General features: G+C 73.2%; 82 protein-coding genes and 5 pseudogenes (2 of these 87 running past the window's edge). 50 read left to right on the top strand and 37 right to left on the bottom strand.

Annotation, left to right across the window (positions count from 1 at the left end):
• From ACIG3E_RS23180 to ACIG3E_RS23140, 9 genes and pseudogenes are all read left to right on the top strand, one after another.
• Positions 1-1,887 carry the 3' portion of a hypothetical protein gene (locus ACIG3E_RS23180; protein WP_399619493.1) on the top strand. It extends 261 nt beyond the left edge of the window, so the window shows 1,887 of its 2,148 coding nt (coding positions 262-2,148); its start codon lies off the left edge, out of view; its stop codon occupies positions 1,885-1,887.
• 10 nt (positions 1,888-1,897) lie between these two features.
• Entirely contained in the window at positions 1,898-4,072 is a 2,175-nt protein-coding gene (locus ACIG3E_RS23175; RefSeq protein ID WP_399619490.1) for a hypothetical protein, read from the top strand.
• A 13-nt stretch (positions 4,073-4,085) separates the two neighbouring features.
• A complete protein-coding gene (locus tag ACIG3E_RS23170) occupies positions 4,086-6,329 on the top strand; it encodes a hypothetical protein (RefSeq protein WP_399619487.1) in 2,244 nt (747 codons plus the stop codon).
• A gap of 14 nt (positions 6,330-6,343) precedes the next feature.
• Positions 6,344-9,283: a hypothetical protein gene (locus ACIG3E_RS23165; protein WP_399619484.1), complete on the top strand. Its 2,940-nt coding sequence runs from the start codon at positions 6,344-6,346 to the stop codon at positions 9,281-9,283.
• A gap of 134 nt (positions 9,284-9,417) precedes the next feature.
• Positions 9,418-10,362 (top strand): hypothetical protein, encoded by a 945-nt coding sequence (locus tag ACIG3E_RS23160; protein ID WP_399619481.1) that lies wholly within the window; start codon positions 9,418-9,420, stop codon positions 10,360-10,362.
• Positions 10,363-10,646: 284 nt separating this feature from the next.
• A pseudogene (locus ACIG3E_RS23155) lies at positions 10,647-11,084 on the top strand (ISKra4 family transposase); the annotation flags it as partial.
• 768 nt (positions 11,085-11,852) lie between these two features.
• A complete protein-coding gene (locus ACIG3E_RS23150; protein ID WP_399619478.1) occupies positions 11,853-12,836 on the top strand; it encodes a DUF6192 family protein in 984 nt (327 codons plus the stop codon).
• Positions 12,837-12,911: 75 nt separating this feature from the next.
• Positions 12,912-13,346: a hypothetical protein gene (locus ACIG3E_RS23145; RefSeq protein ID WP_399619475.1), complete on the top strand. Its 435-nt coding sequence runs from the start codon at positions 12,912-12,914 to the stop codon at positions 13,344-13,346.
• A gap of 26 nt (positions 13,347-13,372) precedes the next feature.
• A pseudogene (locus tag ACIG3E_RS23140) lies at positions 13,373-14,229 on the top strand (IS5 family transposase).
• Positions 14,230-14,300: 71 nt separating this feature from the next.
• Here the strand turns inward: ACIG3E_RS23140 and ACIG3E_RS23135 are convergent.
• Entirely contained in the window at positions 14,301-14,909 is a 609-nt protein-coding gene (locus ACIG3E_RS23135) for a hypothetical protein (protein ID WP_399619473.1), read from the bottom strand.
• 375 nt (positions 14,910-15,284) lie between these two features.
• Here ACIG3E_RS23135 and ACIG3E_RS23130 point away from each other — a divergent pair, with 375 nt between their 5' ends.
• A complete protein-coding gene (locus ACIG3E_RS23130; protein WP_399619471.1) occupies positions 15,285-15,818 on the top strand; it encodes a GNAT family N-acetyltransferase in 534 nt (177 codons plus the stop codon).
• On the opposite strand, the gene ACIG3E_RS23125 is transcribed toward ACIG3E_RS23130, so the two are convergent.
• A complete protein-coding gene (locus tag ACIG3E_RS23125; RefSeq protein WP_399619468.1) occupies positions 15,799-18,672 on the bottom strand; it encodes an AfsR/SARP family transcriptional regulator in 2,874 nt (957 codons plus the stop codon). The genes ACIG3E_RS23130 and ACIG3E_RS23125 overlap by 20 nt on opposite strands.
• 316 nt (positions 18,673-18,988) lie before the next feature.
• Here ACIG3E_RS23125 and ACIG3E_RS23120 point away from each other — a divergent pair, with 316 nt between their 5' ends.
• Both ACIG3E_RS23120 and ACIG3E_RS23115 read left to right on the top strand, forming a co-directional pair.
• Positions 18,989-19,639 (top strand): hypothetical protein, encoded by a 651-nt coding sequence (locus ACIG3E_RS23120; RefSeq protein ID WP_399619466.1) that lies wholly within the window; start codon positions 18,989-18,991, stop codon positions 19,637-19,639.
• A 107-nt stretch (positions 19,640-19,746) separates the two neighbouring features.
• Positions 19,747-20,331, top strand: a complete 585-nt coding sequence (locus ACIG3E_RS23115; RefSeq protein WP_399619463.1) for an RICIN domain-containing protein — start codon at positions 19,747-19,749, stop codon at positions 20,329-20,331.
• Between the two features lie 175 nt (positions 20,332-20,506).
• Here ACIG3E_RS23115 and ACIG3E_RS23110 read toward each other — a convergent pair whose 3' ends face one another.
• From ACIG3E_RS23110 to ACIG3E_RS23100, 3 genes are read right to left on the bottom strand one after another with little or no spacing between them, the layout of a single operon-like run.
• Positions 20,507-22,654 carry an MMPL family transporter gene (locus ACIG3E_RS23110; RefSeq protein WP_399619461.1) on the bottom strand — a complete coding sequence of 716 codons (2,148 nt, stop codon included), beginning with the start codon at positions 22,652-22,654 and terminating at the stop codon, positions 20,507-20,509.
• Positions 22,651-23,877, bottom strand: a complete 1,227-nt coding sequence (locus ACIG3E_RS23105; RefSeq protein ID WP_399619459.1) for a beta-ketoacyl-[acyl-carrier-protein] synthase family protein — start codon at positions 23,875-23,877, stop codon at positions 22,651-22,653. The genes ACIG3E_RS23110 and ACIG3E_RS23105 overlap by 4 nt, the downstream gene beginning before the upstream one ends.
• Positions 23,874-24,140 carry an acyl carrier protein gene (locus ACIG3E_RS23100; RefSeq protein ID WP_399619457.1) on the bottom strand — a complete coding sequence of 89 codons (267 nt, stop codon included), beginning with the start codon at positions 24,138-24,140 and terminating at the stop codon, positions 23,874-23,876. The genes ACIG3E_RS23105 and ACIG3E_RS23100 overlap by 4 nt, the downstream gene beginning before the upstream one ends.
• A gap of 894 nt (positions 24,141-25,034) precedes the next feature.
• Here ACIG3E_RS23100 and ACIG3E_RS23095 point away from each other — a divergent pair.
• Positions 25,035-25,700, top strand: a complete 666-nt coding sequence (locus tag ACIG3E_RS23095) for an MSMEG_1061 family FMN-dependent PPOX-type flavoprotein (RefSeq protein WP_399619455.1) — start codon at positions 25,035-25,037, stop codon at positions 25,698-25,700.
• A gap of 145 nt (positions 25,701-25,845) precedes the next feature.
• Positions 25,846-27,456: a hypothetical protein gene (locus ACIG3E_RS23090; protein ID WP_399619453.1), complete on the top strand. Its 1,611-nt coding sequence runs from the start codon at positions 25,846-25,848 to the stop codon at positions 27,454-27,456.
• Between the two features lie 88 nt (positions 27,457-27,544).
• Here ACIG3E_RS23090 and ACIG3E_RS23085 read toward each other — a convergent pair.
• Both ACIG3E_RS23085 and ACIG3E_RS23080 read right to left on the bottom strand, forming a co-directional pair.
• Positions 27,545-29,067, bottom strand: a pseudogene (locus ACIG3E_RS23085) (chitinase).
• A 263-nt stretch (positions 29,068-29,330) separates the two neighbouring features.
• Complete coding sequence (locus tag ACIG3E_RS23080) at positions 29,331-29,636, bottom strand: hypothetical protein (protein ID WP_399619451.1); 306 nt, start codon at positions 29,634-29,636, stop codon at positions 29,331-29,333.
• 131 nt (positions 29,637-29,767) lie between these two features.
• Here ACIG3E_RS23080 and ACIG3E_RS23075 point away from each other — a divergent pair, with 131 nt between their 5' ends.
• From ACIG3E_RS23075 to ACIG3E_RS23060, 4 genes are all read left to right on the top strand, one after another.
• Complete coding sequence (locus ACIG3E_RS23075; protein WP_399619449.1) at positions 29,768-31,096, top strand: tetratricopeptide repeat protein; 1,329 nt, start codon at positions 29,768-29,770, stop codon at positions 31,094-31,096.
• A 205-nt stretch (positions 31,097-31,301) separates the two neighbouring features.
• Positions 31,302-31,496, top strand: coding sequence for a hypothetical protein (locus tag ACIG3E_RS23070; protein ID WP_399619447.1), 195 nt, complete (start codon positions 31,302-31,304; stop codon positions 31,494-31,496).
• 124 nt (positions 31,497-31,620) lie between these two features.
• Positions 31,621-31,917 carry a hypothetical protein gene (locus ACIG3E_RS23065; protein WP_399619445.1) on the top strand — a complete coding sequence of 99 codons (297 nt, stop codon included), beginning with the start codon at positions 31,621-31,623 and terminating at the stop codon, positions 31,915-31,917.
• A 237-nt stretch (positions 31,918-32,154) separates the two neighbouring features.
• A complete protein-coding gene (locus ACIG3E_RS23060; RefSeq protein ID WP_399619442.1) occupies positions 32,155-32,571 on the top strand; it encodes a hypothetical protein in 417 nt (138 codons plus the stop codon).
• A gap of 58 nt (positions 32,572-32,629) precedes the next feature.
• Here ACIG3E_RS23060 and ACIG3E_RS23055 read toward each other — a convergent pair whose 3' ends face one another.
• Positions 32,630-33,169 (bottom strand): GNAT family N-acetyltransferase, encoded by a 540-nt coding sequence (locus ACIG3E_RS23055; protein ID WP_399619439.1) that lies wholly within the window; start codon positions 33,167-33,169, stop codon positions 32,630-32,632.
• Positions 33,170-33,698: 529 nt separating this feature from the next.
• On the opposite strand from ACIG3E_RS23055, the gene ACIG3E_RS23050 reads away from it, so the two are divergent.
• From ACIG3E_RS23050 to ACIG3E_RS23040, 3 genes are all read left to right on the top strand, one after another.
• Entirely contained in the window at positions 33,699-36,008 is a 2,310-nt protein-coding gene (locus tag ACIG3E_RS23050; protein ID WP_399619436.1) for a molybdopterin cofactor-binding domain-containing protein, read from the top strand.
• Between the two features lie 50 nt (positions 36,009-36,058).
• Positions 36,059-36,535: a (2Fe-2S)-binding protein gene (locus ACIG3E_RS23045; RefSeq protein ID WP_399619433.1), complete on the top strand. Its 477-nt coding sequence runs from the start codon at positions 36,059-36,061 to the stop codon at positions 36,533-36,535.
• Positions 36,536-37,029: 494 nt separating this feature from the next.
• Positions 37,030-37,779, top strand: coding sequence for a helix-turn-helix domain-containing protein (locus ACIG3E_RS23040; RefSeq protein WP_399619431.1), 750 nt, complete (start codon positions 37,030-37,032; stop codon positions 37,777-37,779).
• A gap of 23 nt (positions 37,780-37,802) precedes the next feature.
• Here the strand turns inward: ACIG3E_RS23040 and ACIG3E_RS23035 are convergent, their stop codons facing one another.
• From ACIG3E_RS23035 to ACIG3E_RS23005, 7 genes are all read right to left on the bottom strand, one after another.
• On the bottom strand, positions 37,803-38,588 hold the full coding sequence (locus ACIG3E_RS23035) for an SDR family NAD(P)-dependent oxidoreductase (protein ID WP_399619428.1): 786 nt from the start codon (positions 38,586-38,588) through the stop codon (positions 37,803-37,805).
• Positions 38,589-38,767: 179 nt separating this feature from the next.
• The gene (locus ACIG3E_RS23030; protein WP_399619425.1) at positions 38,768-40,222 is read right to left on the bottom strand and encodes a lyase family protein; all 1,455 of its coding nucleotides are present in this window, start codon (positions 40,220-40,222) and stop codon (positions 38,768-38,770) included.
• Between the two features lie 134 nt (positions 40,223-40,356).
• Complete coding sequence (locus tag ACIG3E_RS23025; RefSeq protein ID WP_399619423.1) at positions 40,357-41,898, bottom strand: FAD-binding oxidoreductase; 1,542 nt, start codon at positions 41,896-41,898, stop codon at positions 40,357-40,359.
• Positions 41,899-41,975: 77 nt separating this feature from the next.
• Entirely contained in the window at positions 41,976-42,974 is a 999-nt protein-coding gene (locus ACIG3E_RS23020) for an aldo/keto reductase (RefSeq protein ID WP_399619421.1), read from the bottom strand.
• 126 nt (positions 42,975-43,100) lie between these two features.
• On the bottom strand, positions 43,101-44,255 hold the full coding sequence (locus tag ACIG3E_RS23015; protein ID WP_399619419.1) for an FAD-dependent monooxygenase: 1,155 nt from the start codon (positions 44,253-44,255) through the stop codon (positions 43,101-43,103).
• Positions 44,252-44,833, bottom strand: coding sequence for a hypothetical protein (locus ACIG3E_RS23010; protein ID WP_399619417.1), 582 nt, complete (start codon positions 44,831-44,833; stop codon positions 44,252-44,254). Before ACIG3E_RS23010 ends, ACIG3E_RS23015 begins: the two co-directional genes overlap by 4 nt.
• Before the next feature lie 92 nt (positions 44,834-44,925).
• On the bottom strand, positions 44,926-45,408 hold the full coding sequence (locus ACIG3E_RS23005; protein ID WP_030689292.1) for a carboxymuconolactone decarboxylase family protein: 483 nt from the start codon (positions 45,406-45,408) through the stop codon (positions 44,926-44,928).
• Positions 45,409-46,496: 1,088 nt separating this feature from the next.
• Here ACIG3E_RS23005 and ACIG3E_RS23000 point away from each other — a divergent pair.
• The 12 genes from ACIG3E_RS23000 to ACIG3E_RS22945 all read left to right on the top strand — a co-directional run bounded on the left by ACIG3E_RS23000 (position 46,497) and on the right by ACIG3E_RS22945 (position 62,627).
• Positions 46,497-47,579 carry a phenazine biosynthesis protein gene (locus tag ACIG3E_RS23000; protein ID WP_399619415.1) on the top strand — a complete coding sequence of 361 codons (1,083 nt, stop codon included), beginning with the start codon at positions 46,497-46,499 and terminating at the stop codon, positions 47,577-47,579.
• Positions 47,579-49,000 carry an aldehyde dehydrogenase family protein gene (locus ACIG3E_RS22995; protein ID WP_399619412.1) on the top strand — a complete coding sequence of 474 codons (1,422 nt, stop codon included), beginning with the start codon at positions 47,579-47,581 and terminating at the stop codon, positions 48,998-49,000. The genes ACIG3E_RS23000 and ACIG3E_RS22995 overlap by 1 nt, the downstream gene beginning before the upstream one ends.
• A 162-nt stretch (positions 49,001-49,162) precedes the next feature.
• Positions 49,163-50,509 (top strand): 3-deoxy-7-phosphoheptulonate synthase, encoded by a 1,347-nt coding sequence (locus ACIG3E_RS22990; RefSeq protein ID WP_399619410.1) that lies wholly within the window; start codon positions 49,163-49,165, stop codon positions 50,507-50,509.
• A 47-nt stretch (positions 50,510-50,556) separates the two neighbouring features.
• Positions 50,557-52,713: an aminodeoxychorismate synthase component I gene (gene pabB / locus ACIG3E_RS22985; RefSeq protein WP_399619407.1), complete on the top strand. Its 2,157-nt coding sequence runs from the start codon at positions 50,557-50,559 to the stop codon at positions 52,711-52,713.
• A gap of 94 nt (positions 52,714-52,807) precedes the next feature.
• Positions 52,808-54,280, top strand: coding sequence for an AMP-binding protein (locus ACIG3E_RS22980; RefSeq protein ID WP_399619405.1), 1,473 nt, complete (start codon positions 52,808-52,810; stop codon positions 54,278-54,280).
• Between the two features lie 42 nt (positions 54,281-54,322).
• Positions 54,323-55,915, top strand: a complete 1,593-nt coding sequence (locus ACIG3E_RS22975; RefSeq protein WP_399619402.1) for a class I adenylate-forming enzyme family protein — start codon at positions 54,323-54,325, stop codon at positions 55,913-55,915.
• A 54-nt stretch (positions 55,916-55,969) separates the two neighbouring features.
• Positions 55,970-57,202, top strand: a complete 1,233-nt coding sequence (locus ACIG3E_RS22970) for an FAD-dependent oxidoreductase (RefSeq protein WP_399619399.1) — start codon at positions 55,970-55,972, stop codon at positions 57,200-57,202.
• A gap of 6 nt (positions 57,203-57,208) precedes the next feature.
• On the top strand, positions 57,209-58,027 hold the full coding sequence (locus ACIG3E_RS22965) for an aminotransferase class IV (protein WP_399619397.1): 819 nt from the start codon (positions 57,209-57,211) through the stop codon (positions 58,025-58,027).
• A 58-nt stretch (positions 58,028-58,085) separates the two neighbouring features.
• Positions 58,086-60,083, top strand: coding sequence for an FAD/NAD(P)-binding protein (locus ACIG3E_RS22960; RefSeq protein ID WP_399619393.1), 1,998 nt, complete (start codon positions 58,086-58,088; stop codon positions 60,081-60,083).
• 96 nt (positions 60,084-60,179) lie between these two features.
• Positions 60,180-60,725 (top strand): MarR family winged helix-turn-helix transcriptional regulator, encoded by a 546-nt coding sequence (locus tag ACIG3E_RS22955; RefSeq protein WP_399619391.1) that lies wholly within the window; start codon positions 60,180-60,182, stop codon positions 60,723-60,725.
• A gap of 394 nt (positions 60,726-61,119) precedes the next feature.
• Positions 61,120-61,662 (top strand): hypothetical protein, encoded by a 543-nt coding sequence (locus ACIG3E_RS22950; protein ID WP_399619389.1) that lies wholly within the window; start codon positions 61,120-61,122, stop codon positions 61,660-61,662.
• Complete coding sequence (locus tag ACIG3E_RS22945; protein WP_399619386.1) at positions 61,662-62,627, top strand: MsnO8 family LLM class oxidoreductase; 966 nt, start codon at positions 61,662-61,664, stop codon at positions 62,625-62,627. The genes ACIG3E_RS22950 and ACIG3E_RS22945 overlap by 1 nt, the downstream gene beginning before the upstream one ends.
• A 346-nt stretch (positions 62,628-62,973) precedes the next feature.
• Here the strand turns inward: ACIG3E_RS22945 and ACIG3E_RS22940 are convergent, their stop codons facing one another.
• The 9 genes from ACIG3E_RS22940 to galU form a co-directional block, all read right to left on the bottom strand.
• Complete coding sequence (locus ACIG3E_RS22940; protein ID WP_399619383.1) at positions 62,974-64,227, bottom strand: FG-GAP repeat domain-containing protein; 1,254 nt, start codon at positions 64,225-64,227, stop codon at positions 62,974-62,976.
• Between the two features lie 64 nt (positions 64,228-64,291).
• Entirely contained in the window at positions 64,292-65,029 is a 738-nt protein-coding gene (locus ACIG3E_RS22935; RefSeq protein WP_399619380.1) for a hypothetical protein, read from the bottom strand.
• A gap of 50 nt (positions 65,030-65,079) precedes the next feature.
• Complete coding sequence (gene wecB / locus ACIG3E_RS22930) at positions 65,080-66,276, bottom strand: non-hydrolyzing UDP-N-acetylglucosamine 2-epimerase (RefSeq protein ID WP_399619378.1); 1,197 nt, start codon at positions 66,274-66,276, stop codon at positions 65,080-65,082.
• A gap of 371 nt (positions 66,277-66,647) precedes the next feature.
• Entirely contained in the window at positions 66,648-68,000 is a 1,353-nt protein-coding gene (locus ACIG3E_RS22925; protein WP_399619860.1) for a phosphomannomutase/phosphoglucomutase, read from the bottom strand.
• A 391-nt stretch (positions 68,001-68,391) separates the two neighbouring features.
• Positions 68,392-70,071 carry an FAD-dependent oxidoreductase gene (locus tag ACIG3E_RS22920; protein ID WP_399619375.1) on the bottom strand — a complete coding sequence of 560 codons (1,680 nt, stop codon included), beginning with the start codon at positions 70,069-70,071 and terminating at the stop codon, positions 68,392-68,394.
• Between the two features lie 161 nt (positions 70,072-70,232).
• Positions 70,233-71,468: an MFS transporter gene (locus tag ACIG3E_RS22915; protein ID WP_399619373.1), complete on the bottom strand. Its 1,236-nt coding sequence runs from the start codon at positions 71,466-71,468 to the stop codon at positions 70,233-70,235.
• Positions 71,469-71,471: 3 nt separating this feature from the next.
• On the bottom strand, positions 71,472-72,239 hold the full coding sequence (locus tag ACIG3E_RS22910) for a sigma-70 family RNA polymerase sigma factor (protein ID WP_399619370.1): 768 nt from the start codon (positions 72,237-72,239) through the stop codon (positions 71,472-71,474).
• Between the two features lie 206 nt (positions 72,240-72,445).
• Positions 72,446-73,522 carry a streptomycin biosynthesis regulator gene (locus tag ACIG3E_RS22905; RefSeq protein WP_399619367.1) on the bottom strand — a complete coding sequence of 359 codons (1,077 nt, stop codon included), beginning with the start codon at positions 73,520-73,522 and terminating at the stop codon, positions 72,446-72,448.
• A gap of 280 nt (positions 73,523-73,802) precedes the next feature.
• Entirely contained in the window at positions 73,803-74,717 is a 915-nt protein-coding gene (gene galU / locus ACIG3E_RS22900) for a UTP--glucose-1-phosphate uridylyltransferase GalU (protein ID WP_399619364.1), read from the bottom strand.
• A 170-nt stretch (positions 74,718-74,887) separates the two neighbouring features.
• On the opposite strand from galU, the gene ACIG3E_RS22895 reads away from it, so the two are divergent.
• Positions 74,888-75,361 (top strand): MarR family winged helix-turn-helix transcriptional regulator, encoded by a 474-nt coding sequence (locus ACIG3E_RS22895; protein WP_399619362.1) that lies wholly within the window; start codon positions 74,888-74,890, stop codon positions 75,359-75,361.
• Between the two features lie 22 nt (positions 75,362-75,383).
• Here the strand turns inward: ACIG3E_RS22895 and ACIG3E_RS22890 are convergent, their stop codons facing one another.
• From ACIG3E_RS22890 to ACIG3E_RS22875, 4 genes are all read right to left on the bottom strand, one after another.
• Positions 75,384-75,992 (bottom strand): DsbA family protein, encoded by a 609-nt coding sequence (locus ACIG3E_RS22890; RefSeq protein WP_399619360.1) that lies wholly within the window; start codon positions 75,990-75,992, stop codon positions 75,384-75,386.
• Positions 75,993-76,225: 233 nt separating this feature from the next.
• The gene (locus ACIG3E_RS22885) at positions 76,226-76,612 is read right to left on the bottom strand and encodes a hypothetical protein (RefSeq protein WP_399619358.1); all 387 of its coding nucleotides are present in this window, start codon (positions 76,610-76,612) and stop codon (positions 76,226-76,228) included.
• A complete protein-coding gene (treS, locus tag ACIG3E_RS22880; RefSeq protein WP_399619857.1) occupies positions 76,609-78,312 on the bottom strand; it encodes a maltose alpha-D-glucosyltransferase in 1,704 nt (567 codons plus the stop codon). Before treS ends, ACIG3E_RS22885 begins: the two co-directional genes overlap by 4 nt.
• 356 nt (positions 78,313-78,668) lie before the next feature.
• The gene (locus ACIG3E_RS22875) at positions 78,669-79,925 is read right to left on the bottom strand and encodes an acyltransferase family protein (RefSeq protein ID WP_399619356.1); all 1,257 of its coding nucleotides are present in this window, start codon (positions 79,923-79,925) and stop codon (positions 78,669-78,671) included.
• 629 nt (positions 79,926-80,554) lie between these two features.
• Here ACIG3E_RS22875 and ACIG3E_RS22870 point away from each other — a divergent pair.
• The 7 genes from ACIG3E_RS22870 to ACIG3E_RS22840 all read left to right on the top strand — a co-directional run bounded on the left by ACIG3E_RS22870 (position 80,555) and on the right by ACIG3E_RS22840 (position 89,199).
• The gene (locus ACIG3E_RS22870; protein ID WP_399619354.1) at positions 80,555-81,382 is read left to right on the top strand and encodes a type 1 glutamine amidotransferase domain-containing protein; all 828 of its coding nucleotides are present in this window, start codon (positions 80,555-80,557) and stop codon (positions 81,380-81,382) included.
• 41 nt (positions 81,383-81,423) lie between these two features.
• Positions 81,424-83,073 carry a thiamine pyrophosphate-binding protein gene (locus ACIG3E_RS22865; protein ID WP_399619353.1) on the top strand — a complete coding sequence of 550 codons (1,650 nt, stop codon included), beginning with the start codon at positions 81,424-81,426 and terminating at the stop codon, positions 83,071-83,073.
• Positions 83,074-83,144: 71 nt separating this feature from the next.
• A complete protein-coding gene (locus ACIG3E_RS22860; protein ID WP_399619350.1) occupies positions 83,145-83,597 on the top strand; it encodes a nuclear transport factor 2 family protein in 453 nt (150 codons plus the stop codon).
• 84 nt (positions 83,598-83,681) lie between these two features.
• Positions 83,682-84,293 carry a DJ-1/PfpI family protein gene (locus tag ACIG3E_RS22855; protein WP_399619347.1) on the top strand — a complete coding sequence of 204 codons (612 nt, stop codon included), beginning with the start codon at positions 83,682-83,684 and terminating at the stop codon, positions 84,291-84,293.
• Positions 84,290-86,116 (top strand): AGE family epimerase/isomerase, encoded by a 1,827-nt coding sequence (locus ACIG3E_RS22850; protein ID WP_399619345.1) that lies wholly within the window; start codon positions 84,290-84,292, stop codon positions 86,114-86,116. The genes ACIG3E_RS22855 and ACIG3E_RS22850 overlap by 4 nt, the downstream gene beginning before the upstream one ends.
• A gap of 144 nt (positions 86,117-86,260) precedes the next feature.
• On the top strand, positions 86,261-86,605 hold the full coding sequence (locus ACIG3E_RS22845; RefSeq protein WP_399619343.1) for an STAS domain-containing protein: 345 nt from the start codon (positions 86,261-86,263) through the stop codon (positions 86,603-86,605).
• Positions 86,606-86,697: 92 nt separating this feature from the next.
• The gene (locus tag ACIG3E_RS22840; protein WP_399619341.1) at positions 86,698-89,199 is read left to right on the top strand and encodes a sugar phosphate nucleotidyltransferase; all 2,502 of its coding nucleotides are present in this window, start codon (positions 86,698-86,700) and stop codon (positions 89,197-89,199) included.
• 187 nt (positions 89,200-89,386) lie between these two features.
• Here ACIG3E_RS22840 and ACIG3E_RS22835 read toward each other — a convergent pair whose 3' ends face one another.
• The 4 genes from ACIG3E_RS22835 to ACIG3E_RS22820 all read right to left on the bottom strand — a co-directional run bounded on the left by ACIG3E_RS22835 (position 89,387) and on the right by ACIG3E_RS22820 (position 93,676).
• Positions 89,387-90,136, bottom strand: coding sequence for a DsbA family protein (locus ACIG3E_RS22835; protein ID WP_399619338.1), 750 nt, complete (start codon positions 90,134-90,136; stop codon positions 89,387-89,389).
• Positions 90,137-90,142: 6 nt separating this feature from the next.
• Positions 90,143-91,351, bottom strand: a complete 1,209-nt coding sequence (locus ACIG3E_RS22830; RefSeq protein ID WP_399619855.1) for an acyltransferase family protein — start codon at positions 91,349-91,351, stop codon at positions 90,143-90,145.
• A gap of 17 nt (positions 91,352-91,368) precedes the next feature.
• Positions 91,369-92,904, bottom strand: coding sequence for an MFS transporter (locus ACIG3E_RS22825; RefSeq protein WP_399619335.1), 1,536 nt, complete (start codon positions 92,902-92,904; stop codon positions 91,369-91,371).
• 169 nt (positions 92,905-93,073) lie between these two features.
• Positions 93,074-93,676: a TetR family transcriptional regulator gene (locus tag ACIG3E_RS22820; RefSeq protein WP_399619332.1), complete on the bottom strand. Its 603-nt coding sequence runs from the start codon at positions 93,674-93,676 to the stop codon at positions 93,074-93,076.
• Between the two features lie 1,146 nt (positions 93,677-94,822).
• Between ACIG3E_RS22820 and ACIG3E_RS22815 the strand changes: the two genes are divergently transcribed.
• Complete coding sequence (locus ACIG3E_RS22815; protein WP_399619330.1) at positions 94,823-96,010, top strand: IS701 family transposase; 1,188 nt, start codon at positions 94,823-94,825, stop codon at positions 96,008-96,010.
• Between the two features lie 977 nt (positions 96,011-96,987).
• Here the strand turns inward: ACIG3E_RS22815 and ACIG3E_RS22810 are convergent.
• The 4 genes and pseudogenes from ACIG3E_RS22810 to ACIG3E_RS22795 all read right to left on the bottom strand — a co-directional run.
• On the bottom strand, positions 96,988-97,773 hold the full coding sequence (locus tag ACIG3E_RS22810; protein ID WP_399619328.1) for an SDR family NAD(P)-dependent oxidoreductase: 786 nt from the start codon (positions 97,771-97,773) through the stop codon (positions 96,988-96,990).
• 605 nt (positions 97,774-98,378) lie between these two features.
• Entirely contained in the window at positions 98,379-99,182 is an 804-nt protein-coding gene (locus ACIG3E_RS22805; protein ID WP_399619852.1) for an NAD(P)H-binding protein, read from the bottom strand.
• Between the two features lie 1,114 nt (positions 99,183-100,296).
• Positions 100,297-100,914: a ScbR family autoregulator-binding transcription factor gene (locus tag ACIG3E_RS22800; RefSeq protein WP_399619325.1), complete on the bottom strand. Its 618-nt coding sequence runs from the start codon at positions 100,912-100,914 to the stop codon at positions 100,297-100,299.
• 281 nt (positions 100,915-101,195) lie between these two features.
• Positions 101,196-102,999, bottom strand: a pseudogene (locus ACIG3E_RS22795) (FAD-binding and (Fe-S)-binding domain-containing protein); the annotation flags it as partial.
• A gap of 994 nt (positions 103,000-103,993) precedes the next feature.
• Here ACIG3E_RS22795 and ACIG3E_RS22790 point away from each other — a divergent pair.
• Positions 103,994-105,133, top strand: coding sequence for a ScbA/BarX family gamma-butyrolactone biosynthesis protein (locus tag ACIG3E_RS22790; RefSeq protein WP_399619323.1), 1,140 nt, complete (start codon positions 103,994-103,996; stop codon positions 105,131-105,133).
• Between the two features lie 358 nt (positions 105,134-105,491).
• Complete coding sequence (locus tag ACIG3E_RS22785; RefSeq protein ID WP_399619320.1) at positions 105,492-106,106, top strand: transposase; 615 nt, start codon at positions 105,492-105,494, stop codon at positions 106,104-106,106.
• Here ACIG3E_RS22785 and ACIG3E_RS22780 read toward each other — a convergent pair.
• A complete protein-coding gene (locus tag ACIG3E_RS22780; protein WP_399619850.1) occupies positions 106,036-106,449 on the bottom strand; it encodes an SgcJ/EcaC family oxidoreductase in 414 nt (137 codons plus the stop codon). The genes ACIG3E_RS22785 and ACIG3E_RS22780 overlap by 71 nt on opposite strands.
• A 973-nt stretch (positions 106,450-107,422) precedes the next feature.
• On the opposite strand from ACIG3E_RS22780, the gene ACIG3E_RS22775 reads away from it, so the two are divergent.
• The 6 genes and pseudogenes from ACIG3E_RS22775 to asnB form a co-directional block, all read left to right on the top strand.
• Positions 107,423-108,946: a sugar transferase gene (locus ACIG3E_RS22775; RefSeq protein WP_399619317.1), complete on the top strand. Its 1,524-nt coding sequence runs from the start codon at positions 107,423-107,425 to the stop codon at positions 108,944-108,946.
• 73 nt (positions 108,947-109,019) lie between these two features.
• Positions 109,020-110,336: a nucleotide sugar dehydrogenase gene (locus ACIG3E_RS22770; RefSeq protein ID WP_399619314.1), complete on the top strand. Its 1,317-nt coding sequence runs from the start codon at positions 109,020-109,022 to the stop codon at positions 110,334-110,336.
• A pseudogene (locus tag ACIG3E_RS22765) lies at positions 110,326-111,593 on the top strand (glycosyltransferase family 4 protein). The gene ACIG3E_RS22770 and the pseudogene ACIG3E_RS22765 overlap by 11 nt, the downstream one beginning before the upstream one ends.
• Positions 111,590-112,954, top strand: a complete 1,365-nt coding sequence (locus ACIG3E_RS22760; RefSeq protein ID WP_399619311.1) for a Wzz/FepE/Etk N-terminal domain-containing protein — start codon at positions 111,590-111,592, stop codon at positions 112,952-112,954. The pseudogene ACIG3E_RS22765 and the gene ACIG3E_RS22760 overlap by 4 nt, the downstream one beginning before the upstream one ends.
• Entirely contained in the window at positions 112,951-114,522 is a 1,572-nt protein-coding gene (locus ACIG3E_RS22755; protein WP_399619308.1) for a Wzz/FepE/Etk N-terminal domain-containing protein, read from the top strand. The genes ACIG3E_RS22760 and ACIG3E_RS22755 overlap by 4 nt, the downstream gene beginning before the upstream one ends.
• Before the next feature lie 3 nt (positions 114,523-114,525).
• Positions 114,526-115,343, top strand: partial view of an asparagine synthase (glutamine-hydrolyzing) gene (gene asnB, locus ACIG3E_RS22750; protein WP_399619306.1) — the 5' portion only. It continues 1,117 nt past the right edge of the window; the window shows 818 of its 1,935 coding nt (coding positions 1-818); the start codon lies at positions 114,526-114,528; its stop codon lies beyond the right edge, outside the window.

Below are 115,343 nucleotides of genomic sequence, written 5' to 3'. Positions count from 1 at the left end.
CCCCTGCTCCTTTCGGCGGCCGAGCCGCTCCGCGGGGTCCTGGAGGTGTCCGCCAGGTTCGGCACCCCCGGCGCGGCGCTGGCCCCGCCCGTCGCCCTGGGCCCGGACACACTGACCACCACGCGGGTCGTCGCCGAACTCCCCGCCGACGCAGCGGTGTTGGCCGCCCGCCTGGTGCGCGACGGGACGGTGCCAGTGGACGCGGCGCTGCGGCTCACCTTCCAGGCCGTCGCGCCGACGCTGCCGCTGCGGGCGACCGTCGATCCCCAGGCCCTGCTCGCCACGTTGACGCAGCGCTTCGGCCCCGGTGCGGCGGTCCCCTTCGACCGGCTCGCCACCGCCCTCGACGAGGCCGTGTTCGGTGCCCCCTCGCAGCCCGACCGGGCGGCGGCGCTCGCCCTGCGGCTGCGGCCCGCCGTGTCACGGCCCGAGCCGGTCGCCAGGCCGCTGCACCGGCTCCTTGAGCAGGTCCCGGCAGCCGCCCTCACCCTGGACCTGGCCGACCCCACGGCCGTCGACGTGGACCAGGCCCTCACCCTCGACCTCGACGCGGCGGCCCGCGCGCTGGCCGCCAGCGATCCGGCGCACCACGTCCGCGAGGTCGACGCGCCCGCACCGCCCACCGGCCGGACCACGGTGACGTTCGCGGCGAACCTCCCCGCCCCGGTGGCGGGCCTCGCCCTGCTCCTCGCCGATTTGCGGGTTCCGCCGTCCGCCACGCGGCCCCAGGAGGTCACCGCGAGCGTGCCCCTGACCGCGCCCGGCGGCGTGACCTCCACGACGATCACCCTCGCGCCCGGGGAACGGCTCAAGGGCGAGGTGCGCCTGCGGGCGGTCCTAGACGGCACCGGCGAGCTGGAGGGCCCCTGGCGGCCCGCGCACACCACCCTGCTGACGCTTGCCCCCGACGCGTTCCCCGTCCCCCTGACCGTGGTCCGCGCCACCCGCGCACTCACCGCCCTCGCCGTCGCCGAGGTGCGCACGGCCGGTGGCACGACGCTCGGGCGGGTGGACGCCGCAGGCCCGGTGCTCGCTGTCCCGGTCACGGCGAACGCCCCCCCGGCGACGATCACGGTACAGCCGCTCGGCCTCGGCCAGCCGGTCCAGGTGCCGGTGGACCGGCGGCGGATCGAGCTGGACCCGGCCACGCTTCCGGGCTTCGGCACCCACCTGGCCCGGCTGCGGCACGCACCGGTGAGCGGCCCGCTGACCGTGCAGTGGCGACCGGAGGGCGGCGAGGCGGAACCGCAGACGGTACGCCTCGACGCCGACCGGCCGCAGGCGGACATCCGCTGGACGGCGACTTCACCGTTCCAGCCAGGCGTGCTCTGGCGCGTCGGCCCGGCGGACTGGTCGGCCCCGGTGGCGCCCCGGGACTTCCTCGTCATCGACGTCGACCCGCCGATCCTCGTGGACGGCGTCGAACTGCGGCCCGATCCCGACCGTCCGGGCAGCTGGACCTACGTCCCACCCGGGCCGTTCCTCGACCACCCGAACGCCATCAGTCTCATCGACGCGGGCCCGGCCTCGTTCCTGCAGGTCACCAGCCGCATCGACCTACCGGACGGGCGCCGGGACGCGATCCGGCGGGGCCTGGGAGGCGGCATCGACATCCACCCGGCCGAGGTCAGGGTCACCCGGGTCGCCGTCGAGACGAAGTCACCAGACGGTGTCTGGACGGCTGTCGCCGAGGGCACCAGCTCCGGCATCCCGCCCTGGACCACCGCCCTGTCCGCGTCGCTCGACGGCGACCGGCGCACCGCAGCCCGGGCCGCACTGGGGGGGACGGCGGGCTGGATGGCACTCGTCGCCGAGCTAACCGTCGCCGGGCGGCCCGTCCGGCGAACCCGGGACATCGCCGCACTCATCGACACGCCCCACGACTGAGGAGATCGACATGCTGCAGTTCCTCGGAGCCCTGGACCTCCCCGAGGCCACCGTCTACCTAGACGACACCGACGACACGCTGGGCTACGTCCTGCCCAAGAACGTGGTGCTGCGCAGAGACACCGGCGGCAAGGCCGTGTTCAAGTTCCTCAAGTACCGCACGACGAGGCCGATGCCCAATGGCGACGTCGGGGCCGGACTGGTCTTCATGGACGTGGAGCTGTCACTGACGCCGGAACAGGATCAGGCCGTCCGGGTACGGTTCGCCCAGCACGTCACCGCGCGCCGCGGTCCTGGAGTGCCACCGGTCGCGCCCGAGCAGGTCACGCTCTCCAAGCCGGCGGTGACCAAGGCCGACGTCGTCGTGGACATCCTGGCGAGCAGCGGCGCGCTGGTGCAGAAAGTCAACCACGCCGGGACACCGTCGATGTACGGCAACAACGTCGTAGCGATCTCCGCCGAGCTGAGCCAGCTGGGCGTACCCGTCTTCGAGGCGGCGATGAGCGGCCAGGGCGCCGGGGGCGTCCGGGTCGTGTACCACCTGCGCTTCGCGGGCCGGATGCCTCCGGTCACGGTGACCGGCACCTGGACCGCCCAGAAGTTCTACAGCTTCGTCCAGGACGTGGACTTCGAGGAGAACTTCTGGTCCGAGGACGACTTCAGCGAGACGGTCTCCGAGCTCTTCGTCAACTCCGAGTCCCGTATCGTGCGCACCGACCCCGGCGCCCTGGAGACCAACGACCCCGAGGTCGCCAAGATGCTGACCGCGCTGGAGGCCTCGGTCGGCCAGCAGCTCGACGACGCGGTCAAGCGGAACCTGCTGGAGACGATCCCGCCGGAGAACCGCGACTTCTCCAAGATCCGTGACGAGGACTTCGAGAACATCCACCGCTCGGTCACCACCAACAAGATCGCCGACGTGCGGATCGAGGTCAGCCGGAACCAGGTGTTCGGCATCGACGTGTACCCCCAGGGCAACATGCAGTCCCTGCCCAGCCAGGGCTACAACTGGCCCGACTACATGCAGGAGGTGGACACCGACGATCCGTTCTTCCGCCAGCTCAACCTGAACATCCTGGTCAACGCCGACTTCGCGGAACTGCCGATCTTCAGCGTCGAAGTGAAGGTCGACTATCCTCCGCACACCGCGCGGCACGGCATCCAGACGTTCACGTTCCGGGGGCCCGAGGACGTGGGCAAGTTCACGGCGTTCATCGACGGCGGATCGACCGAGTTCAAGTACCAGTACGTGGTCAACTACGTCGGCGAGAGCCGTACGTTCACCTCGCCGTGGGTCACCGACACCACCACCGACCTGATCATCAACATCGACGAGCTGGGGCTCTGGCTGGTCGATGTGGAGCTCGGCGACATGAACTTCGACCAGGTCAAGCGGGCCGTGCTGACCCTGGAGCACCCAGCGGTGAACGGCGCGCCGCTGGTCCAGCGGTTCCAGATCGACGCGCAGACGACGAAGCTGGCCGTCAAGGAGGTGCTGCTCCAGCCCGTCCAGCCCTACGGCGGATCGGTCAAGTACTTCATGCAGGACGGCCGCGAGTTCGTCAGGAACCTGAGCGCCCTGACCGGCCAGCGGTTCTACGTGGACGACCCGTTCTCCGCCAACCGGACGGTCCAGGTGCGCACCCGGGGCGACTTCGAACGGTCGGTGGACACCATCTTCCTCGACCTGTCCTACGACGATGAGGTCAACGGCTACCGGCAGACCGAATCGGTCGCGCTGTCGAAGGACAAGCGGTTCCTGGACTGGCGCTTCCCGGTGATCGACGAGCGGGGCGGAAAGGTCGTCTGGCGTACCGTCACGACGTTCCGCGACGGCAGCGACAAGGACTCCGGCGAGCAGACGCTCACCGGCTCCCTGTTGCTCGTGGGCCCCGCCTCGGACACTCTGACGGTCACCGTGGTGCCTGACCTCGTCGACTGGACGGCCACCAAGCTGGCGAAGGTGACGCTCCACTACGCCGACCCCGGCAACCAGATCGACGACACGCAGACCTTCGTCTTCCGCAAGGGCGACACGGAGAAGACGTACGAACGAGTCGTACTGGACCGGACGTTGAAGCGCTATGAGTGGCAGGCCGACTACTTCCCGCTCGATGGCGGTGACCCGCGTCGCACTCAGGGCACCGGCACCGACGAGGTCCTCATCCTCGAGAACCCCGCCTGAGAGGGCCGCGCACATGCTCCAGGAGAAGCCCCCGTACTACCGGATCGACGACAAGCTGATCCTCGGTGACCACGCCGATCCCCGGCAGTTCTACTGCATGCCGCTGGCACCGCGTTTCGTGACCCGCGCGGACGGCGCCATGGAGGTGCCGTCGTTCCAGCTCATCAAGTTCCGGTCGGAGACTCTCAGCGGCGGCTTCGCCGACTTCGACGTGCACCTGGGCATGACCGCCGCCGAACTGGGGGACGTGACAGCCGCGTTGAAGAGCCTGTCCGGCCTGTCGCAGACTCCGCTGGTGTCGCCGCTGCCGGTCATCGACGGGTCGGTGTCGCTGATGCTGTTCGGTCACCGTGACGAAGGCGGTGGGGGTGCGGGCGGCGATCCGGTGTTCGTACGAACCGCCCTGCACGCCTCCAAGCCCTCGCTGTACGGGGACAACAGGGCCGCGTTCTCAATCGAGCTGGACGAGCGCGGCACGACCATCCTGGACCGGGCGATGCGCGGCGAGCTCTCCCCCATCGGGGTCGTGTACAGCCTCGACTACCTGGCGCTGCGCCCGGCCTACCACGTCAAGCTCACCATCGACTGGGACCGGGTGCAGGACATCCTCGACACGTCGTTCGGTCACGAGGGCCTCTTCGACTCGGTGCAGATCCAGGACGTGATGGAGCGCCTCGAGGAAGAGCGCGCGATCGTCTACGAGGTCGACACGTTCGTCCCGGAGGACGACGAGACCGGCACGTTCACCCAACGCCGTGACGCGGCCGCGGCCCGCGCCCGCGACATGATCACCGACGCGTTCTTCGAGAGCTCCCTCGCGCCGCTGCGTGAGGAGCCCGACGGGTGGGACCGGGCCCGCGAGGTGGTCAGTGCGTTCGCGCCGAGCCGGAGCACCCCGTCGGGCGCGTTCACCTACAAGCGCACGCACTACAACCGGGTGGACAAGAAGCGGCTCGACGTGGACCTGTCGGAGCGGACGACCGTGCGCCGCACCATCTATCCGCAGGGCCATCTCAGCGGCCTGTTCAGGGAGTTCGGCGCGGGCCTCGATCCGGACCGGCTCATCATCAGCGTCGACGCCGACGACCCCTGGTTCAAGCGGCGACGGCTCAAGGTCGTCTCCCAGGCCGACTTCGTCCGCGACCCCGTACGGTCCCTCACCGCGTCCGCGACGTACGGCGGCACCGTCAAGACGGTGCGGCTTGACGCCCAGCACACCCAGGACGAGATGAGCTGGCCCTCCGCCCTCTCCGGCGGGGCAATGGTTCAGCCGGTGGACCTCACGCTCACCGTGGACCTGGTGCCCGCGGACGACGGGGAACGGCCCGGCAAACTCTCGTCCCCGCCGGTCCAGGTCCTTGGCGACACAGTGGCCCTGGAGCCGCGCGACTTGTTCTCCCAGGAGCCCATCCCCCTGCTGACCCGCCCCGGTTTTCCGTTCGACCGGTACCCGCACATCGACGTACGGCTGCGCTACGACGACCCCGACCACCGCATCCGCCAGGACGACATCGTCCGCCTCAGCGCGCAGCGACCGGAGGCGACGTGGCACAGGTTCCTCGTGGGTGAGCCCGCGGGCCCGGTGCTCGCCGAGATCACCTACCGGGGCGCGGACCAGCGCGACCACGTCCTGCCGTCGGCCCCTTTGGCCGCGCCCCAGGTGGACGTGGCCGACCCGTTCCCGGCGCGGCTCCGGGTGACGGTGGTGTCGGCACTCGACTTCACCCAGGTGGAACGGGCGTGGGTGGACTTCTCCTACGACGACGCGGCCCACGGAGTCCACGCCGAGGACACCGTGGAGATCAGCGAGGACACCCCCGTCGTCCGGCCGTTCGTCGTGGACCGGGTCGATCCGCGGGCCTCTCTGGTCCGCTATCGGATGACGCTGCTGATGCGCGACTCCACCGTGTTCGAGGGCCCGTGGTCGACCACGCTGCGGCCACGCGTCTTCGTCCGGGCGGACCTGCGCGGTCACCGCGCGGTGACCCTGCGCTCACCGGCCGACTTCGCCGCCAAGGGGCTGGAGCGCATCCACGTCGAGGCACGGGCACAGGACCCGCTCTCCGGCCTTTCGTTCGCCGACGCTTTCGATTTCACCGGCCCCGGCACCACCGGCGTGTTCGAGTTCGACTTCGTCGATCCGGCGCGGGATTCCTACGACTTGAGGGTCCGCAGGCTCTTCCACAACGGCCTGTCCGAAGAGCAGGACTGGACCCGCTTCGACGACGACGTGGTGACCGTCCCCGCGACCACCTGACCCGGGAGGCCCCCGTGCTGCAACTCGGCAACGACACCTTCGAGGAGGACGGCGTCCAGGTCCTCAGGGACTCCGCCGATCCCACCCAGTTCTGGTACCTGCCCTCCAGGGTCTCCCTGGGCACCCTGCCGGACGGGGCGCCCGCGTTCACGTTCATCCGCTACCGGCCCGCAGTGGCCGACGCCGGGATCAGCGGCGGCGGGTTCCTCATGTTCCAGTCGGTGGTGACGCTCCCCGCCGCCACCCGGGCCAAGATCCTCGCGCGAGCGTCCGGTCTGATCCGTGGCGCCGAGCCGAGGCTGGCCCCGGCACCAGTGGACACCGGCACCGTGCGCTGCGTCGCGCTCAACCTCTCGGGCCCCGGCGGAACCACCGCCGAGCCCCCGCCCGGCGCCTTCGTCCCCGTCACGACGATCCTCGGTGCGACGAAGCCGTCCCTGGTGGGAGACGAGACGGCCGTCTTCTCGCTGGCCCTGTCCGAGCAGGGCGCCACCGTCCTCAAGCAGGCATTCGAGAAGGGCGCGACGCCGGTCGGAGTGATCTACGAGTTGCAGTACTCGGCGCTCACCCCCGACCTGCACGTGGAGATCACCGCCGACTTCGAGCGGGTCTACACGCATTTCTCCGCCGGTCTTGAGGCGCAGATCTACTGGCTGCGGGCCGGTATCGACGCCGGGTTCGAGAAGCTCGTACAAGACGGCGCCATCAAGATCAATGTGATCGACTACGACACCGCGCAGGACCGCCAGGAGAAGGAGAAGTGGGCCCTCGACTTCTTCAAGAGCGAGTTGCTGTCGAAGTGGTTCGAGCCGTCACTGGACCTGGGCAAGCTCAAGGGCGCGGATCCGCCGGAGGGTCTGGACGCGGTCCTTGAGCGGCTGAAGAAGCTCCGGGGCGGCGGGGCTCCGGCGGGAGGCGGGGCGAGCGGGGGCGGTACGACGAGCGGCGGTGGGACTCCCGCAGGAGGCGGGACGACCGGAGGCGGTACGACGAGCGGCGGCACTGGGACCGGGACCCCCGCAGGCGGCGCCACCCCCGGGCCACTGCCCGCCGCCAAACTGGTCACCACCACGACCAGCCCGACTCCCCTGCCTGCCGGGCACGGCCTGAGCCACACCCCAGCGGCCACCGGCACCACCGAGGCCCTGCGCGTGCAGGGCCCGGCAGGCGCGGTGGTGACCGTGGACGGCCAACCCCGCAACGCCGACGCCAACGGCATCGTCACCGTGGACGTACAGCCGGGCACCACGCATCCCGTCACCGTCCACTGGCCCGCCCCGGCCCCGGTCACCGAGACGTTCAAGCTGCTCTTCACCTTCGACCAACCGCACGAGCAGGGCTTCTCCCCCTCCCCCGCCAACTCCGTCTACTCCTCCTACCTGCTCAACTCCCCGCTCCCACCCGACCCCAAGTTCAGCCAGAGCGCCGCGCCCGGCCAGGGCCCTCCGCCGGGCGGAGCGGCCGCCCTGCGCGCCTGGCTGGACCGGCTGTCCGGGGCCAAGGCGGTGACGGTCAGCGCGCACGCCAGCTACGACGGGAACGACGCGCCGCACATCGTCGCGCTGAACCAGCGTCTTTCCGAACGCCGCCTGGCCGTCGCCAAGGGGATCATCGCCAACCGGGCGACGATCACGGCGGCGCAGGCCGCGGGCTTCAGCCGGGGGCGGGCCGCGGGTGGGGTCAAGCCGGAGGAGGAACGGGTCCAGGACCGGGTCGCCGAGATCACCGGCCTGGTGGCAGCGCCGGGCCAGACCGTCTCCCTCCAGGCCACGCTCTCCCGCGAGCCCCGCCCGACCACGCCCCCGACCGACCCGACCAACCCCACCAACCCCACCAACCCGACTGATCCGACCAACCCCACCAACCCGCAGAGCGGTTCCACCCCCGCCCTGGTGTCCTTCCGGCTGAAATTCGTCCGCCAGGAAGAGCGCAAGACACTCAAGCTCGTCTACGACCGGAAGAAGGCCGTGCAGCGCACCTACGCGCCGCAGGGTTTCATCGGGCTGCTGCTCGACCAGCTTCCCGACAAGAGCAGCCATCTCATCGACGTGGACCTGGACGATCCGTTCTTCCGCAAGCTGAACGTCGACATCGTCTCGCCGGCCGACTTCGAGCGCGTCGGGCTCTCGTCCGCCGAGGTGTCCATCGACTACGGCGATCCCGCCGACGCGGCCCACCTCCGGCACGAGGAGTTCCGGCTGACCGCGAACGACCGCGGCCCGAAACGGTTCGAGACCTTCCTCAACGCCACCTACGAGCTCGGCTTCCGGGTCGGAGTGCAGTACCACTTCGACGCGGGTTCCGGGTGGGTCGGCGAGAAACTCGGCTACGAGCTGCCGCCGCGGGCCAGCGTCGACCGGACGCTGACCGTGGATCCGGGCGACGACCTGGGGTTCCTCACGCTGCGAGTGTTCCCGGGCCGGATCGACGCCGGGATCGTGGAGGCGATCGACGTCCGGCTCGACTACGACGACGGGGCGTCCTTCGCCCACACCGACACCCTCCGGGTGGTCCCCGGCGGGGACACCCAGCTGTGGAAGCTGCGGCTGAGCGACCCGGCCAAACGCGCCTGGTCCGCGAGGTTCACCCACCACCTCAGGAACGGCACCTCCCGCACCGGCGCCCCGCTCAGTGGCGAGGCCTCGTTCCTGCCCGTCGACGACCCCTTCACCGACGCGCTGGACATCCGCGCCGTACCCCTGTTCGGACCGGGCGAGGTCCGGGAGGCCTTTCTCGACATCGAGTACCACGACCCGGCCCACTCCTACGACCGCACAGAACGGATCGACATTCCGGGCACCGCCACCGAACCGGTGACCCTGCGCCTGGCACTGCTGGACCCGGCCCGTCGCACCTTCCGGCACCGGGTCACCGTCGTCACCGCCGATGGCCGCCTCATCCAGCACGCACCTGTGGACGGTGAGGAGACCATCATCGGGGTCGGCTTGGCATGACGCCTGTCCACGTCTGCGCCCCCGGTATCCGTTCCGCCGTGGAATCGCTGATCGCCCCACTGGCGGGCGCCGGGGCCACCGGTCCTTCCCCCGAATCCGCCCGCTCGTCAGAGCCGACGGAGCACCGGCTGCCCGTGGCACTGGACGAAGCGGTGGCCCGCCTGGAGGCGAGCGCGTGGCCGGAGGTGGCCGGTTCGTGGAGTCGGCTCACCCCGTCGGGTTTCCCCATCGAGGTGACCGTACTGCCCGACCGGACGTGGCAGTGGGCCGCCGAGGTGGCCGGGCCGGAACTACCGGAACCGGCCCGGCTCGACCTGGCACTGCGCCTGCTCGAGGGGACCGGGTCCCCGCTCCCCTCCGCCACCCGGCAGGCGCTGGTCTCCCACCAGGCCGGGCAGGACCTGCGGTTCGGCGCCTGGATCGCGGGGCGCGGCGAGCGCCTCAAGGTGTACGCGGAACTCACCGCCGAGCGCGCGGCTCCCGATGCTGCCGTCCCCCAAGGCGGCCGGGCCTCCCCTGGGCCGTCCGGCAGGTCACCGGCCGCGACCGCCAACCGCCCCGGCGTTCATCCGTCGGCGCTGCCGCCCGGCCTGCCCCTGCCGGAGCGCGTGGTGTCCGGGCTGGCACGACTGCCGTACGGCACGATCCCCCGGTTGCTCGGCGTGGAGCCGGCCAGGAAGCGGACCGAGCTGTATGTCCGGCTGCCTGCCTCGGGACTCGACGACCTGCTCCCCTTCCTCCGCTCGACCGGCCACCTCAAGGCACCGCGCGGGCTGGAGGAGGGCCTGCCCGACGGAGTGCGCCGCCTGTCGGGCCGCCGTCTCGGCCTCAGCATCGCCTGGGCCGCTGACGGCCCGCTGGAACTGGCGCTGTTCGTGACCGCCCGCACTCTGTTCCCCGGCCACCCTCGGGGGCTGCTGGGCCTGGCCCCGTATCTCACCGGCCTGTCCGCCCGCCCCTGCCTAGTCACCCTGGTCCTCGACCCGGCGGGGCGGACGGTGTCGACGCGCACGAGTGTCTGCCCGTGGCCTGTCAGGCCCGGGCCGCCTCCGGTGAAGCTCGCAGAGGGGCTGGGATAGGTGACGCGACCTGGTGCGCGGACCGCTCCCAAAGGTGGAGCCGCTATCCCCGGGCTGCACTCTGCTGTGGCGGCGGCACCTCCGCCTCACTGCGCAGGAACCAACAGCTCCGTGCCCGCCCCGGCCCGCGAGCGCATCCGGCTCGAAGGCTGCCCTGGCAGGCACGCAACCGGAGGCGCCCAGGCCCCGCCACCTCTTGCCTGCGGCATCGCTTCCAGTCTCTCGCGCCCGCAGTTCGCAACTTTCCGAGGACACGCACTGCTCGGGCAGCGAAGAGGCCACCGATCAGTGCCCCAGCACCCCGTAGGGGACATCAGCCGGGCGCGGCCTTCCACAAACCCGGCAGCCCCGAGGCCGAAGCCTGGGCCGCCGGCCATCTGACCGCGATCCTCGCCGGTCACGCCGCTCGCACCACCTACGAGATGGTCATGCACGCCAAAAAGAAGGCTGTCGGCGGCCCGGCGCGAGGCCGTCGATGCCTGCCACCGCTACCTCACAGGCCACCTCGGCCAGCTTCGCTACGACACCGCCCTCAAAACGGGTGGCCAATCGCCACTGGTGCAGTGGAAGGAGCATGCCGCCACCTGATCGGCGACCGCCTCGACATCACCGGCGCCCGCTGGGGACTCCACGGCGCCGAGGCCCTCCTCCAGCTCCGGGCTATGGCTGCGGACGGAGACCTCGACGCCTACTGGCGTTTCCACACAGCCCGCGAGCACCGCGCCCGTTTCGAGGACGCGGAGCGCGGCGCCGCGGCGGCCCGTCAGGCCCTCGATGCCGCTGCCCGCCTCGACTCCGCCCTCGTCGTCTCCCGGCTCAACACCCTGCTGCGGGCCGCCCGTACGGGAGCGCCGATATCAACGATGTACGCGTCCGGGTGCGGGATCTGGTGTCTGCCCCATCCGGTCGCGATCGCGGCCGGATGGGGCGGCAGACTCAGGGGCGAACGTAGGAGGGGGCCGCGGTTAGTAGCTGTCTTTGAACTCTGGCCGTGAGGTGCGTACGGCTGGATGATCGGTTGCGTGGGGGCTGGCGGGGCGGCTCGGCGTTACTGCCGGGAGTGCGGTGATCCGCTGCCGGTGACGATGGCGGCGGCCGCGGTGTTCTGCTCAGGTCGGTGCAGGTCACGGCGGTGGCGGCGGCTGCGGCGGACCCGTTGGCGGGTGGCTGCCATGCAGCGTGGTGAGCAGGCGGAGTGTCCGGTGTGCGGCCGGTCGTGGACGGTGGGAGTGGAGCGGGCGAAGTCGGCGGTGTACTGCTCAGACCGGTGCCGGGTGCGGGCTTGCCGTCAGCGGCAGGCGTCACGCAAGAGCGTTACGGAAACGCCGTAGGCGAACGCCTCACCCTTCCCTTCAACACCCCTTGATTTGCAGGAGAGTTGAACCACCGGCACGGGTGCTTCCAGTGCTCCCGGCTCGCGCTCTGCCTGCGCCGGGCGGGCTCGCGCGAGTGTGGACGGTGACCGGGGTCGGTGCCCCCTTTGACCGGTCATGTCCTGGGTGACCGGGCCGGGCCCCGCGAAGGCGGTGGTCGTGATGACCGAGGTGAAGGACCGGGTTGGAAACGTCACCCGGCAGCGTTACGAGCAGCTCGTCTCACAGGCGAAGGAGCTGATCGCTCAGGTCACCCGCGCGCAGTTCGCCCTGGGCGACATGGCACTGGAGATCGAGCCGATGCGCCCGGTGGGCGGGTCGATGCCGAAGGGCACGGACGACTTGTTCACCGTGGCGGAGTCGTTACAGATCTTCGCGGACGACATCGGCGTCGAGCGGCGCACGGTGGAGGACTGGCGCTACACCGCCAACCGGTGGCCCAAGGACAAGCGCAAAGAGGGGGTGTCGTTCACCGTTCACCGCATCCTGGCCTCGGTCGAGGACGAGAAGGAGCGGTGGGCGGCGATCGAGGACGCGCCGTTCAACCCGCGCACGGGGGCTCGGCAGTGGACGCCGGACGGCGCCAAGCGGGTGGTCGGCCAGCGCGTCGACCGGCCGGTGACGGTGGACGAGAAGGTCGCGGCCGTCGCGGACCTGACCCGCGACGACGAGGTCGCCGCCCAGGTCGCCACCGACCTGCTGAAGCGGCCGGCGGTGACCGAGCACGTCACCCCCGCCGACCGCATGCGAGTGGTCACCGAGCTGACCCGGGACGAGACGACTGCCCAGGAAGTCACCCGTGACCTGCTGCGTCGCCCCACCGTGGCCCGCTCCACGATGCGTGACGACACGACCCGGATGCTGGTGAACCGGGCCCAGTTCGACAACTCCGCCGAGACCCGCGAGAAGATCCGCGACCGTGTCCCGGCCGTCCGCAAGATCGAGCACACCATGGAGTACGTCGATCTGGTCGGCTCCTGCCACGGCTTCGTGGCCACCCTGGGGCGGCTGGTCCCGAGGATGCGCGGCCAGCAGTTCACCGACGACGAACGCGAGACCGTGAGGCGGCAGCTGGCCCGGGTCCGCGCCGCGGCCGACTAGCTCGAAGGGGCACTCGATCACGGCGAGTTCACCCTGGACGAGCAGCTGACGCAGCTCCTGAAGGGCGAGTAGGCCATGGTGCGGCGCCCGAAGAAGACGACGCGGCCGCGCGGCGCCCAGCCGCTGTCCGAGCACTACGGCGACCTGGTCCGCGTCGCGCTGATGGAAGCCAGACCCGCGGGCCTGCACACCTACCAGCTCATGTCCGCCACCCGCCTCACCCGCTCCCAGGTCTCCCGGGGCATCCGGCACCTGCGCGACGTCGGCGCGGCCGAGCACCTCACCCCGATCATCTGGCGGCGCAAGGACGGCTACATGTTCTCCGACGACCCCGCGGACTGGATCGAGTACGAGAAAAAGCAGCTGGCCCAGATCCTGGGCCGACTGGCCCGGATGATCACGGGCACGCTCGCACCGCATCTGGCCCGCTACCCCGATGACGAGTGGGCCCAGCTGGTCACCGACCAGCTCACCGGAGTGCGCTCCACCCTCGCCCAGCTCTCGAAGTAACCCTTCGCGTCCCGACGAGATCCGTCATGCCGAGCACTGGCCGCCACCGGCACCGCCGCTATCCCTCCGACACCACGATCGCCGAGTGGGCCCTTCTCGAACCACTGCTGCCCACCCCGGCCTGCCAGACCAAGACCGGCGGGCACCCCGAGAAGTGGCCTCGGCGCCAGATCGTGGACGCGATCCGCTACATCGTCGACAACGGAACGAAGTGGCGGGCTCTGCCTGCGGATTTCCCTCCCTGGCAGACGATCTATGGCTTCTTCTGGAGGTGGACCGGGCTGGCGTGGTCACCTTCATCCGCGACCAGCTGCGACGGCGAATCCGCACCGGCACCGGCCGCTGCCCGTTCCCGGTGACGCTGATCGTCGACTCTCAGTCGGTCAAGGCCGCCTCCACCGTCGGCAAGGACAGCCGCGGCTACGACCCGGGCAAGAAAATCAACGGCCGCAAGAGACACCTCGTGGTCGACACCCTCGGCCTGCCCGTGATGATCACGGTGACGGCCGGAGACGTCCGCGACGAGATCATCGCCCGCGACCTGCTCTGGCGCCTGCGGCTCACCCACCCACAGACCACCCAGATCTGGGCCGACTCCGCCTACGCCCGCGACCTGCTGCCCGCCTGGACCGCAGGCCACCTCTGGATAACCCTGCGGCCCGTGCCGCGGCCCAAGGGCACTCGTGGTTTCGTCGTCCTGCCCCGGCGCTGGAAGGTCGAGCGCTCCCTCGGCTGGATCATGAACGCCCGCCGCAACGCGCGGGACTACGAACGCCTTCCGCAACATGCCGAAGCCCACCTGAACTGGGCGTTCATCACACTCATGACCCGGCGCCTGACCCGCAGCGGGCCCCGTACCGACTGGACGAAGAACCCCCGATGACCCCGGCACCTGGTGCACGGAAAGGGCCACGGCTACCGGGGGCTGGAGCACGGCCCTTACGGCCTGACAGGTCAGCCCTGGCCGCTCGCCATGCACTTCTGCACGGCCTTGCTTGCCTCTGCGTGCCGCGCCTTCGCCGCCAGCTCGGCCTGGTCCGCCTTCGCTGAGGCCGCGGCCGTCGCGTCCGCATCCTTCGCACGGGATGCGCCGAGAGCGTCCTCTGCGGCCTTCTCCGCCGCACCGGCGTCCTTATGGGCCGCCGACCAGGGCGGGCTGACGGGGTAGGCCAATTCGGCAGCTTCGGAAGCCGCAGCCGCGGTCTCCTTGTTGTCGAGGTTGGCGGCCGCCATTTCTGCCCTGTCGGCGGCCGCTTTCACCGCGTCCTTGTCTGACTGGGGAACGTCGGAGAGGGTCGCCACGCTGTCGGCTACCGCCCGCGCTGCCCGGGCGGCCTCCAGCAACGTGGCACGGTCCCGTGCCGCGAGCTCCTTCTCTTCCCGGGCAGCGTCAGCCTTGGCCGTGGCCTGTTCCAGTGCCTTGGCGGCGTCTTGCTCGGCCTTGATCTCCGTGGCGCACCCCGCAGGATCCCGCAGTGCGGCGGAAGCAGTTGCCGCGGGCGCCGCCAGGGCCAGCAGGCTGACCCCCACCACGACGGCACGGTTCAAAGTTCGGATACGCATGCGCACTCCTTACACAGGGAGAAGACCAGTTCAGGTCTTCTCCCCGTCAACGCCCCGAAAGTGATCTTGGCACGCTCGATTACGCCAGACGGGTGATCGCGAGAAGGAGCGAACCCCGCCCGGGGCCCCGTCACCTTTCACCCCGGGTTCAAAAACACGCTCTTAGGCGGCGGAGTCGTCGGGCGCCTCTCCCCCCCGGCCCTGAACCAGCTCGCGCACACCAGCCCTACCCCGCCACCAGGTCCTGGCTGGGCCGTCAACGATCGAGTGCGGCGACGGACCAGGCAGTAGCGTCGCTCCATGGAACACCCGCGCGGCAGCACGGCCGGGCGCCGGATTACCGCTATGCCCCTTGCCTTCGGCAGGATGGGCGTCATGACTGAGATCCGCACCCCCCGCCTCCTCCTGCGTCGCTGGCAGGACGACGACCTCGCGCCGATGGCGGACATCAACGCGGACCCGCGGGTCATGCGCTGGGTCGACGACGGCTCGGTGCGCGGTCTGGATCACACCGCGGAGGCGATCGAGCGGTGGGAGGAGGAGTGGGACGAGGAGGGCTTCGGGCTCTTCGCCGTCGAGCTGCTGGCCTCGGGTGAACTGGCGGGCTTCACGGGCCTGTCCGTGCCGGAGTTCCTGCCGGAGGCAGGGCCCGCCGTGGCCATCAGCTGGCGGCTCGGCTCACCGTACTGGGGCCAGGGATACGCCTCCGAAGCCGCCCACGCCACGCTGGAGTTCGCGCTCCAGGACCGCGGCCTCGACCGCGTCATCAGTATCAACCGAGTGGGTGATGACGCCTCCGAGAACGTCATCCGCAAGCTCGGCATGGTGCCCGAGCGGGAGACGACGCACCCGCAGTACGGCTACCCCCTGCACGTGCACACCATCGATCTCACCGAGTTCCAGGCATGAACGCACGGGCGGGCGGCGTGTAGCCGAGCGCCGTGAACAGCGGGCGCAGCCCCGCGAAGTGGGCCTCGGGCAGCGCGTCGAACAGCGTCCGTGCCTCCTGCCAGGTGCGTAGGGAGTCCGCGGCCTCGCCCTGGGCGTGCTGTGCGGCTGCCAGGCAGGCCAGGATCGTGGCGCGGCGGCCCGGATAGCCGACGCCGCTGCTGATCCGCAGCGCCCGCCGGTGGTAGGCGATCGCACGTTCCAGGTCGCCGAGCGCGTGCCGTACGACGCCGAGCGCGGACACCGAGAAGCTGACCATCCCGTCGTTGCCGAGCGAGCGGTGGACGGCCATGGCCCTGCGCAGCGGGTCGCGCGCCTGGGTGAAGCGGCCCGTCCGCAGGTGGGCGGTGGCGATGTTGGTCTCGAACACCGAGACCGCCCACGGGTCTCCCGGAGGAGGCAGGTCGCGCAGCACGGCCAGTGCCTCCTCCAAGTAGTGCACCGCGCGGACGTCGTCGCCCGTGTATCCGTGGTGCGCGCCCAGGTTGCCCAGGACGTGCGCCTCGCCGATCCGGTCGCCCGTGCGGCGCATCAGCTGGAGGGCCTCGGTGAGGCAGGGCAGAGCGGAGGCCGGGTCGCTCTGGCCGTCGTAGACGGAGCCGAGGTTGTTGAGGGACAGCGCCTGTGCGTGCGGATCGTCGAGGCGGCGCGCCGCGTCGACCGCGACGTGAGCGGCCTCGATCTGGTCCTCGCGTACGGGGTTGCCGCGCAGGTAGCTCCACAGGAGCGCGGGCAGCTGCCAGGCGGTCTCGTCGTGTCTGTGCGTATATGCGTCGTGGATCGTGGCCAGGAGGTTCGCGCGCTGCGCTGCGCACCACTGGATGGCCTCGTCCTGTGTGGTGAGGGGGGTGAGCGTCAGCCACTCGGGCGCAGGGGGCAGTCGGACGTTACGTCGGTGGGGCGCGAGGATCTGGTCGGCGGCATCCGCGTGGTGCAGGCACCAGGTGTACCAGCGGGAGCGCGCCGCGCGCCGCGCCGCCGGTGTCTCGTCCAGCGCCGCGCGTTCGGCGGCGTAGATGCGCAGCAGGTCGTGGAGGCGGTAGAGGCCGGGGCCGCGTTCTTCCACGAGGTGGGCGCGCGCCAGCCGGTCCAGCAGGGGCCGGGCGGGGGTGCCGGAGCCGTCCAGGGCGGCGGCCGCCGCGAGGGTGATGTCGGGTCCTGGGAACAGTCCGAGGCGGCGGAACAGCCGCTGGGGCGCGGGTTCCAGGGCGTCGTAGGAGTGGGTGAACGCCGCCCGCACTCCCGTAGGGCTGTCGCCGTCGATCCGCAGGGCGCCCAACCGGTCGTCCGAGGCGGCCAGTTCGGCGGCGAACTGGGCGATCGAGGCGTGCGGCTGGTCGCGCAGCCGTGCCGCCGCGATGCCGAGCGCGAGCGGCAGGCCGCCGCAGGCCGTGAGCAGTGCGTCCGCGGCCTGTGGGGGTTCGGCCGCGAGGCGCTGGGGCCCCAGCATCCTGGTGAGCAGGGCTCTGCCGTCGTAAGGGGTGAACCCGGCAAGGTCCAGGCGCCGGGCGCCGTCGCGGGCGGTGAGGCCGGTGAGTCGTTCCCTGCTGGTGACGAGTACGGCGCAGCTGGCGTTGCCCGGCAGCAGTGGCCTGACCTGCTGGGCGTCGCGTGCGTCGTCCAGGACGATCAGCATGCGCCGGTCGGTCAGCAGGGTGCGGTAGAGCGCCGCCGCTTCGTCTGGGTCGGTGGGTATGCGCCGGGTGTCTTCGCCCAGGGCCCGCAGGAAGGCGGCGAGGACCGCGCCCGGGTGCCGGGGGCCGCCGGGGGCGTGGCCGCGCAGGTCGGCGTAGAGCTGGCCGTCGGGGTAGTGGTGGCGGTGGCGGTGGGCCCAGTGCAGCGCCAGCGTGGATTTTCCTGTGCCGGGCACTCCGGAGACGATGGTGACAGCCGTGCTCTGTCGTGATGCGGCGGCGGTGAGGGGAGCCGGTGCGGGTCCCAGGCGGCGCAGTTCATCGCAGCGGCCGACGAACGTGGGGAGGTCGCCGGGGAGCTGGGCGGGGGCGGGCCGGGAGTCGCGGGCCGGGAGGGGGGTGTGCCGGTCGGCGCCCGGGCGCAGCAGCGTGTCGCGCAGTGCCCGCAGCTTGGGGCCGGGGTCGAGGCCCGTCTCGTCGGCGAGCCGGGCCGCGTGCCTGCGGTAGACGTCCAGGCCGTCGCTGTGGCGTCCGTCCCGGTGCAGGGCCGTCATCAGGTGCCGTACGAGCCCTTCGCGCAGCGGGAACTCGGCGACGAGAAGGGACAGTTCGGGGATCACCGCGAGATGGCGGTGCAGGGAGAGCTCCAGCGCGAAGCTGTGTTCGAGCGCGCAGAGCCGCTGTTCTTCCAGGGCCGTGGCGGCGGCTCTGAGGGGCCAGCTGGGCAGCCCGTCGAGTGCGGGTCCGCGCCACAGGGCGAGCACGCCGCGCAGGCCGGTCACCGCGGCGGCCGGGTCCCCGGCGGCCTCGGCGGCGCGCGCGGCGGCCACCCCGTGGGTGAACACATGGGCGTCGACGGCGGATTCGGGCACGGCGAGACGGTAGCCGGGCCCGTCGCTGACGATGAGCGGCGCGGGAGGTTGTTCATCGGCCGCCTGCGGCCGGGCCGGGCGCGCCTCGGTGAGGCGGCGGCGGAGCAGTCCGGCCATGTTGCGGACCTGACGCTCGGCGGTCGCCGGGGGGTCCTCGTCCCACACCGCGTCGACCAGCCGTGCCAGCGGCACGGCACCGTTCGGGCGCAGTGCCAGCGCGGCGAGCAGACCGCGCTGGCGCACTCCGCCGAGTTCGACGCGCTCGCCGTCCACGTGGACCTCCAACGGTCCCAGCAGCCTGAACTCCACACGACCTCCGTTGGTGCGGGCGCGGACCGTGGACGGCGATGTGGGGCGGCCGGGGTCCGGCCGCCCTCAAGAAGATCATCCTGAACGGGCCGGGCCGCGCGGTCCAGGGGCATTCGCGCCAGTCGTGCGGGAAGAGGGCGCGGTGACGGGGCGGAGCGCGATGCCGATGGGCGCCCCCCTCGTGACCGTGCCGTGAAGAAATCGTGTCGTGTCCCGGCAGGCTCAGCTCCGTTCCCCGGCCCGCACTCCCCCCCTCCCCGTACTCCCCCGTACTGCCCGTGCTCCGGGCTTTTGCGTGCACCTCAAGGAGAGAACCGTGAAACGCATCCTCATCAGCAGACGCCGCACCGTTCCCGCCGCCTTCGCCGCCGCGGTGGCGGTGGTCGGCGCACTGGCCGTGGCACCGGCGCACGCCGCACCCCCGCCGCCCCCCACGGGCAAGTGCAACCCGGCCGTCGACACGATGTACTACGACGTCACGACCAAGGTCACCCCGGTGATCACCGACTTCCAGGCGATCACGATCGCCGAGGGCAGCACCGCGCAAAAGACCGTGACCCTCAGGCAGGAAGCCTCAGTGACCACCACTGTCGACGAGCGGACGGAGATCACCGCATCGGCCTCCCCCCTGTTCGCCAAGGTCGAGTCCAAGGTCGGCTTCTCCGTGTCCAAGACCACCTCGACGACGAAGACCCATGAGATCACCGATACCTGGAACTTCAACCGCGTGGGGCAGTACGGCCTCTACCGGGGCACCCGCAAGGTCGAGGGCGAGTACGTGAAGTACGTGTGCGCCCAGACCGGGCCGACCACCGGCGTATGGGTCAACGCCATCCGCGACGCGGCCTACGGCACCTTCACCACCTTCGAGGCCCCTGAGATCGGCACCGTTGTGCGCAACTGCGCCGCCCTGGAGCCCCTTGGCACCGTGCGCCGCGCCGCACAGGACCGGCTGGGCAAGTGCTGAACCGCGCACCGGGCACGCCGGGCCGACGACGAGGCACGCCGTCGCCCCCGTACCGCCGCCCTCTCCGTTTGACCGCGACCCACAGCACACAGACCAAGGAGAGCCGAGTGAGCCACGTGTTCCGACGCGCACCGCGCACCACCCGCCGACGGCTTCGCTACGCCCTGGGCACCGCGGCGGCGGCGCTCGTGGCGCTGCTGCCCACCACCTCCCCCGCGTCCGCCGCGTCCGGCACCAACTGGGACGGGTGGATCTGCGAGCCCGGCTACTACCGCATCAACACGCCGGGGGGAATGGCCCTGGACATCTCCCAGGGGCCCGACAACCCCGGGGCCATCGTCCAGCACCCGTACTGGGGAGGGCACAACCAGCAGTGGCGGGCCTGCAGATGGCCGAGCCCGACACAGAGTACGGACTGGGTGTTCCGATCGCGGCTCAACGACCAGTGCATCACGATGGTCGGCTACAAGCCCGACGACGGCCAGGCGTTCCAGCAGGGCGACTGCGGCGACTACATCGGCACCCACCAGAAGTTCTGGCTCGACCACCACCCCGCAGGCGGCCCCTTCGCGATGCAGGTCCTGCACTCGGGGGCCTGGGTGTCGATCCAGAAGGACAAGTTCGCCCAAGAACGCGCGCTGCTGGTGCAGTACTCCGACAAGGCGATGATGTTCTCCCTGCAAGGAGCCTGAACGGGCGGGCCCCCGGGGCCGCGGAGGCCTCAGCCGGGCCGCCGGCTGCGCCTACGACTCGTAGTGGTTTGTGAAGGCAGTGCTGGTGACGGTGCCGGTGGCGTGGCCGTGCGGCACCGGCGCCGCGCTCCGTGCCCCCGCGGCCTGCGCGGATCTTCGTGAGACCGGCGGGGCCTCAGGCTCCCGCTCTGCCGGGGCTGGGGGCTGGGGTCTGTCGGCCCGGGCCCGGCAGGCGGGCTCCTTGGTGTTGTGCGTGTGCGCGGTCTGGGGGCGGGGCGGCTTGTGGGAGCCAGGCGGGTGCCCACCAGTTGGCGCGGCCCGCGAGGGTGAGGAAGGCCGGGACCAGGATTCCCCTCACCACGGTGGCGTCGAGGAGTACGGCGACGGCGAGGCCGGTGCCGAGGAGTTTGAGGACGGTCAGTGCGGAGGTGGCGAGCACGCCGGTGACCAGGGCGACGGCGAGGGCCGCTGTGGTGACGAGCCGTCCGGTGCGGGCCACGCCCTCGACCACGGCGTCGCGGTTGGTGAGGCCGCGCAGCCACTGCTCGCGTACGCGGGAGAGCAGGAAGATCTCGTAGTCGATGGCGAGTCCGAAGGCGACGGCGGCCATGAGCAGGGGCAGGGTCAGGTCCAGGGCGCCGGTGACGGCGAACTCGCCGAGCGCGCCTTGCAGGTGGCCGTCCTGGAAGATGTGTACGACCAGGCCGAAGCTCGCCGTCAGGCTCAGCGCGCCCACGAGCAGTGCTTTGCAGGGCAGCAGCACGCTGCGGGTCAGCAGGAAGAGCATCGCCCACGTGGTGATGGCCAGCGTGGCACCGGCCAGGGGCAGCCGCTGGGCCACGGCCGTCTTGGTGTCGGCGAGCATCGCCGCGCGGCCCGCCACCTGGGCGCCCTCGGGGGGTAGTGAGCGGAGGTCGGCCACGAGTCGCTGGGCGGTGGCCGATGAGGGGTCGGCCGTATGGACGACGGTCAGTACCGGGCCGAGTCCGGGCAGGGTCGCGGGGCGGACGGCGGCGACGTGGTCCAGGGCGGCCGCCCGCTGCCGGTAGGCCGTGGCGTGTGCCGCCTTGGGCAGGACCACGGTGAGGGTGCGCTCGGCGGGCGCGGTGAAGCTGTCGCGGATCGTTTGGCCCGTGGCGTGGGCCTCGGTGCTCGCCGGCAGTGTCCGCTCGTCGATGAGCCCGAACCGGACGTGTGCGAACGGCATCGCGCACAGCAGCAGGGCCACGGTGCAGCCGATTCCGTACCGGGCGGGGTGTTGGGTGACCACCTTCGCGGCGCGCCGCCACAGCGGGCTGTCGGGGCGTCCGGTGCGGCCGATGCGGTGGCCGAGCAGGAGCAGCAGTGGGGGGACGACGGCCAGGGCGGCGGCCGCGGCCAGGAGTGCCACGGCCATGCCCGCGCAGGCCATGGAGCGCAGGAACGGCAGCGGCAGCACGAGCAGTGCCGCCATCGCGAGGGCGACGGTGCAGGCCGAGAGGGCCACGGTGGGTGCGGTGGCGCGTACGGTGCGGGCCACGGCGTCGGGCACGGTGCGGCTGTGGTGCAGCTCCTCGCGGAAGCGGGTGATGAGGAAGAGGCCGTAGTCCACGGCGAGGCCGAAGCCGAGTGCCGTGGTGAGGTTCATCGCGAACACCGACACCGGCATGGCGTAGGTCAGTGCCCGCAGGAGCGCGGTGGTGGCGGCGACCGCGAGGGCGCCGATCACGACGGGTACCAGGGCGGCGAGCAGGGAGCGCAGCGCGATCGCGAGGAGCAGCAGGGTCAGGGGTGCTGCGATGAGTTCGGCGGTGAGGAGGTCGTGTGCGCTTGCCTGTGCGGCCTGCACGCTCACCCAGGAGCCGCCGGTGGCGGAGACGTCCAGGGGGCCGTGGCGGCCTGTCAGCTGGGGGACCAGGTGGCGGGCGGTGGCGGTCGCGTCGCGGTCGTCGCCCGCGAGGTCGGCGGTGATCAGGGCGGCTCGTGTGTCGTGGGAGCGCAGCAGGGGGTCGGGGGTGACCCAGTAGGAGCGTGTCGAGGCCACTCCGTGGGCCGTGGCCAGCTTCCGGGTGAGGGCCAGGCCTGCCCGCCGGGCGGCGGGCGTGTCCAGTGCGGTGGAGGAGCGGGCCAGCAGTACCAGGTCCGGTGGGGCCGCGCCGGCGCGGGCCAGGAGGGCGGCGGTGCGGTCTGCTTCGGTGTTCTTGGCGGTGTAGCCGCCGTTGGCGAGCCGTTCGTGGGTGCCGGTGCCCGCGGCTGCGCAGAGGGCGGCGACCAGGGCGGCGAGCAGCAGCACGAGTCGGGGGCGGGTGTGCTGCAGGCGCGGGCGGGCGGTGGGGTGGGTCATGCGGCGCGGAAGAAGAGCACCGCGTTCTGGCCGCCGAATCCGAAGGCGTTGCTGAGGGCGCCCGTCATCCGGTGGGTCCGGGGTGTTTTGGTGACGACGTCGATGGCCAGGTCCTCGTCGGGCTGGTGGAGGTTGGCGGTGGGCGGGATGAGCTGCCGCTCCAGACAGAGCACGGTCAGGGCGGCGTCGACTGCTCCGGCGGCGCCCAGGGTGTGGCCGATGGCGCCCTTGGCGGAGGTCACCGGGGGTGTGGCCGACGGGAAGAGGGTGGCGAGGAGGTGTGCCTCGATGCGGTCGCCCTGCGGGGTCGAGGTGCCGTGGGCGTTGATGTGGTGGACGTCTGCCGGTTCGGCGCCGGCGTCGGTGAGGGCGGCTTGGATGGCCCGTCGTGCGCCGTCGCCGTCGGGACGGGGGCTGGTGGCGTGGAAGCCGTCGGCGGAGGCCCCGTAGCCGGCGAGGTAGCCGCGGACGCGGGCGCCGCGGGCACGGGCGTGCTCGGGGCGCTCCAGGACGACGATGCCGGCGCCCTCGCTGAGGACGAAGCCGTCCCGGCCGGTGTCGAAGGGGCGGGAGGCGGTGGCTGGATCGTCGCGGCGCTGGGAGAGGGCGCCGAGCCGGTAGAAGGCGGCCGAGCCCATCGGGACCCGGGCGCAGTCGGTGCCGCCCGCGATGGCGATGTCGCAGGATCCGGCGCGCAGCAGGTCGCGGGCGATGCCGAGCGCGGTGGCGCCGGAGGCGCATGCCGTGGAGGTGGTGAGGCAGGGCCCGGTGGCGTGCAGGTCCATGGAGACCTCGCCGGCGACCATGTTGGGCAGGGAGCGGGGCAGGGTGAGGGGGGAGATGGCGTTGACGTGGCCCTCGGCGAGGTGGTGGTAGGCGTCCGCCCAGGTGTCGCCTCCGGCGGCGGCCACGCCGAGGACGATGGCGACCCGTGTCCCGTCCCAGGCCTGGGGGTCCAGTGCCGCGTCTGCGACTGCCTGGCGGGCCGCGACCATGGCGAGCTGGGTGAACCGGTCGATGCGCCAGGTCAGGCGCGGGCCGAGCAGGGCGGCGGCGTCGAAGTCGGGCACCCGGCAGGAGAAGTCGACGGGGAGGTTGGTGAGGACCTCGTCGCGCGCGGCGAGGCCGCTGCCCGCGCAGACGCCCCTCCAGGTTTCCTCGACGCCCACCCCTGCGGGGGTGACGAGGCCGAGCCCGGTGACGGCCATGTCCCGTGCTGTCACCGGACGGCCTTGTGCGGCAACGGTGCTGCTCCCGCCGCGGCGACGGCCGCGGTCAGGTGCTCGGCCGCCTCGGCGAGCGTGATGTCCGCGCGGTCCTCGGGCAGGCTCACGCCGAGGGTGTCGGTGAGGAGCATGCCCAGCTCAAGGCGGGCGAGTGAGTCGAACTCCAGTGCCTCAAGGGTGGCGTCGGGGCGGATCTGGTCCTTGGGTACGCCGAAGTGCTCAGTGAGCAGACGGGTCATCACGTCGTAGACGGGCTCCATCGTTGTTCTCCTTCGCGTGGGTGGGGGCAGGGGGGTGAGGTAGGCCGGTGGCCGCCAGGCGTGCACGGGGCCCTGCGCGCGCCCGCCGTGCGGAACGAGCGGTGAGAACAAGTCCGGGAGCGCGCGGGTCCGGCAGCGGCAGCGGCTGTGGTGGGTGGGGGCTGCCGTCGTGTGCGGTGTTTCGTTCCGTCAGACCGCCGACCGTCGCAGAGGCGCTCGTCCGCCGTGGGCTTCCTCGGGCGTTCCGCTCGGGTCGCGGTCGCCTTTGCCCGGGGCAGCGGGCCGGGGGCGGGTGAGGGGTGATCTGGTGGGCGGGTCCTGGCGCAAGGCCGGGCGGGCGTACGCCGGTGCGGGGGCGGCACGGCTCACGGCGGCGATCGGCGGACACCGTAAACGCCGCGCGGCAGATATGGGGGAACCGGATGGGCGGCAAAGCATGTTGTTTTCCCATCACTTCATGTCGAAACCGGATTCCTCGCACAGTTTGACCATGACGGGAGCGAAAGTGGCGCTACCGGCGCGCGGATTCCTCCATTGAGAGGACACACGAAAGGCACCAGAAACCACAGAATCGAAACCCGGGGCCCCGTGATGTGCTGCGGGCTGCGTGACGGGGTGGTTTCTCTGGTGCGCGGCGGCTGTCGGATGGTGTCGCTTGTGAACTCCTCGGCGTCTTGGGCGAGATGGCGCCGCATGGTCCCCGGCAGATGGAGTCGGGTAGCCGGGTGACGCCCGGCCGCGACGAGGCCGAAGCCCGGCTGACCGCCCAGCGCACCGCAACCGCCGACCGCTACACCCGCGCGGCCTGGCCCCCGGGGCGCGGCGGCTGGCCGGAGCGGGCGAGATCGCGGGCTGGGGCCCGCGCTGGGCCGGTCGTCTTCTAGGGTCGGTTCCATGATGATCGATACGGGGGCCACCGGCCTGCTCTTCGACGCCCTGCGGGCGGACGCTCTCACCAGCCCGGATCAGCTGGCCGAGCTGTACTCGCAGCCGAATCCGAACGCGCTGCGCAAGGAGATCGACCGCCTGACCGACCAGACCCGCGCGCTGATCGGCTGTTCTTCGCTGGTGTTCATAGGCAGCGCCGGCGCTGATGGCAGGGTGGACGTGACGCCGCGCGGCGGCCCGGCCGGGTTCGTCTCGGTGCTGGACGAGCGGACCCTGGTGATTCCCGACGCGACCGGCAACAAGCGGCTCGACACCATGCACAACGTGCTGGAGACCGGACGGGTCGGGCTGCTCTTCCTCATTCCCGGGCGCCCGACCACCCTGCGTGTCAACGGCCGCGCCTGCGTCTTAGCCCGCCCGGAGCTGCTCGCGCAGCTCACGCCCGTCGGCAAGCCGCCCGTCACCGCGCTGGTCGTGCACGTCGAAGAGGTCTACCCCCACTGCCCCAAGTCGCTGATGCGCGCCCATGCGTGGCAGCCGGAGAAGTGGGTGCCCGCCGACGCCCAGCCGGCCAGCGCCGAGGTGACGCTGGCCCAGCTGGACCTGCCGGGCCTGACCATCGAGCAGGTCGAGGAGGCCGAACGGGAGTCGCTGCGCCTGCGCTACGAGTGAGCCGGGTGCGGGCGTGCCCGTGGCGGGCGGCGGGGCCGTCGGCTGGTTCGCCCCCCAAGCAGGGCGCGGTTAGTTGTCCGTACAACCATTGGCCTGTCTTGTGGGTCGTACGCGCGACACACTGGCAATACCCGATGGGGGAGCTTTGAAGAAGTTCACGGCAGTACTGGCCACGAGTCTGGTGGCCTCCTCTGCCACGCTGATCGCCGTGCCCGCGGCGCACGCGGGGGACGGTGACTCCCGCGGCCGTACGGAGACGGTGCAGGAGGGCGGCACGCTCTACGCCTCCTACGAGCACATGTCCTCCCGTTTCCGCCCGGAGGACGTCACGCTCAAGATCCATGAGAAGAACAGGTCCGAGGTCCTCGCCAGCGTCCGTCTGGTGGGCACCGACAGGTGCCCGGCCACGAGCGACTGCTACGAGGACACCTTCCGGTCCGAGCCGGTCACCCTGCCCGCCATGGGCGCCTACGTGATCGACGTCGTGGCCAGGGAAGGGCAGCCCGACGAGATCGTCCAGCGCTCGACCGGCTTCCTCAACTACGGCCTCAACCCCAAGCTGACCCTCAGCAGCAGCCACCCGTGGGTCTCCTACGACCACCCCGCCGCCAAGGTGTCCGGATCGCTGGTGGCCGAGGACCCGAACACCCATGAGGTCAAGGCGTTCGCCGGGGTGGCCATCTACTACCGCGCCCGCGAGGTCCACGGCGAGGGGTGGGCGTGGACGAACCAGAAGGGGCGTTTCACCACCACCCGGACCTACGACGAGTACAGCTCCACCGCCACCACCACGTTCGAGTACATGTTTGACCAGCAGTACGAGTCGCTGAGCCTGCCCTTTCGCCAGCAGGAACTGAAGTTCACGGTGGACACCCCCGCGGGCACGGTCACCGCCCCCTACGGCAGTGAGATCCCCGTGAGGGGCAAGCTCACCCGCATCGCGGACGACGGCACCGAGAAGCCCGTCGCCAAGGAGGTGCGGATCGGCACCGGCGCCAGCACCGACACCACCGCGGTGAGCGGCCAGGACGGCGTCCTGGCCACGCGGTACACCGTCAAGCGGAGCGGGCAGGTACGGGTCTGGCCGACCGGGTCGAACTGGTTCACCGCGCCGGCCCCGCACTCCTTCACGGTGGCCAGGCCCGCCCGCACGAGCGCGCTGTCGAACGTCAAGGGCACGGTGGACAAGTACCGCAAGGTCACCTTCACCGGTGCCCTCGGTGTCACCGAGGGCACCTACCCGGCGGGCACCACGGCGCAGATCTCCATCGACTACCGCCCCGCGGGCGGGTCCTGGACGAGCACGGGCACCTTCGACGCCGCCTACGGCGCCTCCTTCACCGCGTCCTCGCCGAAGAAGGCCGACGCGGGCGCCCGGTGGCGTCTGCGCGTGGTCAACGCGGGCGTGGACAGTTCCGGCGTCACGCTGGGGCGCACGTACACGCGGGTGTGGAACGACGGCGTCTCGCCCGAGGGCGTGCGCAAGGGCTCGGCGCTCACCGCCAAGGGCGGCCTGATGCGCAAGTCCGGATCCACCTGGCGGCCGTACGCCGGGCAGAAGATCCGTATCTGGTTCAAGGCCAGGGCGGCCGGTTCGGCGTGGAAGGAGCTGGGCAGCACCACGACGCTGAGCGACGGCACGTTCAGGAAGAAGTTCACCGCGAAGCAGGACGGCACCTGGCAGATGCGCTACACCGACACCGACGCCTCCCACTACGCGGATTACGGGAGCGAGGACTACGTCGACGTCCGCTAGGCGGCCGCCGCGTACCGGGCGGCCCCGCCGCCAGTGCTTCCGGCGGGGCCGCCCTCGTGCGGGTGAACGGGCTCAGCGGTGGGGTGGGTCAGCAGGCTCCCAGGTCCTGCCAGACGCCCCACTGGCCGGTGGTGCCGGGTTCCTCGCCGGTCGTCCACCACTTGGCCTTCCAGGTGTGGTCCTTGTGGGACACCTGCTGGCCCGCGGTGTAGACGGCGGCCGGGGTCCAGGGGGCCGCGGTGCACTGGTGGCCGCTGCCGCCGGTGATGGTCAGGGAGTAGGTCGTGGAGTGGGCGGCCGCCGGACTGGTGGCGGTGACGACGAGGCTGTAGGTGCCGTTGACGGCCGCGGTGGTGGTGGAGACGGTGAGGGTCGAGGTCTCGCCGGCCGTGATGGAGGCGGGGCTGAGGGTGGCGGTGACTCCGGCGGGCGCGCCGCTCACCTTCAGGTCGAGGGTGCGGGCGGTGCCCGCGGTGACCGCGGTCTTCAGGGTGCTGGTGGCAGCGGCGCCTGCCTTGAGGGTGGCGGCGGCCGGGGAGGCGGTCAGGGAGAAGTCGTCGCTCGGCGGGGTGGTGCCGCGGGTGAAGGGCGCGAAGACGCGGGAGAAGTCCCAGGTGCCCTGTTCGATGCCGGAGCAGTCGTCCCTGGCTCCGCCGCCGGGGCACTTTCCGTTGTCGCGCTGCAGCGCCCAGAAGCTGAGCGTGTTGATTCCCTTGGCGAGCGCCCAGTCGTAGACGGTGGTGGCGTTGGGCAGGGTGAAGGTCTCGGCGGGGCCGAAGTCGTCGACGCCCGGCATCTCGGTGACGCCGATCATGCCCCAGAGCTGGGAGGGGGTCTTGGCGGGGTAGAGCCCCGCGAGCTGGTCGTACAGGCCCTGGGCGGCGGTCTTGGTGTCCTGGGCCATGTCGTGGGGGGCGTTGTCGTAGTAGTCGAACGTCATGATGTTGGCGACGTCGACGCGCGCGCCGTTGGCGACCGCGTTCTTGAGCAGGGCCAGGCCGCTGGCGGCCAGGCCCCGGGTGGTCGTCGGCAGGGTGTAGGAGATCTCCAGGGTGCGGCCGGTGGCGGCGGCCCAGTCCTGGACCTTCTTGATCGCCTTGTTGCGGCGGTCGATGCCCGCGGTGTTGTCCAGGGCGTCGACCTCGATGTCCATGTCGAGCCGGGGGATGTCGTAGGTCGTGATGACCTTCTGGTAGACGGCGGCGATCTGGTCGACGTCGGTGCAGCTGTCGGCGATCTCGGTTCCGGTGGTGTCGGCCGTGTAGCCGCCGAAGGAGGGGATGACGTCTCCGCCGCGGCCCTGGATCGTCTTGATGTCGGTGCCGAAGGACTGGGGGGCGATCGGCAGGGAGGTGTCGCCGTTCCAGTAGGCGGTGCAGGAGCCCTTCGTCGCCGTCTGGAGGAAGGCCATGGTGAGGTGCTTGGCGCCGGACTGGGCGCTGAGGGCTGCGGGGCTCTCGCCCGTCCACGACTCGAAGTAGGGGGCGAAGACGTGGGCGGGCAGCGGGGTGGCGGCCTGGGCGGGGTGCCGGAGACGGCGGTCAGGCCCAGGGCGGCCACCGCGGTGGCCGCCGCGGTGAGAGCGGCACGGAGGGAAGCGAGAGGTCTCATGGCCATCCCAAGGGGGTGAGGGGGCGTCAGGGAGGGGCTGACGCGTGGCTGTTGCCCCATGAGGTAGCCCTGTGGTCATAGGCATGTCAATGGTATGGACCAAGTGAGGCCTAGACCAATTTCGGGGCTGCTGCGTGCCGGGAGCGGCCGCGTGCGGGGCCGCGCGGCGGGGGCCGCTGGTCAGGCGGCCGCCCCGCCCCGGGCCGCGGACCGCCGTCCCGGGGGCCCGGCCGTACCGCTTGACCGTAATTTCAACAACCTCCTTAGGTCCGCTCCCCTGCGCGCCGCCCCCGCACGCTCCAGCGCCTCGCGGGCGGCGAGATGGCCCGCGCCCCTGAACGCCAGCTCGTGCGAGCCGAACGCGTCGGCGCGGGCCCCCGCGGCACCACCCGGAGGGCCACCGCGATCCCGTGCCCGGGCAGGCGCGGCTGCTCCTCGATGCCTGCGGCCGCGGGCTCGACGTCCACCGTGGCCCCCGCGAACTGCGGCGCGCAGCTGCGGCGTTGGTGCAGCACGCGCACGCCGCGCAGCGGGTGCGGCGGAAACCGGGGCGGCCCGGGGGCGGTCATGCCGCAACGCTCCCCCGCAAGGGGGAGGGCTCTCGCGTGCCGTGGTGTCCGCTTCCCCCGGGCGGGGCAGGGTTCTCGCGGGCGGCCTTCGGGAGGCGGACAGGGTGAGCGTGGACCGGCACGGACAGGTGATGACGGACACCGGCGCCGCGGCGGTGCGGCACTACGAGAGGGCCCTGGAGGACCTGCTGTTCTTCCGCGAGGAGGTGTCCGGGCAGGCCGGGGCTGTGCTCAAGGCCTCGCCCCGCTGTGCCCTGGGCCACGTCCTGCGGGCCTACCTCGGACTGCTCGGCACGGAGGAGAAGGACGCGGCCCAAGCAGCCGAAGCCTTTACGGCCTTCCGCCGGGAGGTCCCCCTGGAGGGCCTGAGCGTGCGTGAGCAGATGCACGTCCAGGCCGCGGCCTGCTGGCTGGGCGGCGACCTGCACCGGGCCGGACGCCTCCTGGGCGACCTCGTGGTGGCCCACCCCCACGACGTCCTGGCCCTGGCCGTCGGCCACCAGATCGACTTCTTCACCGGCAACGCCGTCCTCCTGCGCGACCGCATCGGCGGCGCGCTGGCCGCCTGGGACCGCGAGGATCCGCACTACGGCCTGCTGCAGGGCATGTACGCCTTCGGCCTGGAGGAGTGCGGGCACTACGCCCTGGCCGAACAGGTCGGCCTGGAGGCCGTCGAAGCAAACGCCCGCGACGTGTGGGGCATCCACGCCGTCGTCCACGCCTACGAGATGCAAGGACGGCACGAGGACGGCATCGGCTACCTCGACGCCCGCACCGGGGCCTGGTCGGCCGGCAACTACCTGAGGGTGCACAACTGGTGGCACTACGCCCTGTACCTGCTGGAGACGGAGCGCACCGACGAGGTCCTGGCCGTCTACGACGCCGCCCTGCACCACGAGCACTCCCCCGGCGCGGCGATGGAGCTCCTGGACGCGGCCGCGCTGCTGTGGCGCCTGTATCTGGCGGGCACCGACACCGGCGGCCGCTGGCCCGCGCTTGCCGAGGCGTGGGCGCGCCGGGGCGACGGGCCCCACTACGCCTTCAACGACGTCCACGCCGTCATGGCCTACGTCGGGGCCGCCCGCACCGGGGATGCCGAACGCCTCATCGGCGAGCGGGAGGTGTGGCTGCGCGAGGCCGGTGCGGGGCCGTCCAACGTGGCGATGACCGCCGAGATCGGCCTTCCGGTGTGCCGGGCCCTGGTGGCGTACGGCCAGCGGCGCTATGCCGACGTGGTGGAGTTGCTGCTGCCGCTGCGCTACCGCTTCCAGGAGTTCGGCGGCAGCCACGCCCAGCGGGACGCCCTGCAGAAGACCCTCGTCGAGGCCGCCCTGCGCGCGGGCCAGTACGACCTTGGCCGCGCGCTGCTGAGCGAACGCATCAGCCTGCGCTCCCGCTGCCCCTCCAACCAGCGGGCGTGGGCACGCCTGACGGCCCGGCAGCGGCCAGGCGGTGGGTGAGCGCTGCCCGCACCTGGGCTTGCCCCCTCCCGGGCGGGGTGTCCGCCACGGCTGAATGCGGGCCCCGGGGATGCGGGCTCCCCCTACGGTGGCCTGGCCCGGGATCCGGACGGTCCAGCGGGCGTACAGCACGGCGCGACGGCAGGAGCGGTCATAGCCGCGCAGCAGGCCAAAGGCGGCCAAGGACGGCGAGGTATTCCCCCGCATGAGCTTCACCCCCGGCACCAGCTGGCAGGACCGGTCCGTCATCGTGACCGGCGGAACGCGCGGCATCGGACGCGGCATCGCGGAGCTCTTCCTCGCCTCCGGCGAAGCCGCGTTCATCACCGGCCAGACCCTCACCGTCGACGGCGGCCAGACCCTGCCGGAATCCCTCGACGCGCTCACCACCACCGCGTGAGCGGCCCCCGGCCCCGGCCTGGGGCGTGACGGTGGGTGAGGCCTTCCGGGCCGCCTGACACCGGCGGGGCCGGTCGGGCATCCTGGCCGACAGGCCCCGGTACCGGCTGAGGAGAGGCAGAGCCATGCGATCGGTCCACGTGTGCATCGGGTGCGCGGCCCTCTACCTGCCCCCCGAGGACATGACCTATCCCTCCCTCGGCCTGACCGCGTCGCCCGCGCACTGCACCGAGCCCGGCTGCGCCGCCGCCGTGCGTGAGGCCGTCGCGTTCTCCGGCCTGCCGGAGGACAAGCTCGGCGAGCTGGCCCGGCGCGCCGTCGGCCTGGAGGGGCAGCCGCGCCGGCCACGGCCGCGCCAGCGTCCCGCCCGAGGCCGCCGGGCCGCCGCCGCACCCGGCGGCGGACGCGGCAAACTGCGCTAGCGCCACCGGCAGATCGTCCGCGAGGCGGCGTCTGCTTGCGCTGGTACGGGGGCGAAGGCGGCGCCCGTACGTCCGTCCTGGGCGGGTGGGTGGCGGGCTCGCGGGGTGGGGGGGCCGGTGTCAGGGGCCGTGTCAGCGGGGTGTCAGGGCGCTGACAGCCGCGGCGGAGATCGTAGAGACATCAAGCACCGGCCCGGCGGCCCCGCCACCGGCCCGATTCCCGCAAAGGAGCACCTGATGTCTCTCACCCTCACCGCCCTCACCGCCCAGGACAAGGACACCCTGCGCACCGCCGCCTACGGCGCCGTCTCGCTGATGGCCGCCGCGGATGCCGCCGGAAAGCCGCACAAGACCGCCACCCTGGGCTGCATCGCCCTGACCTCCGCCACCGGGCAGGTCGGACACATCCTCGCCGAGAAGACGCGCATCAAGAACCTGGGCGGCGCTTCCACGGCCGCACTGGCCGAGCAGGTGCTGCCCGCCCTGGCCGCGGCGGTGGAACTGCTCCAGCGGCACTCCCCCGCCGAAGCCGCCAACTTCCGCATCACCGTGGCCATCGCCGTGGAGGCGGCCGCCCGCGCGCACCAGGCCGAGCCCGGCCCGGCGCTGGCCGCCATGGCCCGCAAGATCACTGACGCCCTCGACGCCGCCTGACCGGGCCCCGGCAGCGTCGGCGGGGTGCTCCGGCGAGCCGTGGCGTGAGCGGCGGGGATCACAGGTGCAAGAGCATGAGGATTTCGTCGCGGTCGTCTCCGGGGGCCAGGCGCAGGGCTTTGGGCCAGCGGCCGATCTCCTGCCAGCCCAGGCGCGCGTAGAAGGTCTCCAGGCCCGCTCCGGCGCGCGCGGCCAGGTGCAGTTGCTCCAGTCCCATCTCGGTGGCCGCGATGTGGTGGGCGTGTGCGGTCAGGGCAGCGCCGATGCCCCGGCCGCGCATGCTGGGGTGGGTCTGCACGTGGTGCACGGTCCCCCAGTGGGCGGTCACGGGTGAGGAGCCGCGGCGCAGGTGCAGCCAGCCGACCAGTTCGCCGCCGTCCCAGGCGGTCAGCAGGCGGGACGTGTGCGGGGCCAGGCCCTCGATGATGGCGTCCAGGGCGGGCGCGGCCTGCTGGGTGTCGATGGGCGGTAAGGGGAAGCCCGCGGCGCCGCCGTCGTTGGTGACATCGACCCAGCACTCGAGCAGGGCCTGGCGCACATGCGCGTCGATGTCCCGGGCCGAGGCGACTTGATGCAGGTGGAAGGAGTCGGTGGTCATGGCGCGGAGTCTGGCAGGAGCCACTGACATCGCCCCCGCTGCGGTGCGGGGCGGGGGCGCACCGGTCAGGGGTGCTTTTGCGCCAGGGCCGGGGCCGGTCGGGTGTGCCGGTGGGCGCCGCTGGTCGTCGCTGTGGCGCGCGCGTGCTCCATCCGCCCGGGCGGCCGCCACTGTTGGGGGCTGCCCTGATGCCCCCGATCGCGCGGTACCCGGGCCTGGAGGGGTACCTGGCGGACACCGCGGGGCCATCAGCCGTGCGGGGCGCGGCTGTTCGGCTCTGGCCGGGGGCCGGGGGCCGGGCGGACGGGCCCTGGAGGCGGGCGCGCGCGTGCCCGGTGGTCGCGGGCGAGTTCGCCGGGGGGGCGCCTGGGGTGAACTCGCCCTGGTGCGCAACAGTGGCTGCCGGGGCTCTTGTTCTCGATGGGCCGTGGGGGCACGCTCGGTGATCGAGTGGGCGACGTAGAGTTCGTCTTGATCTTTCCGAGGGGTGCGGGTGCCGGGCTGTGCGGGCGCCGGGAGGGGATGTGGGATGCGTTCACGCCGGAGGGGAACAGGCGCGGCCGGGGCGGGAGTTGAGCCGGTGGGCGGGCCGGGGGTGGGGCGGCGGCGGTTTCTGGGGTTCGTGCTGGCCGCTCCGACCCTGGTGACCGCCGCCGAGCTGGGGGCGGCGCCCGCGGCCCAGGCGGACATCACCGCGCTGGTGGACCTCAACGACGTGCTGACCACCGCCGCGCTGGCGACCTCGAACCTGATCACGGTCGAGGTGCACGCCGACGGCACGGTCTCCTTCGCGCTGCCGCGCGCCGAGGTCGGCCAGGGCATCACCACGTCGACGGCGATGCTGATCGCCGAGGAGCTGGACGTGCCCCTGGAGCGGGTGCGCGTCACCCTGGCCGACGCACGGCCGGAGCTGGTGTTCAACCAGCTCACCGGCGCCTCCAACACCACCATCTCCACCTATCTGCCCATCCGGGTGGCCGCCGCCGTCGCCCGGATGCGGCTGCTGCGGGCCGCGGCCGCCGAACTGGGCGCCCCGCTCGCCGAGCTGACCCTGCGGGCGGGCACCGTCACCGACGGCGCGGGAGGCAGCATCGGCATCGGCGCGCTCGCGGGCAAGGCGGCCAGCGTCACGGTGCGGCGCGCGTGGGTGGACCTCAAGGACCGCGCGGACTTCACCGTCATCGGCCGACCGCACAACCGCGTCGACGCGCTCGCCGCGGTGACGGGCCGCAAGAAGTTCGCCATGGACCTTAAGGTGCCCGGCGCCCAGCCGGCCATGGTGTGCCGGGCGCCGACCATCAACGGCACCGTGGCGTCGGTGGCCAACCTCGACCAGGTGCGCGCCATGACGGGTGTCACCGATGTCGGCGTCATCTCCACCGGGGTCGCGGTGCGGGCGCAGACCTTCGGGCAGTGCATCGAGGCCGTGCGGGCGCTGCGGGTGGCGTGGAAGCCCGGCAGCGTGGAGGGCGCCTCGGACGAGTCGGTGCTCCAGGAGCTGCGGGAGGCGGAACTGCCGCTGGGGCCAGCGCCGTTGACGCCGTCGGTGGAGGCCCGCTTCACCTTCCACTTCCGCGGCAACAGCGCCCTTGAGCCCAACTGCGCGATCGCCGACGTGCGGGTGGACCGGGCGGAGATCTGGTCGAGCCTGAAGGCGCCGATCGTCGCCAAGCAGGCCATCGCGGCCCGCCTGGGGCTCGCCCCTCGTGCCGTGACCGTGCACGTCACCGAGGGCGGCGGGTCGTTCGGGCGCAAGCTGTTCCTCGACGCCGCGCTGGAAGCCGCCGAGATCTCCCAGGCCTTCGGCAAGCCGGTCAAGCTCATGTGGCACCGGGCCGACGACGCCCGCCAGGGCCGCACCCACCCCATGGCCACCTCCCGGGTGCGCGCCGCGTACGCCGGGGGCTCGGTGCTCAGCTTCAAGCAGCGGCACACCAGCGTCGCCACCGACTTCGGCCACGGGCTCGGCGAGGTCTTCACCGCCCTGGCCGCGAAGCTGCCGGTGGGCGACGCGGCGTTCTCCCAGACCTTCTTCCACCTCACCCAGTCCATGCCCTACGACGTCGGGGTGCACAGCCGACTGCTGAGCGAGAGGGGCAAGGGCTTCAACACCGGCAGCATGCGCGGGGTCTACTCCCCCGACGTCGTGTGCGCGCGCGAGCTCATCATCGATGAGCTCGCCGCGAAGCTGCGCCAGGACCCCTTCGCCTTCCGGCGCGGCCTGCTGCGCGAGAAGCGCTTCGCGGCCGTCCTGGCCAAGGCGGCCGAGGCCGGCGGCTGGGGGCGCGCGATGCCCGCCCACACCGCGCAGGGCATCGCCTTCCACAGCGAGTACCGCTCGGCCTGCGCCGTCCTCGTCGAGATCGACTGCCGTCCCGAGACCGTGGGCAGGCCCGTGCGTGACGGGGTGAGCGGGCCGCGCGTCACCAAGGCCGTCGTCGCCGTGGACGTCGGCCTGGTGGTCAACCCGCGCGGCCTGGAAGCACAGATGATGGGCGGTGTCATGGACGGCATCGCCCAGGTGCTGACCTCCAGCCTGCACCTGCGCGAGGGGCACTTCCTTGAGGCGAGCTGGGACAACTACTTCTACACCCGGCAGTGGAACAGCCCCCTGGAGCTGAAGGTCCTGGTGCTGCCGTCCACCGGCGGCGAGGTGGGCGGCGCCGGGGAACTGGGGGTGGCCGCCTCCATGGCCGCCGTCGCCTGCGCCTACGGGCGGGCCACGGGCACCCTGCCCACCCGCTTCCCCATCAACCACTCCGTGCTCTCCTTCACCCCCAAGCCGACCGTGCCGCCCATTCCGGCCTCGCCCACCGACGGCCTGGACCACGTCCGCTGAACCGGCCCGCCCCCGGCCCGCCAAAGGGCCGCCGTCTCAAGGAGTCTGTCGTGCCTGAGCACACGTTTCGTCTCAACGGCGAGCAGGTCACCGTCGAAGCCGCCGATGACGAGCGGCTGTTGTGGGTGCTGCGCGACCTTCTGGGCGTGACCGGGCCGAAGTACGGCTGCGGCATCAACGTCTGCAAGGCCTGCACCAGCCACCTCAACGGCAAGGCGGCCAACCCCTGCGCCATCCCGGTCAAGGACCTCACCCCCGAAGACGAGGTCACCACCATCGAGGGCCTGGCCGCCACCGTGGGCGCCGAGCTGCACCCGATGCAGCAGGCCTGGCTCGAGCAGGACGTGGCCCAGTGCGGCTACTGCCAGCCCGGCCAGATCATGGCTGCCGTGGCCCTGGTGCGCCGCGTCGCGCAGGAGGGCCGCAAGATCACGGAGGCCGATCTGGACGGCATCCGCAACATCTGCCGCTGCGGTACGTACGTCCGCATCCGCGAGGCGATCCGGGCCGGTGCCGCGCGGATGTGAGCACACCCGGCGCAGCCGGTCCGGTGCCGCCCGCGAACGGTGTATGATCTTCACGTAACTCCGGTGCAGGGCACGGGAGTCACGCGTCTGTGGTCCAAGGAAAGACGCCCATCATCCGATGGGAAATGCAGGTGCAAGGCCTGCCGGGCGCTCCACACCAGGGCCCCCTCCGCGCGGAGGGGGCCCTGGCCGTTTGTCGGGGCGCGGCCGGGGGCCGAGGGCCCCCTGGGCGGCCGCCTCGGCGCCGATGACCACCGCGTGCGGCGGCGGGCCCCAGTACGGGGCCTTCAACGCACGGAAAACGCTATGTTGCGTTCATTTTCGGGTCAACGAATGAGGGGGCCCGTATGGGGTGGGTGCCCAGGTCAGCGGGGGGAAATTCTTGCAAGGGGCCTGCTGGTTAATGCAATGGGTGGCTGATTCGTGCTTTGCAACGAGCTGTATCTGAACGCACACTGGCCCTCGCACACCGAAGCGCGCGAGGTGACCATCCCATGCCAGGAAACAGACTGACGCAGCAGGACCGCCGGCTCATCGCGGCGGGGATGGCCGACGGGCTCTCGTACACCGAGATCGCCAAACGCCTGCGGCGGCCGACGTCGACCGTCACCCGGGAGGTGATGCGCAACGGCGGCCCCCGCGAGTACCGGGCCGACCGCGCCCACCACGCGGCGGGGCGCCGGGCGCGGCGCGGCAGCCCTCCCACGGCGGGCGCGGCGCAGCCCTCGGTGCCCGATGCCCAGGCCCACGGCTATGGCCGTGACGTCCAGGCGGTGCGCGACTTCGAGCAGCAGCTGGTGCGGCTGCTGGTCGGCATCGGGCTGCAGGGGATGGTCTCGCGCGTGCTGGCCTGCCTCTGTGTCACCGACTCCGGCAGTGTCACCGCCGCCGATCTCGCGCGGCGCCTGCGGGTGAGCCCGGCCTCGGTCTCCAAGGCCATCGGCCAGCTCGAGCGGCAGGAGATCGTGCGCCGCGAGCGCGACGCGGGCCGCCGCCACGACCGGTACGTGATCGACGGCAATGTGATGCACCGCGCCATCCTGGGCAACCTGCGGCGCAACGCCGCCCTGGCGCAGACCGCGTATGAGGGCGCGGGCATCCTGGGTGCCGACACGCCCGCCGGGACGCGGCTGCGGGAGATGGGCCTGCTGCTGGACCACGTCAGTCACAGCATCATCCGCTCGATGCAGGGCTGGGGGGACCTCAGTGCTTGTGTCGCCTCCTGCGCGGCGGAGCGGGAGTAACACCCGCGCGGTGGCGGGCTGGTTCACAGCTGGCGCAGGGCGCCGCCGTCCACCGCCCATTCGGCGCCGGTGACCTGCCCGGCCAGCGGTGAGAGGAGGTAGGCGATGACGCGGGCGACGTCGTCGGGGGTGCCGATGCGGCCGGTGGGCAGGCGGCGCACCTCGCGCACGAAGTGGTCGACGGCTTCCTCGCGGGGGCGCTGGAAGCGGGCGGCGAGCTGGTCGGCGAAGCCGCCGGGGGCGTCGAACAGGGCAGTGCGGGTGGGGCCGGGCGAGACGACGTTGGAGCGCACCCCGCGGGGGCCGAACTCCGCGGCCAGGGTCTTGGAGAGGGACAGCAGCGCGGTCTTGGCGGCGGCGTAGTCGACGACGGGGGCGTCGGGGAAGCGGGCGGCCTCGCTGGCGACGTGGACGATGCTGCCCGCCCCGCGCTCCAGCAGGGCGGGCAGGGCGGCCCGGCTCATGCGCACCGCGGAGTGGAAGTTCAGCGCGAAGCTGTGCAGCCACTGCTCGTCGCTCACGTCCAGGAAGCCGGTGCGCGAGGTGAGGCCGCCGACGTTGTTCACCAGGCCGTCCAGGTGCCGGTGGCGCTCCAGGACGGTGTGCAGGAGGCGGGCGGGGGCGTCGGGGTCGGTGAGGTCGGCGGCCAGGCAGTCGATGGCCGGGCCCTGGGCGGTGAGCGTGTGGGGGGTGCGGGCGACGGTGACGACCTGCGCGCCCTCGGCGGCCAGCAGCCGGGCGGTGGCCTCGCCGATCCCGGCGGAGGCTCCGGTGACCAGGAAGACCTTGTCCTTCAGGTGCAGTTCCACGACAGAGGTGTCCGCTTCCTTGAATCAGGCAGGGGGTGTTCCACCGCGCCCGTCCCCTTCGGCGGACCGGGGGGCGGGCGCGGTGCGGAGACCTCAGGCTAGGGGCGGGGCGGGGCGGGCGGGGGCCCGCAGGGGGTGAGTGCGCTCGATCGGGTGTGGGTGGATCACCTGTCGGTAGCTCAGGTGTCCGCCTGCCGGGGCAGTGCCCGCTCCACCAGCACGGCGGCGGCGCCGGTGTAGTGGGCGGGGTCCAGCAGCGGGGTGATCAGGGCGCGGTGGGCGGCCAGTTCGGGCCGGGCGGCCAGGACCTCGGCCAGGGGGCGCCCGGTGCGGGCGGCCTCCTCGGAGGCCTGCGAGAGCAGCGAGGTGGCGCGGGCGCGGCCCAGCGGCGCGCTCAGGGCGGCGGCGAGGCGTTCGGCCAGCATGCGGCCCTGGGTGAGGCCGGTGTTGTGGCGCATCCGCTCGGGGTCGGTGCGCAGGCCCTCGGCGAGGGCCGCCGCGGTGTGGGCGGCGCCGCCGACCAGGCGCAGCGCCTCGCGCAGCGGCTGCCATTCGGCGTGCCAGGCTCCGGCGGAGCGCTCGTCTTCTGCGAGCAGGCAGTGAAAGAGGGTGGCGGCCAGGGCGGGCACCTGCAGGGCGGTGCTGCGGATCAGGGTGGACAGCACGGGGTTGCGTTTGTGGGGCATCGCCGAGGAGCTGCCGCGGCCGGGCCGGGTGGGTTCGGTGACCTCGCCGATCTCGGTGCGGGTGAGGGTCTGGACGTCGATGGCGAACTTGCCGAGGGCGCCCGCGGTGAAGGCCAGGACGGCGGCGGTGTCCGCGATGGGGGTGCGCAGGCTGTGCCAGGGCAGGTCGGGGGTGGCAAGGCCGGTCTCGGTGGCGAAGGCCAGGGTGAGGTCTTGGGTGTAGGAGGCGGCGTCGGCGGTGGCGGTGGCGTGTTCGAGGTAGCCGGCCAGGGTGCCCGCGGCGCCGCCCAGGGAGACGGGCAGGCCGCCGTCCAGGAGGCGGTCCACGCGGGTGAGGGCGTCCCTGACGAGCTGGCGCCAGCTGGCGGCCTTCAGGCCGAAGGTGGTGGGCAGGGCGTGCAGGGCCAGGGTGCGGGCGGTGGCCAGGGTGTCGCGGTGGGTGCGGGCCAGGCGGGCCAGGGCCTGGGCGGTGCGGTGCAGGTCGGCGCGGATCAGGCGCAGCGCGTGCGCGGTGACCAGCATGGTGGCGGTGTCGAGGATGTCCTGGCTGGTGGAGCCGCGGTGGACGTGTTCGGCGGCGGCGGGGTCAAGGGCTGCGACCTCGCGGGTGAACTCCTTGACCAGCGGCACGACCGGGTTGGCGCTCTCGCGTGCGGCCAGGGCCAGCAGGCGCGGCTGAATGCGGCTGGTGGCCGCGGCGCGGGTGATGGCGGCCGCCGCGGGGGCGGGGAGGGTGCCCAGGCTCGCCTGGGCGCGGGCCAGAGCGGCTTCGGCGGCCAGCATCGCGTGCAGCCAGGCCTGGTCGGTGACAGCCTCCTCGGCCGGGACGCCCGCGCGGACGGGGGCCAGCAGGCCGGTGTCCTCGGCGGGCGGGGGCGCGGCGGCGGGCGGGCTGGGGGCGGGGGCCGGGGGCGCTGCGGCGGGGGCGGGCCCGCTGGGTTCGGGCATGGGAGCACCTCGCTGGGCGGGACGGGCGTACGGCGGCGGGACGGGGGCGGGGCGGGCCATGGGGCGCCCCGCCCCCGGGTGGCGGGGGCGGGCGCCCGCAGGTCCTGCCGTCCCCGGGGGGGGCGGGGGTAGGGTCAGGGGGTGAGGGCCTGGGGGAAGCGGAAGAAGCCGTGCGGGTCGTAGCGGCGCTTGACCTGGGTCAGGCGCGGCAGGTTGGTGCCGTAGTAGGCCTGGGCGAAGTCGGCGAGCTTGGGGTCGGGGTAGTTGACGTAGGCGCGGCCGTTGGAGTGCGGGTCGATGGCGGCGAAGCAGCCGTCGACCCAGTCCTGGGCGGCCTTCTCCTGGGCGGCGGTGGGCTGCGGGGTGCTCAGGTCAATGCCGCACACGGAAGTGAACTCCGCGTCGCGGTGGACGTAGGCGGTGGCGTCGGAGGCGACGTTGTTGGCGTTGCCGCCCAGGGCCATCAGGCTGATGACGCGGGTCTGTCCGGCGCTGCGGGCCGCTTCGAAGGCGCTCAGCAGGTCGTTCAGGCCGCCGGCGGGCAGGGGGCGGGCGAACATGCGGCCGCGGTTCTTGGTGTAGGCGGTGCGCGGCAGGCTCGCGCCGGGGGCGGTGCCGCTGGTGTGGCACTGGGCGGTGGTGAGGGTGGCGCAGCCGAAGCGCTGCATCATCGCCTTGTCGTAGGGCAGTTCCTGGCTGACGCGGGAGGCGGGTGCGCTGCCGACCAGGGAGACCAGCTGGTCCAGGGAGGCCTTCAGGGGGCCAGCGGTGCCCAGGTAGGCGCCGGTGACCATGGCGGTGGGCACGGCGCCGGGGCGGGCGTCGGGCAGCAGCAGGACGGCGTCGGGGGCCACCTCGGGGGCGGCGTTGCGGGCCCACTGCTGGTAGCCCACCAGCATGTCCTGGGCCTTGGCCCAGTCCCAGGTGAGGGTGAAGGTGGTGGCCACGGGCACCTGGGTGGGGGCGAGTTCGAAGTCGGTGATGACGCCGAAGTTGCCGCCGCCTCCGCCGCGCAGCGCCCACAGCAGGTCGGGGTTCTGCTTGGCGGAGGTGGTGACGATACGGCCGTCGGCCAGGACGACCTGGGCGCCGACCAGGCGGTCGCTGGCGGGCCCGTACTTGCGGTGCTGCCAGCCGTGGCCGCCGCCGCTGACGAAGCCGCCGGGGCACACCGTGGGGCAGAAGCCGCCGGGCACGGCCAGGCCGTGGGTGGCCAGCTGGGCGACGACGTCGACCATCTGGGTGGCGGGCCCGACGTGGACGGTGGAGCCGCTGGTGCGCACCGAGTTGAGGCGGGTGAGGTTGATGACCAGGCCCTGGGTGGTGGACCAGCCGGTGAAGCTGTGGCCGCCGCTGCGGATCGCGGTGTGGATGTCGTTGTCCTGGGCGAAGCGGATGCAGGTGGCCACGTCGGTGGCGTTCTCGCAGTAGGCGACGGCCTGCGGGCGCAGGTGGTCGAACTGGGCGGAGGCCAGCTGGCGGGCGCGGTCGTAGCGGCTGTCGCTGGGCAGGATGAGGTCGCCCTGCAGGGCCGCGCACAGCTGTCCCCAGTTGGTGCGGGGTCCGCGCGGCGGCCGGGGCCGTGCCTGGGCCAGGGGTGAGCCGACCAGGAGTGTGCTGGAGGAGGCGAGGGCGATACCCGCGCCGGCGCCCAGGAGGGCCCTTCTGGTGGGCATGGTGTTCCCTTTCGTGACGGTGTGCGGGGTGCGGAGGTGGCAGGCTTGTGCGGACGTTGCGTACGCCGGTGGGCGGGTCAGGCGGTGTGGGGGGCGAGGTAGCGCATCTGGTCGGCCGGGTAGCGGTCGCCGCGGGCCGCGTCGGGAGGGATGGCCTCCTCGATGCGGGTGAGCTCCTCGGGGCTGAGGGGGGCATCCAGGGCGCCGAGGGCCTCGGCCAGGCGTTCGCGGGTGCGGGCGCCGACCAGGGGCACGATGTCGGGGCCCTTGGCCAGGGCCCAGGCGATGGCGGTCTGGGCGACGGTGGCGCCGCGCTCCTTGGCCAGGGCGCGCACGGTGTCGACGAGGTCGAGGTTGTACTCGGCGTTGGCGCCGGTGTAGCGGGGGGTGTGGCCGCGCACGTCGTCGGGGGTGAAGGCGCGGCCCCGGGGCCAGTTGTCGCTGATCAGGCCGCGGGCCAGGACGCCGTAGGCGGTGGTGGCGATGCCCAGTTCGCGGCAGAGGGGCAGGATGTGGGCCTCGATGCCGCGGCCGAGCAGGGAGTACTCGATCTGCAGGTCGGTGATGGGGGCGACGGCCGCGGCCCGGCGGATGCTGGCGCAGCCGGCTTCGGACAGGCCGATGTGGCGTACGTATCCGGCGCTGACGGCGTCGCTGATGGCGCCGACGGTCTCCTCGATGGGGACCTGGGGGTCGCAGCGGGCGATGCGGTAGATGTCGATGTGGTCGGTGCCCAGGCGCTGCAGGGAGTAGGCCAGGAAGGTGTGGACGGCCTCGGGGCGGCCGTCGTAGCCCAGGAAGGTGCCATCAGGGCGGCGCAGGGCGCCGAACTTCACGCTCAGCTGGACCTCGTCGCGGCGGTGGTGGCGCAGGGCGTCGCGGATGAGCAGTTCGTTGTGGCCCATGCCGTAGAAGTCGCCGGTGTCCAGCAGGGTGATGCCCGCGTCCAGGGCGGCGTGGAGGGTGGCCAGGGACTCGTCGCGGTCGGCGGGGCCGTAGAGGGCGGACATGCCCATGCAGCCCAGGCCCAGGGCGGACACCTGGGGGCCGGTGGTGCCAAGAGCGCGGTGGAGCACGGCGGTTCTCCTTGGGCGGGTCGGATGCGGCACAGCGTGGTGTGCGCGCGGGTGGGGGGCAACACGCGGGGGGTTACTGTGGCAAGTTGCTCAACTCGGCTGTGGGGGCCGGGTGGTGAGGGGGCGTCAGTAGTGGACGGTGTGCAGGGGCGGGCCGAAGGGGGCGTGGTCCAGCCAGCGCCCGGCGCGGGTGAGGCGGGGGGCGAGCAGGGCGGCGGCGTGCTGGGTGGTGCGCCGCAGGGGCCGGGCGGCCTGGAGGTGGGCCAGGGCGCTCGCGGCGGCGCGGACGTTGGCCTGGGCCGCGGCGCGCCGGGCGCGGGCGCAGCTCGCCAGGGCCTGGGGGGTGGCCTGGGCGATGGCCCGGGCGGCGGCGACGGCGTCGGCGATGCCGGAGTTCATGCCGCGCGCGCCGAAGGGGGGCAGCAGGTGGGCCGCCTCTCCGGCCAGGAGCACGCGGTGGTGGGGGTCGGTGAAGGAGGCGGCGACCTTCTGGTGGAAGCGGTAGGCGGAGGACCAGGTCAGGTCGGCGGGGCGGGCGCCGGGGAGCAGGTCGGGCAGCCAGCGGGCGGCGGTGGCGGCCCACGTGGCGGCTTCCTGGCCGTCGCGGCACTGGACGTCGACGCGCCAGCCGCCGGCGAAGGGCACGAGCAGCACGTTGCGCCCGCCGGCGGCGGGGTGGCGGTAGTGGAAGACGCGGGCGGGGGTGAGGCCACCGGCTTCGCCGGTCAGGTCGGCCACGGCGAAGCCGGTGGGAGCTGTCGTGCCCCTCAGGGGGATGCCCAGGCGGGTGCGCAGGGTGGAGCGGGCGCCGTCGGCGGCGATGACGTAGCCGGTGCGGTGGCAGTAGCCGGTGGCGGTGATGAGTTCGGCGGCGCGCGCGGTGGTGCGGATGTCGGTGACGGGCTGGTCCCAGCAGATCTCGGCGCCCGCCCGGTGGCAGGCGGTGCGCAGCAGGTCCTCGACGACCGTCTGGGGCAGGCTGGTGAAGGGGATGCGGTCGGCGGGGCCGTGGTAGGTGCGCGTGTAGACCGGGCGGCCGCGCCACAGGGTGCGCCGGGTGCGCCAGATGAGGCCCTCCTGGGCGATGGTGCGGCCCAGGCCGGGGTCGATCGCATCGAGCAGGTCCAGGGTGGCGCGGTGCACGAAGATGGCGCGGCTGCCGGGGCGCGGGCGGTGTTCGGGGTGGGCTTCCAGGACGGTGACGGGCAGGCGGTGGTGGCGGGCGGCCAGGGCCGCGGCCAGGCCCACCGGGCCGGCGCCGACGACGGTGACCTCGCTCATGGCACCGCCGCGGCGGGCTCAAGGTGCACGGCGGGGCGCAGGCGGGCCGGGGCGATGGCGGGGTGGAACAACTCCTCCACGTAGAAGGGCTGTTCGTCATCGACGTGCACGACGTAGCCGCGCCAGGCGGCGGTGGTGGCCAGGGGCCGCCACGGGGAGCAGCCCACGCGCAGCAGGCGGCGGCACTGGGGCAGGCGGTGCTCGGCCAGGGCCCGGCCCAGCGGGACGGTGGTGCTGGTGAGGATGGTGCACAGGTCGGCGCGGCGGGGGACGGGGCCCATGACGAGGTTGCGGGAGACGGCCGCGCGGGAGGCGTGGCGCAGTTCGGTGCGGCGCACCAGCCAGGGTTCGTCGGCGCGCAGGCCGAGCAGGGGCAGCAGGTGGGCGGCTTCCATGCCGGTGCGCCGCACCCGCTGGGCCACCAGGCGCAGGGCCAGCGGCGCGCCCAGGTGGTGTTCGAGCAGCGCGGTGGTGGAGCCGCGGTGGGTGAGCAGGCGCCGGGTGAAGGGGTCGGCGAACTGCTGGGCGCGCAGCAGGGCGGGCTGTTCGGCGGGGTGGCAGGGGGTGCGGCGGGTCATCTGCGGCCCTTTTCAGCGCGGGTGCCGCCCGGCGCGGCCAAGGCCGGGGCCGGGAGCGCCGGCGGCACGGTGGAGGTGCGCGGCGTGGGGTGTCAGGCCTTGGGGGTGTAGTTGCCGGGCACCATGCGGGTGGAGATGGCGATGCGGTTGTAGGCGTTGATCACCGCGGCGGCCCAGATGAGCTGGGCGACTTCGGCCTCGCTGAACTCCTTGAGGGCCGCCTGGTAGACGTCGTCGGGCACGTGGTCGGTGTGGATGACGGTCACGGCCTCGGTCAGGGCCAGGGCGGCGCGTTCGCGGGCGGTGAAGAAGGGCGTCTCCTCCCAGGCGCTGAGGGCGTACAGGCGCTGTTCGCGCTCGCCTGCGGCGCGGGCGTCCAGGGTGTGCATGTCGATGCAGAAGGCGCAGCCGTTGATCTGCGAGGCGCGGATCTTGACGAGTTCGAGCAGGGAGTGCTCAAGTCCCGCTTCCTGGGCGGCCTTCTCCGCGGTGGCGTGCAGGCGTCCCATGGCGGAGTAGACCTGGGGGGCCAGCTCGGACAGCTTCAGGCGGGGGAAGGACTCGGCAGTGGTCATGCCCTGCACGGTAGGAAGGGTTCCGGTGGTGGGGGAAGCGCGACTTCCCACTGTCGCACCCATTGGCCGGGGGCGGCCCGTGACCCGGGCAGGCCCGGTGCCCCGGAGGTCGGTGCCCTGGGGAGGCCCGGTGGCCCGGGAGCCCGTGCCCCGGGAGCCCGTGCCCCGGAGGCAGCCCGTGACCCGGGCAGGCCGGTGACCCGGAGGTCGGTGTTCCCGGGGACCCGTGACCCAAGGCGGCCCGTGAACCGGAGGCCGGTGCCCCGGAGGCCCGTGCTGGGGGCCGTGGCTGGAGGGTCCTGGCTGGGACTGTGACGGTTCGTCATGCGGGGGCGACCGGGGCGTTGTCCGGGGCCGCGCTGGTGCCGGGCTGCTGCCGGGGCGACGCGCGGGGGGGGCGGGGGGCGCCTTGCCGCCGCTGGGCCGTGGACGCGCTTGCGCCGGGCGCCTCATCCGTCACCGGCCGCCCTCGCCCGCCCCCCCTCGGGCCGCCGCCCCGCCCGCCCCCTCGGGCCGCCGCCCCGGCTGCCGCCGGGCTGGGCCTCGGGCCGCCGCCCGGCCGTGGCGGGCCCGTCGCCACCGGGCCGCCGCCCTTGCCGTCGCTGGGCTTCGGTCCGGCCCACGGCCGTTACCCCGCCCCGCTGTTGACGGGCGGTCACGGCGGCGTCGCCGGGCCGCCCCGCCGCCCTCTGCGGGCCTGCGCATCCGGTCCGCAGCAGCACTGTTGACGCTCCGTCAGGTCGGCTTGGCGGGGCTCCCCCCTCGCCGCTGCCCGGGCGCAGCCCCTCGCCCAGCCACCCCAAGAAGCTTTTCTGAAAGAAGCTGGACCCGTGAAATCCACCCGCCCTTCGCCGGTCCCGCGTAGCTGAATCTCCGTATTCGTAGGGGTTGTTGGTGGTTCGCGGATGCCCAATTCGCAGCGCATCGCGGCTGACTCTTGACATCAAGAAAGCTTTTCTGAAAGCTATCTATGGGTGCTCCCCCCGCCCGGTACCTCCCTGCCCGCGATGCCCGCCCAGGCCTGAGCGCGCCACCGGCTCAGGCCTGCCCCGTTTCCCTCTCACCCTGACGAATTGGGCTGACACACCATGACCGAACTGCTCCCGCACGCCCCTCTGGTTCCTCTGGACACCGATGCCGACGCCCATCTGCGCCGGACGCTGCGCTGGCACTTCGATGCCGCGACCGGCTCGCCGTTCTGGCTGCGCCTGGCCCCCACCCTCGGCTTCGACCCGGTGCGTGACATCCGTGCCCTGGCCGACCTGCGCCGCTTCCCCGACGTCAGCGACCAGCTGCGCACCGTGGCCGTGGAGGACCTCATCCCGGCCGGGCACACCGGTGCGCCCTTCGAGGTCTTCGAGTCCGGCGGCACCCTGGGCGCGCCCAAGCGCGTCGTCGACAGCGTCTCGCGCGGCCTGAACGTCGACTGGGTCAGCACCGTCCTGGACGCCCACGGCTTCCCCGCCACCGGCAACTGGCTGCACGTGGGCCCCACCGGGCCGCACGTGGTCGGGCGCACCATCCGCCATCTGGCGCAGCGCCGCGGCGGTGTGGCCTTCACCGTGGACTTCGACCCGCGCTGGGTCAAGCGCCTGCTGGGCTCGGGCCGCACCGACCTGGCCAGCGAGTACCGCTCCTACCTGCTGGACCAGGTCGAACTGATCGTGCAGTCCCAGGACATCAAGGTCTTGTTCATCACCCCGCCGGTCCTGGAGGCGCTGGTGGGCCGCCGTGATCTGTACGAGCGCCTGGCCGCGGGCCTGGAGGGCATCGTGTGGGCGGGCACGAGCATCAGCGCGGAGTCGCTGCGCCAGATCGAGGAGACGTTCTTCCCGCGGGCGCGGATCGCCGCGATCTACGGCAACACCCTGATGGGCATCGCCCCGCAGCGCCCGCGCCAGGACGGCGATGTGTACCCGGCCGTCTTCCGCCCCTTCTTCCCCCAGTCCGTGGTCGAGCTCGTCGATAGTCACGGCGCGCCGGTGGCCTACGGCGAGCGCGGCCAGGTACGCGTGCACCTGCTCAGCCGCGACATGTTCCTGCCCAACGTGCTGGAGCGGGACACCGCGATCCGGGTGCGCCCGGCGCCCGGCGACAGCGTCGACGGGCTCGCCGACATCGCCCCGCTGCCCTCCCAGGGCGGCGCCCGCGTCATCGAGGGGGTCTACTGATGAGCGCCCCCGCCCCCCTTGAGCGGCCCGCCCCCGCCGAGCAGCCCGCCTGCGCCGGGCGGCCCGCCCCGGTGGTGCGGCTCAACCCGGTCATCGCCGGACGGGAGGTCGACAGCCGCGACCGGGCCGAACTGAAGGGCGTGGACGGCCAGGTGGTCGCCGAGATCGGGCTCGCCCCCCGGCTGCTGGCCCAGGCCGCCGTGCACGAGGTCCGCGCCCACGCCGGGCCGGGCGCCCCGGGGCCGGAGCTGTTCGCCGCCGCCGGACAGCTGTTCGCCACCGCCACCCTGGACGGCGAGAGCCCCGGGGAGTACCAGCGGCGGGTGGCGCTGGCCACCGGCTCCCCGCGCGCCACCGTCGAGCGCGCCACCACCGGCATCCGCTCCGCCCTGGCGCGCATCGAGGAGCTCAACGCCGCCGAGCTGCCCGCCCCCTTCGCCGAGGGCGCCTTCGCCCGCCACTGGGTGCCGCGCGGCCAGGTCCTGGCCGTGGTCGTGCCCAACAACCACCCCGAGCCCAACGTCACCTGGGTGCGCGCCCTCTCCCTTGGCTACAGCGTGCTGCTGCGCCCCGGCAGCAAGGACCCCTTCACCCCCCGCCGGCTGACCGCGGCGCTGCTGGCGGCCGGGCTGGACGCGCACCGGCTCGCCTTCCTGCCCGGCGGCCACGACCTGGGCGACCACCTGCTGGACCAGGCCGACCTGGGCATCGTCTACGGCGGCCCGGACGCGGCCGCCCGCTACGGCAACCGGCGCGACATCCTGGTGCGCGGCCCCGGCCGCAGCAAGGCCCTGGTGGACGCCGACAGCGCCGCCGCCCTGGGCGAGAGCCTCGCCTCGTGGATCGCCGACGACGGCGGGGTGCGCTGCAACAACATCTCCGCCGTCCTGACCAGCGGTGACGTCGGCGCCCTCGCGGAGGCCCTGGCAGAGCGCCTGGCCGCGCTGCCCCCGCTGCCCGTCACCGCGGCACACGCCCTGCTGCCCGCCACCACCCAGGCCAACGCCGAGGCCCTTGGCCCCTATCTGGCTGAGCTCGCCGCCCAGGGCACCGACCACTCCAGCGCCCGCTACCCGGGAGGGCCGCTGACCGCCCTGGAGGACACCAGCGTCGTGATGCGCCCGCTGGTGATCTCCGTGGACGACCCGCACCACCCCCTGGTCGGCACCGAACTGCCCTTCCCCTTCGTCGTCGTCGCCCCCTGGGACGACGCACACGGCACCGCCCCCCTGCGCAACTCCCTGGTGGTCAGCCTGAGCGGCCGCCACACGCACCTGGCCGAGCAGCTCCTGCACGAGCCGAGCGTCCGCAAGGTCACCACCGGGGACGTCCGGCCCTGGCTCTCGCGCCCCGAACTGCCCCACGACGGCAGCCTCGCCGGATTCCTCCTGGAACCCAAAGCCCTCATCCGCCCCGCCTGACCCCTGCCCGCCCATCCGCACCGGCCGGTGCGCCCGCCCCCGGGGGGCGCACCGGCCCCGGCCCCCGCCCCGCCTGCCGCGCCCCTGCTCTCCCGTCCACCCCGCCCGTCTGCCGTCCGCGGCGCACCCCGGTGCCCGCCCGCCTTCGAAAGAGACCCCGTCATGCCCCTGACCGCACCCGCTCCCCCGGCCCGCACCGCCACCTTGACCGCGCCGCCCTGGCGCGGCCTGCCCGCCGCCCAGCAGCCGCCGTGGCCGGACCCGGCCGCCGTCGCCGACGTCGCCGGGGAGCTGGCCCGCCTGCCCGCACTGACCGCCGCCGCCGACGTGCGCCAGGTCGGCGCGGCCCTGGCCGACGTCAGCGCGCACCAGGCCTTTTTGCTGCAGGCCGGTGACTGCGCCGAGCCCACCGGCGCGATGGGCGTGGCCGCCCTGCAGGGCAAGCACCGCGTCCTGGGCGAGATGGGCGAGATCATCAGCAACCGCCTGGAGATGCCCACCATGACGGTGGGCCGCATCGCCGGGCAGTACGCCAAGCCGCGCTCCAAGCCCGAGGAGATCGTCGGCGGCCGCGCCCTGCCCGTCTTCCGCGGCCTGAACGTCAACGCCCCCGACGCCGACGCGGCCGCCCGCATCCCCGACCCGCGGCGCCTGCTGGCCGGCTACCACAGCGCCCGCGCCCTGCTCAGCGAGCTGCACATCATCGCCCACCGCGCCGCCTCCGACCTCACCCCGCTGTCGGCCGCCAGCATCACCGCCCGCCGCCCGCGCTCCTGGGACGGCACCCTGCGCGCCGTCCTGGACGACTACGGGCGCACCCACCGCACCGAGGAGGGCTGGCGCCGCACGGGGCTGTGGACCAGCCACGAGGCCCTGCTGCTCGACTACGAGGAGCCCTTCGTGCGCCGGGATCCGCGCACCGGCGAGGACTACCTGCTCTCCACCCACCTGCCCTGGGTGGGCGACCGCACCCGCCAGGTGGACGGCGCCCACATCGCGCTGCTGGCCCACATCGCCAACCCCGTCGCCGTCAAGATCGGCCCCGGCATCAGCCGCGGTGACCTGATCGCCCTGTGCCAGCGGCTCGACCCGCACCGCCGCCCCGGCCGGCTGACCCTCATCGTCCGCCTGGGCGCGGCCGACGTGCGCCGGCTGCTGCCGGAGATGATCCGCACCGTCGCCGAGGCCGGGCACCAGGTGGTGTGGGCGTGCGACCCCATGCACGGCAACACCTTCACCGCCGCCACCGGCCACAAGACCCGGCACATGGACGACATCGTCGCCGAGACCAGCGCGTTCATCGAGATCCTGCACCGCGCCGGCCAGTGGCCCGGCGGCCTGCACCTGGAGGTCGCGGGCGACCGCGTCACCGAGTGCCTGGGCGCCGGCGGCCCGCGCAGCGAGCAGGGCCTGGCCCGCGCCTACCGCACCCTGTGCGACCCGCGCCTGAACGACGACCAGGCCCGCCTGCTGGCCCAGAGGGCCGCCGACCTGATCGCCCGCGGCTGACCCGCCCCCGCCCTCCCCTTTTTCTGCCCGCGCCCGACGGAGCCGTGATGAAGACCCTTCTGATCGACAACTACGACTCGTACACCTACAACCTCTTCCAGCTCATCGCCGAGGTCAACGGCGAGGAGCCCGACGTGGTCACCAACGACGCCCCCGGGGCCGCCGACCTCGACCTCAGCGGCTACGACAACGTCGTGATCTCCCCCGGCCCCGGCCACCCCGGCCGCGCCGAGGACTTCGGCGCCAGCGCCCGCATCATCGAACGCGCCACCATCCCCGTGCTCGGCGTGTGCCTGGGCCACCAGGGCATCGCCGCCGCCGCGGGCGCGGTCATCGCCCGCGCCCCCCAGGCCCGCCACGGCTACCTCAGCCGCATCACCCACACCGCGCGGGAGGTGTTCGCCGACCTGCCGCAGGACTTCACGGCCGTGCGCTACCACTCCCTGGCCATCGCCGAGCCCCTGCCCGCCGCCCTGGAGGCTACCGCCTGGGCCGAGGACGGCGTGATCATGGCCGTGCGGCACCGCGAACGGCCGCTGTGGGGCGTGCAGTTCCACCCCGAGTCGGTCTCCACCCAGTACGGCCACCAGATGCTCGCCAACTTCCGTGAGCTGACCCTGGCCCACCAGGCCGAGCACCCCCAGACCGCGCCGCGGCCCGCGCCGCGGCGCCCGGCCGCCGCGGCCCCCGCCCCGCAGGCCGCCGCGCCCACCCCGGCGCCCTACCAGCTGCACCTGCGCATCCTGGAAAAGGAGATCGACACCGAGACCGCCTTCACCCACCTGTACGGCGCCGCCCAGGCCCCGGTGTTCTGGCTCGACAGCGCGCTGGCCGAGGCCGGGCGGGCCCGGTTCTCCTTCTTCGGCGACGCCGCAGGGCCGCTGGCGGAGACCGTGCGCTACCGCACCGGCCAGGGCCACGTCGAGGTCACCCGCACCGGCCAGGGGGTCGAGCAGGTGCCCGGCACCGTCTTCGACTACCTGCAAGGCGAGCTGCGCCGCCGTCAGACCAGCGCCCCCCACCTGCCCTTCGACTTCACCGGCGGCTACGTCGGCTACTTCGGCTACGAGCTCAAGGGCGACCTGGGCGCCGCCAACAAGCACCGCGCCCCCACCCCCGACGCCGTCTGGCTCTTCGCCGACCGCTTCATCGCCGTCGACCACCACGAGGGCACCACCTATCTGGCCGCCCTCAGCCGCACCGGGCACAGCGCCGGGCCCGGCGGCGCCGAGGACGCCGTGCGCTGGCTGGAGTCGACCGCCGCCGCCCTGCTGGCCCTGCCCCCGCGCGCGGCCACCAGCGCCGAGCCCAGCACCGCCGACGTCGAGCCCTGGCTCGTCCACGACGCCGACGCCTACGCCGCCCGCATCGCCGACATCCACCAGCAGCTGCGCGCCGGGGAGAGCTACGAGGTCTGCCTCACCAACGCCGCCTGGGCCCCCGCCGGCGCCAGCGGCCTGGACTTCTACCGCACCCTGCGCCACGTCAACCCCGCCCCCTACGCCTCCTATCTGCGCCTGGGCGAGGACGTGGAGATCGCCGGCTCCTCCCCCGAGCGCTTCTTGACCATCGACCGCGCCGGCACCATCGAGACCAAACCGATCAAGGGCACCGTGGCGCGCAGCGAAGACCCCGGCGAGGACCGGCGGCTGCGCGACTCGCTGACCGACAGCGCCAAGACCCGCGCCGAGAACCTCATGATCGTCGACTTGCTCCGCAACGACCTCGGCCGGGTCAGCAAGGTCGGATCCGTGCACGTGCCCCGCCTGATGGCCACCGAGAGCTACCGCACCGTCCACCAGCTCGTCTCCACCATCCGCGGCACCCTGCGCGAGGACGCCGACGCCATCGACGCGGTGCGCGCCTGCTTCCCCGGGGGCTCCATGACCGGCGCCCCCAAGCGCCGCACCATGGAGATCATCGAGTCCCTGGAGACCGAGGCCCGCGGCGTCTACTCCGGCTCCATCGGCTGGCTGTCCACCAACGGCACCGCCGATTTGAACATCGTCATCCGTACCGCCGTGCGCATCGGCGACCAGTGGCGCATCGGCGCCGGCGGCGCCATCGTCCTGGACTCCGACGCCGAGGACGAGTACCAGGAGATGCTCCTGAAGGCCGCCGCCCCGCTGCGCGCCCTGCACCCCGCCCCCGCCACCGCCGCCGTTCAGGAGGCCCGGGCAGCGGAGGTGCCCGCCACGGTCTGAGCCCGCCCCTTGCCCCCTCCTCGGGGGCCACGGCCCGAGCCGCGCGCCCTGGCCCCCACCCCTTCCCTCTGCCCAGAACAGGACCCCTCCCGCCATGAACATGGCCGCAGACCTCGCCCGCCGGGCCGCCCGCAACCGATGGCTGGACCGGCCCGCCTACCACGAGAACGACCTCACCCTCACCCACGGCCGCCTCCACCAGCTCGCCGCCCGGGCCGCCACCGTGCTCGCCGACGCCGGCGCCCGCCCCGGCAGCCGCGTCCTGATCGCCCTGCCCGACACCATCGCCTGGGTCACCGCGTTCCTGGCCACCGCCCGCCTGGGCGCCGTCGCCGTCCTGGCCAACCCCCACCTGGCCGCCGGCGAGCACGCCCACATCGTGCGCGACGCCCGCCCCCGCCTGGCCCTCACCGAGGCCGCCCTGGCCCCCCGCTTCACCGCCCTGGCCCACCTCACCGGCGACGAACTCCTTGAGCGCGCCGCCCGCCAGGCACCCGCGCCGCCCGCCGAGAGCGACCCCGAGGACACCCTCTACATCCAGTACACCTCCGGCACCACCGGCGCCCCCAAAGGCGTCATCCACCGCCACCGCGACCCCGCCCACTACTACACCGGCACCGGCGCCCAGCTCCTGGACATCGGCGAGAGCGACGTCAACCTGTCGGTGTCCAAACTGTTCTTCGCCTACGGCCTGGGCAACTCCCTGGCCTTCCCCCTGTACTCCGGCGGCTCCGCCGTCCTGCTGCCCGGCCCGCCCCGCCCCGCCGCCATCGCCCGCCTAACCGCCCGCCACCGCGTCACCCACCTGCACGCGGTCCCCTCCGCCTACGCCGCCCTGAGCGCCCACAGCGACCCGGCCGCCTTCCGCACCCTGCGCGCCGCCGTCTCCGCGGGCGAACGCCTCAGCCCCCACCTGGCCGCCCGCGTCACCGCCCACCTGAACGCCCCCGTCCTGGACCAGCTCGGCTCCACCGAAGCCGGGCACGCCTTCGCCTCCAACAGCCTCACCCGCCCCGTCCCCGGCACCGTCGGCACCCCCGCCCCCGGCTTCGAACTCCAGCTGCGCGACCGCGACCTGCGCCCCGTGCCCGAGGGCACCGAAGGCGAACTGTGGGTGCGCGGACCCACCGTCATGCCCCACTACCTGGGCCGGCCCGAGGAGACCGCCCGCACCCTCATCGACGGCTGGCTGGCCACCCGCGACCGCGCCGTGCGCAACGCGGACGGCACCTACACCCACCGCGGCCGCACCGACGACCTGGAAATGGTCGGCGGCATCACCATCTCCCCCGCCGAAGTCGAAGAAGTCCTGGCCGCCCACCCCGGCGTGCGCGACGTCGCCGTCGCCTCCCTGCCCAACGCCGAAGGCGCCACCAAACTGCGCGCCTTCGTCGTCCCCCGCGGCGAGCACACCACCGGCCTGGAAGCCGAACTGACCGCCCTGGCCCGCGAGCGCCTGGCCCCCTTCAAAGTGCCGCGCAGCGTGCAGTTCGTCGACTCCCTGCCCCGCACCGCCACCGGCAAGCTCCAGCGCTTTGCGATCCGCACCGCCACCCCCGCCCACTGACCCCCGCGCCGGCCGCCCGCGGCCGCCACGAAAGGACCCCTGATGCCCAGGCTCACCCTGCCCGAAAAGGCCTTCTACCTCGGCCTGTTGTGGGAGAAGGCCGCCGCCAAGCACGGCGACGTGCCCGTCACCCTCGACCAGCCCCTGGCCACCTTCCCCCACGCCGGCACCGACCTGACCTACGCCCGCGTCGCCGACCTCGTCGACGACCTCGCCGCCCGGCTGTGGCACGTGGGCATCCGCCCCACCGAACGCGTCGCCATCCACAAGGACGACAACTTCGACATCGCCCTGCTGGCCGCCGCCAGCGCCCGCATCGGCGCCGTGCCCGTGGTGCTGTCCGCCGCCCTGAGCCCCGACGTCGTCACCCAGCTGCTGAACCGCCTGGCCCAGCCGTGGCTCATCAGCGACGCCGCCAAACTCTCCGGCCCCCTGAAGGACACCGACCTCACCGCGCTGGTGCGCGACACCGTCCTGGCCGGCACCACCGCCCACGCCTCCTTGCGCCTGCTCGCCGACATCACCGACGCCCCCCGCCGCGAAGCCGTCCGCCTGCACCGCCGCCAGACCGCCCTGATCACCCACAGCTCCGGCACCACCGGCGTCAACAAGCTCATGGTCCACAACGCCCGCGCCCTCTTCCACCGGCTGCTGCCCCAGCAGCTCATCGCCTGGCCCGTCCGCAAGAAGGAGACCGTCGCCCTGGCCATGAGCTACGTGCACTCCCGCTTCTACCACTCCCTGGGCGTCTTCTTGAACTACGGCAACCCGCTGGTCATCCTCACCGACCCCGACCCCGACACCGTCGGCCCCCTCTTCACCCGCACCCGCCCCGGCCTGGTCGAGACCCACCCCAACAACTTCATCCAGTGGGAAGACCTCGCCGACGCTCCCGGCGCCCCGCTGTCCAGCGTGCGCTACTACAGCAGCACCTTCGACGCCATCCACCCGCGCACCATCCAGCGCCTGCTCGCCGCCTCCCAGCGCCGGCGCCCCCTGCTCGTCCAGCTCTACGGGCAAAGCGAGACCGGCCCCATCTCCGGTGCCTGGTACACCCGCAAGAGCGCCGCCAAGAACGACGGCCGCGACGTCGGCTTCGTCCTGCCCGGCTTCATCCGGCTGCGCGCCGTCGACGACCAGGGCCGGCGCGTCCCGCGCGGCCAGGCCGGCCACCTCGAACTGCGCGGCCGCGGCACGATCATGACCTACCTCGGCGAGGACGAACGCTACGAAAAGCAGCGCCACGACGGCTGGTGGCGCCTGGGCGACATGGGCTCCCTGCACCGCGGCGGCAAACTCCGCCTCATCGACCGCGAGATCGACCAGATCGACACCATCGACAGCAACCTCGAACTCGAGGACGTCCTGATGTCCCGCCTGGACGAACTCCTGGAAGTCATCATCGTGCCCGGCCCCGACCACACCCCCGTGCCCGTGGTCTGCACCCGCCGCGACGCCCCCCTGGACGAAGAGCGCTGGCGCACCGCCACCGCCGGCCTGCCCGCCCTGGCCGCCCCCCTGCACTGGCCCTTCGCCGACGTGCCGCGCACCTCCACCTGGAAGGTCCGCCGCGTGGAGATCACCCGCATGCTCCACGAGGGCCAGAGCCCCGCCGCCCCCGCCCACGCCACCTGAGACCCCGGCCCGTCCACCCCCGCCATCCCCCCTTATTTTCTGGAAGGACCTCCCATGGCACCCCCCTCGCCCCAGGCAGCACCCCACCCCGTCCTGGTGGTCGGCGCGGGCCCGGTCGGACTCGCCGCGGCCCTGGCCCTGCGCCACCACCACATCCCCGTCACCGTCCTCGAAGCCGACCCCGCCGACCGCACACGGCCCGGCAGCCGCGCCCTGTTCGTCCACCGCGACTCCCTGGCCCTGCTCGGCACCATCAGCCCCGGCCTGGACAAAACCCTCATCGACCACGGCGTCATCTGGCCCACCCGCCGCACCGTCTACCGCGACCGCGACGTCTTCACCCGCACCTACCCCGCCCACACCAGCGCCGCGGGCGGCCTGCCGCCCTTCACCAGCCTGCGCCAGGTCGAGACCGAAAAGCACCTGCTGCGCGCCTGCCAGGACGCCGGCGTCCGCTTCCTGTGGGACGCCCCCGTCACCGGCACCGAACCCGGCCCCGAGAGCGTACGGGTGTTCACCGCCGACGGCACCGTCCACCACGCCCGGTTCGTCATCGCCGCCGACGGCGCCCGCTCCGCCGTGCGCCACGCCCTGGGCATCCCCATGAGCGGCACCCGCTCCAAGGCCTTCCACGTCGTCGTCGACGTCGCCGAGGACCCCACCGACCCCCTGCCCCTGGAGCGGGTGTTCACCTACGAACACCCCGCCCTGGGCGGGCGCAGCGTGATGCGGGTGCCCTTCGCCGGCGGCTTCCAGCTCGACCTGCAGTGCAAGGACGGCGACGACCCCGAGCAGTGGGCCACCGAAGAGGCCGCCCGCGCCTGGGTGGCCCGCGTGGTGCCCCCCGCCTACGCCGAGCGGCTGCTGTGGGTCTCGCGCTACCACTTCCTGCAGGTCGTCGCCGACTCCTTCACCGACCCCACCCACCGGGTGATGCTGGTGGGCGAGGCCTCGCACCTGTTCCCGCCGTTCGGGGCCCGCGGCATGAACAGCGGCATCGCCGACTCCGTGGCCGCCGCCGAGGCCGTCGCCCAGGTCCTGGCCGGCGGCGAGCGCGCCGCCGCCGTCGGCGCGTTCGCCCACGCACGCCGCGAGGCCGCCCTGTTCAACTCCCGCGCGGCCGGCACCGCCCTGGCCCACCTGCGCCCGCGCCACCGCAGGACCCGGCTGCTGCAGCAGTTCTCCGCCCGCATGGCCCCGCTGGTGCCCGCCTGGGGCGAGTGGCTGGAGCGCGCCCCCTACGGGCCGCGCACCGCCCCGGCCACCGCCGTGCACGGAAGGTACTGAAGCGCCGTGCCCCACCAGACCCCGGCCTGGTTCGCCTGGCGGCCCGGCTCCCACCTGGCCCCCGCCGAGGCGCCCCGCGCCCCGCTGCTGGCCGCCGACTCCTGGCTCGTCGAAGAGGGCCGGGCACGGTTCCTGGCCGGGCACCGGGCCCGCTTCCAGGCGGCCTGCCGGGCCGCGGGCGCCGACCCCAGCCTGGACGTGACCGGCTTCCTCGACCAGGTGGCGGGCCGGCTGCCGCGCACCGGCGCCTGGTTCCCGCGCATCGAACTGCTCGGCACCGGCCGGCCGGTGCTCGGCCTGCGCCTGCGGCCCGCCCCCGCCCGCACCACCCAGGTGCGCCTGACGCCCTGGTACGGGCCCGACCCGCGCACCTGCCCGCGCCGCAAGGGCCCCGACCTTCAGGCCCTGGCCGCCCTGCGCGCCCACGCCCGCGCCCGCGGCGCCGACGACTACCTGCTGACCGCCCCCGGCGGCCTGGCCGGCGAAGCCACCACCGCCACCCTGCTGTGGTGGGACGGCGAGCAGCTGTGCCTGCCCGCCCCCCACCTGCCCGTCCTGCCCGGCATCACCGCCGCCTGGATCACCGCCCGCGCCACCCGCCTGGGCGTGCCCCTGGCCCCGCGCCCGGCCCGCCCGGCCGACCTGAGCGGACACGAGGTGTGGCTGGTCAACGCCCTGCACGGGATCCGGCCCGTGACCGCCTGGCCCCACACCCCCTACCGGGCCGGACCCGCCCCGCGCGCCGCCTCCTGGCAGCAAGCCTGGCAGGACGCCGCCCGCCCCCTGCCCGCCGCACCCGCCCCACAGGCGGCGGCCCGCTCCTGAACCACCCCCGCCCCCTGTGCCGCCCGCTGTTCCGTCCGCCCAAGGAGAGCTTTCTGCCATGAACAGCCGCCCCCTGACCCTGGCCATCGTCGGCGCCGGCCCCCGAGGCCTGTCCGTCCTGGAGCGGACCCTCGCCGGCGCCCGCACCCTGGTCACCCGCCCGCTGACCGTGCACGTCATCGACCCCTTCCCGCCCGGCGCGGGCGCCGTGTGGCGCACCGACCAGCCCGCCCACCTGCTGATGAACACCGTCGCCTCCCAGGTGACCGTCTTCACCGACGCCTCGGTGCGCATGAAGGGGCCGCTGGTGCCCGGCCCGAGCCTGTACCAGTGGGCGCGCTCCCTGCCGCGCTCGCGCAACCCCCACCCGGCCTGGGTGCTGGACCAAGCCCGCACCCTGCGCCCCGACGCCTACCCCACCCGCGCCTTCTACGGCCACTACCTGCGCTGGGCGTTCGCCCACATCGTCTCCCGCGCCCCCGCCCACATACGCGTGCGCACCCACGCCACCCGCGCCACCGCCCTGGAGAACGGCGGAGGGCACCCGCACGGCCCGCAGACCCTGCGCCTGGCCGACGGCACCGTCCTGAGCGGCCTGGACGCGGTGGTCCTCGCCCAGGGCCACACCCCGGTGCACCCCACCGCCGCCGAGAGCGGCCTGGCCGCCTTTGCCGATCGCCACCAGCTGCGCTACATCGCCCCCGCCAACCCCGCCGACCTGGATCTGTCCGCCATCGCCCCGGGCGAGACGGTCCTGCTGCGCGGCCTGGGCCTGAACTTCTTCGACCACATGGCCCTGTTCACCCTCGGCCGCGGCGGCACCTTCCACCGCCGCCAGCACCGCCTGGTCTACCGGCCCTCGGGCCGCGAACCGCACCTGGTGGCCGGCTCCCGGCGCGGCGTGCCCTACCACGCGCGCGGCGAGAACGAGAAGGGCGCCTTCGGCCGCCACACCCCCAGGCTGCTGACCGCCGAGCGCATCGTCCGCCTGCAGCGGCAGCAACCCCTGGACTTCGCCGCCCAGCTGTGGCCGCTGATCGCCACCGAGGTGGAGGCCGTCTACTACCGCACCCTGCTGGCCGCCGGCGGCCGCCCGCGCGCGGGCCACGACCTGGCCGAGCGCTATCTGGCCGCCCCCTCCCCCCAGGCCCGCGCCTCCCTGCTGGACGCCCACCACGTGGCCGCCGACCAGCGCTGGGACTGGGAGCAGATCGCCAAGCCCTACAAGGAGACCTCCTTCACCGGCCCCGGCGACTTCACCGCCTGGCTCCTTGAGCATCTGCGGCGCGACCTGGACCAGGCCCGCCAGGGCAACCTCAGCGGGCCCGTCAAGGCCGCCCTGGACGTCCTGCGCGACTTACGCAACGAGATCCGCCAGGTCGTCGACCACAGCGGGCTGAGCGCCGACTCCCACCGCGAGGACCTCGAACGCTGGTACACCCCGCTCAACGCCTACCTGTCCATCGGCCCGCCCGCCTCGCGCATCGAGGAGATGGCCGCGCTGATCGAGGCCGGCGTGCTGGACGTGATCGGCCCCGAGGTGGACATCCGCCCAGCGAAGGGCCCTCACGGGCCCGTCTTCGCGGCCACCTCCGCGGCCGTGCCCGGCCCGCCGGTGACCGCGCGCACCCTCATCGAGGCCCGGCTGCCCGACGGCGACCTGCACCGCACCGCCGACCCGCTCCTTCGCCACCTGCTGGCCAGCGGGCAGGGGCGCCTGCACACCCTGCCCGGCCCGCACGGCGGCTACGAGACCGGCGGCCTGGCCGTCACCGCCCGCCCCTACCACCTCATCGACGCCGCGGGCCGCGCCCACCCGCGCCGCTTCGCCTACGGCGTGCCGACCGAGGCGGTGCACTGGGCGACCGCGGCGGGCATCCGCCCGGGGGTGGACTCCGTCATCCTGGGCGACGCCGACGCCATCGCCCGCAGCCTGCTGGCGCTGCCCGCGCACAGCACACCCCCCGGCTACGGTGCCGCGCTCACCGGGCGCGCCCTGCGCCCGGCCGCCGAGAGCGCCTCGCCCCTGATGGCCGCCGCCACCGGCCGCGAGTAGCCGCGTGCCCGCTCCCGCCCCCGCACTTGTCTACACTGCGCTGCCGCCCGGTGCCGCGCCCGCGCCACCGGGCGGCCGGCACAGGAAGAGGTACTGATGGCCCAGACACCCCCGCCAGCGTGCACCCCGGCGCACCTGGCCGCCCAGGCCACCCGCCTGGCGGCCGCCATGGACGCCGTCACCGACGCCGAAGCCGCCCAGCGGGGCCTGACCCGCGCCGACTTCGAGGTCCTGGCCGCCCTGCGCGGCGCCGGCGCGGCGCTCGGCTACCGGCTGCGGCCCGGTGAACTCGCCGAGCGCTGCCACCTGTCCTCCGGCGGCACCAGCAACATCATCCGCAGGATGGCCGAGTCCGGCTATGTGGTCCGCGAGGCCGACCTGCACGACGGGCGCGGCTCGTGGGCGCAGCTGACCGAGGAGGGACGCCGGGTGGTGGACGCGGTGCGCCGGGCCGCGGACGCCGTCTACGACGAGCTGCTGCGGCCGCTGCCCGGCGGCGCGGTGGACGCCCTGTCCGGGCTGATCTCCCTGGTGGCCGCCGCCCTGGAGCAGGCCCCTGCCCCGCGGCCGGGCGCGGGGGCGCTGGCCACCGGGCGGGCCCGCAGGATCGTGCGGGCCCCGCGGCCCGCCCCCAAACGCTGAAACCCCCCTCTTCCGGGCCGCGTAGGGGGGGCGGCCCGCACGGAAGGGCGAAGAGGGGGGAAGCAAGAAGGAAGCCGGGCGCGTGAGCGGCGGGGCGTACCGGTGTGGTGCCCGGCTTCCTGCCCTCCATGGTGGCCTGCTCCCGCGGCGGGCCACAAAGGCCGCGGCGCGACTTCGGCACCTGCCCCGCACCGGCCGGGGGCTGCCCCAAAGGGCGGGCCGGGCAGCGGACTTGGCCAAGTGGGGCGCGGGAGGGTCACGGCGGGAGGGCCGGGCGGAGGGCTGGGCGTTGAGCCCGGTGATGCGCGGCCATGTGGCACCCCCGAGGGGGGCCGGGCCGCCGCTCCGGGCCCGCCCGGCTATTCCTCTTCCCGCACCGCCTAGGAGGCACTGGATGAACACCAGCGTGACGCGCCCCGACGCCCATATCGGGGCGCTGCTGCGGCACTTCGGAGATCTTCGCGATGGCACCCACGGCGACGGAGCCGTCTCGCGCGCGGCCAAGGAGGAGCTGTTCGAGCGGGCCGTCGCGCTGCTGGACCCCTACGCCCGCCAGGTCCTTGAGGAGTTCAACACCCATCTGCTCAACAGCTCGGGCCAGGTGCGCGTGAGCGGCTGCACCCGGGCCAGCAACGGCGGTCTGGCCGCCACCTGGGCGCTGACCTGGCCCCAGCAGCGCAGTGAGGGCATCGACCCGGTCAGTCTGGTGGCGCACTACGGCCAGGGGTTCCACCACCCGCACCTGCGCGGCGCCACCGTCGCGGAGTGGCCGCTGAACGTCTTCAGCGACGCGCAGGCCGCCGCCGAGGTGCCCACCTTGCGCGCGATCGCCACCGCCGACCTGCACAACCTGGTCTTCCAGCGCGACTTCCGCATCGTGCCCGCCATCACCGACCCGCACCGCTCCCCCGCGGGCGCCGCATCCCAGGAGGCCTGATGCTGCGCCTGTCGGTACTGGACCAGTCCCCCATCGGCGAGGGCCAGTCGGCCGCCGAGGCCCTGCGCGCCTCCGCCGACCTCGCCCAGCACGTGGACACCCTGGGCTACACCCGCTACTGGGTGGCCGAACACCACAACTCCCCCGGCTTCGCCGGCACCGCCCCCGAAATCCTGGCCGGACAGCTCCTGGCCGCCACCCGCCACCTGCGCGTGGGCACCGGCGGCGTACTGCTGCCCCGCTATAGGGCGGCGAAGGTCGCCGAGGTCTTCAACGTGCTGGCCGCCCTGCACCCGGGCCGGGTCGACCTCGGGGTGGGGCGCGCGGGCGGCCCCGCCGACCGCTTCCCCGCCCAGGTCGAAGAGGTGCGCCTGCACCTGGGCCTCATCCCGGGGCGGCGCCCTGAGAGCGACCAGAGCGCGCCGGTGCCCCCGCAGCTGTGGCTGCTGGGCGCGGGCACCAACTCCGCCCGCCACGCCGGGCAGCTGGGCGCCTCCTTCGCCTACGCCTACTTCCTGACCCACAAGCCGGGCGGGCCGGTCCTCGACGCCTACCGCGCCGCCCTCCAAAGCGCCGGACAGGCGCCCCGGCGCGGCGTGGTGGCCGTGCGCGCGGTGACCGCGGACACCGCGGCCAAGGCCGAGGAGCTCGCCCAGAGCGTGCTGCTGTGGCGCAGCCGCAAGGACCTGGGCCAGGACCTGCCCCTGCCCTCGCCCGCCAGCGTGCGCGCCCACCGGTGGAGTTCGCTGGAGACGGAACGGGCCGCGGTGCTGCGCCGCACCCTGGTGGCGGGCACCCCCGAGCAGGTCCACGCCCGCCTGAGCGCGCTGGCCGCCGACCACGGCACCGACGAGCTGCTGGTGAACACCCTGACCGCCGACCCCGCCGACCGGGTGCGCTCCTACCAGCTGCTCGCCCAGGCCTTCCAGCTGACGGCCCCTTCGCCCGACGCCGTGCCCGTCTAGGGACGGCGCCTGGCGTGCAGGCAGAAGCGGGAGAGCCCCCTCCGGGCTCTCCCGCTTCTGCTGTGCATGGAAGCGGGGCGGCCGTTGGGATAACGGCCGCCCCGGGGGGTCTGGGTCCTCCTGTCTGCTGTTGTGGCCTGTCCTGCGGTGGATGCGTCTGGTCCGGCGTGCGGCTATCGCGTGCTCCTTTCGCCGGGGGCGGTCATCTGCCTCCTCCTTGTCTTCTTCGGTTGTTCTGCGCTGGTTGGGGATCGGGGACGGTCGGGGCCGAAGGGACGGGGGTCAGGGGTCGAAGGGACAGGGACGGGGTCGGGGTCGGGGTCGCAGGCGGTCGGGGGGGCGGGGGTTACTGGGCGTCGATCTCGTTGCGGTAGACCATGAGCTTGGCGTCCTTGGCCACGTAGTAGTTCTGCACCGAGTAGGCGATGGTGGCGAAGTCCAGGCGGCCGTCGCCGTTGAAGTCGGCGGTGGCGATGCGGGCCACGGACTCGTCGGAGACCCGCCACTTGGCCCAGACGCCGTTCTTCAGGTCGATGGCCTTGTAGTACATGACGCCCTGCCAGGGCCACGGGCCGCGCAGGGCGACCAGGAACTCGTCCTCGCCGTCGCCGTCGAAGTCGGCGGTGACGATCTGGTGGCCGGGGCCCTCGCCGTTCTCGTTCGGGTCGCCGTAGACGTCCAGCAGGACGCGGTTCCACTCGACGTCCTCGGGCCGGCCGTCGGTGGCCTTGGTGTAGACGGCGACGGTGTTGCCGTGGAAGGGCTCGACGGCGGCGACGTAGCCCATGGCGTCCTCGCCCATGCGGCCGACGTTCAGGTCGCCGCTGCCGCGGAAGCCGGTCTGCTCGAACTGGGTCAGTTCGCCGGTGCCTATGAGCTTGCGGACCCACTCCTTCTTGTTCTCGTCGTAGAACATCCAGGTGACGCCCTCGTCGGAGGCCAGCAGGAGGGACTCGCGGTCCGAGCCGGGGATGAGGCCCTGCTTCTTCTCCGCGCCGTGGATCATCCGGTAGTGGCAGTCGTCGATGACCGTCATCGGCCACTCCTGGGCCGTCTGCACGTCGTCGGGCTGGGTGAACATCACCACCGGCAGGACGGCGTGGACGTCTTCCTTGGCGACGATGGGCAGGCCGATGATCTCCAGGCGCTCGGTCTGGGTGAAGTAGCCCGCCCGCAGGCGGTGCATGCCGGTGGCGCGGCCCACGTAGTGCCTCTTCCAGCGGGACTCGTCCTTGTCGGGGCTGCCGGGGTTCTCCAGCCAGTCGATCTTGCCGCCCTCGGTGTTGGCGTCCTGGATGGTGCCGATGGGGCCGTAGAGGTCGTAGCAGAGGATGATGTCGGGGCGGCCGTTGCCGTTGACGTCGGCGTAGTCGGCGCCGACCGGCATCTTGATCTTGTCGGCGACCAGGCGGCGGGTCCACTTCTCGTCGTTCTGGTACCAGTAGATCTCGCCCAGGCGCAGGCCGTAGCCGAACAGGTCGGGCTTGTTGTCGCTGTTGAGGTCCGGGGCCTCCAGCCAGTAGCCGTCGCGCAGCTGGTCGGCGACGAGTTCGGCGGTGAACTTCGGGGCGCGGAAGGCGGACAGGGCGTTGGCGGTCATGGCGGTTCTCCTTGGGGTCTCGTGGGGCGCGGCGGCCGGATGGGGAGGGGTGCGGGGGCGGGGGTCAGGGGGTGAGGCGGTGGTATTCGACGGCGAGCCAGACGCAGTCGGTGTCGGCGTAGTACTGGTGCCAGGGGTAGTGGTAGGAGCCGTCGGGGCCGATGGTGCAGAAGGGGTCGGGGGTGGTGTAGCCGGGGCTCATGCGCAGGTCTTCGTAGAGGCGGGCGGGGTCGGGGGCGGTGAACTTCTGCATGCGGCCCAGGCCGTGGACTTGGGTGTGGACTTCGATGAAGTCGTGGCGGTTGTGGATGTGGCAGTCGGTGCCGGCCGGGGCGAACCAGAGGTTGGCCTTGATCTGGAAGTCCTGGGCGCGGGCGGGGGCGGGGGTCTGTCCCAGCAGGTGGGCGGGGTCGAAGCGGGTGGTGCCCGCGTCGTCCTGGGGGCTTTTGAACAGAGGGGTGGTGCGGGGGAAGGCGGCCTCCTCGGGGAGCAGGTCGGCCAGGTGCCGCCAGCCCGGTTCGCCGGTGATGGCGGCGATGGAGGCGTCGAGGTCGGTGCGCAGCAGGATGAGGGTGTCGGCCTCCTGGATGCGGGTGTCGCGCAGGATGGTGGAGGACAGGGGCGGTATGCCCTTGCGGGGGTGCTCGCTGAGGGTGATCGGGCGGGGCTGGGGGTTGACGACGAGGGCGGTGCCGTTGACGGCGTAGTCGCGGGCGTGGGTGACGAGGGTGGCCTTGACGTGCGGCCCGGAGAAGTTGAGCTCGGTGGCGGTGTTGGTCTGCTGGCGGGTGGGGGTGGTCATGGGGGGTGCCTCCTGCCGGGTCGTGGGTGCGGGCCGGGTGGGGTGCGCGCTCAGGCGCGGGCGAAGGTGGCGGTGCGGGCCAGTTCCGCGGACAGCTCGTCGATGGCGACGGCCGGGGTGAACTGGTCGGGGGCGGGGCTGTCGCCGAAGTAGTGGGCGATGGCGTCCACGGTGCGCTCGGTGGCGCGGCCGTCGCCGTAGGGGTTGGTGGCGTTCGCCATGCGGTCGTAGGCGCTGGGGTCGCGCAGGAGTTCGCAGGCGGCCTTCACGATGCCGGGCGTCTTGGTGCCGACCAGGCGGGCGGTGCCGGCGACGACGGCCTCGGAGCGCTCGGTGACGCTGCCGAGCACCAGGGTCGGCTTGCCAAGGGCGGGGCCTTCCTCCTGGGCGCCGCTGCTGTCGGAGACGATGAGGTCGGCGCGGCGCATCAGCTTGCTGAAGCACAGGTAGGACAGCGGGTCGACGATCGTGATGTTGGGGTGGTTGCCGATGCGGGGCAGCAGCGCGTCGCGCACGACGGGGTTGCGGTGCAGCGGGATGACCACGCGGACGTCGGGCTCGTCGGCGATGGAGGCGAAGGCCTCGGCGATCTGCGGCAGGTCCGGCCAGGCCTCGCGGCGGTGGGCGGAGGCCAGGACCACGCGGCGGTTGTCGCTGTCGAGGTCCTCGATGGCGTCCGAACCGTAGTCCTCGGCGCGGTCGCTGGCCCAGCGCAGGGCGTCGATGACGGTGTTGCCGGTGACGACGATGGTGTCGTCGGCGATGCCCTCGCGCAGCAGGTTGGCGCGGTTGCCGGGGGTGGGGGCCAGGTGCAGGGCGGAGACCTGGGCGACCAGGCGGCGGTTGCCCTCCTCGGGGAAGGGGGAGTTGAGGTGGCCGCTGCGCAGGCCGGCCTCGACGTGGATGACGGGGATCTGGTGGTGGAAGCCGGACAGGGCGCCGGCCAGGGTGGTGGCGGTGTCGCCGTGCACGAGGACGGCCTCGGCCCGCAGGTCCTTGAAGACCTCGCCCAGGCCCTGCAGGGCGCGGGAGGTCACCTGGGACAGGGTCTGGCGCGGCGCCATGATCTCCAGGTCGATGTCGGGCTTGAGGCCGAAGGCGTCCAGGGTCTCGTCGAGCATCTGGCGGTGCTGGCCGGTGGAGATGACGGTCGGGGCGAAGCGCGGGTCGTCCTTCAGGGCGCGGATGACGGGGGCGAACTTGATGGCTTCGGGGCGGGTACCAAGGACAACGGCTACGGAACGCATGGCTTTTCTTCCTTTTCTGTGTCAAGGGGGAGGGAGAGGAACGCTCATGAAGGGCTTTACGGAAGGCGCGGCACCGGATGTCGGGGTGCTCTTCGCGCCGGGCTCAGAGGGCCGTCCCGGGTGAATTGCGGGCGGCGCTTGCGGTGTTTCCCGCCGTGGGGATTCCTTCCGGTTTCCCTGCTGGCACTAGATATCTTTCCTGTGAGCTAGTTCCGCGTCAATTGAGCTTTCTCCCGCCGGTTGCACAGGAGTTGGACACCCGCGCCCCTTTCCGTGTGGAAAGGGGCGCGGACATGCGAAAACCCCCGTGCCCGCAAAGCGGGCACGGGGGTTTCCCGGGCTGGGGCGGCGCGGCGGTGCGCGCGGGCGTCTCAGGCGCGGACGATGGCCAGCACCTCGTCGCGGACGCGGGCCATCACGTGCTGCTCGCGGGCCTCGACGTTCAGGCGCAGCACCGGTTCGGTGTTGGAGGCGCGCACGTTGAACCACCAGTCGGCGCCGCTGACGGTGAGCCCGTCGAGTTCGTCCACGCTCACGCCCGGGCGTGAGCGGTAGGCGGCGCGCAGGGCCGCCAGGCGGCCTTGCTGGTCGGTGACGGTGGAGTTGAGCTCGCCGGAGCCCGCATAGCGGTCGTAGGCGGCCACCAGGCCCGACAGGGGCCCCTGCTGGCCGCCGAGGGCGGCCAGGACGTGCAGGGCGGCCAGCATGCCGGTGTCGGCGTTCCAGAAGTCGCGGAAGTAGTAGTGCGCGGAGTGCTCGCCGCCGAAGATCGCGCCGGTGGCGGCCATTTCCTGCTTGATGAAGGAGTGGCCCACGCGGGTGCGCACCGGGGTGCCGCCGTTCTCGCGTACGACTTCGGGGACGGTCCAGGAGGTGATCAGGTTGTGGATGACGGTGCCGGAGCCGCCGTTGCGGGCCAGTTCGCGGGCGGCGACCAGGGCGGTGATCGCCGACGGGGAGACCGGCTCGCCCCTCTCGTCGACGACGAAGCAGCGGTCGGCGTCGCCGTCGAAGGCGATGCCGATGTCGGCGCCCTCGGCGCGCACGCGCTGCTGGAGGTCGACGATGTTCGCCGGGTCCAGCGGGTTGGCCTCGTGGTTGGGGAAGGTGCCGTCCAGCTCGAAGTACATCGGTACCAGCGTCAGGGGCAGGCCCTCGAAGACGGTGGGCACGGTGTGGCCGCCCATGCCGTTGCCCGCGTCCACGACCACCTTCAGCGGGCGGATCCCGGTCAGGTCGACCAGGGACCGCAAGTGGGCCGCGTAGTCGTCCAGGGTCTCGCGGCGGGTGAGCGCGCCCGCCGCCGTCAGCGAGGGCGGCGCGCCCTGGGCCAGCCAGCGCTCCACCAGGGCGCGGATGTCGGCCAGGCCGGTGTCCTGGCCGACCGGGGCGGCGCCCGCGCGGCACATCTTGATGCCGTTGTACTGCGCCGGGTTGTGCGAGGCGGTGAACATCGCCCCCGGCAGGTCCAACGCGCCGGAGGCGTAGTACAGCTGGTCGGTGGAGCACAGGCCGATCTGGGTGACCGCGCAGCCGCCCAGGGCCGCGCCCTGGGAGAAGGCCAGGGCCAGGGCGGGCGAGGTGGGCCGCATGTCGTGCCCGACGACGATCGCGGCCGCGCCCGTCACCCGGGCGAAGGCGGCGCCGAAGAGCTCGGCCAGCGAGGCGTCCCACTGCTCGGGGACGATCCCGCGGATGTCGTAGGCCTTGACCAGGCCCGACAGATCGGCGCCGCCGGACGCGGCGGCGCGGGCGGCGACGGAGGTGGCGGCAGTGGTGGCGCACTGGTGCGCGGTGTGGTCCGAGGTGAGGGACACGGGGGTGCCTCCGGTGCGAGGGGAACGGGACAGGAAAGGAGGTGACGGTGCGCTGTGCGGCGGGGCCGGGGGCAGCACGAGGCCGGGCGCGCTCCGCGAGGGGTGCGGCGGCGCGCCCGGCGGCGGGTGGCCCCGCCCCCCTTGGGGCGAGGGGGCGGGGGCGGTGCGGTCCTTCAGCGGTCTTGTGGAAGTGGGGTGCGGTTCGCCAGCGCCCCGGAGGGGCGCGGGGAACTGCGCGACCAGCCACGACGGACCCGCAGGCGAGCGACGGCCCATCGCGGCCATTCCAGCGAAGCGCTCAGCGGCGGGGCAGTTCCACCGACAGGGAGTGGCGGAAGACGTCGGCGGGGTCGTAGCGCTTCTTGACCTGCTGCAGCCGCGGGTAGTTGTCCTTGTAGTAGAGCCGCTGCCAGGGCACGCCGGAGGTGTTGCGCTTGGGGTCGGCCACGTCCCGGTCGGGGTAGTTGATGTAGCAGCCGTCGGTGCGCTCGTCCAGGACGGGCACTCCCCCGGTCCTGGCGAAGAAGTCCTCGTAGAGTTCGCGCACCCAGCCCAGGTAGAAGTCGTCGTCCTTCTTGTCGGCCCAGAAGGTCTGGAAGCACATCTTGAACGCGGAGCTGCGCTGGGCGTTGGCGGTGGCGTCCGGGGCCAGGGCGTTGACCTGGCCGCCGAAGGAGAACAGCACCAGCATGGTGTCGGGGTTGTGGAAGTCGGCGCGGGTCATGTGCTTGTACAGAGCGGCGACCTGGTGGTCGGTGAAGTTCTTGCGCATGTAGCCGGACTTGTGGGCGCCGCGCGAGGTGGGGTTGGTGATGGTGGGGTTGTCGGTGCCGACCAGGCGGGTGGCCTGCAGCCAGGGCATGCGCCGGGGGGTGTGCAGGCCGGGCATGGCGGGCAGTTCGCCGTTGCCCCGGGCCAGGGGCCCCGGGCGCAGGCCGGTGCCGGCCAGGACCGCGTCCAGGAAAGAGCGCAGCAGTCCTTCGGCGCCCTCGGCGCCCGCGTCGACCTGGGTGAACATGCCCAGGCTGCCGTGGGCCCTGGCGCTGACGTTGAACAGGCTGCTCAGGTGCCGGTAGGGCGAGGCGGGGGCGCTGTGCTCCTCGTGCCAGGCGCCCCAGTTCTTCAGCAGCCGGGTGAAGCGGGCCTCGGTCAGCTGCTCCCAGGGCAGGTCGATGGCGCTGACCAGGACGGTGGAGGGCGGCTTGATCAGCTGGTCGCCCGGGTCGGTGCCGTGGGCCTGGGGTGAGCGGAAGTAGAAGCGGGTGATGAGGCCGAAGTTGCCGCCGCCGCCCCCGGTGTGGGCCCACCACAGCTCCCGGTTCGGGTCGTCCTTCTCCCGGGTGGCCAGCACGGTGCGGGCCTTGCCGTGGGCGTCGACGACGACGACCTCGACCGCGTACAGGTGGTCGGAGACCAGGCCGTGGGCGCGCGAGAGCAGGCCGTAGCCGCCGCCGCTGACGTGTCCGCCGGCGCCGACGCTGTAGCAGATGCCGCCGGGCACGGCCACGCCCCAGCCCTTGTAGAGGGTTTCGTAGACATTGAGCAGGCGGGCGCCGGGCTCGACGGTGAAGGCCCGCATCCGCTCGTCGTAGCCGACGGCCGTCATCGCGGAGAAGTCCAGGATGACCTGGGTGTCGGGGTGGGCGGCGAAGTCGGCGAAGCAGTGGCCGCCGCTGCGTACCGAGATCCGCTTGCCGTCCTTGACGGCCTTCTCCAGGGCCGCTTCGGCGTCGGCCGCCGAGGTGATCATTTTGATGTAGTCGGGTCGGGCCACGAACCGCTGGTTGTTGCCGGTGGTCAGCAGCGGGTAGCGGGGGTCGTCGGGGCCGATGAGGGCCCCGGCGGCCCGCGGGGTGCGGGCGGCCGGGGCCGCGGCGGCGGGGGTGCTCAGCAGGGCGGGGGCACCGGCTGCGGCGACCGCGGCCCCCGCGACCGCGGCGCCGCGCCCTATGAGCGTGCGGCGATCGACTTCGTTCATCGTCAGCTACCTCGTCTTTCAACAGCTCGTCACGGGCCCCGCGCCAGGAGGGGCGGGGCCCGGGAGCGGACCGGCCCGGCGGATGCCGGGCCGGAGTACGTCACCCGAAGCGGGCGGCGGATCAAAGGGGGGTGGAAGGGGGGCGGCAAAAGGGGGGGTGGTCAGGCGGGGGCCTGGGCGGGGGCGGTGCCGGTCTCCTGCGCGGTAAGGTCACCGGCCTGCGCGGCGGGCTCGCCGCCGGTGGGCCGGTGGTGGTCGCGGCGGTCCAGGCGCACCGAGTACGCGGCCACCGCCAGGGCGCCGCCGGCCAAAAGCGCGCCGATCCAGTTCGGCGCGGTGTAGCCCAGGTCGTGGTCGATGGCGAAGCCGCCCAGCCAGGCGCCCACGGCGTTGCCCAGGTTGAAGGCGGCGATGTTGGCCGCCGAGGCCAGCGCGGGGGCGCCGTCGGCCTTCTGCAGGACCCGCATCTGCAGCGCGGGCACGGTGGCGAAGCCCGCGGCGCCGAACAGGCCCAGGGTGATGGCCGCGGGCACCTGCGCGTGCGCGGTGAACACGAAGATCACCAGGACGGCGCTGAGGGCGGCGAGCGCGATCGACAGGGTGCGCATCAGGGCGCGGTCGGCCAGGCGGCCGCCGAGCACGTTGCCCGCGCACAGGCCGACGCCGAAGATGACCAGGAGCCAGCTGACCGCGCCGTCGGAGAACCCGGCGACCTTGGTCATCATCGGGGCGATGTAGGTGAAGGAGGCGAAGACCGCGCCGAAGCCGAGCGCGGTGACCGCCAGGGCCAGCCACACCTGGCCGCGGCGGAAGACGGCGATCTCGCTGCGCAGCCCGCCGGAGTCCTCGCGCGGCTGGGGCGGCACCAGGGCCAGGATGCCGAGCAGGCCCACCACGCCCAGGCCGGTGACCACCCAGAAGGTGGAGCGCCAGCCGAAGTGCTGGCCCAGGAAGGTGCCCATCGGCACGCCCAGGACGTTGGCGACGGTCAGGCCGATGAACATCAGGGAGATCGCGCGGGCCTTGCGTTCGGGCGCGACCAGGTTGGCGGCGACCACCGAGCCGATGCCGAAGAACGCGCCGTGGGTCAACGCCGCCACCAGACGGCCCGTCATCAACAGGGCGTAGCTGCCGGCGATGGCGCACAGCAGGTTGCCCAGGATGAACACGGCCATCAGCACGGCCAGCATGGTCTTGCGCGGCAGCCGGGTCCCGGCGGCGGTCATCAGCGGGGCCCCGACGACCACACCGAGCGCGTAGCCGGTCACCAGCAGGCCGGCGGAGGGGATCGAGACGCTGAGGTCGTCGGCGACCTCCTCCAGCAGGCCCACGATCACGAACTCCGTGGTGCCGATGCCGAAGGCGCCTAAAGCCAGCGCCAAAAGGGCGATGGGCATCTTCTAACTCTCCTTGTCGTGGTGGTGCAAGGTGGGGGTGCGCACACCGCGTCCCGGGTGGTCCTCGAGCAGGGCCCGCAGGCGTCTGCGGCCGCGGTGCAGCCGGGAGTTGACGGTGCCGCAGGGGATGCCGACGGCCGCGGCGATCTCCCCGTAGCGCAGGCCCTCGACGTCGGCGAGGTAGACCACGATCCGCAGCGCGGCGGGCAGGGAGCGCATCGCCTGGCTGACCGCCGCATCGGGGATGCGGTCGACGACCTGGGCCTCCACCGAGGCGAGCCCGGCGGAGGTGTGGGAGGCGGCGCCCGCCTGCTGCCAGTCCTCGATGTCGGGCACCGGCGCGAAGTGCGGCCTGCTCTTCTGGCGCCGGTAGGAGGTGAGGAAGGCGTTGGTCAAGATGCGCGACAGCCAGGCCCCCAGGCTCGTGCCGGGGCGGAACTGGTGAAAGCCCCGGTAGGCGCGGGTGTACGTCTCCTGCACCAGGTCCTCGGCATCGGCCCGGTTGCGGGTCAGGCGCAGCGCGTAGGCGTACAGGCGGGCCCGGTGGGCCAGCGCGTCGCGTTCGAAGCGGGCCGTGCGCTGCTCGGCGGTCTCCGCCCCCAACGCCGCGGGACCAGACCCAGGACCGGGCCCGGGGCTGGGGCTGGGGCTGGGCGGGGCCTTCGCCGCCCGCACCGCATACCAAGGGCCCGGCGGCCCCGCGGGGCGGCTCGGGCTGGGCAGGGTGCTGGTGCCGCTGCGGGCCGCGGCGGACGCGGGCTGCGGTTCCATGGGGCGTGTCCTTCGGTACGGGGGCAAAGGGGCGACTGCGGGAAGAAGGGGAGGGGGCGGTGCGTCCCCGGCGGGGGAGACTCAGGACGCACCGCCGCTGTGGGGTCCCCCGCGGCGGGCCGCGGCGCGCACGGCCCCGCCGTGTCCGCTCCCCCGCGCCCGGGGGGGGTGGTTGCGGGAAGGGGGGGAGGGCGGGCGGGGGGCCGCTACTGGGGGCGGCCGTGCTCGATGGTGTCGGCGACGTGCTGCCAGGCTCGGGCGCATTCGGCGGCGGCGGCCGCGACCATGCCCGCCCGGTAGGACGGCACACAGGCGGTGATGCGTCTGAACTGGGCGGGCAGATGCATCTCCAGCAGGCGCAGCAGCAGCCGTCCCGTCTCGCTCTGGCGCAGCGAGGGGTCCTTGCACAGGCTGGTGAAGACCCGCTCCAGGCCCGGGCCCTGGCCCGGCGCGGGGCGGGCGGGCGGCGGGGGCGGGTTGCGTTCGCGCCCGCCGGGCGGTGGGGCGAGCTGGCCGGGGGCGGCTTCGGGTGCGGGGGGTTCGGGGGGGCGCAGGGCCGGGGGCAGGGGGTCCTCGCCGCGCTCCAGGCGGGCGCGCACATCGCGCACGGTGCCCGGGGAGACGCCCGCGCGGCGCGCGATGTGGCGCAGCGAGGCCTGCGGTTCGGCGCTGAGGAGGCGGCTGGCCGCCCGGCGTCCGGCCACCGGGTCCACGGGGCGGAACTTGCCGTCCTGGCCCACCCGCGCCGGGGGGGCCGCTTCGGGCGGCATGCCGCGCCGGCGCAGGGCGGCGACCGTTTTGGGATCCAGGCCCGCGACCGCGGCGATGGCCCGGTCCGACCACTGGGCGTGGGTGATGATGATGCGGGCGGCGGCCGCGGCGCGTTCGGCCAGGGTCAGCGGCATGCCGTGGGCGATGTTGCGCTCCACGGCGACGACGAAGGCGTCTTCGGCGCTGCCGTCGAAGTAGGTGACCTCCACCAGGTCGCGCTGCTGCATCAGCGCCGCGCGCAGCCGGTGCATGCCGTCGATGACCCGCATCGTCTCGCGGTGCACCAGGATCGGCGGCAGCACCGCGCCGCAGGCGCCCAGGGTCCGCGCGTGCTGGAGGTTCTCCCCGATGCGCGGTGAGTCGGCCGGGCGCAGGATGCCGATGGGCACCTGGTGCACGGCACCGTCCAGGGCCGCCTCGACACCGGGGGCCGCCTGGCCGGGCAGCTCCGGCGCCTCCAGCAGGTTTGACCGGTGGCCGAAGCCGGGGTGTTCTGCGGGGTTGACGCCCATGCTCGGTGCACCTCCTCCACAAAAAAGGGGGGTCGAAACCGGTGTCGGCGGTGCGCGCGGCGGCCCGCCGCCGGCGCGGGGGGTGGCCCCGCACCAGCACCCCCTGACCGTACATAGCTGTCGTTCGGTTTTTCTGCCGCCTGCGGGCGGCGCGGCGCGATATGGGCAAGTCCCGGCGCCGGGGCGGGGCCGGGGTGTGCAACCGGGGAGTTTCCGCGGTTGCACACCCCGGGCGGGGCGGCCCCCGGGTGCGGGCCGGGGGCCCGGCCTGGCGCGGGGGTCAGGCCGCGGAGGCCAGCGAGTGCTGGGCGACGAAGTCGCGCAGCCAGGCGCGGAATTCCGGGCCCAGGTCCTCGCGCTCCCAGGCCAGGCGCACGGTGGCGCGCAGGTAGTCCGCGCGGTCGCCGGTGTCGTAGCGCCGGCCGCGGAAGACCACGCCGTGCACGGGACCGGCCGATGCGGTCGCGGCCAGGGTGCGCAGGGCGTCGGTGAGCTGGATCTCGCCGCCGCGGCCGGGGTCGGTGGCGCGCAGGGCGGGGAAGATCTCCGGGGCCAGGACGTAGCGGCCGATGACCGCGTAGTTGCTGGGGGCGGTGCCCGGCTCCGGCTTTTCCACCAGGTCGGCGATGGCCACCACGTCGCCGCGGGCGCCGGGGCGCAGGCGGGCGCAGCCGTACAGGTGGGTCTGGGCGGGGTCGACCTCCATCAGGGCCACCACGCTGCCGCCGTGCTGGGCCTGGACCTGGGCCATCTGGGCGAGCAGCGGGTCGCGCGGGTCGATGAGGTCATCGCCGAGCAGCACCGCGAAGGGCTCGGCGCCCACGTGCCGGGCCGCGCACAGCACGGCGTGGCCCAGGCCGCGCGGGTCGCCCTGGCGGATGTAGTGGATGTCGGCGAGGTCTGTGGGGGCGCTGACCCGTTGCAGGCGGTCGGCGTCGCCCTTGCGGCGCAGGGTCTCCTCCAGCTCGTGATTGCGGTCGAAATGGTCTTCCAGCGGCCGCTTGTTGCGCCCGGTCACCATGAGGATGTCGGACATTCCTGCGGACACCGCTTCCTCGATGACGTATTGGATAGCGGGTTTGTCCACGACCGGAAGCATTTCCTTGGGCGTGGCCTTGGTCGCCGGGAGGAATCGGGTGCCCAGGCCCGCGACGGGAACAACTGCCTTGGTAATACCGACAGACGCGACATTCATGGGATTCACGCTAGGGGCGCCTTACCGGGCGTGGAAGCAAGAGGGGGCGCGGGGCGGCGACTTCGGCAATTGCGCGGGCGCTGTTGTGGTGGGTGTTCTGTCGGCCCGTCTAGACTGCGCTGCTGACGGGGCAGGCCGGCGGGCGGCACGAGTGCGGGAGCGGGGACGACGTGAGGGCGGAGACGGCCGGGCGGCGCGGCGGGCAGCAGGTGCCCTCCCTGGAGCTGGCGCAGCTCGCGGCGCGGCTGTGTGCCGCGCTGGATGCCACCACCAACAGCAGGGTGGCCCAGCACGGGCTGACCCGGGCGGACTACGACGTGCTGGCCGCGCTGCGCGGGGCGGGCGGTGAGCTGCGGCTCAAGCCCACCGAGCTGGCGGTGCGCTGCCGGCTCTCCTCGGGCGGCACCAGCAATGTGCTGCGCCGGATGTCGGAGTCGGGCTATGTGGTGCGCGAGGCCGACCTGGCCGATGGGCGCAGCGCCTGGGCCCAGCTGACCGAGGAGGGCCTGCTGATCACCTCGCGGATCCAGGACGGGGTCGCGGCCGTGCAGGAGCGCCGTCTGGCGCTGCTGCCGCCGGGCGCGGTGGACGCGCTGTCGGCGCTGCTCGCCCAGGCCGCCGAGGTCCTCGAAGCCCCCGAATAGCAACAGGGCCCCGGGGGGACGGTCAGGCCGCCACGCGGCTGCGGGCGTGCAGGGTGGAGACCGCGCGCAGCAGGCGGGCGGCGTCGGGGACGCCCTCGGTGCGCCAGGAGCCGATGACCAGGGTCGGCACGGTGTGGATGCGGTGGGTGCGCCGGGCCTCCTCCTGGGTGGCGCGGTGGTGTTCGGCCGCCTCCGCCGAGGCGGTCCAGGAGGTGAACCGCCAGGGGTCCAGGCCGCTCTCGCCGGCCAGGGCGGCCAGGGTGTCCAGGTCGGCGATGTCCTGGTCGTGGTGGAAGTAGGCGTCGAAGACGGCCGTGTCGTAGGCGGGTCCGGCGCCGTGGCGCCAGGCGAAGGTGTGCCCGTGCATGGCCAGGTCGGTGCGCGGCAGCGGCCGGGAGGGGGCGGTGGTGAAGGGCACGCCGAGCCGGTGGGCCATGGGCACCACGGAGTTCTCCCAGACGCCTTGGGGATAGTCCTTCTTGCCGCCGGCCGGTATGCCCCCGGGGTGCAGTTCGTAGGGGCGCCAGCGCACGGCGTGGTCCTGGGCGAGGCCGGTATCGGCGATCACTTTGCCCGTCATGACGGAGAAGGGGCACAGATAGTCGAACCAGACGTCGATGGTGAGGGACATCAGGACTCCTTACACAAAAAGCAAAAGCAGGAGGGGCGTCCCGGTTCTCCGGGCGGCGCCGCGGGCCGCGGTGCCGCCCCGGAAAGGGCCGGTGCCGGGTGCCGCGGCCCGCGGCCCGGCGCCAAGGTCAGGAGAAGGTGGCGGGTGCCGCGGGGCGGGGCGACGGACGTGCGGTGTGGCGGGAGGCTGTTGTCGCACAAAGGGGGGGTGGGATATGGGGGGCGGGGGTGGTTTCAGGCGGGGCCGGGGGCGGCCCCGGCCGGGGCGGGGGGCTGGCAGATGACGACGTCGTCGAGGACGGCGATGAGAGGCGGCACCGGGCCCGCCGCCCCGGCTGCGGTGAGGCCGGTGAGGTCGGTGAGGGGGTGGATGGCGATGGCCAGGCGGCAGGTACCGGTGGCGCCGTCGGCGTGGTGGGTGCGCAGGCCCAGGAGCAGGCCCAGTCCCTGCCCGGCGGGCCGGGGGCCGGGCGCGGCCAGGGCGAGCTCTTCGATGCTCACGCGCTCCACCACCCGCCCGCCCCCGCCCGGGCCTGCCCGCCCGGGTGTGCGGGCGGGGAGCCAGGCGGCCAGGGCGCGTTCCAGGCGGTCGAAGGGGATGGCCAGGGCGGTGCAGGTCACCGGGGTGCTCCGTGGCGGCACACGCAGAACCAGTAGAAGCTGTGGCCGGTCAGGCTCAGCTGGTAGGGGCGCGGGCCGATCGGGGGGAAGGTGGTCTGGCCGGTGACCTCCACCGGGACGACGCCGTTGTAGGCGCGCAGGTCGAGTTCGACCGGCTGGGGGTGGCGCGAGAGGTTGTTGACGCACAGCATCTCGGTGGGGTGGCCGTCCTCGTCGAAGTGGCGGCGCACATAGGCGAGCACGGCGGCGTTGGAGGTGGGGATCTCCTCGAAGTCGCCCAGGCCGAAGGCCTTGTGGTGGCGGCGCCGGGCGGCCAGCATGCGGCGTGTCCAGCGCAGCAGGGAGGCGCGGTTGTCGCGCTGGCTCTCCACGTTGACGGCCGGGTAGCCGTAGACGGGGCCCAGGTTGGTGGGCAGGGTCAGGCTGGCCGGGTCGCCCTCGGAGAATCCGGCGTTGCGGTCGGGCGTCCACTGCATGGGGGTGCGCACCGCGTCGCGGTCGCCGAGCCAGATGTTGTCGCCCATGCCGATCTCGTCGCCGTAGTAGAGGATCGGCGAGCCGGGCAGGGACAGCAGCAGCGCGGTGAACAGCTCGATCTGGTCGCGGTCGTTCTCCAGCAGCGGCGCCAGGCGCCGGCGGATGCCGATGTTGGCGCGCATCCGCGGGTCCTTGGCGTACTCCGCGTACATGTAGTCGCGTTCCTCGTCGGTGACCGTCTCCAGGGTCAGCTCGTCGTGGTTGCGCAGGAACAGGCCCCACTGGCAGGCGGCGGGGAGTTTGGGGGTCTTGGCGAGGATCTCCGAGACGGGGAACTTCGATTCCTTGCGCACGGCCATGAACAGGCGCGGCATGAGCGGGAAGTGGAAGGCCATGTGGCATTCGTCGCCGCCGCGTTCGTAGTCGCCGAAGTAGTCCACGACGTCCTCGGGCCACTGGTTGGCCTCGGCCAGCAGGATGCGGCCGGGGTAGTGGGTGTCGATGACCTCGCGTATCCGTTTGAGGAAGGCGTGGGTTTCGGGCAGGTTCTCGCAGTTGGTGCCCTCGGCCGCGAACAGGTAGGGCACGGCGTCCAGGCGGAAGCCGTCGATGCCCAGGTCGAGCCAGAACCTGAGGGCGGCGATGATCTCGTCCTGGACGGCCGGGTTGTCGAAGTTCAAATCGGGCTGGTGGGAGAAGAAGCGGTGCCAGTAGTACTGCTTGCGCACCGGGTCGAAGGTCCAGTTGGAGGTTTCGGTGTCGACGAAGATGATGCGGGCGTCGGGGTACTTCTCGTCGTCGTCGGCCCACACGTAGTAGTCGCCGTAGGGGCCCGTCGGGTCGGCGCGTGAGGCCTTGAACCAGGCGTGCTGGTCGCTGGTGTGGTTCATCACGAAGTCGGTGATGATGCGCAGGCCGCGCGCGTGGGCGGCCTTGAGCAGGGCGCGGAAGTCCTCCAGGGTGCCGAACTCGGGCTGCACCGCGCGGTAGTCGGAGACGTCGTAGCCGCCGTCGCGCAGCGGGGACTTGAAGAACGGCGGCAGCCACAGGCAGTCCACGCCCAGCCACTGCAGATAGTCCAGCTGGGAGGTGAGTCCCTTCAGGTCGCCGACGCCGTCGCCGTCGCTGTCCTTGAAGGAGCGGACCAGCACCTCGTAGAAGACGGCCCGCTTGTACCAGTCGGGGGTGTCGGTCACCGCTTTGGTGGACGGGGTGACGGGCACGGGCGCGCGCCGGGCGGTGGTGGCTTCGGCCTGGTCGGTGCTCAAGGGTTCCTCCAGGTGACGATGCGGGTCCCGGAGTGCTCCGGGCGGTTCGAACAAGGGGGGCGTCGCTGAGCGGGGTGTGCCGCGCGGCGCCCCCTCCTTTTCACCTCGTGTACGGGGGGTGGTGACGGCGCGTGCGGGGGGGCGGCGCGGCGGGGCTTAGCGGGGGCCGTCTGCCGGGGCGGCGCGGGCGGCGTGCCGGGCCGCCTGGCGGGGCGCGGTGCACGCCGGGCGCGGCGGGGCCGGTGGGGCCGGGGCGGCCGGGGGGCGGGGCGCGGTCAGGGGCGGGGCGCGGTCAGGGGCGGCGGGGCCGCTCATCGTCCACCCCCTTTGGGCGGTCGTCGTTGACCTGGCAAGGGTTTCAGCATTCTGAGGGCGTCCGGCGCGGGCAAGGAAGGGCCTTTCATCCCGGCAAGTTGCCCAAGTCGGCTATTGTTTGCGGGAATTGCCGGGGCGGGTTCGCGGTGTTTCGCGGATACCGCGAGCAGGCGCATCGCGGGCTTTTCCACCGCGTGGTGGAGCAGCGCGGCAAGCAGCAGGCTCACCGTGAAGGCACCGGCCAGGACGAGCAGGGCGAGGGGGGTGCTGAACGCGGGCCGTCCCAGTGCCTGGTGGCCGTGGATGAGGACCAGGCGGTGCACCAGGTACAGCGCGAAGGACAGCTCGCCCAGGCGCACCCACCAGGGCCCGGCGACCCGGGTGGGGCGCCCGGTGGCGTCGGCGTGGGCCAGGGCGCCGATCAGCAGGGCGATCGGCACGACGGTGGCGGCCACCAGGCTTGCCAGGTAGGGCAGCTGGGTGGCCAGCACATACCCGGCGCCCAGGAGCAGGGCCGCGGGCAGCGGGCGCGGGCCCCGGAAGCGGCCCTCGCGCACGATCCGGGCCACGACCATGCCCAGTGCGAACTCCGCCGCGCGCACCGGCGGGAAGACGTACAGCAGCCAGTACTGCCACTGGCCGGTGGTGCCGTCGGGCAGGACCAGGGCCGGGGTGGCGGGCAGCAGCGCGACGGCGGCGGGCAGGGCCATCACCGCCCCCGCCAGGCCCGCGGCCACCGGCACCAGGGCGCGGCCGGGCAGCGCGCGCAAGGCCCGCCACAGCAGCGGGAAGGCCAGGTAGAACAGCAGCTCGCAGGAGAGCGACCAGCTGACCGGGTTGCCGCTGACGTACAGGTGGGGCTGGGGGAAGAACGACTGGAGCAGCGTCACGTTGACCGCCACCGCGCCGGGGCCGGGCACGGATCCGGTGGCGGCGAGCAGGACGAAGGCGGCCAGGGCGGTCACCAGGTGGCTGGGGTAGATCTTGGCCAGGCGGCGGCGCCAGAAGCGGCGCGCGCGCTCGCCGGGCCGGGCCGACCAGGTCAGCACGAAGCCGCTGAGCACGAAGAAGAACGACACCCCCACCCAGCCCGCCTTGGACAGGGCCTCGGCCAGGCGGTGCTGGGCGCCCGCGTCGGCGAAGAAGCCCGCGAAGGAGGCGTGGAAGGCGAACACCGAGGCGGCGGCGGCGAAGCGCATGCCGGTCAGGGAGGGCAGGCGGTGCGGGCGGACGACAGCGACGGCGGCGGCCATGCGAAAACACTCCTGGGCGATCACGGCCCGGGGTGCGCCGGGCGGCGCGCCCCGGGCCGGGCGGGGAGCCGCGCGCCTGCCCCGGTCCGCCCGGCCGCCGGGGCTCCCCCGGTCCAAGGTGGCGCGCCCGGCGGGGCGGGGCGCACCGGTCATCTGCGGCCGGGGGCGGTGGCGCGCGGGGCGGCGGGGCAGGGCACGGGGGGCTTCGGCCGGGGGGGGGCGGTGTGCCACGGCAGGGGCTGGGCGGGGCACGGGGCGGGCCGGGTGGGGCGGCAGGCAGGGAGCGGGCCGGGCGGTGTGCGCGACGGCGCCGCTCAGGGCGGGGCGGGGGCGTGGGGCGGCGTGGTTCAACGGGCCGGGGGCGGCGTGCGGGAGTCGGGGTGGAGGGGGTGGGCGGGAATGAGGGGGTGTTCTCTTCACAGGTGACCAGTGAATTCGCCGCACCCTCGTATGGATTTGGCAACTCCGCTGCGACTGGGGCAAGTTGGCCGAGTCTCCCGATGCGCGCCGCCGTTTATTGCCCCCTTGCGCGAACAGCGGGTTGACTCCGAATGTCCCTGATTTCGGCCATCGGCCGGGCTATTTCTTCTCTCGCGGGGACGGATCTCATCCGACGACAGGGAGACCTCGTGTCCAAACGCATCCTGGTCGTGCTTTCCGAATACGGCTACTGGGGCGAGGAACTCGTGGGCCCAATCGAGGCTTTCGACGCACGCGGGTATCGCACCACGTTCATGACACCGCACGGCAAGCGGGCCCAGGCCCTGCCGCCCAGCCTCGATTCCGAGTACATCGACCCCCCGCTGGGCCGTGCGGTCACCTCGCGGGACATGGCCCGCCGTGCCCGGGCGCTGGATGACTCCAGCCGTCTGGACAATCCCCTGAGCCTGGCGGAAATGATCCCCGAGCGCCCGTACTTCAGCGCGCTGAACCACCTGCGGGAGCTGGAGAGTTACCACAGCAACCTGGCGGCGGCCGTGCAGGAGCTGCTGGGCGGCTTCGACGCGCTGGTCATCGTCGGCGGCAGCGGCCCGATCGTGGACCTGGCCAACAACGAGCGGCTGCACGAGCTGGTCCTGGCCTTCGCCCGGGCCGACAAGCCGATCCTGGCCGAGTGCTACGGCGTGGCCGCGCTCGCCTTCGCCCGGGACTGGGACGCGCGGGCCAGCCTGCTGTGGGGCAAGCACGTCACCGGTCACCCCAAGGAGTACGACTACAAGGACGGCACCGGGTTCGTGGGCGTCGACTTCAACATGGGGCCGCCGCCCTACCCGCTGGAGTACATCCTGCGCGATGCCACCGGCCCCGGCGGCGCCTTCCACGGCAACGTCGGCAAGGAGGTCTCGGTGGTCGTGGACTTCCCGTTCATCACCGCGCGCTCCACGCCGGACTCGGTGACGGCCGGGGAGATGCTCATCGAGGTCCTGGAGAACGGCCTGCGCCGCTACGGCTGGTGACCCCCGCCCCCGGCGGGGTGATGGTGAAGGAGGAGAGGCCCATGTCCGCCAGGCCCGCCAAGGCCGCGGTGTTCGAGCAGCTGGCCGCCGAGGGTGTGCGGCATCTGTTCGGCAATCCCGGCACGGTCGAGCAGGGCCTGCTGGACCTCGCCGGGGACAGCGAGGTCGGCTATGTGCTGGCCCTGCACGAGAGCGTCGCGGTGGCCATGGCCGACGGCTACGCGCGCGCCGCCCAGCGCCCCGGCGTGGTCCAGCTGCACAGCGCGGTGGGCCTGGGCAACGCGATCGGCATGCTGTACCAGGCCAAGCGCGGCGCCTCGCCGCTGGTGGTCCTCGCCGGGGAGGCCGGGGTGCGCTATGCGGCGCTGGACGCGCAGATGGCCGCCGATCTGGTGGCCATCGCGCAGCCGGTGACCAAGTACGCCGCGCGGGTCCTTGACGCCTCCTCGGTGCTGCGGGAGCTGCGCCGCGCGGTGAAGATCGCCATGACGCCGCCGCGCGGCCCGGTCCTGGTGGTGCTGCCCGCCGACATCCTGGAGCAGCCCACCGCCGAGCCGGTGGTGCCCGCCTCGATCCCGCACACCCGCTCCGTGCCCGAGGCGGCCGCCCTGGCACGGGCCGCCGCGTTGCTGGCGGGCGGCGAGCGGCCGCTGATCCTGATGGGGGACGGCGTGGCCGCCAGCGGCGCCCAGCAGGCCCTGACCCGGGTCGCGGAAGCGCTTAGCGCACCGGTGTGGGGGGTGAACTCCTCCGAGGTCAACTTCGATGCCGCCCACCCGCTGTTCGGCGGCCTGCTGGGGCACATGTTCGGCGCGGACAGTGCGCGGGTGGTGGGCGGCGCGGACGCGGTGCTGATCGTGGGCACCTATGTGTTCCCCGAGGTCTTCCCCGAGCTGGCCAGCCCCTTCGCCCCGGGTGCGGCGGTCGTGCACATCGACGCCGACGCCTATGAGATCGCCAAGAACTTTCCCGTGGATCTGGGACTGGTCGCCGACCCGGCCCTGGCCCTGGAGGCCCTCGCCGACCACCTCGCCGCGCTGGCGGGCGGGCCGGGGGGCGCACGTGAGCCGCGGGCCGCGCAGGCGCCCGCCGCCGCCCCGGCCGCGGGGCACCGGCGGGCCGGGCGGGAGGCGGGCGGGCGGGAGTCGCTGATGGAGTGCTTCGTCCGGGAGCTGGCCGCCCAGGCCCCGCCCGACCTGGTGGTGTTCGACGAGGCGCTGACCGCCTGCGCCCCGCTGCTGCGCCAGCTGCCGCCGCGGCGGGCGGGCAGCTACTTCCAGACCCGCGGCGGCTCGCTGGGGGTGGGCATCCCCGGCGCGCTGGGCGTCAAACTGGCCCGCCCCGAGGCGCCGGTGGTGGCCTTCACCGGCGACGGGGCGAGCATGTACACCATCCAGGCGCTGTGGAGCGCGGCCCGCTACCGCATCGGCGCCGCGTTCGTGATCTGCAACAACCGCCGCTACCAGCTGCTGGACGACAACATCGAGCGCTACTGGGCCGAGCTGGGCATCGCCCCGCACGCCCACCCTAAGGCCTTCGACCTGTCCGGGCCCGACATCGACTTCACCGCCCTGGCCGCCGCCCTGGGCGTGCCGGGGCGGCGGGTGGACAAGCCCGGCCAGGTGCCCGGCGCGGTGCGCGCCCTGCTCGCCCACCGGGGCCCGTACCTGGTGGATCTCGACACCGCCTAGCCCCTCGCCCCCGCCCCTCTTGGGAAAGGCGGTGGGGGCGGCACGTCCTAGTGGAGCCAAGGAGGCTGCCCATGTCCCCCCTGCGGACCCCTCCCGCCGAGCACACCGCCACGAGCGCGATCGGCCAGCTGGTCAGCGACTGGTACCGGGCGCTGGACCGGCACGAGCCGCTGGCGGTGCTGGCCGCGATGGTCACCGACGATGTGGTCCTGCATCTGCCCGAGGGCGCGGTGCACGGCCACAGCGGCCTGGCCCAGTGGTACGAGGCGGTCACCCACCGCTTCTTCGACGAGGAGCACACCCTGACCTCCCTTGAGGTCCGCCCGGCCCAGGGCCCCTGCGCGGAGGTGGACCTGGTGGTCAACTGGCAGACCAGGGTGTGGCAGGCGCCCGCCGCGCGCAGCACCTGGCTGGGCTTTGATGCCCACCAGCGCTGGACGGTGGCCCACGACGGCGCCCGCTGGCGCATCCGCACCTACACCGTCACCGCGCTGGCCCCGATGCCCGGCTCGCCCCCGCTGTAACCGCGCCCGGCCCCCCCCTTTGGCGGGCCGCGGCCCCGCTTGTTGTGTCTGTGCCACGCCCCCTATGACTTCGGGATCGTCCACATGGGAATCGTCAAACCCCTGCCCACCGGCCGGCTCGCCGGCAAGCGCCTTGGCATCCTGCTGGAAAGCGGCTACGTCGAGGAGGAGATCGCCTACTACCAGCGCCGCTTCGCCGAGGACGGGGCCGAGGTGACGCTGCTGACCCGGCTGTGGGGACTGTCGTCGATCACCTTCACCGGCCAGGGCCACCAGGCGCCGCTCACCGTCGAGGGCGACCTGGAGGCGGTCGACTTCCACGAACTGCTGCAGTACTCGGCGCTGATCGTGCCCTCGGGGCTGGTCGCCGAGCGGCTGCGCTACAGCGAGGACGTGGAGCAGATCTCGCCCGCCCTGGAACTGCTGCGCCGCGCCTTTCGGGTGCCCAGTGTCCTCAAGGCGTTCTCCTGCCACGGCCTGCAACTGCTCTCGGCCGCCCCCGAGCTGCTCCGCGACCGGCCGGTGACCTGCCACAACAACGTGGCCGGCGATGTGCGCAACATGGGCGCGGTCTACCTCAACCAGGACCTGGTCGTCGACCGCGACCTGATCACCTCGCGCACGGTCGAGCACTGCCATCTGCTGGCCCGCACCGTCATCGAGCGCCTTACCCTCCCGGCGAGGGCGGCCGCATGAGCGCGCCCGCCCCGCTGCCGTTCTCCTTCTCCGACCTGAGCACCGGCTACGTCACCGGCCGGCTCGGCAGCCGCTTCACCCTGACCACCCCCGACGGCCGCGAGGTTTTGATCCATCTGAGCGCCGCCACCACCGGCCAGCGCCTGCGCAACCTCGGCGAGCCCTACCAGGACGTGAGCGGGCAGCTGGCCGAGCTGCTCACCCCGGGCACCTACGTGTTCGTCTACGGGCCCATCTACCCCGCCAGCGCGGGCCTGTTCTACCAGGCCGACCGGGTGGTCATCGCCGCCGGGCCGGGCGCGCTGCCGCCCTGGCAGCAGCGCGGCTGGTGGACGCGCCAGCTCACCGAGCTGGCCTGCTTCTACCGGCGCTCGCAGTTCGGCGCGGGCGCGGTGGACTTCGCCGAGTACCGCACCGAGATCCACGGCAGCGGCCACAAGACCACCCAGCACATCCAGGAGACCGACACCCTCTCCCGCCTGGTCTACGGCATGGCCAGCGCCTATCTGCTCACCGGCAACGAGGACTTCCTGGACGTCGCCGAGCGCGGCTCGCGCTATCTGCACGAGCACCTGCGCTTCCACGACCAGGGCGAGGGCATCGTGTACTGGTACCACGGCGTGGACGTCTCGGGGCCGGTGGAACGCAAGCTGTTCGCCTCGGAGTTCGGCGACGACTACCGCGCCATCCCCGCCTACGAGCAGATCTACGCGCTGGTCGGGCTGACCCAGACCTACCGCGTCACCGGCGATACGCGGATCAAGCAGGACATCGAGGCGACCGTCAAGCTCTTCGACACCGCCTTTCACGACCCGCGCCTGGGCGGCTACTTCTCCCACATCGACCCGGTCACCCTCAGCCCCCACCACGACAGCCTGGGCCCCAACCGCTCGCGCAAGAACTGGAACTCGGTGGGCGACCACGCCCCCGCCTACCTGATCAACCTGTACCTGGCCACCGGCGAGGAACGCTACCGGCGCATGCTCGAGCACACCTTCGACATGATCGTCACCTATCTGCCCGACCGCTCCCGCGACAAGAGCGTCTTCGTCAACGAGCGCTTCCACGCCGACTGGACCCCCGACCACGACTGGGGCTGGCAGCAAAACCGCGCGGTCGTCGGCCACAACCTGAAGATCGTGTGGAACCTGATGCGGATGCACGCCGCCCTGCCCAAACGCGAATACCGCCAGCTCGCCGAGCAGCTGGCCGCCGCGTTGCCGCCGGTGGGCCGCGACGGGCAGCGCGGGGGCTGGTACGACGTCCTGGAACGCGAGGCCGAGGACGGCATGCACGCCTTTGCCTGGCACGACCGCAAGACCTGGTGGCAGCAGGAGCAGGCCATCCTCGCCTACCTCGTCCTGGCCGGCGCCACCGGCCAGGACACCCACCTGCGCCACGCCGACGAGGCGGCCGCCTTCTACAACGCCTTCTTCCTCGACCACGACGAGGGCGGCGTCCACTTCACCGTCCTGGCCAGCGGCATCCCCTACCTGCTGGGCAACGAACGCCTCAAGGGCAGCCACGCCATGGCGATGTACCACAAGGCCGAACTGTGCTACCTCGCCGAGGTCTACACCCGGCTGCTGGTGCGCGGCGAGCCGCTGGACCTGTGGTTCAAGCCGCACGCCGACGCCGACTTCCCCGGCCACCTGCTGCGGGTGGCCCCCGACCTGCTGCCGCCCGGCCGCGTGGAGATCGAGCACGTCCTGATCGACGGCGCGCCCTACCACGACTTCGACGCCGCCGAGATGAGCGTGCGCCTGCCCCGGCGCGATGAGCGCATGACCGTCCAGGTCCGCCTGCGCCCCACCCGCCCCTGACCCCCACTCCCTGCCCCCTCTACCTGCCCCTCTCTTCCTGCTCTCTTCTTCCGTGCTGCCGGGCGCCGTTGCCCGCCCGGCGGCGTCTGGTCCGCTGTTGATTTCGCCCGTACCGCGATGAGCGACTTTCCAAGGGATGACGTGATGAGTTTTGAGGCCTACTTCGGGTTCACCGGTGACACCGCCACCATCTACCTCAGCGGGGATCTGACCGACAAACGGGTGCCCGCCGTGCGCACCCTGATCGACCAGGCGCTGTCGCGCCCGGTGAACCGGCTGGTGCTGCGCATGCACGGGCTGACCTCGCTGTCCGCGGCCGGGGTGCGCTGCCTGTGCTGCACCCAGCAGCAGCTGCCCGCCAGCGCGCAGATCGTGGTGGACGGCGCCTGCGACAGCGTCCGCCGCGTACTGCAGGCCAGCGGCTTCGCCCAGGCCATCACCCTCATCGAGGGCTCACTGAGCCTGCCCGACGAACCCGCCGCCGCCTGACCCAGCCCCTGCTTCTTTTGCCGTATGTCCCGTGCCCCCCTTTTTTTCGTACGTCCCGCACCACCCGCGCTACCCAAGGGAGATTCTCCGACATGAAGGCTGTTGTGATGGCCGGCGGCGAGGGCTCACGGCTGAGGCCGATGACCTCGGACCTGCCCAAGCCGCTGCTGCCGGTCGCCGACCGGCCGATCATGGAGCACGTGCTGCGCCTGCTCAAACGCCACCGCCTCACCGACACCGTCGTCACCGTGCAGTTCCTGGCCTCCCTCATCCGCGAGCAGTTCGGCGACGGCCACGCGCTGGGCATGCGCCTGAGCTACGCCACCGAGCCCTATGCGCTGGGCACCGCGGGCAGCGTGAAGAACGCCGCCGGCCTGCTGGACGACGAGCCGTTCGTGGTGATCTCCGGTGACGCGCTGACCGACATCGACCTCACCGACCTGATCGCCTTCCACCGCGCCAAGGGCGCCCTGGTGACGGTGTGCCTGACCCGGGTCGCCGAGCCGGTGGAGTTCGGCATCACCGTCGTGGACAGCAGCGGGCGCGTGGAACGCTTTTTGGAGAAGCCCACCTGGGGCCAGGTGTTCTCCGACACCGTCAACACCGGCATCTACGTCATGCAGCCCGAAGTCCTCGACTACGTCGCCGCGGGCGAGAGCGTGGACTGGTCCAGCGACGTCTTCCCCCGCCTGCTTGAGGAGGGCCGGCCCGTCTACGGCTACGTCGCCGAGGGCTACTGGGAGGACGTGGGCACCCACGCCAGCTATCTGCGCGCCCAGGCCGACGTCCTGAGCGGACGGGTGGGCGTCAAGCGCGCCGGAGTGGAACTCTCCCCCACCGTGCGGGTCGACGCCAGCGCCCGCATCCACCCCACCGCCCAGCTGACCGGGCCGGTGTATGTGGGCCCCCACGCCCAGATCGGGGCGGGCGCGGCCATCGGCGAGCACACCGTGGTGGGCGCGCACGCGGTCATCGACCAGGGCGCCCAGCTGCGCCGCGTGGTGATGCACCCGCACGCCTACGCGGGCCCCGGCGCCGTCCTGCGCGGCTGCGTGATCGGCCGCAACACCAGCCTGCGCCGCAACGTGCGCATCGAGGAGGGCAGCGTCCTGGGCGCGGGCTGCGTGGTGGAGGAGGACGCCCACGTCGCCGCCGACGTCCTCATCTACCCGGGCAAGACCATCGAGGCGGGCACCACCGTCAGCGACAGCCTGGTCTGGGAGTCACGCGCCACCAAGTCGCTGTTCGGGCCGCGCGGCGTGCGCGGCGCCCTCAACAGCCAGGTCACCCCCGACCTCGCGGTGCGCCTGGCCAGCGCGTTCGCCACCACCCTGCCGCGCCAGGGCACGGTCACCGTGGCCCGCGACCACGGCGTGGCCGCTCAGGTCCTGCTGCCCGCCATGATCTCCGCGCTGCGCGCGGCCGGTCTGGGGGTGCGCGACCTGGGACACGTGCCGCTGCCGCTGGCCCGCCGCCACACCGCCGCCGATGACAGCCACGGCGGCATCGTGGTCACCACCACCCCCGGCAGCGAGGAAAGCGTCGACATCGTCTTCTTGGACGCGCACGGCATCGACCTTGCCCCCGCCGCCCAGCGCGGCCTGGAGCGGGTCTTCAGCCGGCGCGAGTACCGGCGCGTGCTCTCCGGCGACATGGGCCGCCTGCAGGCGGCCCCCACCAGCATCGAGGAGTACGCCGAGGAACTCACCGCCCGCCTGGGCACCCTGGAGAACACCGGCCGGCGCCTGAAGGTCGTGGTGGACGCCGCCTGCGGCAGCACCGCCCTGACCCTGCCCGCCGTCCTGGGCCGCCTGAGCATCGAGGCGCTGACCGTCAACAACGCCCTGGTGCCCGCCTCCAGCACCGAGACCCCGGCCGAACGCCGCGCCGCCCTGCACACCCTGGGCCACTTCGTGGCCACCTCCGGCGCCGACTTCGGCGTCCGCTTCGACCCCACCGGCGAGCGCCTGTCCCTGGTCGACGAACAGGGCCACATCATCGCCGACGACCGCGCCCTGCTGCTCCTGGTGCGCCTGCTGACCTCCCAGGCAGGCGGCGGACGCACCGCGGTGCCGGTCACCGTCAGCCGCGCGGTGGAACAGACCGCCCTGGCCCACGGCGGACAGGTGCGCTGGGTGGCCACCGCCCCGGGCGAGCTGAACCGCGCCGCCGCCGGCGGCGGCTTCCTGCTGGCCGCCGACGGCCAAGGCGCCTTCGTCCTGCCCCAGTTCAGCATCTACGCCGACGGCGTCGCGGCCTTCGTCACGATCGCCGCCCTGCTCTCGGCCGACCACGCCACGCTGAGCGAACTCATCGCCCCGCTGCCCGCCGTGCACGTGCGCCAGCGCGACCTGCCCACCGCCTGGCGCGTCAAGGGCCAGGTCATGCGCACCGTCGTCGAAGCCGCCAGCGGCCGAAAGATCGACACCACCGACGGGGTCCGCGTCCTGGAGGACGACGGCCGCTGGGCCCTGGTCCTGCCCGACGCCGCCGCCCCCGTCACCCGCCTGTGGGCCGAGGGCCCCGACCCCGCGGCCGCCGACGCCCTGCTCGACGAATGGAGCGCGGCCGTCCGCGGCTCCGCCGCCGCCTGATCCCCCTCCGGGGGGGGTGTTTGTGCCAGGGGTGCGGCCGGTGCCCGCGCACGAGGGAGACCCTTTTGAGCCCTCGTGCCGCGGGCACCGGCCGCACCCCCTCCTTTTTCTAGGGGCCGCTTGCCGCCGCCTGTCCGTCCGCCCCCGCCCCGGGAACCGAAGGGGCGGGGGCGGCCGGGCAGGTGCGTCAGGTGCCGTGCAGGCGGGCGCGGGCGGACGGCAGCGGTTTGGGCACCGGCGCGGGCAGGGCCACCCCGGGCGGGGCCAAGGTGGTCATGTCCCACACCCCCGCCCCCGCCCCGGCGGGCACGGGCGGCACGGGCGGCACGGCGGGCACGGCGGGCACGGCGGAGGCGGCGAGGGCCTCCTCGACGGCCCGGGCCAGCTCCTCGGCGGTGGGCACCCCGTCGATGCGCCGCTGCCCGGCCACGATCACCGGCACCATCGTCACCTGCGCCGGGCCCCGGGCATGGGCCAGGCTCTGCTGATGGGCGCGGGCGTAGCGCGCCGACATGATGGCCGCGCGGAAACCCGCCCGGTCCAGGCCCGCCTCCACCGCGAGATCGGCCAGGACCGTGGGATCGGAGATGTCCTGCCAGTGGTGGAAGTAGGCGCTGAAGACCAGGTCGGTGTAGCGGGCCCCGGCCCCGTGCTCACGGGCGTACTGATAGCCCAGCAGCGCCATCCGCGCCCGGCGCAGCGGGGTGCCCGGCGGTCCGGCCAGGTGCACGCCGCGCTCGGCGCCCAGCGGGCGCACCGAGTTCTCCCACACCCCGCGCGGGTACTCCCCCGCCTCCTCCACGCAGTTGGGGTTGACCTCGAAGGGATGGAAGGCGGGGACGGCGTCCCGGCCGTGCAGGGCCTTGGCCAGCACATGCCGGGTGATCAGGCTGTAGGGGCAGATGAAGTCGAACCAGACATCGACCGTGACAGTCATCGGACCTCACTTGGACGCGGGAGCAGAACAGGAGTGGCCAACAGCACCGGCAGCACCGGGAGTTCCGGGAGGGCGGGGCGTGCGGGGCGTGCGGCGGGGGGTGGCGTAGCGGCGCAGCAGGGGCTGTTCGACGGCCTCGTGCAGTACCCAGGCCGCCAGCAGGGTCAGGGCGCAGGCCAGCAGGAGCAGGCCGGTGGCCGTCCAGGTGTCAAAGGCGCGCGCCGCGCCCAGGGCGCGGTGGCCGTGGAACTGGATGAGGCGGTGCAGCAGGTAGAAGGCGAAGGACAGCTCGCCCAGGCGGACCAGGGGACGCCTGGCCAGCAGGGTGGGGGTGCCGTGCAGATCGGCGCGCGCGCCCGCGGCGACCAGCCAGGCCAGCGGGGCCGCGCCCAGGGCGGCGATGCCGTAGGCGACGGGCAGGGCCAGGGCCAGCAGGTAGCAGGCGGCCAGGGCCAGCAGGGGCAGCACCAGGCCGCGGCCGGGGAAGCGGCCGGCGGCCACCAGGCGGGCCATCACCATGCCCAGGACGAACTCCGCCGCCCGCACCGGGGGGAAGGCCAGCAGGAACCAGTACTGTTCCTCGCTGATGGCCAGCCAGTGCATGTGCGGGCCGGCAGGCAGCAGCACGGCGGCCAGGGCCGGCAGCGCGGCGATGCCCGCCGTCAGGGCGGCGGCCCACCACCACAGGCGCTGGGCGCGGATGCGGCGCACCCCCGCCCACAGGGCGGGAAAGGCCAGGTAGAACAGGGCCTCCGCGCTCAGCGACCAGCTGACCGGGTTCGCGCTGAGGATGACGTCCACATCCGGCTGCCAGGCCTGCACCAGCAGCAGGTTGTGCAGCAGCGCGGGCCGGGGCAGACCGGCGGCGGCCAGCAGCGCCACAGCCACTGCCAGCGTCACCAGGTGACTGGGGTAGATCTTGACCAGGCGGCGGCGCCAGAACGCCCGCCAGGTGTCCTTGGGCCGGGCGGAGAAGGCCAGCACGAAACCGCTCAGCACGAAGAAGAACGACACCCCCGTCCAGCCCGCCTGGCTGACCGCCTCACTGAAGGCGGCGTTGACCTTCTGGTCGGCGAAGAGGTTCTCATAGGAGGCGTGGAAGCAGAACACCAGCAGCGCCGCGGCAAAGCGCATCCCGGTCAGCGACGCCAGCCGCCGAGCCCCGTCCGGCGGGGCGGGCGCGCTCGCCCCCGCCCGGCCGCGGGCAGCGCGCACAGCCTGGGGCGGGGGCTTCACGGCCGCGGACCACAGGGCGCAGCGGGGGCGGGGGCGGGGGTGCGCAGCAGGCGGGGCACCAGGGCCAGGGCGGTCAGCGCCAGCAGGGCGGCGACCGCCAGACCCGCCCCGAACGCCCCGGACGCACCGGGGCCGCCCGGGGTGGGGCGGGCGGTGAAGGCCAGGCCGGTGAGGGTGACGCCCAGGGCCATGCCCAGCTGGGCGGCGGTCTCCAGCACCCCCGAGGCCGCGCCCGCCAGCGGGGCGGGCACCGCGCGCAGCGCGGTGGCGAACAGCGGGCTGACCCCCAGGCCCTGCCCCAGGCCGATCACGGCCAGGCACCCCAGCAGCACGGCGGTAGCGGGCCGGGCTGTGGCGGCCGTGGCGGCCAGCAGGGCCAGGGTGCCGGTGGCGTTGAGGGCGTAGCCGGCCGCCAGCAGCCGGGGGCCGATACGTTCCTGCAGCCGCGGGGCCGCCAGCGAGGCGGCCACGAACATCAGCGCCAGCGGGGTGAAGTACAGCCCCGCGCGCAGCGCGCCGTAGCCCAGCGCGCTCTGCAGATGCCAGGTGAGCAGGAAGAACAGTCCGGCGTTGCCCGCGAAGAAGGCCACCGCGAGCGCGCTGCCCGCCCCGAAGCGGCCGCGGGTGAACAGGCCCGGGTCGATCACCGCCTGCCCGCCGCGGCGGGCCAGGGCCCGCTCGTGGGCCAGGAAGAGGGCGGCGCCGGGCACGAAGGCGGCCAGCATCACCGTGCTCCACAGCGGCCAGCCGGCGCCGTGGCCCAGGGTCAGGGGCACCAGCAGCAGGGCCAGGACCACGCTCAGCAGCAGCGTGCCGCCCCCGTCCAGCCCCGCGCCGCCCGTGCCCCGGCGGGCGGTGCGGGCGCGGCGCGCGGCGGGGGGCAGGGTGAGGGCGGCGCCCAGCAACAGCAGCCCTCCCAGGGGGACGTTGACCAGGAAGACCGGGCGCCAGGACAGGCCCAGCAGGTCGGCCTGCACCAGCAGGCCGCCCGCGAGCTGCCCGGCCACCGAGGCGCCGCCGATGGTGGCGCCGAAGGCGGCGAAGGCGCGGGCCCGCGCGGGGCCGGTGAAGGCGGTCTGCAGCACCGACAGGACCTGGGGGTAGAACAGGGCCGCGCCCAGCGCCTGGACGGTACGAAAAGCGATCAGCGCCGGCGCCGAGGCGGCCAGACCGCAGGCCAGGGAGGCCGCGGTGAACACCGCAAGCCCGACCAGGAACAGCCGCCGGAAGCCGTAGCGGTCGCCCAGACGGCCCCCGGTGACCAGGAGCAGGCCGTAGGCCAGCAGATAGCTGGAGACCGTCAGCTGGGCCTGGGCGAAACTGGCGTCCAGGTCTGTGCGCACGGCCGGCACCGCCACATTCACGATGAACCCGTCCATGATCGCCATGAAGGTGCCGCCCAGGACCACCGCCAGCAGCCAGCCGCGCCGCCCCGCCCGCGCCGCCCCGCCCGCGGCGGGGGATGCCGGGGCGGCGGGGGCGGGGGCGGGGGGCTTAGCGGGGGTGCGGGCATGGACGTCGGTGTCCGCCACGGGGCAGCTCCTTGCAAAGACACCGGCCACCACAGGGACCGGCAGAGGGGCAGCAGCAGGGGGGGTGCGGGGGGCAGCAGCAGGGGGGTCTGCGGGGGGCGGGGGCATCTCCCAGCCTCACGGGCCCAACACCAGCGCGGCAACGCCGACTTGCGCAAGACGCAGCCGCCTACAGGCCGCGCCCGCAGCGGATGCCGTACAGGGCCAGCTCCCAGATCCGGGCCAGCTGTTCGGGGGCGCTCTTGTAGGTGTCGCAGCCACTGGGGCCGCAGCTGCGCAGATAGGACTCCACCCCGGCCACCAGGTGCTGCACCAGGGCCAGCACGGTGCGGGTGTCGCAGCCCGCGCGCAGCTGGCCCGCGGGCATGGCCTCCAGCAGTTCCTCGATCACCGGCAGCCAGGCCCGCGGCCACAGGGCGGCGGCCTGGACACCCTCGCGTTCCCGGCTCAGACGGGCCGCGGCGCGCACCGCGGGTTCCTCCTGCAGCAGCGCGGCCAGCTCCAAGGTGACGTCCACCACCGTCTCCAGGGCCGCCTCGCGGCCGCTCAGCAGCCGCTGGACGGCATCGCGCGTGGTGGTCAGCCCGCGCAGCTGCACGGTGTCGGCCAGTTCGTCCTTGGTGGGGAAGTGGAAGGTCAACGCGCCCATGGAGATCCCCGCCGCCTTGCTGATCCGGCCAAGGGACGTGCCGTGAAAACCGGCGTGGTCAAAGGCCACGGCGGCTGCCTGCACCAGAGCCTCGCGGGTGCGTGCGGCGCGTTCCTGTTTCACTGTCGACTCCCTTGGGGACGTGGGACACCCCCGCGCACCACGCGGCGGTACGGGGGGCGAAGGCGGTACACCAGCGGTCAAGTCCCGGCACCCGGCCGGCAGCCACCGGCCCGGCCCGCACCCCGCCCCCGCCACCCCGGCCGGGCACACCACCCCGGCCGGGGGCGCTGCCCTGGCCGGGCGGGCTGCCCTGGCCGGGGGCGCTGCCCTGGCCGGGCGGGCGGGCGCCCGGGGCGGGCGCCGGGCGGGCGGGCGCCGGGCGGGCGGGCGCCGGGGTGGATGACCGGCGGGCGGGCGCCGGGGGCCGCCCGCCCGCCGGTGGGTGCGGTAGGCCCTCGCGTACGCTTCACCCACCGGCGACACCGGCGACACCGGCGACACCGGTGAAGACGGCGAGGACTGCGCGGGCGGCGGGGGCGGCGGGGGCGGTGAAGGCGCCGTGCCGCGGCGTTTGTTGACCGGCGCGGGCATGCGCCTCGCGCGGTCACCGGCGCTGCCTGGCAGTGTGGAGGGCGGGTGCGCGGGCCGGACGGCGCGGCGGGCGGGTGCGCGGGCCGGGGCCTGGGGAGCGGGGCTGGCGCCTGCCGGTGCGAGCGGCAGTGCGGGCGGCGGTGCGGGCGGCGCACTGCCGGGGGCGTGACCCCGGCCGGGCGGGGCAAGTGCCCTGCTCCTGGGGCCGGAAGCCGTATGCGGGGCGCTGCGCGTCACCGGGGCCCTCCTTCCACCGCGACCGACGTACCGGACTTTGAGCTTCCGACGCGGCAGGGGACACCACAACGCCAACGTGGGAAAGCCTCCGGCCTTTTTCCCTCCCCACTCCCCCTCTTTCCACAGTTTTTCGCCCTTTCGTCCGACCGGACACCCAAAGGCCGGACTCTCCCGGCAACCCCCCAAAGCACCACACCGCCCTCACGCCCGCACCCCGGCCCGAGCACAGGGAGGGGGCACGGGCAGGGAGCGCGGGAGGGGTGCGGGAGGGGGTGACGGGAGGGGGGCAGCGGGGCCTGGGGGGCGTTCGCGCGGGCGTGAAGTCCCGTGCGGGGCGCTGGAGTTCACCAAGTCGCACCGGTGCGCTCCCCTCCCTCGAAAACAAAGCGAACGTTCGCTACGCTTTTTGGGTCGGATACGTCACGGAGGGGAACGACCATGGCCGGACAGCAGCAGGCGGGGGTGGCGTCAGCGGCGGGGGGCGGGGAGCGGCTGTCCGCGTTCGCCGCGGCGCTCTTCGGGCATCTGCCGCGCGCCGATCAGCGGCGCTGGGCGCAGGGGTATCTGCAGGGGCTGCTGGCGACGCCGGGCAAGAAGTCGGTGCGGCGCCTGGCGGCGGCGATCTCCGATTCGCCCACCGCCTCGCAGTCGCTGCAGCAGTTCATCAACGCCAGTCCCTGGGAGTGGGATCCGGCCCGAAAAGAGCTGATCCGCTATGTGGAGCAGCGGGCCGCCCCGCGGGCGTGGGTGATCGCCACCGCGGTGCTGCCCAAGCGCGGGGGGCACTCCTGCGGGGTGCACCGGCGGTTCGTGCCCGAGGCCGGGCGCACCATCAACTGCCAGCTGGGGATCGGGGTGTTCCTGTCGCTGGGCGAGCTGCAGCTGCCGGTGGACTGGCGTCTGATGCTGCCCGAGCAGTGGAACGCCGATGAGCGGCTGCGCGAGCGGGCCCGGATCCCGGCCGTGGCCCGGCACCGGCCGCTGTGGGCGCACGCGGCGGACCTGGCGGGCACGCTGGCTAAGCGCACCCGGCACGCGCCCGCGCCGGTGGTGGCGGACATGAGTGACCACACCGATGTCGCGCAGCTCATCGAGCAGCTGCACCGCCAGGGGCGGGCGATGGTGGTGTCGGTGCCGCCGGGGATGGGGGTGTGCCCGGCCACCGCCCGCACCACGGCCTCGCATCTGGGCGCCCACAGCCCGCACGGCGCGCGGCAGTTCCTCTACCAGCACAGCACCCGCCATCCGCACGTGGTCACCGTCACCACGCCCGAGCACGGCCAGCGCCACATCCGGATCCTGTCCGGCCTCATCCGCCTGCCCGGCACCCCCCACACCCTGCGGATCTTCACCCAGTGGCGGCCCAGCCTGCAGCGCCCGGCCCGGGTGTGGGTCTCCAACCTGCTGGACGCGCGCCTGGACGAGCTCATGTCCCTGGCCCAGCTGCACGCGCGTACCCGCGCCACCATGACCCACTTAGAGCAGGAGTGCGGGCTGCTGGACTTCGAGGGACGCTCCTACCCCGGCTGGCACCACCACATGACCCTGGTCTCAGCCGCCTACGCCTACAGCCGGCTGTGCGCACCGGCCACCGACCAGCCCCAGCCCCTGCCCCGCACCGCCTGACCCGCCCCCCCCCGGCCGGTCCCCCGCCCCCAGGACCCGGCCCCCAGGCGGGGCCCCGCACCCGGCCCCGGGGCCCCGCCCCCCTTCCCCCTCTTTCCCCCTCTTTTTCTCGCCTCGGCGAGGGACTGGCGTCGATGACCAGGCCCGCGCAGGGCCCTGGCCCAGCCGCCGCAGGTGAGCTGACAGCTCATCACGCCGTCGCCTGCGGCGATCGTGTCCAGCCCCCAGCAGTCCTGGTGCGGCGCCGTGGTGAGGCGGCTGGCGGCTTGCTCGCAGCGGGCCTGGCACCAGGGGCAGGCGCCGCAGCCCAGCTCCAGGACGCGCGTGCCGCTGACATCGCCCCGGGCGTACAGGCGCGCGCGGAAGGCAGTCCATGCCCCACCGCCCGCGGTGCGGCGCCGATGCGCGGGCCGTGCCGGACCTGGCAGGCGCTGCTGATGTGGTGCCACAGGCGCCGGTGGGCGGGGGTGCTGTCACGCCCCCCGGCACCGCACCGCCTGCCGGGGGCGGCCAACACGATGAGGCACACCGGCCCCCTCGCCCCGCCCCAGCCCGGGCTCCGGCTCCGGTTCGGCCCATGGCCGCCCGCCGGATGGGCCCCGCTCCGGCGCCGGGCTACGGCCGGGCTACGGCCGGGGCCCGGCCCCGGCGCACCCTCCCCCTGGCCGGGGCGGGTGCGCGGCGCGGCCCGCACCCGGCGCACACCGGAGCCGCGCGCCCTCCTTCTTCTCGTACGCGGGCCAGGACCTGGCCCGCCAGACAGCAGGCCGGGGCCTGCCGCGGTGCGCCCCAGGCGCGGCCTGGCGTATGCCGCCCGGCCCCGGCGCCCGGCCCCGGTGCGGTGCGCAGCCCGGGCCGGGCACCCCGCCCGGCCGCGGGCGGCGGGCTCAGCGCGCCCCGCGGCCGGGCGCCTTGGGCCCCGGGGGCGGCACCCCGGGCGGGGCGCGGGGTGCGGTCCTGGGGCAGGGCGGTGGGGGTCAGGCGGCGGTCCAGCCGCCGTCGACGGCCATCGCGGCCCCGGTGACGAACGAGGCACGCGGGCTGCACAGCCACGCGGCGGCCTGGGCCACCTCCTCGGGACGGGCCATGCGCTTTTGCGCGGAGCGGGCCACGAAGGACTCCTCCAGCGCGGGCACCTGACTCAGCACATCGTCCATCAGCTCGGTACGCGTACTGCCCACCACCAGCGCGTTGACCCGGATGCCCTGACGGCCGTACTCCTCGGCCGCGGCCCGGGTCAGACCGATCACCCCGTGCTTGGCCGCCACATACGGCGCCGCCGCCCCGGTGGCCACCACCCCCGCGACACTGGCGGTATTGACGATCGCACCGCCCCGGCCGCACGCGAGCATCTGCGTGATCTGCGCCTTCAAACAGTTCCAGGCCCCGCGCAGATTCACCTCCACGATCCGCTCGAACACCTCGTCATCCGTCTCATGCAGCCGCGTGCCCGCGCTCGCCCAGCCCGCGTTGTTGAACGCCGCGTCCAGACGGCCAAAGACATTGACCGCCTCCTTCACCGCACGGACCGCGTCCTCGGCCACAGTGACATCCCCCGCCACCGCCAGCGCCCGCCCGCCCCCCGCCTCGATCTCCCCCACCAGCGCACGCAACCGCTCCTGACGCCGCGCCATCAACACCACCGCCGCACCCTCCGCAGCGAACAACCGCGCCGCGGCCGCACCGATCCCACTCGAGGCCCCCGTAATCATCACCGTCGCCCCGCCCAGCAGATCCCGCCCCGCTCCCAGACCATCCCTCACCAGCAAACCCCTCCCCTATTCACGAAAACCGCTCCCACCCGCTCCACCATCCGCGCCGCATCCACGAGCCGCGACGAAACCCGCACCCGCGATCCCGTACGACACCCGCATCCGCCGCACTCCCACCGGCACACTCCCGCCACCGGCGCACCGCCATCCACGCGCACCTTCCCAGCCCGCCCCACACCCGCCCCGCCCGGCCCGCACCCCGGCAACAGAAACCTTTCCTCCCACCGGGCCCACAGACCACCCCGCCCCCACGCCCCAAGAGCGGCGCGGGACACGCAGCAGGACCACGAACAGGAACAGGGACGGCGGCAAGGCCGGGCGCACAGGCGGCGGGCCATGTCCCGGGCGGGACAGGCCGCGGCACGCCGCACCCCGGAACACCGCCGCCAGCACTGGTGCCGGGAGCGTCCCCGGGACGAGGGCGCATACGACAGGCACAAAGCCCGCAGCCCCAAGCAGAGGACACAGAGCCCGGAGCACGGAGCCCGGGGCAGAGGGCCCGCAGCCCGGAGCAGGGCGCGCAGGGCAGGGCGCGCAAGGGGCACAGGACGGGGGGCGGGCCGCGGCAGGCGGGCGGGCCGCCGCTGGCGCCGCGGCTAGCCGAAGAAACGGGCATGGCGCCCAGCCCAGTCGGCGAAACCGGCCGGGGCCCGGCCCGTGACCTGCCACACCCCGTCGCTCACCCCCGCCTTCGCCCCGGCCCGCTGGCGCTCGGCACTCTCCAGCAAGGCCCGCGCATACGGCTCGGGATACCGGGCCCGCCACAGCCGCCAGGCCTCCTCAACCCCCATCTCCTCAAACCGCAGCGGCCGCCCCAACACCCGCGCCAGCACCCGCGTCTGCTCACGCGCACACACCGGCCCCGGCCCCGTCAGCTCATACAAGCGCCCCCCGTGCCCGGGCTCGGTCAACACCCGCGCGGCCACCGCCGCCACATCCCCGGGATCCACACACGCATTCACCGACGACCCGTACACCGCCCGCACCACACCCCGCTCCCGCACCAACGGCGCCCAGGTAAGCGCCTTGGACATGAACGCCCGCGGCCGCAGCACCGTCCACGCCAGACCGCACTCCCTCACCCGCCGCTCACACACCCGCTGCCAGCCGGTGATCACATCCCTTGCCCCCGCATCCGTCACCGCCAGCGCCGACACCTTCACCACATGCCCCACCCCCGCCCGCACCGCCGCCTCCAGAACCCGCTCATCATGATCAGGACGCAACGGATCACTCGTAATCAGCAGCAACGCATCCATCCCCGCCAGCGCCCGCTCCAACGACCCCCCATCCCCGAACTCCGCCCGCACCACCACACCCCCCACCCCCGCCCGCACCGCCGCCCGCGGATCACGCGTCAACGCCCGCACATAAAACCCCGCCCCCGCCAACTCCCCCACCACCAACCGCCCCACCGTCCCCGAAGCCCCCGCCACCACCACCCGCACACCACCCCCGCCGCCCTTACGGCTCCCCCCACGTAAACCCCCCACACCACCCACAACCCGGCGACCGGACGGAACACTCACCCTCCCTGAACCACCCGCACCGCCAGCCAGACCCCCGCCACCAGCACCACCCCGGCCTGAACCACCACGCACACCAACCACACCCCCCGCCTCGCCCGCACAGCCCGCATCACCCACACCGCCGACCAGACCCCTACCACTGGCACCACTCACACCTCGCGCAAGGCCCACACTGCCTGCCACACCCGTACGACTCCCGTCACACCCGCCGCTTGAGCCGCCCACACCACCCGCACCACCACCGCTGCCACCGCTGCCGGAACCGCCGGAGCCACCCTCGCCCCATGCACCGCCCGCGCTGTCAGCTCCACCCGTACGACTCCCGTCACACCCGCCGCTCGAGCCGCCCACACCAGCCGCACCACCACCGCTGCCGGTGCTGGCGGTGCTGGCGGTGCTGGCGGTGCTGGCGGTGCTGGCGGTGTCAGCCTCCCGCCGTACGCCGCCCGCCCTGTCCACCCCGCCCGTACGGTCAGCGCCCCGCCAGCCCTGCGCACCACCCCAACCGCCGCGTCCGCTCTCACGGCCAGCGCCACCCGTCCCGCCCGTACCGGCCATGCCGTCAGCAGCCCCCGCACGGCTCGCACCCCTCACACAGCCCGCGCCAGCCTCCCCGCCCCCGCTGCCCGCATCACCAGCGCCAGCCGGGCCACCCGCCCCCGCACCCGCCGCACCCGCCGCACCGTCAACTCCCTCTACACCGGCGGCATCTCCCGCACCGTCTGCACCGCGCGCACCGACCGGGCCGGATGCACGGCTCACGCCCTGGGCACGGTCCGCACCTGCCTCCCGGCTCCCGCCGCCCGCGCCCGCCCGGCCGGTGCGCTCCGCGCTCCCCGCCCGGGCCGCCCCGCCCGCACCGGCCCCACTCCCCCCACGCGCAGCCGGGCGGGCAGCCGTGCCCGTCTGGCCGTCCCTCGCGTCCCGGGCCGTGTACGCCCCTGCCGGCAACGACACCCCCACCGCCCCCGTTTCCCCTCGTCGGCTACCGGCCCCGGCCGGGATCCAGATCGATGGCGGCCGCGGCCTTGGCCCGCGCGATACCCGGCAGCAGCAACTGCCACATACGCACGATCCGCTGCGGCAACGCCGCCGTCGTCCCCGTCAGATGCGCATGCTGCTGCGTACCCGTCATCGCCCCGACCACGAACTGGGCCACCACCTCCGGCTCCACCCCCGCCGCCAGCTCCCCCTGCTCCCGCGCCACCTCCAGCCAGCCCTGGAAAATCTTCTCCCACTCATAAAACGACGTATCGTCCTCAATCCCGTGACTGCGCTGCTCCACCGCAAGCCGCACCCCCGCCCGCAGCAGCGGATTCACATTCAGCTGATGCGCCCACACCAGCGACAGATCCACCAGCCGCTGCAACCCCTGCGAATGCACCCGCGGCACCATCACCTCCGGCTGCGCGCGGATCACCGCACGCGCCAGCGCCTCCTTGTTCTCGAAATGGAAATACACCGCCCCCAGCGTCACCCCCGCCCGCCGCATGATCTCCCGCATACTCGCCCCCCGGTACCCCAACTCGTCAAAAGCCAGCGCCGCCGCCCGCAGAATGTCATCCCGGGTCTTCACCGCACGCTCCTGCTTGGGCTCCACCATCGAGCGTCCCCTGCCCTTCCTCGCCACAAAAACGAACGGCCGTTATTTTACGCCGTCGTCCCACCCCCACACCAGGCCACCAACCCCACCCAAACCCACCCCACACCCGCCCCCGAACGCCCGGACACCGGCGCGAGCACCCCCACGCGCCCACCAGCCTCAACGACCGACACACCAAGCGACCGCCCCCACAAAGCGCCCCCGCGAAGGCCCCCCCTTGACCGGCGCGCCAGGCTCTTGCCGCGCCCCGGCGCGGGCCCGCCGCAAGGCCAGGGGCAGGCTCATCGCCGCATCCGGCCCACACCGCGCAGGCGCCAAAGCCGCCGCACCCCGGCCAGCGACGCCAGCGCCCCTGCGGCCGCCACGGCGATGCCCAGCGCCAGCAGAGGCCGGGGCACGGGAGCCTGGGGCCGTTCCGGGACGGCCTCCTGGCCCGTCAGTGCGGCCGCCAGTACTTCCGCCAGGTGCAGCGCAAGCGTCCGGGGAGCGCCTGCTGGAGCTGGGTGCGGCAGCTGAAACCGTCCGCGAGAACCAGCGTCGCATCGTCCGCGTCCCGCACGGCGGGCAGCAGCCCCGCCTCGGCGCAGGCCATGGACACCCCGTAATGCCCCTTCTCGAAACCGAAGTTGCCCGCCAGTCCGCAGCAGCCGACGTCCAGGACGTCGGCGTCGACTCCGGCGCGCCCCAGGACCTCGCGGTCGGCGCCGAAGCCCATGACGGCGTACTGGTGGCAGTGGCGCTGGACCACCGCGTGAGCGGCAAGGCGTGGCGGCTGCCAGTCCCCGGCGCGTTCGACGAGGAGTTCGGCCAGCGTGCGGGTCTGCTCGCGCAGCCGGTTCACGTCGGGGTCCTTGGGCAGGAGTTCGGCCGCGTCCGCGCGGAAGACGGCCGTGCAGCTGGGTTCCAGGCCGACCACGGGGTGCCGCGGCGCAGGTCCTCGCGCAGGACGTCGAGCGTGTGGCCAAGGACCCCCCGGGCGACGTTCAGCTGCCCGGTGGTGATCCAGGTCAGGCCGCAGCAGACCGCGGCCTTGGGCACCTTGACCCGGAACCCGGCGGCTTGAAGGACCTCCACCGCGGCCCTGGCGATGGCCGGGTGGAAGTGGTCGGTGAAGGTGTCGGGCCACACCACGACCTCTCCCCGGTGCCCCGCCCCGCGCGGCCCGCCCCGCTCGCGCCACCAGTGCGTGAAACGCTGTTCGGCGAACAGGGGCAGGTCGCGCTCCGGGGCGACGCCGCCGAGCGCCTTGGCCACGCGGGCCACCCACGGCAGCGACGTCAACGCGTTGAGGCCGCGGGGCGCATGGGCGGCCATCCGCGCGAGCGCGGGCAGCCAGCCCATGGAGTAGTGGGCCAGGGGCCGCGGGCGGCCCTGGCAGTGGTGGTGCAGGAACTCCGCCTTGTAGGTGGCCATGTCCACGTTGACCGGGCAGTCCGTCCTGCAGCCCTTGCAGGCCAGGCACAAATCGAGCGCGTCGTGGACCTCGCCGGAGAGCCAGCCGTCCATGAGGGGCGAGTCGCCGTCGTTGTTGACCATCTCGAACAGCAGCCGGGCCCGGCCCCGGGTGGAGTGCTCCTCCTCCCGGGTGGCCCGGTAGCTGGGGCACATCACGCCGCCCTGGGCGGAGCGGCACTTGCCGACGCCTACGCAGCGGGCGGCGGCCCGGCTGAACTTGCCGCCGTCGTGGGGGAAGGAGAAGACGGTCTCCGGCTGCCAGGGCAGGTGGTCCGCGCCCAGGCGCAGATTCTCATCCAGGCGGTACGGCAGGACAATCTTTCCGGGGTTCATGCGGTTACCGGGATCGAACAGCCCCTTCAGGCGCTCGAAGCCCTCGATCAGCTCCGGCCCGAACATCTTCACCAGCAGTTCACCCCGGGACTGGCCGTCGCCGTGCTCGCCGGACAGCGATCCGCCGTAGGCCACGACCAGGTCCGCGGCCCTCTCCACGAAGGACCGCATCCGGGTGACACCCTCCTCGGACTCCAGATCGAAAGGGATGCGGGTGTGGACACAGCCGTGGCCGAAGTGCCCATAGACGGACGGGTGTCCGTAGTCGAACTCCTCGAACAGCCGCTTGAGGTCGCGAGGTCCGGCCGAAGGGCTCCTTCGGTGGCCAGGCCCGGGTCGTCGTAGGAGTTGATCCCCTTGCGCCACTCCCCCGGCACGCCGCCCTCGTCCCCGCAAGGGCACCAGTCCTCGACTTGCCCCGCGTTGAGAGCGCAAGCATCAGTGAGGTACTCACCCCCTCCCCAGGGCCCATCCCCCGGCGGGCAGGACCGCGGCGGCCGTGAGCAGCCCGCAGCGGCGCGGGAGGAACGGTAGGAGCGCGCCGTGGCAGCGCAACCACGTAGGGGTGCGCGAGCGGCGGTCGCCTGGCCACAGACTGGGGCCTCCCGGCCAACGCCCCTGCACCGCCCCACCTGGAGTCGCAGAGCCAGGGAGTGCAGCGGGCGCGGGCCGGGTCAGCGACGGGCGCCGCGCGAGTAGTCGCCAACACACCGGGCTGGCACCTTGATCTATGTGCCGTCCAGGCCTGGCCGCCCGCCACGGCAGTGCCAACCAGCACCTGCCCGCCGACGGCCATCCCGACAGCGAGGATCACGGTGGCGCCGCCGGATACCGCGCCGCCGGACGCCGCGCCCTGGGTGGAGCCGCCGCCGGAGGGAACGCGAACAGCTGACGCGCCGTCACACCCAGGGGGCAGGGGCGGGAAGCAGCCATCCGCCCCGCGACGGATGACGACCTTCCACTTTCAGCCATCCGGGCGCCCCTCCCAACCCGCTCCACCGCCCCAACTCCCCGCCCCGGGCGAACAGTTCCGGTCAACTCCACCAACAGCCCCGTCCCGGCCGCGCCCCGCGCCCGCACCCGCCCCGCCCCCGGGCACACCCGCCCGACGAGCGCCCCTTCCCCTACCGCCCCGCACCCCGGCCCCCCGCCACGGCACCCCGTGCCACGGGCAGGATCCAGACACCCCTCGACAACAAAAAGAACACTCGTTATGTTGCTGGACGGCGAGACAGCGCCAACCGAGCACAAGTGCAAGCGGTCACTCGCAACCACTCAACGGGGGCTCACCATGCCTGTCACCCAGCACCTCACCCACACACCCGCACACCCCGCCCGCACACCCGCACACCCCACCCTCGCACCCCACCACGTGCACAAACACAACCCCGCCGAAGTCCTCCTCACCGGCTACGACACCCTGCGCCCCGACACCTACACCGTCACCGCCCAGTGGCCGACACACCACCCCTTCTACACCCCCACCCCCCACCTCAACGACCCCCTCCTGTTCATCGAAACCATCCGCCAGTGCTTCCCCCTCCTCGCCCACAACGCCTACCACCTCCCCCACGGCCACCACCTCATCTGGCAATACCTCACCACCGACATCAACCCCCACGCCATGCACCACACCCCCCACCACCCCACCCACCTCACCCTCTACATCACCTGCTCCGACATCCGCCGCCGCCAAAGCGGCCACCTCACCGCCCTCACCCTCCACGCCATCGCCCTGCGCAACGGCACCCACCTCGGCACCGCCCAAACCCGCTTCTCCGCCCACTCCCCCACCATCTACCAGCGCATCCGCGGCAACCACCCCCAACCCCCCACCACACCCCCACCCCCCACCCACCCCACCCACGTAGGCCGACACCACCCCCACGACGTCGTCCTCTCCCCCACCCCCCACCCCCACCACTGGACCCTCCGCAACGACACCACCCACCCCACCCTCTTCGACCACCCCGTCGACCACACCCCCGGCATGCTCCTCCTCGAAGCCGCCCGCCAAGCCACCCACGCCACCCACCACACCCACACCACCAACAGCACTAGCACCAGCCACACCCACAACAGCAACCACACCACCACCAGCAACAGCAACAGCAACAGCAACAGCAGCGGCAGCGGCGACAGCCACCCCAGCACTACCGGAACCGCCACAGCCACCCTCACCCGCACCCCCCACCTCACCACCCCACCCCCACCAGCCCCCTACCCCACCCACATCCACGCCACCTTCCTCCAATTCATCGAATACACCACCCCCACCCACATCACCACCACCACACAACCCACCACCCAAAACAACCCCACACCCAGCACCACACCACACACAGACACAGCCACCACCACCCACATCACCGCCACCCAAAACAACCAAACCGCCTTCACCAGCACCATCACCACCACACCCCACCCCTAGACCATGGGACCAAGCAGACCACAGCAGGACGACCGCCCCTCTGACCACAACGGCAGCCGACCGACAGCACACGCTCCAGAATCCAGACCGGCATTCCGCGGCGCGACGCGCCCGACGAGTACAGGACGTGGGGACAGGTCTACGAACGGCACCGACTGTGGTCAGCCGACGGGATATGTGAGCGTCTACTCCGGCCGGTCCAGGCCGCGGCGGACGCGGCGGGTGAGATCGATGGGGACGCCTCGGTCGACTCGACCATCGTGCGAGCGCATCAGCGCGCGGCCGGCGCCCGCAACGACCCACCGTCGGCTCCCGTCTCAACGGGGGTCGACATCCCAGAACACCAGGACGAAACGCCGTGGCAAAGTCTGCACGCACGCCTGGCGGAGGTGGTGCGGGAGGCGAGGGCCTGGGCCGCTCGCGCGGCGGCTTCACCACCAAGCCGCACCTCAGCGCGGACGGCCGCTGCCGCCCGCTGTCTCTGATCGTCACACCGGGCCAGCGGGCGGACTGCACGCAGTTCAAGCCGGTCCTGGAGAAGATCCGCGTCCCGAAGCTCGGGCCGGGCAGGCCCCGCACCAAGCCCGATAGCGTCGCGGCCGATAAGGCTTACAGCAACGGTCCGTGCCGCGCGCACCTGCGCCGCCCGCGCATTCGGCACACGATCCCGGAGAAGACCGACAGCCGGGCCGCCCGCCTTCGCAAAGGCTCACACGGCGGGCGGCACGGTAGGTTTCGACGAGGAGCGATACGAGAAACGCAACACCGTCGAACGAGCTGTCAATCGGTTGAAGCAGCACAGGGCGGTGGCCACCCGCTACGACAAGCGCCGTTACGTCTACCTCGGCACCGCCACTGCGGCAGCCCTCGCGGTCTGGCTCCGAACATGATCGACAGGCGGGCTAGTCGGCGACGACCCCCGTGTTCTGGCAGGCGGTCAGCAGCCAGCGGCCGTCGGCTTGCTTCGAGATGACGTACAGCGGGGCGCCCTCGCTCTCCTTGCCCGGGGCCAGGTAACGCTGACGGATCTTGACTGCCGCGACGTCGGGGCGGATGAAGAGCACGTGGACCACCTCATAGGTCACCTTGCCGTCCCAGCTTGCCGCGGGGAGGACCTTGCGGGTGAACTCCGAGATCGCATCGAGGCCGATGAGGACCTTGCCGTGGGCCGTCGTCCAGATCGCGTCCGGGTGGAAGAGGCTGAGGAATTCTTCGGGGTCCTTGTTCTGCTGGGAGTGCTCGACGGTCGCGACGAGCTGGTCAATCGCTTCGATGTCTGCCGCGTGGGATGTGGATTCTGTGGTCATGCGGATCATCGTCACACATCAAGCGTGCTTGAGGTCAAGCGTGTGATCACATGGCGATGTGAGGCTGACCAGACATCTGGCGCGGTTCCGGCGCGAGCTGCCCGGGGAATCCGAGCCCAGGACAACGAGCCGGGCACGAGACGCTTACATGATCGGCCAGAGAAGCCCCAGCCCCCACCACCGCGCAAACACCCCATTCGCACTGGCTAACATGAACTCCCCACCGGGCAACCCACAGACCCGATGGCCCACCACCCAGCAGGCCCCCGCGGACAAGCAAGCCCCTCCCCCGAGGGGGCAGGCACGCCCTACTCCGCGCATCCACCAACACACCACCCCAAACTCCCCACCCGTCACCCAAGCCACGCCGAACCCGCCCCGCCGTCACGTCAGGGCCCGTTGCAGTACTGATTACGGCCCAGTTGGCGGCGCCCGGGGCGCCTCGGGGAAAGCGGGGGCCCTCGGGCGGCGGAAGGACGTATTCACAGGCCACACGGCCCGTGCTCGTCGTCGGGGCGTTCCTGGGCGGTAACCAGCCGGTGGACTTGGCTTCAAAGCTTGCGCACAAATTGCACACACACCCCTCTCCAGACGGGCTCCGATGGTCTATGTTGACCGTGCTTCTCCTGCGTGGTCACGAGGCAACGGATAGTGATCTGCGGGTGCGGCGTCACGTAAGGCCAGCATGTGCCGTCTCGGGCGGCTGACGTGGGGGTGATCAGTACTTGGGGCCCGGGCACAGGCCTCAGGCGTGGGGGGACAACCTGGGATTCGACGGGTTCCCGCATGCCTGGAGGAGCCCGCAGGGCGTACGCGTCCGCCGCCTGGGTGGGGTGGTCAAGTAGCGCCGCAACAACCGGGACGCCATCGCGGAGGGCGACGGCTTCCCGAGGGGAGGAACGGTGCGGCGCGGGAGGCTGGGGGCCTCCCGAGGGGTGGACCAGTGCGGGAGGCGGGGGCCTCCCGAGGGGGGGGAGGAACCATGTGGAGCGAACACGCCGAGCCCACTGGCGACCTGAGGGGGGCTGTACAGCCGGGGGAATTAGTCAGCCCGTTCTCATCGGCGCGCGGGCGCCCGGTGAACGGGGCGATCAGCCAGCCCGCGATCGACTGGGAGCAGCGGTACCGGCGTACCGTGATCACCAGCGACACCGTGGCCACAGCCTTCGTCGTGGCGGCGATCGGCAACTTCTTCGGGGCCCGGGACGCGGCCAACTGGCATGAGAAGTGGGGCATCCTCGCCTTCGGCACCGAGCTGCTCGTGCTGGGTGCCCTCGCGGTGAGCCGTTCGTGGGCTCCGGCCGTGCTCGGCCAGGGGGCCGAGGAATTCCGGCGGCTGGGACGCTCGCTGTTCGCGGCGACCGTCGTCCTGGCGCTCGGCGGGATCGCCTTCACCTCGCGCAACATCAAACTCTGGATCTTCGTCGCGATACCGGCGATCGCGATCACCACCATGACGGCGCGCTATCTGCTGCGCCTGTGGCTGCACAAGCAGCGCAAGGAAGGCCGGTGCCTCAGACCGGTGCTCGCCGCCGGGAGCCTGGCCACCGTGCGCGATCTGATCACCCGGGCCCGTAAGTTCCCGCACCTCGGCTGGCGGGTGGAGGCGGTCTGCACGACGGACGGCCTCGGACCCGACGGTGACCACCTGGACGGCGTGCCGGTCGTCGGCCGCCTTGCGGACGTCGCGGGTCACGTACGCCGTGACGGCTACCGCGTCGTCGCGGTCACGCCGGACCCGCACTGGTCTCCCGATCGGCTTCAGCGCCTCGCCTGGAACCTCGAGGGCAGCGATGCCGAGATGGTCGTGGCGCCCGTGCTGATGGAGGTGGCTGGCCCGCGGCTGCACGTCGACGCGGTGCTCGGGATCCCGCTGCTCCGGGTCAGCATGCCGACCTTCACCGGGGGCCGCCGGGCCGTCAAGGAGGTCGTCGACCGGATGGGGGCGGCCCTCCTGTTGCTGCTGTTCGCGCCGCTGATGGTGCTGGTCGCGCTGCTCGTTCTGGTGGACAGCCGGGGTGGGGCGTTCTACCGGCAGCGCCGAGTCGGCAAGGACGGCCGGGAGTTCACCATCTTGAAGTTCCGCACCATGGTCGTCGGCGCCGACGGGGCGCGGGCCGCGCTCGCCGACCGCAACGAGGGCGCGGGGCTGCTGTTCAAGCTCCGCAGGGATCCGCGGGTGACCCGGGTGGGAGCGGTGCTGCGCCGGTACTCGCTCGACGAGCTCCCGCAGCTCTTCAACGTACTCACCGGGTCGATGTCGCTCGTCGGTCCGCGGCCTCCGTTGCCGGAGGAGTCCGCCGCGTACGGCCCTGACATCCGGCGGCGGCTGCTCGTCAAGCCCGGGCTCACCGGCCTGTGGCAGATCAGCGGGCGCAGCGACCTGCCCTGGGAGGAGGCGGTCCGCCTCGACCTGCGGTACGTGGAGGACTGGTCGCTCGCCCTGGACACAGTGATCTTGTGGAAGACCCTGCGGGCGGTGCTCCAGGGGCAGGGAGCCTACTGATGCGGGGAGTTCGTCGTCCGGCCGGTACACGGAAGGCAGGCCGGAAGGGCGTGCCTGGGGGGAGGAACGGGTTGTGAGAGTCAGCGTCCTGGGGCTCGGCTACGTGGGCTGCGTGTCGGCCGCGTGCCTGGCCAGCATGGGGCACGAGGTCATCGGCGTCGACGTGAACCAGGTGAAGGTCGACCTGGTCAACGACGGCAAGGCCCCGGTGGTCGAGGAGCGGATCGGCGAGCTCACCGCCGAGGTCGTGCGGACCGGAGCCTTACGGGCCACGCGCGACGTCCGTGAGGCGATCATGGGAAGTGAGGTGTCGCTGGTCTGCGTGGGTACGCCCTCGGAGCCCAACGGCAGCCTGTGCACCACGTACTTGGAGCGGGTCACCGAGCAGATCGGCGCCGCGCTCGCCGAGCGGGGCGGGCGGCACACCGTCGTGTTCCGCAGCACCATGCTCCCGGGCACCTGCCTGAACCTTTTGGTGCCGATCCTGGAGAAGTACGTCGGCGGCACGGCCGGGGTGGACTTCGGGGTCTCGGTCAACCCGGAGTTCCTGCGCGAGGGCACGAGCGTGCGGGACTTCTTCGACCCGCCCAAGACCGTCGTCGGCCAGCTCGACCCGGCGAGCGGCGACGCGGTGGCCGCGCTGTACGAGGGCCTGCCCGGCGAGGTGTTCCGGGTGCCGGTGCCGACGGCCGAGGCGATCAAGTACGCGGACAACGCGTTCCACGGCCTGAAGATCGGCTTCGCGAACGAGCTGGGCGCGGTGTGCCAGGCGCTCGGGGTGGACTCGCACCAGGTGATCGACGTGTTCCTGGCCGACCGCAAGCTGAACATCAGCCCCGCCTATCTGCGGCCCGGCTTCGCCTTCGGCGGCTCCTGCCTGCCCAAGGACCTGCGGAGCCTGGTGTACGCGGCGCAGCGGGCCGACGTCTCGGTGCCGATCCTGTCCCATGTGCTGCCCTCCAACGCCGACCATCTCCAGCGCGCGGTGGAGCTGGTCGAGCGCACCGGCAAGCGGCGGGTGGGAATGTTCGGGCTCTCCTTCAAGCCCGGCACCGACGACCTCCGCGAGAGTCCGCTCGTCGAGCTGGCGGAGCGGCTCTTCGGCAAGGGGTACGAGCTCAAGATCTACGACGCCAATGTGAGCCTCTCCCGGCTGATCGGGGCGAACCGCGAGTACATCGAGACCCGCCTTCCGCACCTCGCGCAGCTGCTCGCGGACTCCGTCGACGAGGTGCTCGAACACGCCGACGTATGCCTGGTCGGAACCAAGGATCCGGCGGTGCTCTCGGCGCTGCCCCATGGTGACGGACCGGTGATCGTCGATCTCATCCGCCTTCCGGACGCCGAGGAGCGCCGGGCCGAAACGGGGTACTTGGGTCTTGCTTGGTAATACGACCAGCGGCGGCGCGCCTGCCCGGCGCGCGCTGATCCTGGTGGAGAACCTGTCGGTGCCGTTCGACCGGCGGGTGTGGCAAGAATGCACGACGCTGCGCGACGCGGGTTGGGAAGTGCACGTCATCTGTCCCCGGGGGAACAAGCGGGACACGGAACGGGAAGCGGAGATCGACGGGGTGCGGATCCACCGCTACCCGTTGCGCGCGGCCACCGGAGGACCGGCCGGCTATCTGCGGGAGTACGGCTCGGCGTTGTGGCATACGCTCCGGCTCGCCCGCAAGGTCGGCCCGGTCCACGTGGTCCACGCCTGCAATCCGCCCGACCTGCTGTTCCTGCCTGCCCTGTGGCTGAAGCGGCGCGGCTCCCGGTTCGTCTTCGACCAGCACGACCTGGTGCCCGAGCTGTATCTCTCGCGGTTCGGCCGCGGCAAGGACCTGCTCTACCGCGCCGTGTGCGCGCTGGAGCGGTGGACCTACCGGGCCGCGGACATCGTGCTCGCGACGAACGAGAGCTACCGGGACGTCGCGGTGCGCCGCGGCGGACGGCGGCCTGAGGACGTCTTCGTGGTGCGCAGCGCCCCCGCGAGCGACCGGTTCCAACCGGTCGCGCCGGAGCCCGAGTTGAAGCGCGGCAAGCCCCATCTGCTGTGCTATCTCGGCGTCATGGGGCCGCAGGACGGCGTCGACTACGCGCTGCGGGCCCTGGCGAAGCTGCGCGACGAGGTCGGGCGGAGCGACTGGCACGCGGTGTTCGTCGGCGCGGGTGACGCCTTCGACGCGATGGTGGCGCTGTCCCGGCAGCTCGGCCTGTCCGAGCAGGTGCAGTTCACCGGGCGCATACCGGACGCCGACCTGGTGCGCTACCTGTCCACGGCGGACGTCTGCCTCTCCCCCGACCCGCGCAATCCGCTCAACGACGTATCGACCATGAACAAGGTCCTGGAGTACATGGCGATGGGCCGGCCGATCGTCTCGTTCGACCTGAAGGAGGCGAGAGTCTCCGCCGGGGACGCCGCCGTCTACGCGCCCGCCAACGACGAGGCCGCCTTCGCCGAGCTCGTCGCGCTGCTGCTCGACGACCCCGAGCGGCGGGCCCGGATGGGCGAGATCGGCAAGGAGCGGATCAGCGGGGAGCTCTCCTGGCGGAACTCCCAGCGCTCGCTGCTCGCCGCCTACAGAGCTGCCTGTCGTGACCGTGCTCCGGTGCCGGCGGGCGACGCCCGGTCCGGACACGGAAGAGGCCGCACCGTTGAGCGATGACACCATACGCCTGGTCACGATCGGGCGGATCCTCCGCCGTCGCTGGCGGCTCCTGGCCATCCTCACGGTGGTGGGCGCGCTCGTCGGCTACGGCACCTCCCTGCTGTTCCCGCCGCGTTATACGACGTCGACGTCGGTGCTGCTGCCGGGGCAGTGGGAGGAGCGCGAACTGCTGACCCAGGCGGAGATCGCCACCAGTTCGGCGGTGGTCGACCGCACGGCCGCCGCGCTCCGCTGGGACGGCGTCAGCGGCAGCGACCTGCGGGGCGACGTGAGCGCCAAGGCCGCGGACGGGAACATCATCAAGGTCTCCGGTACGGCCGAGACTCCGGAGCGCGCCCAGCAGCTCTCCGACCGGCTGGCCCACCAGTTCGTCGCCTTCGCCGCGCGGATCGCGGGCGACGGCACCGACTCGGGGGCCGCCACCGGGCCCGAGGCGCTGCGGAAGAAGGTGACGGAGACCAACCGCCGCATCACCGAACTGGCCAATGCGGCGGATCCGGGGCAGACCGTGGAGAGCGTGCAGGTCCGCACCGAGCTCGAGAAGTTGCGTACGGCGCTGGCGGAGGCCATGAAGAAGCTCGACGAGGCCGATCCGGCGACCAGCAAGGCGGGCATGGTCGTCATGGGGCCCGCGGCCCGGCCGACCGGCGAGGCGCCGCCCACGAGGATGCAACTGACCGTCGGCGGGGCGCTGTTGGCCTTCGTGTTCTCGGTCATCGGCCATCTCGCCGCGGCCCGGGTGAACCGTCGGCTGCGTACCGAGGCGGAGATCGCCGCGGCGCTCGGCTCGGTGCTCCTCGGCACCGTCGACGTACCGGGTGAGCGGTCCGCGCACCGGCCCAAGGGCCGTGGTCGGCGGGCCTGGGTCCGCTGGTTCCTCGGCGTCGACACCCGGTGGGACCTGCCGACCCCGCAGTCGTCCGGCGACGAGGCCAGCAGACAGGTCCGCTACCGGCGGGTGTGCGCCCGCCTGCGGGATCTCGTACCCGCCCCGCGGCGGCTGCTGGTCGTCGTACCGGACGGTGACGAGGTCGCCCGCCGGGCCGCTGGGCAGCTCGTCGCCGAGGCCAAGAGCGATCCGCTGCGGGTGGTGAGGGTTTCGATGTCCCGGCCGATGGTGCCGGACCGCGACATCGAGTCCGGTGTCCTGGTCGTGCTCAGCGCGGGCACCTGGACCGCGGGGGACCTCGCGGCCGTCGCCGAGGCGAGTGCGGACGCGGGACATGAGGTCGTCGGCATCGTCGTGGCCGGACCGGTCCGGGCGCGTCCGAAGGAGAAGGCCAGCCGGTCCGCGCGGCGCGCCACGCCTGCCATCGCGGTGGGCGACGACATGGGGGGAGGTGCGGTATGAGGGGCAGCAGGACAACGGAGTCGTCGACCGCCGCACCGCTCCTGGATCTGCAGACGCTGGTGGTGGCGGTGCGCAGACGGCGCCGCCTGTGGTCCTCCCTCGCGGTCCTCGGGTTCCTGGCCGGCGCGGCGTTGGCAGTGCTGCGGCCACCGCCTCCCAGCGCGATGACCAAGGTCCTCGTCGCGCACAAGGAGGACCAGCCGAACGACACCGGAACGCTGATCCGTACCGATGTCGAGCTGCTCGGCACCACGCGGATCGCCGCCAAGGCCCTGCAGGAACTCAAGTCCCCGGAGAAGCCTGAGGACTTCATGCGGGACTACCGGGGCTCGGGCCTGACCAACAACCTGCTGCGCATCGATGTGACGGCCGCCAGCGAGGCGGAGGCGGTGGCCCGGGCCAAGGCACTGGCGAACGCGTTCGTCGCGGACCACGTGCGGCGGATGAAGGAGGCCGCGAAGGCGGAGGCCGAGGCCCTGCTGGAGCAGCGTGACCGGATGCGGAAGGAACTCGCCGAGGTCAACAAGGTGATCGGCGGCCGGTCGCCGCAGAGCGGGGAGAAGGCACCGGCGAACATGGAGTCGCTCTTCGCCCGCCGGGCCGAGCTCAGTTCGCGGATCGCCGACTTCGCCCAGCGCGCCGAGGAGGCACGCGTCGGCACGCCCCGGCTCGTCTCCGGCACGCAGATCGTGGACGACCCGCGCGCGGTGGAGCACTCCCTGCCCAAGGCCGCGGGCACGAACGCCGTGATCGGTGCGGTCCTCGGACTCGTCCTCGGGCTCGCGGTGGCCGCGGTCGGCACGGTGGTGGCGGACCGCCCCGTGCTGCGCCGGGAGATCGCCGCGAACCTGGGCGCCTCGGTCATCGCGGAGCTGCGCCGCGCGCGCCGCGGACCGGCCTGGCTGTGGCAGCGCCGACGGACCCGTACGGCACACGAACGGCTCACCACGACCCTGGTGCGCACCGTGCGCGCCGCCGCGGAACCGGTGTCGCTGCTCGAACTGGGCTGTGCGCGCGACACGAGCGTGCTCGCCCTGAACGTGGCCAGAGCCCTGGCGGCGGACGGTCCCGTGGTCGTCGTCGACGGTCTGCCGGGGCCGCAGCTCGCCAACAGCCGCACGGAGTCGGGAGATCCGGAGGTGGTCAGCGGCGAGCGGGCCGCGACCGTGTCGCCCGAGGTGCGCAGGATCGGCGTCGGCTCGGTCGCGCCCGGCACGGCGTGGACCGATCTGCAGTACCTGGGCGGTCAGACCGTGCTCGTCGTGCGGGCCGGGCACGGCAGTGCCGCGTGGCTGCACACGGTGGCGCGGCAACTCTCGGACCAGTGCGTTCCCGTGATCGGTGTGGTGCTGATCGACCCCGATCCGCGGGACAGGACCGACGGCACGCTGTGGGACGGGCCGCACGCCGCGCTGCGGGGCCCTCTCGATCGGCGGGCCCGGCAGAACGGAACGGGTCAGCCGCGCGCGGAGCGGCCGCCCCAGCAGAACGGGACGGGCGGGCCGCGGGCGGAGAGACCGTCGAGGCCGGCCGCGCGGGTCCCGGACAGCGACCAGGAGGCGCGGTAGGACATGTGTGGTATCGCAGGCACGTATCGATGGCCGGACGGGAAGGTCGTGACCGACCGGCTCACCGATGTCCTCACCCATCGCGGTCCGGACGGGGCGGGCAGGTACAGCCATGCCGCCGGTGACGGCGAAGTGCACCTCGGGCACCGCCGCCTGGCCATCATCGACCTGTCGGAGACCGGCGCCCAGCCGATGGTCTCGGGCGGCCTCGCCCTGACGTACAACGGCGAGCTGTACAACGCGCCGGAGCTGCGGGCCGAGTTGGCGGCCGCCGGGGTGCGCTTCCGCGGCACCTCCGACACCGAGGTGGTCCTTGAGGCCTGGCGGCGCTGGGGCACGGACTGTCTGCCCCGGCTTCGCGGCATGTTCGCGTTCGGGATCTTCGACGAGCGCACGGGTGAGCTGGTGCTCGCCCGGGACCAGCTCGGCATCAAGCCGCTGTTCCTGCTGCGGCGCGGCGAGGGCCTGGTGTTCGCCTCCGAGCTCAAGGCGCTCGCCGCCGCCACGGGCGGGTCCCTCGAGGTGGACCACGGGGCGCTGGTGGCCTCGCTCCTCTACTACTGGGTGCCGGACTCGCGGTGCGCGTACCGCGAGGCGGAGAAGCTGCCGCCGGGGAGCTGGCTGCGGTGCCGGGCCGACGGCGGGGTGGAGCGCGGCCGGTACTGGCATCTGAAGGACGTGGCCGCCGAGGGCCGGGAGCGGGCCCTCAGCGGTGAGCGGCCCGACCTGGCCGCCATCGTCGAGGAGTCGACGCGGCGGCACCTGCTCTCCGACGTGCCCGTGGCGACCTTTCTCTCCGGTGGTCTCGACTCCAGCTGGCT

The organism is Streptomyces sp. NPDC053474 (assembly GCF_044544845.1).
Lineage (GTDB): Bacteria > Actinomycetota > Actinomycetes > Streptomycetales > Streptomycetaceae > Streptomyces.
Note: the sequence above shows the minus strand (reverse complement) of the source record. Positions and strands in the feature narration are given on the sequence as shown.

Bases quoted from the DNA above. Each gene is read 5' to 3' on its own strand.
- ACIG3E_RS22755 (WP_399619308.1), top strand. From the start codon at position 112,951: ATGAGGGGCAGCAGGACAACGGAGTCGTCGACCGCCGCACCGCTCCTG.
- galU (WP_399619364.1), bottom strand. From the start codon at position 74,717: ATGAATGTCGCGTCTGTCGGTATTACCAAGGCAGTTGTTCCCGTCGCG.
- pabB (WP_399619407.1), top strand. From the start codon at position 50,557: ATGAAGACCCTTCTGATCGACAACTACGACTCGTACACCTACAACCTC.
- ACIG3E_RS22945 (WP_399619386.1), top strand. From the start codon at position 61,662: ATGCTGCGCCTGTCGGTACTGGACCAGTCCCCCATCGGCGAGGGCCAG.
- ACIG3E_RS22960 (WP_399619393.1), top strand. From the start codon at position 58,086: ATGAACAGCCGCCCCCTGACCCTGGCCATCGTCGGCGCCGGCCCCCGA.
- ACIG3E_RS22935 (WP_399619380.1), bottom strand. From the start codon at position 65,029: ATGACCACCCCCACCCGCCAGCAGACCAACACCGCCACCGAGCTCAAC.
- ACIG3E_RS22990 (WP_399619410.1), top strand. From the start codon at position 49,163: ATGCCCCTGACCGCACCCGCTCCCCCGGCCCGCACCGCCACCTTGACC.
- ACIG3E_RS23005 (WP_030689292.1), bottom strand. From the start codon at position 45,408: ATGACCACTGCCGAGTCCTTCCCCCGCCTGAAGCTGTCCGAGCTGGCC.
- ACIG3E_RS22865 (WP_399619353.1), top strand. From the start codon at position 81,424: ATGTCCGCCAGGCCCGCCAAGGCCGCGGTGTTCGAGCAGCTGGCCGCC.
- ACIG3E_RS22840 (WP_399619341.1), top strand. From the start codon at position 86,698: ATGAAGGCTGTTGTGATGGCCGGCGGCGAGGGCTCACGGCTGAGGCCG.
- ACIG3E_RS22835 (WP_399619338.1), bottom strand. From the start codon at position 90,136: ATGACTGTCACGGTCGATGTCTGGTTCGACTTCATCTGCCCCTACAGC.
- ACIG3E_RS23100 (WP_399619457.1), bottom strand. From the start codon at position 24,140: ATGGAGCCCGTCTACGACGTGATGACCCGTCTGCTCACTGAGCACTTC.
- ACIG3E_RS22995 (WP_399619412.1), top strand. From the start codon at position 47,579: ATGAGCGCCCCCGCCCCCCTTGAGCGGCCCGCCCCCGCCGAGCAGCCC.
- ACIG3E_RS22940 (WP_399619383.1), bottom strand. From the start codon at position 64,227: ATGACCGCCAACGCCCTGTCCGCCTTCCGCGCCCCGAAGTTCACCGCC.
- ACIG3E_RS22860 (WP_399619350.1), top strand. From the start codon at position 83,145: ATGTCCCCCCTGCGGACCCCTCCCGCCGAGCACACCGCCACGAGCGCG.
- ACIG3E_RS22875 (WP_399619356.1), bottom strand. From the start codon at position 79,925: ATGGCCGCCGCCGTCGCTGTCGTCCGCCCGCACCGCCTGCCCTCCCTG.
- ACIG3E_RS22980 (WP_399619405.1), top strand. From the start codon at position 52,808: ATGAACATGGCCGCAGACCTCGCCCGCCGGGCCGCCCGCAACCGATGG.
- ACIG3E_RS22800 (WP_399619325.1), bottom strand. From the start codon at position 100,914: ATGGTGGAGCCCAAGCAGGAGCGTGCGGTGAAGACCCGGGATGACATT.
- ACIG3E_RS23025 (WP_399619423.1), bottom strand. From the start codon at position 41,898: ATGCCCACCAGAAGGGCCCTCCTGGGCGCCGGCGCGGGTATCGCCCTC.
- ACIG3E_RS22890 (WP_399619360.1), bottom strand. From the start codon at position 75,992: ATGTCCCTCACCATCGACGTCTGGTTCGACTATCTGTGCCCCTTCTCC.
- ACIG3E_RS23095 (WP_399619455.1), top strand. From the start codon at position 25,035: ATGATGATCGATACGGGGGCCACCGGCCTGCTCTTCGACGCCCTGCGG.
- ACIG3E_RS23075 (WP_399619449.1), top strand. From the start codon at position 29,768: ATGACGGACACCGGCGCCGCGGCGGTGCGGCACTACGAGAGGGCCCTG.
- ACIG3E_RS23015 (WP_399619419.1), bottom strand. From the start codon at position 44,255: ATGAGCGAGGTCACCGTCGTCGGCGCCGGCCCGGTGGGCCTGGCCGCG.
- ACIG3E_RS23135 (WP_399619473.1), bottom strand. From the start codon at position 14,909: ATGCGTATCCGAACTTTGAACCGTGCCGTCGTGGTGGGGGTCAGCCTG.
- ACIG3E_RS22815 (WP_399619330.1), top strand. From the start codon at position 94,823: ATGGCCGGACAGCAGCAGGCGGGGGTGGCGTCAGCGGCGGGGGGCGGG.
- ACIG3E_RS22790 (WP_399619323.1), top strand. From the start codon at position 103,994: ATGCCTGTCACCCAGCACCTCACCCACACACCCGCACACCCCGCCCGC.
- ACIG3E_RS23040 (WP_399619431.1), top strand. From the start codon at position 37,030: ATGCCAGGAAACAGACTGACGCAGCAGGACCGCCGGCTCATCGCGGCG.
- ACIG3E_RS23065 (WP_399619445.1), top strand. From the start codon at position 31,621: ATGCGATCGGTCCACGTGTGCATCGGGTGCGCGGCCCTCTACCTGCCC.
- ACIG3E_RS23130 (WP_399619471.1), top strand. From the start codon at position 15,285: ATGACTGAGATCCGCACCCCCCGCCTCCTCCTGCGTCGCTGGCAGGAC.
- ACIG3E_RS23150 (WP_399619478.1), top strand. From the start codon at position 11,853: ATGTCCTGGGTGACCGGGCCGGGCCCCGCGAAGGCGGTGGTCGTGATG.
- ACIG3E_RS23000 (WP_399619415.1), top strand. From the start codon at position 46,497: ATGACCGAACTGCTCCCGCACGCCCCTCTGGTTCCTCTGGACACCGAT.
- ACIG3E_RS23170 (WP_399619487.1), top strand. From the start codon at position 4,086: ATGCTCCAGGAGAAGCCCCCGTACTACCGGATCGACGACAAGCTGATC.
- ACIG3E_RS22975 (WP_399619402.1), top strand. From the start codon at position 54,323: ATGCCCAGGCTCACCCTGCCCGAAAAGGCCTTCTACCTCGGCCTGTTG.
- ACIG3E_RS23145 (WP_399619475.1), top strand. From the start codon at position 12,912: ATGGTGCGGCGCCCGAAGAAGACGACGCGGCCGCGCGGCGCCCAGCCG.
- ACIG3E_RS23030 (WP_399619425.1), bottom strand. From the start codon at position 40,222: ATGCCCGAACCCAGCGGGCCCGCCCCCGCCGCAGCGCCCCCGGCCCCC.
- ACIG3E_RS22920 (WP_399619375.1), bottom strand. From the start codon at position 70,071: ATGAACGAAGTCGATCGCCGCACGCTCATAGGGCGCGGCGCCGCGGTC.
- ACIG3E_RS23050 (WP_399619436.1), top strand. From the start codon at position 33,699: ATGCGTTCACGCCGGAGGGGAACAGGCGCGGCCGGGGCGGGAGTTGAG.
- ACIG3E_RS22955 (WP_399619391.1), top strand. From the start codon at position 60,180: ATGGCCCAGACACCCCCGCCAGCGTGCACCCCGGCGCACCTGGCCGCC.
- ACIG3E_RS23080 (WP_399619451.1), bottom strand. From the start codon at position 29,636: ATGACCGCCCCCGGGCCGCCCCGGTTTCCGCCGCACCCGCTGCGCGGC.
- ACIG3E_RS22910 (WP_399619370.1), bottom strand. From the start codon at position 72,239: ATGGAACCGCAGCCCGCGTCCGCCGCGGCCCGCAGCGGCACCAGCACC.
- ACIG3E_RS23055 (WP_399619439.1), bottom strand. From the start codon at position 33,169: ATGACCACCGACTCCTTCCACCTGCATCAAGTCGCCTCGGCCCGGGAC.
- ACIG3E_RS23070 (WP_399619447.1), top strand. From the start codon at position 31,302: ATGAGCTTCACCCCCGGCACCAGCTGGCAGGACCGGTCCGTCATCGTG.
- ACIG3E_RS23110 (WP_399619461.1), bottom strand. From the start codon at position 22,654: ATGACCCACCCCACCGCCCGCCCGCGCCTGCAGCACACCCGCCCCCGA.
- ACIG3E_RS22855 (WP_399619347.1), top strand. From the start codon at position 83,682: ATGGGAATCGTCAAACCCCTGCCCACCGGCCGGCTCGCCGGCAAGCGC.
- ACIG3E_RS22905 (WP_399619367.1), bottom strand. From the start codon at position 73,522: ATGGGCGTCAACCCCGCAGAACACCCCGGCTTCGGCCACCGGTCAAAC.
- ACIG3E_RS22780 (WP_399619850.1), bottom strand. From the start codon at position 106,449: ATGATCCGCATGACCACAGAATCCACATCCCACGCGGCAGACATCGAA.
- ACIG3E_RS22845 (WP_399619343.1), top strand. From the start codon at position 86,261: ATGAGTTTTGAGGCCTACTTCGGGTTCACCGGTGACACCGCCACCATC.
- ACIG3E_RS22915 (WP_399619373.1), bottom strand. From the start codon at position 71,468: ATGCCCATCGCCCTTTTGGCGCTGGCTTTAGGCGCCTTCGGCATCGGC.
- ACIG3E_RS22970 (WP_399619399.1), top strand. From the start codon at position 55,970: ATGGCACCCCCCTCGCCCCAGGCAGCACCCCACCCCGTCCTGGTGGTC.
- ACIG3E_RS23010 (WP_399619417.1), bottom strand. From the start codon at position 44,833: ATGACCCGCCGCACCCCCTGCCACCCCGCCGAACAGCCCGCCCTGCTG.
- ACIG3E_RS23175 (WP_399619490.1), top strand. From the start codon at position 1,898: ATGCTGCAGTTCCTCGGAGCCCTGGACCTCCCCGAGGCCACCGTCTAC.
- ACIG3E_RS22850 (WP_399619345.1), top strand. From the start codon at position 84,290: ATGAGCGCGCCCGCCCCGCTGCCGTTCTCCTTCTCCGACCTGAGCACC.
- ACIG3E_RS22950 (WP_399619389.1), top strand. From the start codon at position 61,120: ATGAACACCAGCGTGACGCGCCCCGACGCCCATATCGGGGCGCTGCTG.
- wecB (WP_399619378.1), bottom strand. From the start codon at position 66,276: ATGCGTTCCGTAGCCGTTGTCCTTGGTACCCGCCCCGAAGCCATCAAG.
- ACIG3E_RS22775 (WP_399619317.1), top strand. From the start codon at position 107,423: ATGTGGAGCGAACACGCCGAGCCCACTGGCGACCTGAGGGGGGCTGTA.
- ACIG3E_RS23060 (WP_399619442.1), top strand. From the start codon at position 32,155: ATGTCTCTCACCCTCACCGCCCTCACCGCCCAGGACAAGGACACCCTG.